The sequence below is a fragment of the Streptomyces sp. CRCS-T-1 genome (assembly GCF_024442335.1).
Taxonomy (GTDB): Bacteria; Actinomycetota; Actinomycetes; order Streptomycetales; family Streptomycetaceae; genus Streptomyces; species Streptomyces koelreuteriae.
In genome coordinates this window covers 3,203,215-3,314,093 of the sequence record NZ_CP101651.1, presented here as the reverse complement: position 1 = coordinate 3,314,093, position 110,879 = coordinate 3,203,215, and the positions used below count along the sequence as shown (strand labels likewise).

Genomic DNA, 110,879 nt, shown 5'->3' with positions numbered 1-110,879 from the left:
CTGCTTCTGCCGCTCACCCGCGCCGCGTCGGCGTGGACGCGCTCCCGCTCCAGATCCAACCGACCGGCCGACGGACCACCGAGCCGCCGGCCCAGCGACTGATCACGATCCAGCGCCGTACAGACACGATCCAGCGCCGAACAGACACGACCCAGCGCCGAACAGAGTCGAACAGAGCCGATTCGCCAGGGGGGAACCACCGTGCGTCCGCCAGCAACTCCACGGGAGAGATCCACGCCAGAACCCACACCTGCCCGGGATCAAGCGGACTCGTCGGCTCCTCACCCCGAGACCTCCAGCCAGTCCTCCAGCCCCTCTTCCTCGGAGTCGTCGAGCCCCGCCCATGAGCCCGTGACGGACCTGTCCGATCTGCCACCCGTCTGGCCCGGGCGCCGCGCCCTCGCCTGGCCCGGCGTGCCGCTGTTCGCCGCGCTCGCCCTCTGGGTGTACGCCGTGCGGCACACCGATGTCTCGCGGCTCGACGACTACGGCCTGGTGACCGCGCTGCACCCCACCTTCTGGGCGGGCCTCGTGGTGCTCACGACCGGCTTCTGGTTCACCGTCCGCGATCCGCGCCGGCGGGGCGGCTGGGCGGCGGCGTACGTCCTCGGGCTGCTCGTGATGGAGCGGGCCACCCAGGCGGTGGTCTACCCGACCCCGCTGTACGCCTGGGCGTGGAAGCACGAGGCGGTCATCGACCATCTGCTGACGGCCGGCGGTCTGCAAACGGCCGACCAGGTCGGCGACATGGCGGTGTACGACCAGTGGCCGGGCTTCTTCGCCGCCCAGGCCGCCCTCGTACGGCTGCTGGGCGTGGACTCGGCGGCGATGTTCATGGCCTGGTGGCCCCTGGCCTCCAGTCTGATGCTGCTGCTCCCGCTGCTGCTGATCTACCGCACCTTCACCGAGGACCGGCGGCTGATCTGGACGGCGGTCTGGCTCTTCTACGTCGCCAACTGGGTCGGGCAGGACTACTTCTCGCCCCAGTCCGTGGCCTACGCGCTGCATGTCGGCGTCCTGGCCGTGGTCCTGCGCCGCTTCGGCCGGTCCGCCGTGCGGCGCGGGCAGCCCCGGCAGGCCGTGTGGACGGTGGTGATCACCGTCATGCTCGTGGCGATCGTCATCTCCCATCAGCTCACCCCGGGCATGCTCGTCGTCTGCCTGCTCGCCCTGTGCCTCAGCCGCCGCTACCGCGACTGGGTCCCGGTGGTCACGACCGTCGTGATCTTCCTGGCCTGGTGTCTCACTGCGGCGCTGCCCTTCCTGTCCGCCGCGATGCCGGACATGATCCGCTCCGTCGGCGACGTCGGCGCCAACGTCGAGACGGGGTACGGCGCCACCCCGACCGGCACCGGAGCGATCGCGACCTCCTGGGCGGCCCGGCTGCTGTCCGGCTCCGTCCTGCTGCTCGCGGCCCTCGGCGTCCTGCGCCAACGGGTGCTGCGGCACCGGGCCCGGCCGTTGCTGCTGATCGCGGCGGCCCCGCTGCCGATGTTCGCGGCCAGCAGCTACGGCAGCGAGATGATCTTCCGGGTGCTGCTCTTCATGCTGCCCGGCGCCGCGTTCTTCGCCGCCGCCGCGCTGCTGCCCAAGGTCCGCACCCTGGCCGCCGACGCCGCCGCCCGGGAAGCCGACAGCCGGCAGGCCGCCGCCCCCGCCAAGGGCCCCACCAAGGGCAACGCCAAGGGCCCCGCCAAGGGCGGACGACGGTGGCTCGGCGTCGGGCTGCCGCTGGCAGCACTGCTCGGCGGAACGCTGGCGTTCGTCCCGGCCTACTCCGGCAAGGACCGGATCAACTACTTCCCGCCGCAGGAAGTGGCCCTCGTACGGCAGCTCTTCGACCAGGCGCCCGACGGCTCGCTCGTCGTGGCCGCCAACCGCAACTACCCGCTCGCGTACGACTCCTACGGGAGCGTCGACCACTACTGGTTCCTCGACGACGCCCGCAGCCACGTCGACCGGATCGTCCAGAAGCCGGCCGCCACCCTCGCCAGTGACATGGCCGGGGTGGAGCGACCGGCCCGGGCCTACTTCCTGCTCACCCAGGGGCAGTTGGCCAACTCCGAGATGAACGGCCAGCTCACCAAGGCGCAGCTGGACCGTATCCGGAAGTCCGTCGCCGCCTCACCGCGGTTCCGGCTCGTGGCGCAGAACAGCGCCGGATGGCTCTACGTACTGAAGCAGTCCGAGGGAGCGGAGCGATGACACCGCAGGAACTCGTGGTCCGGATGCTGCCGCCGTTCGGCGGCTGGCTCGCGCTCGCCGCGCTCGCCCTGCCCGGCGGCTCGCCGCTGCGGGGCGCCGCGGTCGTCCTCTTCCTGGCGGCGGGCCCGGGCGCGGCGATGGTCAGAATCTGCGCCCCCGCACTGGGGGCGCGGCCCGCCGAAGGGCCCGTCGAGCGCCGGGACCCGGACTTCGCACGCCACTCCGACCTGCTGGAGCGGCTGATGCTGGTGCTGTTCATGAGCATCGGTGCCGTGATGCTCGTCGCGACCGTCCTGATCGCCACGCACACCTTCAGCGCGCAGCGGGTGCTGCTGACGCTGACCCTGCTGACCACGCTCGCCGCGTTCTGTCCGCCGCTGCGCGCCTCCCCGCAGGCGAGGACGACGCCGAGTACACCGAAGGGTTCCGCTCAGTGAGGTTCAACCGTCCCCACCGATCCGACCGTTCCCATCGATCCGACCGTTCCCATCGATCCGACCGTCCCCACCGATCCCACCGCCCCTTTCGCCGCGACCCGAACACCACGACCGAGGAGCGGCCGGCCGCCGGCCCGTTCGCATCGAGCCGGCGTCGGCTGCTGATCACGTCCGCGACGGTCGTCAGCGCGGTCCTGGTCGGCGTACTCGCCCTCCGGGACGCCTCAGGACCGGACCCCCAGGGCGCCGGCTCCAAGGCGGACTGCCGCCCCACCGCACTCCTGGAACCGCCCTGCGGCGCCTGGTTCGGCGCGTTCGTGCCGCACGAGCGCGGCGATCTGCCCGAGAAGGTGCGCGCCTACGAGAAACGCGTGGGCCGTGAACTGGACATCGTGTACACGTACCACGACATGTCCCTGCCCGAGGGCACCCGCCGCGAGGGCCAGCTGCTCACCCCCGAGGAACAGCGCGTCGGCGAGGACCACCTGCTGCTGCTGTCCTGGGAGAGCAAGTGGTGGGGCGGCACGAAGAAGCAGCAGCCGACCTGGAAGCAGATCGCGTCAGGCGAGCTGGACGACAAGGTCATCGACGTCCAGGCCCGGCGCATCAAGGACTACGGCAAGAAGGTCTTCCTCTCCTTCGACCTGGAGATGGACACCCGCACCCCGGACAACGGCACCCCCGCCGAGTACGTGAAGGCGTACCGGCACATCCACGACCGGTTCCGCGAGCTGGGCGTCGACAACGTCGTCTGGACGTGGATCACCACCGGCTATCTCGACCACGCCGACGAGATGAAGCGGATGTACCCGGGCGACGAGTACGTCGACTGGATCGGCTACAACCAGTACAACTACTACCGCTGCCACAACACGCGCTGGATGAGCTTCGCGCAGACCCAGGACGCCGCGCACGACTGGATCCGCGAGCACATCTCCGACGAGAAGCCGCTGATGCTCTCCGAGTTCGGCACCGCCGAGGACTCGGCCCGCCCGCAGCGACAGGCCGAGTGGTACGCGCAGGTGCCCGGGGTGCTGAAGGGCCTGGAGGGCGTCAAGGCCGCCCTCCAGTGGAACTACCGCGACCCCGGACCGCACTGCAATCTGGCGTTGGCCAACGACGCGGCCTGGGACAGCCTGCGCAAGGCGGCCGCCGACCCGTACCTGAACCAGCCGCTCAAGTAGCGACCAGCCGCTCACGTAGCGCCAGCCGCTCACGTAGCGGCCGAACGCGGCGACGGTCAGCCCGCGAACTCGGGCCCGTGCACCACCGCACGGGCCCGCCGGTACCACCGCCACCCGATCGTCTTCGGCCCGTCGCGGTAGGGCGCGACCCGCGCGCCCGCCCCCGCCAGCCAGCCCTCGACATCTGCGACGGTGTGGGTACGCCGCACGATGAGCCGGGCGATGCGGTACCGCTCGTCGCCCTCGGAGCTGAGCGCGTGCCGTACGGCGGTCGCCGTCTCGTAACCGGCCCGGGCCGACATGGCCCGCACCCGGGGGCTGTTGTAGCCGTGCGGATAGGCGAGATGGCGGACCTCGTGCCCGAGGGCGTCCTCCAGCACGGCCTTGGACGTGCGCAGTTCGTACGCCAGGTCCTTGCCGGACAGGGTGTCGAGCTGTGCGTGAGTGACGGTGTGGCTGCCGATCTCCATGCCGGAACGTTCCAGCTCTGCCGCCCGGTCCAGGGTCATCATCGGGGCGGGCGGCAGCAGACTGCGGCCGCCCGGGGCGATGGCGCCGGTGGTGAGATAGGCGGTGGCGGGCAGCCCGCGTCCGGCCAGCGTCTCGGCGGTCGGTCCGGGCAGATCGGCGAAGCCGTCGTCGAAGGTGAGCAGCACGGGCCGGGGCGGCAGCGGCGCCCGCCCGGCCAGATGGTCGGCGATCGTACTGATCGTGACGGGCGTACGGCCGCTGTCGGCCAAGGCGTCGAGATGGGCCGCGAACTGCTTCGGCGTGACCGTGAACTCGGCGATCCAGTCGGGCGGGTCGTCCATCACGGCGTGGTACAGGAAGACGGGGATGGCCGGGGTCCCCGAGCGCGCTATCGGCCCCTCACCTCGCGTCCGTGCCGACGTCCTCATCTCGCCCTCCGAACCGTCGCGCCGACCGTCGCGCGCAGCGCCCGCCGCGCCCGCACATAGCCGACAGGCCCGTACAGCATCCCCCTGCGCTGCAGCCGCGACAGCCGCCGTGGCCAGGGATGCGTCCGCACGTCGTGGTCACCCGGCGCCCCGCCCTCGTCCGCCCCGCCCCCGTCCGTCTCGCGTACGGCCGTCAGCGTCCGGGCGTGGGCGAGGCCGCGGGGCAGCCGGGCGAGGAACGCCGGCAGCAGCGCGGGCCGGTTCACCAGCACCGCGGTCAGATAGGCCGTGAGCCCGGCGCCGTAGCCGTACGCCTGGGTCTCCAGGTCCCGCCAGGTCTCCCGGTGGTGGTGCCACACCAGTGCGGACGGTGTGTAGCGCAGCCGGTGGCCCTGGGCCAGGACACGGACGAATCCGTAGAGGTCGTCGCCGCCCCGGGCGGCCGTACCGGCACCGGTGGCCGGGTCGAAACCGCCGACGGAACGCAGCACCGCCGTACGGAACGCCATGTTGGCCCCGGAGCCGAACCGCCCCGCCGTGAACGGGAACAGCGGTTCGTCGCCCGGCGGACGCGCCGGGTCGTACGTCCTTGGAGTGAAGCCCTTCGCGAAGCCGCCGTGGCTCTCCAGGAGGACCTGGGCCGGGGTCGTCAGCCGCGCGGGCAGGATCAGCCCGGTGGCGCAGCCCAGTCCGGCGTCGGCGGCGAAGGGCGCGGTCAGCTCGGTCAGCCAGCGCGGGTCGGCGACCACGTCGTCGTCGGTGAAGGCGACCACCTCGCCCCGCACGGCCGCGAGGCCCGCGTTGTGCGCGACCGCGAGGCCGGGCACCCGCTCGCACACGTACCGCACGCGCTCGGCGTACTTCCGCTCGATCAGCTCCCGCGTCTCGTCCGTGACGGGCGCGTTGTCCACGACGACGATCTCGAACCGGGGGTGGTCCTGCGCCAGCAGCGAGTCCAGCGCGCGGGCCAGTTGCCCGGCCCGCTCCCGGGTCGCGACGACGACACTGGTGTACGGAGGCTCACCGGCACACCCGGCGTCCTCGACATCCCCGGCCGCACACTCCGCCCGCGCCCGCGCCTCCAGCACACCCCGTGCGTCCGCCCCCTCCGGCACCCGCCCGAGCAGCGTGCCCACGGGCCGCCCACCCCTGCGGACCAGCACGAACACCTCGCCGTGCGTCACCGGCGGGCTCCCCGGCCCGGGTCTGAGCACCGCCTCGTCACCGTCACCGTCGAGATCCAGCTCAGCGACCTGAACCGCCCCGATGTCCAGGAACCGCCGTATCTCCTCCCGCGCACGCGCCGAACGAGCCATGCGCCCCTCACCCCCCACTCATGTCAGGTACGAAATCGCGTTTCACGTACGAACTCGCCTTCAGGTACGAACTCGTGCTCAGCCACGGCGCAGCCGAGCCGCGCCCTTCAAAGTCCGCGCGGCCAGCGCCGCGAGCCGCGGCCTGCCCCGGACGAAGCTGTGCGCGCGGCGCGCGGGCTCGCGGCTCAGCCAGTGCAGTGCCGCGCCCGCCCCCGGTCGCGTCACCGCGCCCTCGTACACGGGCAGTTCGCCCGTCTTCAGCGCGTCCTTGTACTCCGCCGCGCCCCGCCCGAGGTCGAGCATGCCGATGCCCTCGGCGGCCGCCGCCTCGGCCATGCGCAGATGCAGCACCAGACCCGGCGAGTACTTCGCGAACTCCGGGTCGTAGGCCGGGAACCAGCAGGCCAGGACGGAGGCCGAGCGCAGACCGAAGTGCGCGGCGACGGGCCGCTCTCCGGCGTAGAGCACGGACAGGGTGCCGGCGCACTCAGCTGCCCGGGTCCGGGCCAGCCGCCCCACGAGCCGGGTGATCCACTCCCGGGCGAAGCGGTCCTGCCGGCCCGTCCTGCGGTACTGCGCGGACTTCCACTCCATGAGGGTGCGCAGCGCGGCCGGGTCGCGTTCGTCGAACACGAACCGCGTCTCGCCGGCCTGCCGTCCCAGCCTGCGCTCCTTGGCCAGGGTGGTCTTCAGGAACTTCGGCGACTCGGCGCGCAGCACCGACTCGTACGTCTCGTAGCCCTTCTCCACGTCGATGACGTAGGTGGCGTGCTCCTCGGCCGCGTACCGGACGAACAGCCGCTGCTCGGCCTCCAGGTTGTCGAAGGCGAAGCTCGACACCGAGCAGGCCTTCAGGAGCCGGCCCGCCTCCAGGTCCAGGCCCGGCCGCAGGATCGCCCCCTGCGCGTCCGAGACCCCGAGCCCGATGGCCCGGCCCTGGCCCAACGGCCCTCGCTCGTAGGGCAGGAAACCGACCGGCTCCAGCCCCTCGTACACCACCGCGATCCGTGCCTGCGGCCTCACCAGGCCGACGGCTTCGGTGAACTCCGGTTCCATGAAGGGGTTGCGCGGTGCCTCGGAGGCAGCGCGCAGTGCGCGCCAGCGCTCCTTCTCCCCTTCGCCGAGCTCCCCGGGCCCAGCCACGCGAATGCGCCCACTGCTCAACCTGACCCCCCGATCAAGTCCCCCCTGGACACTTGGAAGGTACCGCCCGAGACGGCCTCGACGGTAGGTAGCGGACCATGTTGTTGCCAACTGGTGCAGAGGCCTTCAACCGGGCAATCGGTGTCCACGGTGCGATGAAACGAAGGGGCGCGCTGTCCGTATTCTCAGATCATGGCCGCACCCATCGCATATTCACTCATCGCCACCGACCTGGACGGGACGCTGCTGCGCGGCGACGACACCCTCTCCGACCGGTCGCTCGCCGCGCTCGCGCGGGTGGCGGACACCGGTGCGCAGCACCTCGTGGTGACGGGCCGGCCGGCGCCGCGGGTGCGACCGCTCCTCGACGACCTGCGCTGCACGGGGCTCGCGGTGTGCGGACAGGGCGCGCAGGTGTACGACGCCGGCGCGGACCGGCTGCTGTGGTCCATCACCCTGGACCGGGAGCTGGCGGAGACCGCGCTCGGCAAGATCGAGGCGGAGGTGGGGCAGGTGTACGCGGCGGTCGACCAGGACGGGGTCGACGGGCTCACGCTCATCGAGCCGGGCTATCTGATGCCGCACCCGACCCTGCCGGCCGTACGGGTCGAGCGGCGCGACGACCTGTGGTGCGAGCCGATCAGCAAGGTGCTGCTGCGCCATCCCCATCTGTCGGACGACGAGTTGGCGGCGACGGCGCGTTCGGTGGTCGGTTCACTGGCGACGGTGACGATGTCGGGGCCCGGCACGGTCGAGCTGCAGCCGTGCGGCGTCACCAAGGCGACGGGCCTGGCGCTTGCCGCCGAGCATCTGGGGCTGCGGCCGGCGGACACCATCGCCTTCGGTGACATGCCCAACGACATCCCGATGTTCGACTGGGCGGCCCACGGCGTCGCGATGGCGAACGCCCATCCCGAACTCAAGGCCGTGGCCGACGAGATCACCCTGTCGAACGAGGACGACGGCATCGCCGTCGTCCTCGAGCGACTGCTGGGCGGGACGGCTCAGTACGGGCCGTTGACGTTGTCGATCGAGCCGTAGCGGTCGGCCGCGTAGTTGCAGGCCGCGGTGATGTTGGCGACCGGGTCGTACGGGTCCCACGACGTGCCGTCCACGTGGTAGGCCTGGAAGGTCGGGTCGATGGTCTGGAGCAGGCCCTTGGACGGGGTGCCCTTGACGGCGTTGGAGTCCCAGTTGTTGATCGCCTGGGGGTTGCCGGACGACTCGCGCATGACGTTGCGGTGGATGCCGTCGTACGACCCCGGAATGCCCTTCTGGCCCATGATGTCCAGCGCCTCGCGGATCCATCCGTCGAGGTTGTCGGCGTAGGTCTTCGCCGAGGCCTGGGTGGCCTTGGCGACGCCACCGGCGGGCTTGGCGGCCGGCTTGGCCGGAGCGGACGACTTGGTCGCCTTCTTCGCGGCGGGCGCCTTCGTCGTCGACACCTTCAGCTTCAGACCCGGGTGGATCACCTTCGGGCTGTCGCCGATGGCGGAGCGGTTGTCCTTGTAGAGCTTCTTCCAGCCGCCCGCGACGTCGTACTTGTCCGCGATGCGGTAGAGCGTGTCGCCCTTGGCCACGGTGTACGTGAGCGACTTGGGCTGGACCGCCTGGGGCAGGGACTGCGCGACGGCGGGTGCGCTCTGCGGCGCCTCGGTGGCGCTCGCGTAGGTGGCTCCGAGGAGCGGGAGGGTGAGGGCCGCTCCGCCGGTGCCGGCGATCGCGACACCTCGGGAGAGCGGGTTGGTTCTGGGGCGACGGTGCTTGCCTCGTCCGGCCATGGCGATATTCCTCTCCGGCGCCTGCGAGGTGAGCTGTCGGGTTCGGGCCGGGAGGTGCCCGGCCGCGTACGGCGATGTACTGCCGTGCGCGGCTTCACCCCGAGCCGTGCCGCTGTGCGGACCGGCGACTTACCTGGGTCCCCCGCTCCTGCCCTGCGTGAGTGAGTCGGTTTGTGTGTGGGGGTCCGGGCGGCGGCAGGATTCGGCGTCCGCCGGACAGGGCGGGAACGTATGCGAGAGCACATGTCGGGAACAAGCATGGGAATCACATATCGCGCGGTTGACCTTGGTCGGGGGTGTTTGGTCCGCTTGATCCTTTGCGAGAGTCAAGGCTCAACTGGCGTTCGGCTGAAGGAGGTACGGGTCGATGCCGGGGTGGCGCGACACAGGGGTTAACGTGATTCAACTCACTGATCACGAGCCTGTGGGGCAATTCCCGTCAAAGGGAATTTGCGCAATCGTCACGGCAAATCGTGCATATCTCACTACCTCCCGGTAAGTCGATAAATGTCTGTTCTTATGAGCTGATCGAAAACATAACGGTCGTGATCAGATACCACCCGGCCTGTAACCATGGGCGCTGGCGGTGATCGAAACGTGACCGGATACGCTGACTCGAGTGATGGCAGCGACCTATCGACAATCCGCGTAATCACCGGCAGACACAGCAGACAGGAGACCCCTCGTGACCGACGTCGGGCCGTTCGGGCTGAGCGTGCGGGACCAGGCTCTGGAAGCCGATGTCCAGGCCGGGTTGGCGGCTGTCGAGGAAGGCTTGTTCGAGGCCACCAAGAGCGAGGTGCCCTTCATCACGGAGGCCGCCCAGCACCTGGTGCGGGCCGGCGGCAAGCGGTTCCGTCCGCTGCTCGTGATGCTCTCCGCCCAGTTCGGTGACCGCTACGCGCCCGGGATCGTGCCCTCGGCCGTCGTCGTGGAGCTCACCCACCTCGCCACGCTGTACCACGACGACGTGATGGACGAGGCGACGGTGCGCCGCGGGGTGGCGAGCGCGAACACCCGCTGGGACAACTCCGTCGCGGTCCTCACCGGCGACTTCCTCTTCGCCCGCGCCTCGCACACCCTGGCCGACCTCGGCCCGGAGGCGGTGCGGGTGCAGGCCGAGGCGTTCGAACGGCTGGTGACCGGCCAGATCCTGGAGACGGCCGGACCGCAGGACGGCCGCGACCCCGTCGAGCACTACCTCGACGTGCTGGGCGGCAAGACCGGTTCGCTGGTGGCGGTGTCGTGCCGGTTCGGCGCGATGATGTCCGGCGCCGACGAGACCACCGTGGACGTCCTCACGCAGTACGGCGAGCGCCTCGGCGTCGCCTTCCAGCTCGCGGACGACGTCCTGGACATCGCCTCCGACTCCCACGAGTCCGGCAAGACGCCCGGTACCGATCTGCGCGAGGGCATCCCCACCATGCCGGTGCTGCGGCTGCGTGAGCGGGCGGCCCGGCTCGGCCTCGCGGACGACATCGCCCTGTGCGAGCTGCTGGACTCCGACCTCACCGACGACGAACGGCACGCCGAGGCCCTGCGCCTGCTGCGCGCCCACCCGGCGCTGGAACAGGCCCGGAAGGACACCGTCCGCTACGCCCAGGACGCCCGCTCCGCGTTGGCCCCCCTGCCCGAGTGCGCCGCGAAGACGGCACTCGTGGAGCTGTGCGACGCGGTGGTGCACCGGGCGGGCTAGCCCCGAAGCGGCGCCCGAACCGGCCCCCGTCCCCTACGGGTCGGGGGAGGAGCCGGTCCTCCGTGTCATACCCCAGCAGTACGTGGAGTTGAGTCCGGGGTCTGACGTATTTCCCTGGCCGATTTGGTCAGATGAACACCAGGGAAAACACCACTCCTCACCTGTTCGGGTGAGAATGGCGGCTCAGGGACGAGTGCGTGGACGACACGGACAGCCGCCGCCGACCACGGAGGTAGGGCACACATGGCACCGTACGCATCCGACGACAGCACGACCGCCGGGGAGGTCGACGAGCGGCGTTCCGGACGGCGCAAGGCCGCGCGGTACGTCGTACCGGTCACGGTGATGGGGGTGGCGGCCGCGACGATCGGGCTGGTCCCCGCGCTCGCCGACTCCGGGGACCCCGACCTCCCGAAGATCACCGCACAGCAGCTCATCGAGAAGATCGCCAAGTCGGACGTCCAGCAGCTGTCCGGCACCGTGAAGATCAGCACGGACCTCGGGCTGCCGGACCTCGGCGGGCTGGAGAGCAGCCTGATGTCCGGTGCCGCGGGCCGGGGCGAGGGCGGCTCCTCCGCCGACCCGACCGCCAAGCTCACCGAACTGGCCTCCGGCACGCACACCCTGCGCGTCGCGGCCGACGGCCCGGACAAGCAGAAGCTGTCGCTGCTGGAGAACGCCGCCGAGTACAGCATCGTCCACAACGGCAAGGACGTCTGGGCCTACGACAGCAAGTCGAACGAGGTCCACCACGGCACGGCCTCCGAGAGCGGCGAGGACCACCGGCAGCAGCCGCCTGCCACGCCGAAGGACTTCGCCGAGGAGGCCCTCAAGGCCGCCGACGACACGACCTCCGTGACCGTGGACGGCACCGCCCAGGTCGCCGGGCGGGACGCCTACAAGCTGCTCATCAAGCCGAAGCAGTCCGGCTCGACGGTCGGTGCGATCACCGTGGCCGTGGACGCGAAGACGGGCACGCCGCTGAAGTTCACGCTGACCCCGGCGAGCGGCGGCTCCGCCGTCGTCGACGCGGGCTTCACCCAGGTCGACTTCGCCAAGCCGGCCGCGTCGACCTTCGACTTCACCCCGCCGAAGGGGGCGAAGGTCACCGAGGAGGAGGCGCCCGAGAAGGGCTCCGAGAAGGGCCTCGAGAAGGGCTTCGGCAAGGACTTGGGCAAGGACTTCGACAAGGGAGATGCCCCTCGGCACGCCCCGAAGTCGGAGGAGGACCTCGGCCAGGGCCTCGACGGCATGAAGACCATCGGCGAGGGCTGGAACGCCATAGCCACCTTCGACACCGGCGGCGAGGGCGTGCCCTCCGGCAAGGCCGGCGGCGACCTCGGCGGCTTCATGGACTCGCTCGGCGACAAGGTCACCGGCAAGTTCGGCTCGGGCACGGTCTTCTCGACCCGTCTGGTCAACGCCCTGATCACGGACGACGGCAAGGTCTACGTCGGCCTGGTCACCAAGGACGCGCTGGTGAAGGCGGCCGACGCCGGGAAGTAAGTCCCCTGCCGCCAGGGGACGCCAAGAGAACGAGGAAGCCGATGGGCGAACCGTCCGCCACGGAATCGGAGCAACGGGAGGCGCGGGGTGAGCCCGAAGACCCCGCGGACCCCGTCATCTCCACCCGCGCGCTCACCAAGCGCTACCGCGGCGGACAGCTCGCCGTCGACGGTCTCGATCTGACCGTCCCGGCGGGCAGTGTCTTCGGCTTCCTCGGCCCCAACGGCTCCGGCAAGACCACCACCATCCGCATGCTGATGGGCCTCATCGAGGCCACCTCCGGCACGGCGCGGGTCCTCGGGCAGCCCATGCCCCGGGCCACCCGCGCCGTGCTGCCGCACGTCGGCGCCCTCATCGAGGGCCCGGCCCTCTACGGCTTCCTCTCCGGCCGCGACAACCTCATCCGGTACGACTCGGCCGACCCGGCCGCCGACCCCCGCACCCGGCGGGCCCGGGTCGCAGCCGCCCTGGACCGGGTGGGCCTGACGGCCGCGGGGAGCAAGAAGGCCAAGGCGTACTCACTGGGCATGAAGCAGCGCCTGGGCCTCGCGGCCGCCCTGCTCCAGCCCCGCCGGCTGCTGGTGCTCGACGAGCCGACCAACGGCCTCGACCCGCAGGGCATGCGCGAGATCCGCACCCTGATCCGGGAACTGGCCTCGGACGGTACGACCGTCTTCCTCTCTTCCCATCTGCTGGACGAGATCGAACAGGTCTGCACGCACGCGGCCGTGATGGCCCAGGGCCGTCTGATCACACAGGGCCCGGTGGCGGAGCTGTCCGCCGGGGCACGCGGCCGACTCGTCGTGACCACTCCGGACCCGGCGGAGGCGGCCCGGGTGCTGAAGGAGCAGGGCATCGGCGACCTCGTCGTCACCGACGACCGGGTGACCGGCGAACCGCCGGACCGCGACCTCGCCGAGGTGAACGCCGCGCTGGTGACGGCCGGGGTGCGCGTACGCGGCTTCACGGTCGAACGGGCCTCGCTGGAGGACGCGTTCGTGGCGCTGACGGGGGAGGGGTTCGATGTCGCAGGCTGACACGGCGAAGGCTGCCGTACGCCCGGTGAGCCCGCTGTGGACCTTCGGGCTGCTGCGCAGCGAACTCACCACGACCTTCCGGCGCTGGCGCACCCTCGCGCTGCTGGCCGTCCTTGCGGGCGTGCCCGTCCTGGTCGGCATCGCCGTCAAGATCGAGACGGGTGACGGTTCGTCGCCCGGCGGCGGAGGGGGCGGAGGACCGGCCTTCATCTCGCAGATCACCAACAACGGCCTGTTCCTCGTCTTCACCGCCCTGGCCGCCACCCTCCCGTTCTTCCTGCCGATGGCGATCGGGGTCGTCGCGGGCGACGCGATCGCCGGCGAGTCGAACGCCGGCACCCTGCGCTATCTGCTCGTCGCCCCGGCCGGCCGCAGCCGTCTGCTGCTCACCAAGTACGCGACCGTCGTCATCTTCTGCCTGGTGGCCACCCTGGTGGTCGCCGTCTCGGCGCTGACGGTCGGCGCGCTGCTGTTCCCGCTAGGAGACCTGACGACCATCTCCGGTACGCGGATCAGCTTCGCCGAGGGCCTGGGCAGAGCCCTGCTGATCGCCCTCGCCGTCGCCGCGTCACTGATCGGCGTCGCCGCGCTCGGCCTGTTCGTCTCGACGCTCACGGGCAGCGGCATCGCGGCGATGGCCACCACCGTCGGCCTGCTGATCACGGTCCAGATCCTCGACCAGATCCCGCAACTGCACGCCCTCCAGCCGTACTTCTTCTCGCACTACTGGCTGTCCTTCGCCGACCTCATGCGCGAGCCGGTCTACTGGGACGAGCTGACCAAGAACCTCGGCCTCCAGGCCCTGTACGCGGCGGTGTTCGGCTCGGCGGCCTGGGCCCGCTTCACGACGAAGGACATCACCGCTTAGAGCTCAGTTCTCGTACAGGAACCGGGCGGGCGGCGCCTCCTGGGTGAAGAAGGTCTTGGCCCGGGTCAGGGCCTCGGTGTCGTTCAGTACGTCACCCGGCTTGCTGCCGTTGCCGAGCAGCACCCCGCCGAAGCGCATCCCCATGTACGCGGCCGAGTTGTGCAGCGTCCCGATCAGCGGGTCGGCGACGACCTCCTCCCGGTGCGCCAAGGCGGTGACGCCCCACAGGGTGCGTCCGGCCAGGGTCGCCTTGAAGTCGAGGCCGGGCGTGCGCAGCCAGCCCGACCAGTAGTCCAGGTAGCGCTTGGTCTGTGCGGAGACCGAGTACCAGTACAGGGGCGTGACGATCACGATGTCCGTCGCCGCGAGCGTGGCGTCGAGGAGCAGGGCGTGGTTGCCCTCGGTCGGACGGACATGATCGCTGTCGTGCCGCAGGTCCTCGAAGTCGGGCACGGGATGCTCGGAGAGGTCGATCCACTGCTGTTCGACGTCCGGGGGCAGTTGCTCGGCGGCCCGGCGGGCCAGCAGCTCGGAGTTGCCCTCGGCGCGGGCGCTGCCGAGGACGAAGAGGAAGCGGCGGGTCATGGAGGTCCCCCAGAAGAAAGGCGTACGGCGATTACACGCGCTTGCATCATATGCGTGCGCATTCAAATCCGCCAGGGGTGGCCTCGTCGGTCACGCGGGCCTGCCCGTCAGCTCTCGATACGTGCCTCCGCCTCCCGCGCCACCGCCAGCAGCAGCGCCTCCCGCCCGTGCGGTGCGACCAGGTGCAGCCCGGCCGGGCAGCCGTCCTCGCCGAAGCCCGCCGGGAGGCTCAGTGCCGGATGCCCGCTGAGGTTGAACGCCCAGGTGAGCGAGGTGGAGTAGCGGTCCCCTGGCCCTTCGTGGCCGTGCGGGGCGGTGGGTGCCGTGGGCGTCAGCAGCAGCTCGGCATCCTCGAACAGCCCGGCCAGCCGCCGGTCGTTCTCCGCCCGGTCGCGATGCGCCCCGGCCAGGTCGGCGCCGGGTGCGCGCAGGGCGAGCCACGCGGGCCCGGGGTCGGTGAGCCGCAGCGGCACCCGTGGTCGTACGAGCCGTACGACACCTGCCGCCACGAGCCGTTCCACCGCGGCCCGGGCGAGTGCGACGGGCTCCGGATCGGGCCCGGCGAAACCGAGGTCGGGGGACCAGACGGCGGTGATTGGTAGGGGCGGGGGCACGGGCTTCGGCTCGCCCGTCACCACCTGCCACCAGCGCGCCGCGTCCGACGCCGAGCGGGTGAGCACGCCGGGGACGGCAAGCCCCGTGCGGTCGGCGGAGGGCAGCCGCCCGGCCGTGGCCTTCAGTCCGACGACCCCGCACCACGCCGCGGGGATCCGCACCGACCCGGCCCCGTCGCTCCCCGTCGCCAGCGGCACCAGCCCGGCCGCCACCGCCACCGCCGACCCGGCCGAGGAACCGCCCGGCGTACGGTCGGCCCGCCATGGATTCACGGTCCGGCCGCGCGCACCGAGCCCCCAGGTCTGCCACTCCGTCCCCGGCCCGGGCACGGAGGTGGCCCCCACGACCACCGCTCCGGCCGCGACCAGCGGCCCCGCCGCCCGCATCCCGTTCCGCCCCTTCACGGCGATGGGCACACCGGCGAGCGGCAGAGGCCCGGCCTCCATGAAGTTGTCGGCACCACTCGTGCGAGGGGCATCTTCGGATCTGTCGGCATCACTCGTGCGAGGGACACCCCCGGAACGCCCGTCGAGCAGCGCGTCCACCTCACCCGCCCGCCGGAGCGCCTCCTCGTGCCACACCTCGACGAACGCGCACAGCTCCGGATCGGCCCGGTCGATCCGCTCCAGCGCAGCCGCGACCACGTCCACCGCGCGCAGCTCCCGGGCCCGTACGCCCGCCGCGATCTCCCCCGCCGACAGGGGCGCGGCCGTCAGCGTGCCTCTCCCGTCAGCCTGGCCAGGGGCGCCGTCTCGCGCGGCGGGTGGCCCAGTTCGCCGAGTCGCCAGGAGGGCACCCACGGCACGCGGTACACGTCGATGACCGCCTCCAGGGACTTGACCCGCTGGGCGAGCGGGCGCGGCAGCCGGCCCGGGGCGTCCGCCACGAGGACGACGCCGTCCAGGTCGAGCCCCGGCGGGGCCTGTCCTCGCCGGAAGAGCTCCACCGCCCCGGCGACCGTGTCCAGCCCGGCCGCGTGCGTCCGGGCGACCAGCAGCACGGACGGCGGGTCGCCCGGCCCGGGCCAGGAGCGGCCGCTGTCATGACCGCCGTAGACCGCGGCGAGCGTGGAGACGCCCGCGCCGCCGTGTGTGCCGACCCAGGAGAACCGCCGTGCCGCGGCGTGGGCGTGGGCCGGCTCCGGCGGTCCCGGCTCCGGGGTTGTCACCGGGCCGCGGATCCAGATCTCCGGGCCTTGTCGCATGCCTGTCTGCATGCACCTCTCCTCCCTCGTACTGTCGATCTTCATGCCGGCGGGAACCACGCGCGCCGGGGCCTACAGTCCTTGGGACGAGCCTGTGACACCGCGGTGACGTGAGAAACGGGAGCGAGCGGACACACTCGACAAGTAGGTGTACGACGCCGAGTGAGGGGACGATGTCGCGACTCAGCCGCGAGAAGAAGCGGGAACAGAAGCAGGCCGCACACGCGGCGACTCCGGCGGCGCCGATCGACGTCCATGTCCCCGGGACAACAGGACGCGGTGCCGGAGCCGGTGCCGGAGCGCCGGGCGTGTCCGACGGCGCGTCCGTCGGCGGCGTCCCCGTCTACGCGGCCCCCGGCGAGGAGATCCACAAGGCGGTCCTGAACCGCCTCCACCACATCGCCCTCGCCACCGGCCATGCCGTCCTCGCCACCATCCACGACGAGCGCATCGGCTACGTCGTCCCCCTCCGGGTCGAACCGGACGGCTCCAGCCACTTCACGGCCGAGCCGGTCCGTACGACACCGCCGGAGGAGTCCGTCACCGGACACCCGCCGCACCCCCCGACGACCGGCCCGACCTCCCGCCCGGCCCCGGAACCGACGACGGCCGGCGCGGCGGTGCAATGGCCCGAGGCGGGCACACCCGCGCAACCACCGACCGCCCCTCCGGCGACGGAGTGGCCCCCGGCCGCCGCCGCTGAGCCGCCCTCGGTCGGCCCGGCCGTGGAAGCGCCCTTGGCCGGCACGCCTACGCACCCTCCGACCGCCGGTCCGGCGACGGAATGGCCCCAGGCCGGCGCCGTCGCAGAGCCGCCCCCGGTCGGCGCGGCAGCGGAACCGCCCCTGACCGTCCCGGCGACGGAATGGCCCCCGGCCGCAACGGCTGCCGAGCCGCCCCACGCCGACGCCGCTGCGGAACCGCCCGCACCCGGCACGCCCGGACCCATGCCACCCCCGGCGGAGCAGGAACCCCTACAAGACACCTCACACAACCCCTCGCGCAACGACAGCGCCACACACGTGCTGCGCCCCGTACCGGAGTCGGACGACCTTGGCGCGGCCCCGACCTTCCGTCTGCGCGCCGTACAGGAGCCGCCCGCACCGGAGGACACGCCTCCGGGCCCGGCCGCACCGCCCGGCACCGTCGCGCCCCCCACCGGTGCGTTCGGGCCGCCTCCGCCCATGGACGCGAGGCCGCTGCCCGTCCCCGAAGCCGGTCCCGTCGCCGCGCCGAGGCGAAGCAGGAAGCCCGACCCGGTGCTCGAAGCGGAGATGCTCGCCGACCTCGACGCCAAGCCCACGCCCGCCCGCGGCTTCGACGCCGTCGCGGAGGCCATGTTCGGGGACGAGACCCCCGACACCTCGGGCGACTCCGCGGCGCCCGCCCTCGTCGCGGAGCCGATCACGCGGATCAACGAGGCCGTGAAGGAGGGCAGGATCGAGGAGGCGGCCGGGCTCGCGGAGCAGACCGTCGCGCAGGCGTCGGCGGCGCTGGGGCCGGAGCACCCCGAGGTGCTCCGGCTGGGTGAACTCAGCGCGTACATCGCCTACTTGGCCGGTGACCCGCTCCGCGCCTTCCGGCTGTCGCTCGACCTGGCCGGTGCCCGCCGCCGTACGGGCGACGCGGAGGCCGCCTACGGCAACGTGCAGAGCGCGTCCACCGCCTGGCGGGCCGTGCGCGACCCGGCGGTGGGTCTGGAGCTGGGGCGCGACCTGATCGGCCTGTGGACCGAGCTCGCCGCCGAGGACGGCCCGGCAGCCGACGAGATCGAGCAACTGGAGTCGGCCCGGGCCCGCATGGGCCGCCTCACGGAACGCGCCCGCAACCAGTGAAGAGAAGAACTACTCCGACAGCTCCCACACCGCGTACGCGACCGCGTCGCTGTTGCGGTCGAGGGCGGTGTCGCTGATGTTGGCCGTGGTGTCGCAGGAGGAGTGGTAGCAGCGGTCGAAGGCCTGCCCGGCCGTACCGCCCCACTTGGCCGCCTGCGCCGCCGTCTTCGCACGGCTGGCCCCGGTGAACAGGCCGCCCACCGGCACGCCCGCGCTCTTGAAGGGCGCGTGGTCGGAGCGGCCGTCGCCCTCGGTCTCGATCTCGGTCGGGACGCCGAGGCCGCTGAAGTAGTCCTTGAAGGTCTTCTCGACCGCCGGGTCGTCGTCGTAGACGAAGTAGCCGGGGTTCGAGGAGCCGATCATGTCGAAGTTGAGGTAGGCGCTGATCCTCGAACGGTCCCCGGTGGTCAGCCGGTTGACGTAGTAGCGGGAGCCGACCAGACCGAGTTCCTCCGCGCCCCACCAGGCGAACCGCAGATGCTTGGTGGGCTTGTACTGCGCCCGGGACACCGCGAGGGCGGTCTCCAGGACGGCGGCCGAGCCGGAGCCGTTGTCGTTGATGCCGGGTCCTGAGGAGACGCTGTCGAGGTGCGAGCCGGCCATCACGACCTGGTTCGCGTCGCCGCCGGGCCAGTCGGCGATCAGGTTGTAGCCGGTGCGTCCCGAGGCGGTGAACTGCTGGAGCGTGGTGGTGAATCCGGCGGCGTCCAGCTTGGCCTTCACGTAGTCGATCGAGGCCTTGTAGCCGGTCCGGCCGTGCGCGCGGTTGCCGCCGTTGGCGGTGGCTATGGACTGCAGCTGGGTCAGATGGGCCTTGACGCTCGCCAGGGGCAGGTCGGGTGCCGCGGCCGGTCTCGGGGGAGCGGACGCGGCATCGGCCACGGCGCCACTCGTCAGGAGCATGACACTCGCTATGCCGCCTGCTGCCACGGCACGCGCGGAAACGGAGAGCTTCATGTGGGGACTCCGAGTTCCTTCGGGCAGCCCGTGGGGTGTCCGAAGGCCGCCCGGGGTGAATGGGGTGCCTGGATGGTGAGGCTGATGCTGACTCTCCGTCAAGAGCCTGAACAGGACAGGGCGTTACCGGGCCCGCCGCCGTGCTACTGCACGCAGAACTCGTTCCCCTCCGGGTCCGCCATCAGAGCCCACTCGCCGCCCTGCTCCGCCACCCGCCGCAGCACCCTCGCCCCGAGCCCCTCCAGCCGCGCGACCTCCTCCTCGCGCCGCCCCTCTCCCGGGTGCAGATCGAGGTGCAGCCGGTTCTTGACCGTCTTCGCCTCCGGCACCTTCTGGAACAGCAGCCGCCGCCCCAGCCCGGTCCCGCTCTCCTCCTCGAACGGGTCCTCGGGGTGCCGTACGGCGACCAGGTCCCGGAAGGCGTGGCGGCCGTGGAACTCGACGACGAGCTCCTGCGGCACGACACCGGCGCCGAGCAGCTTCCCGATGAGGACGCTGTTGTCCTCGACCTCGTAGTGGAGCGCGGCGGCCCAGAAGTCGGCCTGCGCCTGCGGGTCGCCCGCGTCGATGACGACCTTCCAGTGCACGGGGGCGGGACGTGCCGGTGTCTGTGTCATGGACCAGTTATACGGCGCGGGTGTCGTACGCGGTCCGGGCCGCGGCGATCTCTTCCTGGTGTTCCTCCGTCCAGGTCACCAGGGACTGGATCGTGGTGTGCAGGGTCCTGCCGAGCGGGGTCAGCTCGTAGTCGACCCGCGGCGGCACCACCGGGTGCACGGTCCGCTTCACCAGCCCGTCCCGCTCCAGCGACCGCAGGGTCACCGTCAGCATGCGCTGGCTGACCCCGTCGATCTCCCGGCGCAGTTCGGTGAAGCGCAGCCGCCGGTTCTCCAGCAGCGCGATGACCAGCAGCGACCACTTGTCGGCGATCCGGTCGAGGATCTGCCGGACCTGGCAGTCCTCCCGGGTGTCCCACTGGAAGGGATCGGCGTCGCCGTAGTCCACGGTGCTCTCGCAGTTACTCGGTGACTTCGAAGTGCCTTCTTCCATGTCTCCCGATGCTGCCGCAGGGTGGTCGTGGTTACAAGAGGGAACCGACCCTCGGTTGCGTAACCGACTGACGGCGGAGGAGTGTGGACTGATGGGCACCCGTGCCTGGGCGCTGCTGCTCGTTCTGTGCGGAACGATCTTCCTCGAAGGCATCGACGTCGCGATGATGGCGGTGGCGATCCCGGCCATCCGCTCCGACCTGGGGCTGGGCACCGACACCGCGGCGTGGGTGATGAGCGCCTACGTGCTCGGCTACGCCGGCTTCACGCTCCTGGGCGGCCGGGCCGCCGACCTGCTCGGCAGGCGCCGGATGTTCCTGCTCTGGCTGGCCGTCTTCCTCGCCTTCTCGGGGCTCGGCGGCTTCGCGACCGAGGGCTGGATGCTGGTCCTCGCCCGCTTCGTGACGGGCGTCGCCGCCGCGTTCATGACCCCGGCCGCGCTCTCCCTGATCACCACGTCGTACGAGGAGGGCCCGGAGCGCAACAAGGCCCTGCTGATCTTCGCCGGGACGGGCGCGGCCGGCTTCTCCCTCGGTCTGGTGATCGGCGGTCTGCTCACCGAGCTCGGCTGGCGCTGGGTGTTCTTCGCGCCCGTGCTGCTGGCCGCGGCCCTGCTCGCCGCGGCCGTGCGGCTGATCCCCGGGCGCGACGCCCCGCGGACCCGCCGGGGCACCTTCGACCTGCCCGGCGCGATCACCGCCGCCGGCGCGATGCTGCTGGCCGCCTACACCGTCGTACGCCTGGAACACGGCCTGCGCGACTGGCCGCTCACCGCGGCCTCGGGGCTCGGGGCGCTGCTCCTGGCCGGTGCCTTCGTCGCCGCCGAACGCCGCTGCCCCGACCCGCTCGTCCGCCTCGGCATCCTGCGCCAGGGCCCGATGGTGCGCGCCGACCTCGGGGCGCTGCTCTTCCTCGGCGCCTTCTTCGGCTTCCAGTTCATCGTCACGCTCTACCTGCAGGAACTGCGCGGCTGGTCGTCCCTCCAGACGGCGCTGGCCCTGATCGTCATGGGCATCGACGCCGTCCTCGCCCCGACGCTCACGCCCCGCCTGGTCGCCCGCTGGGGCAACGCCCGCGTGATCGTCGGCGGTTTCGTCCTGGCCGTGGCCGCGTACGCGCTGTTCCTGCCGGTCGGCATGGACTGGTCCTACGCCGCGATGTTCCCGACGCTGTTCCTGGCGGGCCTCGCCTTCGCCCTGGCCTACGGGCCGCTGACGATCGCGGCCACGGACGGGGTCGCCGAGTCGGAGCAGGGCCTGGCGGGCGGGCTGTTGACCACCGCCACGCAGTTCGGCTCCGCGATCGGCATCTCGGCGGTGACCGCGGTCTACGGCCTGGCGTCCACCGGGTCCGGCCCCGAGGCCACGCTCTCGGCGTTCCGGGCGGCGCTGGTCGTGCCGGTCGTCCTGGTGGTGCTGGGCACGCTGATCTCGTCGGTGAGCGCGCGGGAGGCGCGACGGGCAGTGCGCAGCGCGTCCCAGGTGAGCAGCGTGAGCGCCAGCCACACCAGCGCGAACCCGGCCCAGCGCTCCGGCGGCATCTCCTCGTGGAAGTAGAAAATGCCGAGCAGGAACTGGATGACCGGCGTCGAGTACTGCAGCAGGCCGATCGTGGACAGGGGCACGCGGATGGCGGCCGCGCCGAAGCAGACCAGGGGCAGCGCGGTGACGATGCCGGCCGAGGCGAGCAGGGCCGCGTGCCCCGCGCCCTCGGTGGTGAAGGTGGAGTCGCCCTGCCCGGTCAGCCACACCAGGAAGGCGAGCGCGGGCAGGAACTGGATCGCGGTCTCGGCGGCCAGCGACTCGATGCCGCCGAGGCCCACCTTCTTCTTCACCAGCCCGTACGTGGCGAAGGAGAAGGCGAGGCAGAGGGAGATCCACGGGGGCCGGCCGTAGCCGATGGTCAGGACGACGACCGCCACGCAGCCGGTCCCGACCGCCGCCCACTGCACGGGCCGCAGCCGCTCCTTCAGCAGCAGCACCCCGATCCCGATGGTGACCAGCGGGTTGATGAAGTACCCGAGGGAGGCCTCGACGACGTGCCCGGAGTTCACGGACCAGATGTACAGGCCCCAGTTGATGGTGATGACCGCCGCGGCGACCGTGATCAGCGCCAGCTTGCGGGGCTGCCGCAGCAGCTCTCCGGCCCAGGCCCAGCGGCGCAGTACGAGCAGGGCGGCGCCCACGAAGACCAGCGACCACACCATCCGGTGGGCCAGGATCTCCACCGCCCCGGCGGGTTTCAGCAGGGGCCAGAACAGGGGGACGAGCCCCCACATCCCGTAGGCCGCGAACCCGTTCAGCAGTCCTATCCGTGCCTCGCCCTTCGGCTTGCCGGTCACGGGCCCCCTCCTTCGCACGTCGTCTTCCGCGACCACGAAGGTAACGCCGAGCACCCCCGGCTGTCATGGCCGTATCGCCATACGGTCATGACAACCGAGGGTGGAGGGGGCAGAGGCACGCCGGGTGGGGCGTCAGCCCTTGAGCGCGGCGGCGATGGCCTCGGAGAACGGCGTGGTCGGGCGGCCGGCCAGACGGGACAGGTCGCCGGTGGAGACGACCAGCTCACCCTTCTCGATGGAGGCGTCGACCCCGGCCAGGATCTGCGCGAACTGCTCGGGCAGACCGGCGCCGGCCAGGATGCCGGTGAGCGCCTCGGGCGTGACCGCGTTGTAGGCGATCTCCTTGCCGGTCTGCCGGCTCAGCTCGGCCGCGTACTCGGCGAAGCTCCACGCGGTGTCGCCGCCCAGCTCGTACGTCTGGTTCTCGTGCCCCTCACCGGTCAGCACGGCGACGGCGGCTGCGGCGTAGTCGGCGCGGGAGGCGGAGGAGACCCGGCCCTCTCCGGCGGCGGCGACGACCGCGTTGTGCTCCAGCGTCGGGGCGAGGTTCTCGGTGTAGTTCTCGTGGTACCAGCCGTTGCGCAGCAGCGCGTAGGGCACGCCCGAGTTCAGCAGGGCCTCCTCGGTGCCGCGGTGGTCGTCGGCGAGCGCGGCGGTCAGGCTGCCCGGGGCGCTGGTGTAGGCGAGCAGGGCGACCCCGGCCGCCTTGGCGGCGTCGATGACGACCTGGTGCTGCGCGACGCGGCCCTTGTCGAACTCGTTGCCCGAGATCAGCAGGACCTTGTCACCCGCGGTGAAGAGGCCGTCGAAGGACGCGGGGGTGTTGTAGTCGGCGAGCGCGATCCTCACCCCGCGGTCCGCGAAGTCGGCGGCCTTCTCGGCATTGCGGACGACCGCGGTGATCTGCTCGGCGGGAACCTTCTCCAGCAGCTGCTCCACGACGTGACGGCCGAGCTGTCCGGTGGCTCCGGTGACGACGATGCTCATGGTGATGACTCTCCTTGTGGGGTGCGGTGGCACTAACCCTAGGAGTAGCGCTAACTCTTGGAAAGTACCCACTTTGAAGTAAGGTACTGGCATGGCAGTAAGTGATGGCGAGGCCCTGTGCCCGTACCGGCTCGTCCTGGAGCACGTCACCAGCCGCTGGGGCGTGCTCGTCCTGATCGAGCTGCTGGAGCGGCCGTACCGCTTCAGCGAGCTGCGCCGGGCGATCAGCCGGTACGGCAACGGCGCCCGGGGCGTCAGCGAGAAGATGCTCACCCAGACACTCCAGACCCTGGAGCGTGACGGCCTGGTCGACCGGGACGCCAAGCCGGTGATCCCGCCCCGCGTCGACTACTCCCTCACCGACCTGGGCCGCGAGGCCGCCGAGCAGGTCAGGTCCCTCGCCCAGTGGACCCACGACCGCATGGACGATGTGGAGAAGGCCCGCCTGACCTACGACGAGACCCGGGCCGCTTCCTAGCGCTCCCGGGCCTCGGTGTTACTCAAGCGTGCGGCTCAGCCGGCGACCGTCCAGGTGTCCCCGCCCGCCAGCAGCGCGCCCAGGTCGCCCTTGCCGTGCTGCTCGATCGCCTGGTCGAGCTGGTCGGTCATCTGCGTGTCGTAGACGGGCCGGTCCACGGCACGGAAGACACCGATCGGGGTGTGGTGCAGGGTGTCCGGGTCGGCCAGGCGGGACAGGGCGAACGCCGTGGTCGGGGACGGGGAGTGCGCGTCATGGACGAGCACCCGGTCCTCGTTGTCCGGCGTCACCGCGACCACCTTCAGATCCCCGGTCAGCGGGTCCCGTACGACACCCTTCGCCAGGTCGGCGCCGAAGCGGATCGGCCTGCCGTGCTCCAGCCGGATCACGGCCTCCTCGGCCTGCTGCTTGTCCTTCAGGGCCTCGAAGGCGTTGTCGTTGAAGATGTTGCAGTTCTGGTAGATCTCGATCAGGGCCGTGCCCTGGTGGGCGGCGGCCTGGCGCAGCACCTCCGTCAGATGCTTGCGGTCGGAGTCCACCGTCCGCGCCACGAACGACGCCTCCGCGCCGATCGCCAGCGACACCGGGTTGAAGGGCGCGTCCAGCGAGCCCATCGGCGTCGACTTGGTGATCTTCCCGACCTCTGAGGTCGGCGAGTACTGGCCCTTGGTCAGACCGTAGATCCGGTTGTTGAACAGCAGGATCTTGAGGTTGACGTTGCGCCGCAGCGCGTGGATCAGATGGTTGCCGCCGATGGACAGCGCGTCGCCGTCACCGGTGACGACCCACACCGACAGATCGCGGCGCGAGGAGGCCAGACCCGTGGCGATGGCGGGGGCGCGGCCGTGGATGGAGTGCATCCCGTACGTGTTCATGTAGTACGGGAACCGGGAGGAGCAGCCGATGCCCGAGACGAAGACGATGTTCTCCTTCGCCAGACCCAGCTCGGGCATGAAGCCCTGCACCGCCGCGAGGATGGCGTAGTCGCCGCAGCCGGGGCACCAGCGCACTTCCTGATCGGACTTGAAGTCCTTCATCGACTGCTTCGCCTCGGCCTTGGGGACGAGGGAGAGCGCTTCGACGATGCCCGTGCCGTGCGTGGACGTCTCAGCCATCGATGGCCTCCTTCAGAGCCGCGGCGAGCTGCTCCGCCTTGAACGGCATGCCGTTGACCTGGTTGTACGACTGCGCGTCGACCAGGTACTTCGCCCGGATCAGCGTGGCGAGCTGCCCGAGGTTCATCTCGGGGATCACCACCTTGTCGTAGCGCCCGAGGACCGCGCCGAGGTTCTTCGGGAAGGGGTTGAGATGGCGCAGATGCGCCTGCGCGACCGACTCCCCGGCCCTGCGCAGCCGCCGCACCGCGGCCGTGATCGGCCCGTACGTCGAACCCCAGCCCAGGACGAGGGTCCTGGCCTCGTGTGGATCGTCCACCACGAGGTCGGGGACGTCGATGCCGTCGATCTTGGCCTGCCGGGTGCGGACCATGAAGTCGTGGTTGGCCGGCGAGTAGGAGATGTTGCCGGTGCCGTCCTCCTTCTCGATGCCGCCGATCCGGTGCTCCAGACCCGGCGTGCCCGGGATCGCCCACGGCCGGGCCAGCGTCTGCGGGTCGCGCTTGTAGGGCCAGAACACCTCGGAGCCGTCCTCCAGGGTGTGGTTCGGGCCCTGCGCGAACTGCACCCGCAGGTCCGGCAGCTCGTCCAGATCCGGGATCCGCCAGGGCTCGGAGCCGTTGGCCAGATAGCCGTCGGAGAGGAGGAAGACCGGCGTGCGGTACGTCAGCGCGATCCGCGCCGCCTCCAAGGCCGCGTCGAAGCAGTCCGCCGGGGTGCGCGGCGCGACGATCGGCACCGGCGCCTCGCCGTTGCGCCCGTACATCGCCTGGAGCAGATCCGCCTGCTCGGTCTTGGTCGGCAGACCGGTCGACGGCCCGCCGCGCTGGATGTCCACGACCAGCAGCGGCAGCTCCAGGGAGACCGCGAGGCCGATGGTCTCCGACTTCAGCGCCACCCCGGGACCGCTCGTCGTGGTCACGGCCAGCGAACCACCGAAGGCCGCGCCCAGCGCGGCCCCGATTCCGGCGATCTCGTCCTCGGCCTGGAAGGTGCGCACGCCGAAGTTCTTGTGTTTGGACAGCTCGTGCAGGATGTCCGACGCCGGAGTGATCGGATACGACCCCAGATACAGCGGCAGATCCGCCTGTCGGCTCGCGGCGACCAGGCCGTAGGACAGGGCGAGGTTGCCGGAGATGTTGCGGTAGACACCCGGCGGGAACGCCGTGGCCGCCGGGGCCACCTCGTAGGAGACGGCGAAGTCCTCGGTGGTCTCGCCGAAGTTCCAGCCGGCCCGGAACGCGGCGATGTTGGCCGCCGCGATATCGGGTTTCTTCGCGAACTTGGACTTGAGGAACCTCTCCGTGCCCTCGGTGGGCCGGTGGTACATCCAGCTCAGCAGGCCCAGCGCGAACATGTTCTTGCTGCGCTCGGCCTCCTTGCGGCTGAGGTCGAACTCCTTCAGCGCCTCCACGGTGAGCGTGGTCAGCGGCACCGGGTGCAGGTGGTAGCCGTCCAGCGACCCGTCCTCCAGCGGACTGGTGCCGTAGCCGACCTTCTGCATCGCCCGTTTGGTGAACTCGTCCGTGTTGACGATCACCTCGGCGCCGCGCGGCAGATCGCCGATGTTCGCCTTCAGGGCGGCCGGGTTCATCGCCACCAGCACGTTCGGCGCGTCACCGGGCGTGAGGATGTCGTGGTCGGCGAAGTGCAACTGGAAGGACGACACACCCGGCAGGGTCCCGGCGGGCGCCCGGATCTCGGCCGGGAAGTTCGGCAGCGTCGACAGGTCGTTGCCGAACGACGCGGTCTCCGAGGTGAAGCGGTCACCGGTGAGCTGCATACCGTCACCCGAGTCCCCCGCGAACCTGATGATCACCCGGTCGAGACGGCGGACGCCCTTGGCGCCCCCCGCTTTGCGCTGCTCTCCTACGACTGGTCCGTCGGCCTGCTCCGCTGGGCTACTGACCTGGCTGGTCACTGAACTGGACCTCCCTCGAGGCGGCTGTCCCGGACAGGCCTTCCCGCAGGCCTCCCAGGATCAACCCTACGACCGTAAGGGTCGCCTTCTTTGTGTCATTCGCATCTTGGACGCGACTTTGGGGTGATCACCCACTCCTGCCGCCCATGTCAGGAATTGAGGTACGTCAGCACGGCCAGGACCCTGCGGTGGTCCCCGTCGCTCTGCGACAGCCCCAGCTTCAGGAAGATGTTGCTCACGTGCTTCTCGACCGCGCCGTCGCTGACCACCAGCTGCCGGGCGATCGCCCCGTTCGTCCGCCCCTCGGCCATCAGCCCCAGCACCTCACGCTCCCGCGGCGTGAGCCCGGCGAGCACGTCCTGCTTACGGCTGCGGCCCAGGAGCTGCGCGACCACCTCCGGGTCGAGGGCCGTACCGCCGCCCGCCACCCGCACCACCGCGTCCACGAACTCGCGCACCTCGGCCACCCGGTCCTTCAGCAGATAGCCGACGCCCCGGCTGGACCCCGCGAGCAGCTCCGTGGCGTAGCGCTCCTCCACGTACTGCGACAGCACCAGCACACCGAGGCCCGGGTGCGTCTTGCGCAACCGCACGGCCGCCCGCACCCCCTCGTCGGTGTGCGTCGGCGGCATCCGCACATCGGCCACGACGACGTCCGGCAGCTCGCCCTGCGCGTCCAGCTCGGTGATGGTCTTGATCAGCGCCTCGCCGTCACCCACCCCGGCGACGACCTCATGCCCGCGGTCGGTCAGCAGCCGGGTCAGGCCCTCCCTGAGCAGCACTGAATCCTCGGCGATGACCACCCGCACCCTGTCCTCCACGATGTTCCGGCCCCCCCACAGCCCGACGCCGCCCGTCCGCGACCCACATCGGCTCCGCGCCCACCCGTGCGACGGGTCCAGCATTTCAGGATCGGGGGGTGGATGGGGGGTGGGTCGGGCTTCTTGTCCGAGTGAGTATGGGGGAGGGGGCTTGCTTCTTGGTCGAGCGATTCGGGTGCTCGGTGGGCACAGGCCGGGGGTCCAGGGGGCGGAGCCCCCCGGCAGACCGGAGACGGAACGCCCCGAGCCCCGCCCCCCGACCGGAGGTCACCGCACGTACGCCCCCCGCCAAGGCAACTCCGCCGTCACCCGGGTCGGCCCGCCCGCAGGCGAGTCCACCACCAGAATCCCGTCCACCGCATCGAGCCGCTCCGCCAGCCCGGCAAGCCCCGACCCCCGGGACACATCGGCCCCACCCCGCCCGTTGTCCACGACCTGCAACATCAACCGGTTCTCGACCCGCCAGACCTCCACACCCGCCCAGGTCGCCCCCGCGTGCTTGCTGACGTTCTGCAGCAGCTCCGACACCGTGAAGTACGCGATCCCCTCGATCGCCGGCGCCGGCCGCTCCGTCAGATCGACCTCGACGCCCACCTGCACCGTGCACCGCGACGCCACCGCCGACAGCGCCGCGTCCAGCCCCCGGTCGGTCAGCACCGCGGGATGGATCCCCCGGGCCAGATCCCGCAGCTCCTGCAAGGCCGTCTTCACCTCGCCGTGCGCCTCGTCCACCATCCGCGCGGCCGCCTCCGGATCCTCCTGGAGCTTCTCCTTCGCCAGCCCCAGATCCATGGCCAGCGCCACCAGCCGGGCCTGCGCCCCGTCGTGCAGATCCCGCTCGATGCGCCGCAGGTCCGCCGCGGCCGTGTCGACCACGACCCCCCGGTCGGACTCCAGCTCCACCACCCGCGAGACCAGCCGCGACGGCCCGAGCAGCCCGTGCACCATCAGCCGGTCCACCATCGTCAACGCCCGCACGATCCACGGCATGGCGATCGTGAGCAGCAGCCCCACCAGCGCGGTCATCGTGATCTCGAACGGGTTGTCGAGATAGATCTGGTGCGTCTCGTCGCCGTAGAGCTGGACCCCGTCCTGCCCGGCGTACATCGGGAGCACCCAGAACCACAGCGGATACGTCAGCAGCCCCCAGCCCAGCACCCACACGTTCACGGCGACGGCGAACGAGAACACCGCCCAGGGCAGGTGCAGCAGCGCGTACAGCAGGGCCCGCCACGAGGCACCGCTCTTGAGGACGGCCCCCATCCACGCCATGGCACCCGGCTTCCGCGCCCGCAGCGGCTCCGGCTCGGCCACCTCCAGGTCCAGCAGCGCCCGCGCCCGCAGCCGCTCCAGCGCCCCGAAGCCACGGCACCCGGCGAGCGCCGCCGCCAGCACCGGCACGCCGAGGAACGTCACCAGCAGCCCCGCCCCCAGCGACACCATCGTGACCGCGTAGACGAACAGCATGATGCTGATCGGCAGGCTGAGCAGCACATGGCCGAGTTCACGCCAGGTGCGGCCCTCGACCGGCGCCCGCAGCGCGACGGGCAGCCGGTGCCGCCGTCGTCCGGTGCTCCCGGGGTACCCGGGCCCGCCGTCGAACCCGTATCCCTGTCCGTACTCCGTGGCCATCGACGTCGTCCTTCTCCTCGTCCGGCGACTGTGCTCTCGATACCTCCACCCTGCTCCGCCGCAGGTCGGCGGACCATGGAGTCCGTCGGCGTCTTGGACGGGGGGTTTTCCCCACCTCCGGCCGGGTGGCAGCGCGGTGGGGTCTAGAAGCCGCCGGTGCCCGCGGCGGACGCGTCCGTGCGGTCGCGCCAGGGCAGTTCCGCCGTGACCGTCGTAGGGCCGCCCTCGGGCGACTCCAGGACGAACAGCCCGTCCACGGCGCCGAGCCGTTCGGCCAGTCCCCTCATCCCCGTACCGCTGTCGAGACTCGCGCCCCCGCGGCCGTCGTCCCACACCTGTATGAGCAGCCGGTCGGCAGCCCGCCACACATCCACCGACGCCGACCGCGCCCGGCTGTGCTTGCTGACGTTCTGCAGCAGCTCCGAGACGGTGAAATAGGCGATGCCCTCGATGGCCGCGGCCGGCCGCGCGGGCAGATCGACCGTCACCTTCACGGGGACCGTGCAGCGCGAGGCGACCGAGGACAGGGCCGCGTCCAGGCCCCGGTCGGTCAGCACCGCCGGGTGGATCCCGCGGGCCAGATCCCGCAGCTCCTGGAGCGCCAGCTTCACCTCGCCGTGCGCCTCCTCGACCATCGCCGCCGCCGCGTCGGGGTCCTCCAGCACCTTCTCCTTGGCCAGGCCGAGCCCCATGGCCAGATTGACCAGCCGGGCCTGCGCCCCGTCGTGCAGATCCCGCTCGATGCGCCGAAGGTCCGCCGCGGCCGTGTCGACCACGACCCCCCGGTCCGACTCCAGCTCGGCGATGCGCCGCTCCAGCTCGTCCGAGGGCGACAGCAGCCCCCGCACCATGGCCCGGTCGGCGTTGGCCAGCCCCCGCGCGATGAACGGCAGCACCGGCCACAGCACGAACAGCGAGACCAGAGTGATGGTGAAGGTGAGGACGCCCCACGGCAGCCGCATGAACTCGTACAGCACCGCACGCCAGCCCACCGGGTCCTTCAGCGACATCCACACCTGGGTGAGGAAGCCGCCCGAGCCGCGCAGCGGCAGCCGGCTCGGCTCGTCCACCCGCACCCCGAGCAGCGCCCTGGCCCGCGCCCGCTCCAGCTTGCCCAACTGCCGGGCGCCCATGAGGCCGGCCGCGAGCAGCGGGAACCCGATCACCGTGACGGTCAGCCAGAAGCTGGTGAACAGCACCGTCATGACATAGGTGAATCCGAGCAGGGAGAGAGGAAGGTTCGCCAGGAGGTGCGCGATCTCCTTCCAGGTGTGCCGGTCGTAGGCGAACCGGGGCGGTGGCGGGCGGTCGTCCTGCCCGGCCGTCGTCGCGGCCGCCTTCGCGCCGGTGGACGGGAAGCGTTCGGTCATACGCGGTAGCGTGCCCGGCCGCGGGCGCCCGCGCCATGAGGTGCGCCGCCGGGATCGACTGAGGAAAACCCCACCCCCGCATGCCAGGGCGTGACGGGCTGCTTACCCTGCCTTTATCAGGGCCTAGACTCCCGTGCGTACAGATCGTCGAACAGCGGCGTCCGGGTGAACCGGGGGATCGCCGCAGGACCAGGTCCGAGTTTCAAGGGAGCGAGGGACGGACGTGCCGGAACCGACCGTCGTCACCACGACCGTCGTCGCGGCGGACTACTTCCAGTCCTATTCGGTCGTCGGACTGCTCGCCGTGGTCGGCGTGCTGTTCGTCGCCGTCGCCTTCGGGGCCGGCCGCCTGCTGCGGCCCGTGGTCCCCACGCCCGAGAAGCTCCTGACGTACGAATGCGGCGTCGACCCCGTCGGCGAGGGCTGGGCCCACACCCAGGTCCGCTACTACGTCTACGCCTTCCTCTACGTGATCTTCGCCGTCGACTCGATCTTCCTTTTCCCCTGGGCGACCGTCTTCGCCGCCCCCGGCTACGGCGCGACGACCCTGGTCGAGATGTTCATCTTCCTCGGCTTCCTGGCCGTGGGCCTGCTCTACGCATACAAGAAGGGCGTCCTGGCATGGACGTGACCCCCGACGTGACCTCCGCCGGCCCCGAACCCGTGCTGCTTCCCGAACCGAAGCGGCTCGGCGCCCTCGCGCGCCTCGCACCCGAGCCGATGAAGGTGATCCTCAACTGGGGCCGCCGCTACTCGCTCTGGGTCTTCAACTTCGGCCTCGCCTGCTGCGCGATCGAGTTCATCGCCGCGTCGATGGCCCGCCACGACTTCATCCGCCTCGGCGTGATCCCCTTCGCCCCCGGCCCCCGCCAGGCCGACCTGATGGTGGTCTCCGGCACGGTCACGGACAAGATGGCCCCGGCGGTGAAGCGCCTCTACGAGCAGATGCCCGAGCCGAAATACGTCATCTCCTTCGGCGCGTGCAGCAACTGCGGCGGCCCCTACTGGGACTCCTACTCCGTCACCAAGGGCGTCGACCAGATCATCCCCGTCGACGTCTACGTCCCCGGCTGCCCGCCCCGCCCCGAGGCACTGCTCCAGGGAATCCTCAAGCTCCAGGAGAAGATCGCCCGCGAGTCGCTGGGGGAGCGCTACGGCACCACGGCACGCCCGTCGACGGCGGCGCTGCAGAGCGGCCTGGTAAAGCCACCGTCCTCGGACCCAGCGTCGGCGTCGGAGTCGGGGGAGGGACGATGACCGCGGTCGGCTGGCTGCCCGCCGCCACCGAGGAACTCTTCGGCCCGGACGCCACGGCCGAGGAGTCCTACGAGGTCCTGACGGTCGACGTCCCCCCGGCGACCTGGATCGCGGCCCTGCGGACCGCCCGCGACCGCCTCGGCTGCACCTACTTCGACTGGCTGAGCGCGGTCGACGAACCGGGCACCGGCTTCCGCGTCAGCGCCCACATCGCGGCCCTGTCCCCCCTCCGCCGCCTCCTCGTGCGTACGACGATCCCGCACGAGTCCCCCGCCCTGCCCTCGGCGGTCGACGTCTACGCGGGCGCCGCCTGGCACGAACGCGAGACGCACGAGATGTTCGGCATCGCCTTCGAAGGCCACCCGGCACTCGACCACCTGCTCCTGCCCGACACCTTCGAAGGCCACCCCCTGCGCAAGGACTTCGTCCTCGCCGCCCGCGTCGCCAAGGCCTGGCCCGGCGCGAAGGAACCCGGCGAGTCCGAACACGGCGGCCCCAAACGCCGCCAGATGCTCCCCCCCGGCGTCCCCGACCCCAACGAATGGGGCCCCCTCAAGGGCCAACTCCCCCCGGCCCCGTCCCGCCCGACCCGAGGCGCGACTCCTCGCCCCGCAGGCGAACGCCCCGTACGGCGAACACGCACAGCGGGGGAGGGCTCGGCGAGCCAGGCCGCTACCGGCACCCCGGAGGCTCCGCGCCGCGCGCGTACGGCGGGGGAGGGCTCGGCGAGTCAGGCCCCGCCCGGTGAGTCGCCCACGTCGGCTCCGACAGGACCGCGCCGCAACCGCACGTCGGCGGAAGGCTCGGCCAGCCAGGCCGCCGCTGGTACTCCGGAGGCTTCGCCCCCGGCTGCCCCGCGCCGCGCACGCACGTCGGCGGAGGGCTCGGCGAGCCAGGCGGCTGCCGGTACTCCGGAAACTCCGTCTCCGACCGCGCCCCGCCGCACACGCACGGCAGCGGACGGCTCAGCAAGCCAGGCCGCTGCAAGCGCCCCGGACACGCAGCCCCCGGCCGCCCCACGCGAGGCGTCGGAGAGCCAGTCCACGCCGGGCGACACGCCCCCCTCACCCCCGGCCACCCCACGCCGTACCCGCACCGCAGCAGACGGTTCGGCGAGCCAGGCGCCCGGCGGATCGGAACCCCCGGCGACCGGCCCCGAGTCCCCGACACCCGGGCCCGAATCCCCGGCGACCGGCTCCGAAGCAGCGGAGCCCGGCACCGAGACGCCGCCCCCCGGGCAGCCGGAGTCCCCCGCAACCGAGGCCGCACCCCCGACCCCGTCGGCGGGACCGCGCCGCGCGCGCAGCGCTTCGGAGGGCAGCTCGAGCCAACGCAGCGCGTCCGACCGAGGCGAGGGCCGGCCGGCCAGGCCTGCCCGCCCGGCTCCGCGCAGCTCCGACGCCCCCTGGCACCACGCCCGCCCGGCCTTCGACGAACCGGACCCCGAAGCGTCGCCCGAGACCACGCAGTCGCCGACCCCCGAGCCCTCGGCCGACTCGAAGACCCCCGAGCCGCCCCCACAGACCACAGAAGCCACAGAGCCCGCAGAGTCAACAGAGCCCACGGACACCCCCGAAGACCCCACAGGAGGCACGCGGTGAACGACGCGCTCGACGTCATCCTGCGACTTCTGATCGTCTTCGTCGTGTTCCTCACCTTCCCCCTGATCATCGGCCAGACGGAACACAAGGTCATGGCCCACATGCAGGGCCGCCTCGGCCCCATGTACGCCGGCGGCTTCCACGGCTGGGCCCAGCTGGTCGCCGACGGCGTGAAGTTCGCGCAGAAGGAGGACATCGTCCCCGCGGGCGCGGACCGCCGCATCTTCCAACTGGCCCCCGCCGTAGCCCTGCTGCCGTACCTCCTCGTCCTGCTCGCCATCCCCATCGGCCCCGGCGAGGGAGCCGTCGGCCAGGTCATCGACGCGGGCGTCTTCTTCGTCCTGGCCGTCATGGGCGTCGGCGTCCTCGGCTCGCTCATGGCCGGCTGGGCGTCCGCGAACAAGTTCTCCCTCCTCGGCGGCCTCCGCACCGCCGCCCAGCTCCTGGCCTACGAACTCCCGATGCTCCTCACCGCCGCCTCCGTCGCGATGGCGGCAGGCACGGTCTCCCTCCCCGGCATCCTCGACGCCTTCGAGTGGTGGTGGCTGCCCTGGCAGATCGTCGGCGCGATCGTCTTCTTCGTCGCCGGCCTCGCCGAACTCCAGCGCCCTCCCTTCGACATGCCCGTCGCCGACTCGGAGATCATCTTCGGCGCGTACACCGAGTACACCGGCCTCCGCTTCGCCCTCTTCCTCCTCGCCGAGTACGCCGGAATCGTCGTCCTGTGCGGTCTGACCACCGTCCTCTTCCTGGGCGGCTGGCACGGCCCCTGGGGCGCCGACGGCCTCGGCTGGGTCTGGACCCTGCTGAAGACCGCGGTCCTCGCCTTCCTCGTGATCTGGCTGCGCGTCACCTACCCGCGCCTGCGCGAGGACCAGCTCCAGAAGCTCGCCTGGACCCTCCTCGTCCCCCTGTCCCTCGCCCAGATCGCCCTCACCGGCGTCGTCAAGGTGGTGATCAACTAACCATGGCTGCGTCCCTCCCGCCCTCCCGGCCCCGCATCCCCGGCTCCGGCCTGGCCAAGGGCCTGGCCGTCACCCTCCGCACGATGACGAAGAAGTCCGTCACCGCGCAGTACCCCGACGCCCAGCCCGACCTCCCGCCCCGCACCCGCGGTGTGATCGGCCTGTTCGAGGAGAACTGCACGGTCTGCATGCTCTGCGCCCGCGAGTGCCCGGACTGGTGCATCTACATCGACTCCCACAAGGAGACGGTCCCGGCGGCGACCCCCGGCGGCCGCGAACGCAGCCGCAACGTCCTCGACCGCTTCGCCATCGACTTCGCCCTGTGCATGTACTGCGGTATCTGCATCGAGGTCTGTCCTTTCGACGCCCTGTTCTGGTCCCCGGAGTTCGAGTACGCCGAGACCGACATCCACGACCTCACCCACGAGCGCGACAAGCTCCGCGAGTGGATGTGGACCGTCCCGGCCCCGCCCGCCCTCGACCCCGCCGCTGAGGAGCCGAAGGAAGTCGCCACCGCCCGCAAGACCGCCGAGAAACTGGCGGCCGCTCAGGCGGAACCGCAGGAGGGAGAGTCGTGAGCCTTGCCGCCGAAAGCCACGGCTTCCTCTCCCCGACCGGCGTCGAGATCGCCTTCCTCCTCGTCGGCCTGGTCACCTTCGGCGCCGCGATCGTCACCGTCACCACCCGGCAGCTGGTGCACGCCGCCCTGTGGCTGGTGGTGACCCTCGGCGGCCTGGCCGTCGAGTACCTCCTGCTCACCGCCGAGTTCATCGCCTGGGTGCAGGTCCTCATCTACGTCGGTTCCGTCGTCGTCCTCCTCCTGTTCGGACTGATGCTCACCAGGGCCCCGATCGGCCGCTCCCCGGACGCCGACTCCGGCAACCGCTGGGCCGCCCTCACCGTGGCCCTCGCCGCGGCCGCCGCCCTGGTCTGGGTCGTCGTCGACGCCTTCCGCACGACCTGGATCGACCTCAACGGCCCCGCCGCCGGTTCCACCGAGGCCACCGGCGCGAGCCTCTTCCAGAACTGGGTCCTCCCCTTCGAGGCCCTCTCCGTCCTCCTCCTCGCCGCCCTGGTCGGCGCGATCGTCCTGTCCCGCAAGGCGAAGGCCGACGCGGCGACAGCGCCCGGGACCGCCCCAGCCGATCGCACCCCGGCCGACGGCAGCGACAAGGAAGGCACCCGCTGATGCACCTCGCCTATCCCGCCGTCCTCTCCGCTCTCCTCTTCTGCACGGGCCTGTACGGCGTCCTCGCCCGCCGCAACGCGATCCTGGTCCTGATGTCGGTCGAGCTGATGCTCAACGCCGTCAACCTCAACCTGGTCGCCTTCGACGTCTGGCTCAGCAGGACCGCCGAGGAGACCCTGCACTCCGGCCAGGCCCTGACCCTGTTCACCATCGCCATCGCCGCCGCCGAGATCGGCATCGGCCTGGCGATCGTCCTCGCCGTCCACCGCAACCGCGGCACCGCGGACATCGACAAGCTCCGCGACACCGCCGAACGGCACGGCCCGGACGACCACGACCCCGACGGCCACGACAGCGACGCCCGCACGGCCGAGCAGCCCGGCGAGGCCCAGAAGGCTGAGGCCACCGCGTGACCACGACCACCCTCGCCGTCCTCGTCCCCCTCCTTCCGTTCCTAGGCGCCGCCGCCGGCCTGCTCCTGGGCCGCACGGCACCCGGCTTCGTCCGCCCGCTCGCCGTCCTGCCGACGCTCGCCTCCCTGGTGCTCGCCGCGCTGGTCGCCGCACGGCAGGGCGGTGACACGGCCGTCAACGCGGCCACGGAACTCACCCCGACCGGCTCGGTCCCGATCGAACTCGCCCTGCACATCGACGGCTTCGCCGCCCTCGTCGCCGTCGTGGTCGGCCTGGTCGCCTCCTGCGTGCAGATCTACTCGACGGGCTATCTGCGCGACGACCCGCGCTACCCCTCGTACGCCGCCCTCGTCTCCCTGTTCACCTCCGCGATGTTCCTGGTCGTCTACTCCGGCGACCTGATCGTGCTGCTGGTCGGCTGGGAAGTCATGGGCATCTGCTCCTACTTCCTGGTCGGTCACTACTGGGAGACCCCGGAGGCCCGCGCCGCCTCCCTCAAGGCCTTCCTGGTCACCAAGCTCGGCGACGTCCCCTTCCTCATCGGCCTGTTCGCCCTCGCCACCGACGCCGGCTCCTTCCGCATCACGAAGGTCCTCGGCGCCGTCGCGAGCGGCTCACTCGACCATCCGACGCTGATCGCCCTGTTGCTCCTCGCGGGCGTGGCGGGCAAGTCGGCGCAGTTCCCGCTGCACACCTGGCTCCCCGACGCGATGGCGGGCCCCACCCCCGTCTCCGCGCTGATCCACGCCGCGACGATGGTCGCCGCCGGTGTCTACTTCATCGCCCGTCTCCTCCCGGTCTTCGAGGCCTCGCAGGCCGCGATGGTCGTGCTCGCCGTCATGGCCGCCGTCACCATGGCCGGCTCGGGGCTCGCCGCGCTCGCCCAGGACGACATCAAGCGCGTCCTCGCCTACTCGACGATCGGCCAGCTCGGCTACATGACCGGCGCCCTCGCCGTCGGCGACCGCGGAGCCGCCGTCTTCCACCTCCTGTCCCACGGCGCCTTCAAGGCGCTGCTGTTCCTCGCGGCCGGCGTGATCATCCACGCCGCCGGCACCAACTCGCTCGCCGCCATGTCCCGCATGCGGAACCTGCGCGCCCGCGTCCCCGACGCCTACTGGACGATGACCGTGGCGCTGCTCGCGCTCGCCGCGATCCCGCCCTTCAGCGGCTTCTTCTCCAAGGAGGCCGTCCTCGGCGTCGCCGAGCACGTCGTCACCGGGCACACCGAGCACGCCCCCGCCGCCGCGGGCTGGATCGTCCTCGTCGCCGGCCTGCTCACGGCCGTGCTCACCGCCGCCTACGCGATGCGCCTGTGGCTGCTCGCCTTCCGGGGCCGGGGCACCGAAGCCCCCGACCACGGCAAGGAGCCGCTGACGATGACCGTCGTGCTGTGGGTACTGGCCGTCCCCTCCCTGGCCCTCGGCGGATTCGCGTTCCGCGTGCTGCCCGACTGGTTCGACGGCCGTGACCTCGGCCCGACCCTCACCACCTCCGTGCTCGGCACCGGCGTCGCCCTGGTCGGCGGCATCGTCACCTACGGCGCCTGGCGGCACACCACCGCGCTCGCGGCCCGCGTCCCGCTCGGCGCGGTCGCCGCCCACCCCGAGGGCGACGCCGCCCGGGTCGAGGCGGAAGCCATCGCCACCCACGAGCCGGCCTACGGGGACATCGCCTACGCGCCCGACCCCGCCGACCCCGGACGGCTCCTGCTCGGCCCCCTGCACCGGCCCGCGGCCGCAGGCTTCCACGTGGACGCCGTGTACACGGCGCTCTTCGTCCGCCCGGTCCAGGCCGGAGCGAGCCTCGTCCGGTTCCTCGACCGCGAGGTCGTCGAGACCTATGTACGCGGTGCGGGCGCGCTGCCCCGCTGGCTCGGCGCCGCCGTGCGACGCGCCCAGACCGGCAACGTCCAGACCTATGTGAGCGCGCTGCTCGCCGGCACCGTCGTCCTCGCGGTCGCCGCCGTCCTCGTCGCCACGGGAGCGTGAGCAGGCGTGATCGATATCAACGAGTCCGTGATGCAGGTCCTTCTGGCGTTCATCGTCGTCGGCCCGCTCCTCGGCGCCGCCGCGGCTCTCCTGCCTGCCCCGCCCGGGCTGAAGGGGAAGTCACCCGAGCAGGCGGTGCTCCGGCACGGCGTCACCGTCACCGGCGCGGTCCTCATCGCGGCGATCGTCCTCGCGCTCGGCTTCGACCACGACCAGCCGTCGAAGATGCAGGCCAGCACGGACATCAGCTGGATCCCCGCACTCGACGTACGCATCCACCTCGGCATCGACGGCATCTCCCTCCCCCTTCTGGTCCTGAGCGCGCTGCTGACCTTCCTCTGCGCGCTCTACTCGTACTTCAAGATGCCTGAAGGCCCGACCCCGAAGGCCTTCGTCGCCCTGCTGCTCCTCCTGGAGTCCGGCACCCTCGCGACCTTCGCCGTCCTCGACCTGCTGCTGTTCTTCCTCGCCTTCGAGATGGTCCTCATCCCGATGTACTTCCTCATCGCCCGCTGGGGCGGTGAGGGCCGGAGCCAGGCCGCCTGGCGGTTCATCCTCTACACGCTGCTCGGCTCCGTGGTCATGCTGCTCGGCCTGCTCCTGATCGGGCTCAAGGCGGGCACGTTCGACATGATGGCACTCGCCACTGACAACGGCCGGTCGCTGACCGCATCCGTGCAGGTCATCGCCGTTTTGTCGATCGGGATCGGGCTCGCGGTCAAGACGCCGATGTGGCCGCTGCACAGCTGGCTGCCCGACGCCCACACCGCCGCGCCGACCGTCGGCTCGGTCCTGCTGGCCGGTGTCCTGCTGAAGATGGGTACGTACGGATTCGTCCGCATCCTGCTCCCCATCGCGCCCGACGGATTCCGCACCTTCGCGCCCTACCTCGCGGCATTCGCCGTCGTCGGCATCATCTACGGATCCCTGGCCTGCCTGGCCCTCGCCAAGCAGGGCGCGAAGGGCGACCTCAAGCGCCTCATCGCCTACTCGTCCGTCGGTCACATGGGCTTCGTCCTGCTCGGCATCGCCGCCATGACCCCGACCGGCGTGAACGGCGCCCTCTTCGCCAACATCGCCCACGGCCTCATCACCGGCCTGCTCTTCTTCCTGGTCGGCGCCCTGAAGGACCGCACCGGCACCACCGACCTCGACACCCTCGCCGAGGAGACCGGAGCCGCCCTCTACGGCAAGGCCCCGCGCCTCGGCGGCCTGCTCGCCTTCGCCGCGGTCGCCTCGCTCGGCCTGCCGGGCCTGGCCGGCTTCTGGGGCGAGATGCTGGCCCTCTTCGGCGCGTTCCAGCCCGCCGCGGGCCTCAGCCGCCCCGCCTTCCTCACCTTCATGGCGATCGCCGCGTTCGGCACCCTGCTGACGGCCGCGTACCTGCTGATCGTGGTCCGCCGCGTCTGCATGGGCGCCCTGCCGAAGGACGCCCCGGCGCTCCCCGACGTCCGCTCCTACGAGTTCGCGGCCTGGGCCCCGCTCGTCGCCCTCACGGTCGTCGCGGGCCTGTGGCCCAAGGCCCTCCTCGGCCTGAGCGACCCGGCCGTCCAGCAGCTCCTCGCAGGAGGCAACCGATGAGCTCCCCGGCCCAGCCCCTGGCCGCGTCGCTGGTCCAGTCCGTCGACTGGCTCGCGATCGCGCCGCCCACCCTCACGGCGGTCGTCGGACTCGTCGTCCTGGTCGCCGACCTGTTCGTCGCCGAGCACCGCAAGGCGCTGCTCGGCTGGACGTCGGTGGCGGGCCTGGCCGCCGCCACCCTGATGCTGCTGCCCCTCCTGGACGGCGACCGCAGCACCTTCTGCCTGACCGGCGACGCCACCGTCTGCAGCTACACGGCGGACCGCTTCACCCTGGTCATCCAGTTCCTGGTCCTCGGCGGGGCCCTCCTCACCGCCCTTCTGTCGGTCACCGCCCTGAAGGACGGCCGCAAGGAGCTCCCCGAGGGGGAGTACTGGTTCCTGCTGCTGTCCTCCGCGGCCGGCGCCGCCCTCCTGCCCGCCTCCCGCGACCTCGCGACCCTGATCGTCGCCCTGGAGGTCGCCTCCCTGCCTGCCTTCGCGCTCGTCGGCCTCAAGTACGGCGACCGGAAGTCCTCCGAAGCGGCCCTGAAGTTCTTCCTGTCCTCGGTCACCGCGACCGCGGTCAGCCTCATGGGCATCAGCTTCGTGTACGCCTCCACGGGCACCCTGTACCTCACCCAGGTCGCCGACCGCATCCAGAACGTCGACGGACAGCTCCACACGCTCGCCCAGACCGGCGTCGTCCTCACCCTCGTCGGCTTCGCCTTCAAGACGGCCGCCGTGCCCTTCCACTTCTGGGTGCCCGACACCTACGTGGGCGCGCCCCTGCCCATCGCCGCCTACCTGTCGGTCATCGGCAAGGCGGTCGGCTTCAGCGGCCTGATCCTCGTCACGGTCGTGGCCCTCCCGTCGTACGCCGATCTCTGGGGCCCGGCCCTGGCGGTCCTGGCCGCGCTCACCATGACCGTGGGCAACGTCGGAGCCCTGCGTCAGCAGGCCACGCGCGCGTACAGCGCGGTCCGCCTGCTCGCCTGGTCGTCCGTCGGCCAGGCCGGCTACCTGCTCGTCCCGATCGCCGCCGCCGGGTACTCCGGGGACGCCGAGAAGTCGATCGGCTCCACCGTCGCCTACGCCCTGATGTACGGCGCCGTGAACCTCGGCGCCTTCGCCGTGGCCGCCCTTGTCGGCCGTACGAAGTCCCTCAACCGCGTCGCCGACTACCGAGGCCTGTACGCGTCGAACCCTCTGTCCGCCCTGATCCTCGCGTTCTTCCTGCTCTGCCTCGCCGGACTGCCGCCGGGCATCATCGGCCTCTTCGCCAAGGTCACCGTCTTCGCGGCGGCCGTCGACGCCGGCCTCGGCTGGCTGGCCGTGATCATGGCCGTCAACGTCGTCATCGCGCTGTTCTACTACCTCCAGTGGACGACCCTGCTCTTCCGCGCCCCCGAGGGCGAGCCCCAGAAGCACCGCGTCCCCGTCCCTCTCACCGCAGCGATCGCACTGACCGGCGTCCTCGGCATTGTCCTGTCGGGGGCACCCCAGCTCGTCCTGCGCTTCACCGACACCGCCCTCTTCTGAACGCCGGCCACTGAACGACAGCCGCTTTCGCCACGCGCGCGTGGGGCACCCGCCTCCCTGCGCGCGCGTGCCGCTTCCTGGCGCCGTTCACCCGGACGGCCCAAACCCGGCGCCGCACGCACAAGGGAACTAGTGCCCCCCGCCTGGCGTTGACCAGTACGGGAGGGTCCACTGGACGTGACACCACGGCACCAGTGGCACCGCAGATCACCGAGCAAGGGTCCCCCTGCCGCACCACTTGGAGGGCGTACCGTGCACCGCCGGCACAACGGGCTCAGGACCGCAGTCCTCCTCGGAGGACTGTCCGCCCTCATCATCGTCATCGGCAGCTTTTTCGGCCGCATGGGGCTCGTCATCGCCGTCCTGGTAGCGCTGGCCACCAACGCGTACGCCTACTGGAACAGCGACAAACTGGCACTGCGCGCGATGCGGGCCCGCCCGGTGAGCGAGTTCGAGGCCCCTGGGCTCTACCGCATGGTCCGCGAGCTCTCCACCCAGGCCCGCCAGCCCATGCCGCGTCTGTACATCTCCCCGACGGAGGCGCCCAACGCCTTCGCCACGGGCCGCAACCCGCGCAACGCCGCCGTGTGCTGCACCGAAGGAATCCTGCGCCTCCTGGACGAGCGCGAGCTGCGCGGAGTCATCGGCCACGAGCTCAGCCACGTCTACAACCGCGACATCCTCATCTCGTCGGTCGCCGGTGCCCTCGCCTCCGTGATCATGTTCCTGGTCAACTTCGCCTGGCTGATCCCGATCGGGCGCTCGGACGACGACGACGGCCCCGGTCTGCTCGGCATGCTGCTGATCATGATCCTGGGCCCGCTCGCCGCCTCGCTCATCCAACTGGCCATCAGCCGCTCCCGGGAGTACCAGGCGGACGCCTCCGGCGCCCAGCTCACCGGCGACCCACAGGCCCTGGCCAGCGCCCTGCGCAAGCTCGAACTCGGCACGAAGCAGCTCCCGCTGCCCCCCGAGCCGCGTATCGAGACCGCCAGTCACATGATGATCGCGAACCCGTTCCGCCCCGGCCAGGGCCTCTCGAAGATGTTCTCCACACACCCGCCGATGGCGGAACGCATCGCCCGGCTAGAGAAGATGGCAGGTGGGAAGCAATGAGGACCATTCTCAACGTCATATGGCTCGTCCTGAGCGGCTTCTGGCTGTTCCTCGCCTATATGCTCGCGGGCCTGCTCCTCTGCATCACCATCATCGGGATCCCGTTCGGCATAGCGGCCTTCCGCATCGGCGTCTACGCCCTGTGGCCCTTCGGGTACACGACGGTCGAGCGCCACGACGCGGGCGCGCCGTCCTGCGTGGGCAACGTGCTGTGGCTGGTGCTCGCGGGCTGGTGGCTGACCCTCGGCCACATCGCCACCGGCATCGCCCTGTGCGTCACGATCATCGGCATCCCGCTCGGCATCGCCAACTTCAAGCTCATCCCGGTCTCGCTGCTCCCGCTCGGCCGCGACATCGTCCGGACCGACGAGCCCTTCACCGCATGCTGACCGCGAGGCCGCGCGGCCCGGTTTCCACAGACCGGGGGTTGTCCACAGGCCCGCCCGGCTGTCAGCGGCGGCCCGCATGATGAACCCATGACCGCGATCGAGCAGTTGCCAGGGGACAAGAGAGCCTGGCCAGCACCGGTGGCGGAGTGCCTGTCCCCACTGCCTCGCGGTCCTACGCACTCCCCGCCCTGGTCCCAGCCCACCGTCGCACTCCATACACAACGGCGCCCACCACCAGCACACCCGCTCCCACGACCACCGAAACCGCCGGCAGCGAGAACGCCAGCACCACGCACCCGGCCAGCCCGACTCCCGCGACCAACCGAGCCGCCGGCACCGTCGATGCCGATACGGATGCCGAATCCAGCGTCCACGCCGACGCGTTGGCCACGGCGTAGTAGGCCAGCACACCGAAGGAGGAGAACCCGATCGCGCCCCGGACGTCCACCGTGGCGGCCAGGACCGCGACCACCGCACCCACCGCCAGCTCCGCCCGGTGCGGCACCTGGAACCGAGGATGCACGACCGCCAGCGCCCCCGGCAGATGCCGGTCCCGGGCCATGGCCAGCGTCGTCCGCGAGACCCCGAGGATCAGAGCCAGCAGTGAGCCCAGCGCGGCCACGGCCGCACCGACCCGCACCACCGGCACGAGCCAGGGGACCCCGGCCGCCCGCACCGCGTCGGCCAGTGGCGCCGCCGCGTCCACGAGACCGTCCGACCCGAGCACCGAAAGGACAGCCACCGCCACACACGCGTACACCACCAGCGTGATGCCCAACGCCAGCGGAATCGCGCGCGGAACGGTGCGCGCCGGGTCGCGTACCTCCTCACCGAGGGTCGCGATACGGGCGTACCCCGCGAACGCGAAGAACAGCAGGCCGGCCGCCTGAAGCACTCCGCCCGCACCGCCCGAGGCCCCGATGCCCAGCCGCCCGGCGTCCGCCGCACCGGACACCAGACACCCGACCACCACGGAAGCGAGGACAGCCAGGACCACCGCCACGATCACCCGCGTCAGCCACGCGGACTTCTGGATCCCGCCGTAGTTCACCGCGGTCAGCGCCACCACGACCGCGACCGCCACCGCATGCGCCTGTCCCGGCCAGACGTACGTGCCCACGGTGAGCGCCATCGCCGCACAGGAGGCCGTCTTCCCGACCACGAACGACCAGCCCGCGAGATACCCCCAGAACTCCCCGAGCCGCTCACGCCCGTAGACGTACGTGCCGCCCGAGGCGGGATACAGGGCGGCGAGGCGAGCCGACGACGTGGCGTTGCAGTAGGCGACGACGGCGGCGACGGCGAGCCCGAGGAGCAACCCGGACCCGGCCGCGTGCGCTGCCGGCGCGAGGGCGGCGAAGATCCCGGCTCCGATCATCGAGCCGACTCCGATGACGACGGCGTCCCCCACGCCGAGGGTACGGCGCAGTCCGGAACCGGAGGCGTTCATGCGTCGCACCCTACTGATCAGTGCAACCGGCGGTCGCCGCCAGGACGTCCTCCTGACCAAGACGGCGTGACAGCGCGCGGCAAGGACGACGCGCGCGGAACGCCCGACGTACGACGCACGGGCACGGCCCGCCGGGAGCAAGATCACATGGCCGGGACAGTGCGGGCACAGCGTGAAAGGGCAGGTTCACGGCATGACCATTATCAGCTGGATCATCCTCGGACTCTTGGCCGGAGCCATCGCGAAATTCCTGCTGCCGGGGCGCGACCCGGGCGGCCTCATCGGCACGACCCTGATCGGCGTCGCGGGCGCCTTCATCGGCGGCTGGATATCGGCCCGCTGGATGGACCACCCGATCACCAAGGACTTCTACGACGGCACGACCTGGGCCGCGGCGATCGGCGGATCGCTCGTCCTCCTGGTCGCCTACCGCCTCCTGTTCGGCAACTCGCGCAGCTGAGCGTGCCCACCGAACGCGGCCGGCAGACGAGAAGGGTGGACACCGACAGGTGCCCACCCTTCCTCGTACCAGTGCGGACCGGGAGCCCCGAGGACCCGACCGGACCTACCGGTAGTTCACGAACTGCAGGGCGAAGTCGTAGTCCTTCTCCTTCAGCAGGGCGATGACGGCCTGCAGATCGTCACGGCTCTTGGAGCTGACCCGCAGCTCCTCGCCCTGCACCTGCGCCTTCACGCCCTTCGGGCCCTCGTCGCGGATGGCCTTCGCCACCTTCTTCGCGTTGTCCTGGGAGATGCCCTCCTTGATCGAAGCGAAGATCTTGTACTCCTTGCCGGAGAGCTGGGGCTCGCCCGCGTCCAGAGCCTTCAGCGAGATGCCGCGCTTGATCAGCTTGGACTGGAAGACGTCGAGGATCGCCTTCACCCGGTCCTCGGAGTTCGCCTCCATGAGGATCTGCTCACCGGACCATGAGATCGAGGCGCCCACGCCCTTGAAGTCGTAGCGCTGCGAGATCTCCTTGGCGGCCTGGTTGAGTGCGTTGTCGACCTCCTGCCGCTCGACCTTCGAGACGATGTCGAAACTGGAGTCGGCCATGTCCTGTGGCTCCTTGTATCGGGGTGCGTATCGTGCGTACCGGCGTACGTGGGCGGCCGCCGGTCCCGTTCAGGTCCCGGGCCGCATCCGGACAAGCCTAGCCACCCCCCGCCCTCCGGGCGCCGATCAATCGGGTGGCGAAGCACCCCTCCACATCAGGTATTGTTTACGTCGTTGCCACGGAGCGCCGCCGAAAAGCGGTTCGAAGGGCAGCAACCCCCGGCGGTGTGCCCGAGCGGCCAAAGGGAGCAGACTGTAAATCTGCCGGCTCAGCCTTCCCAGGTTCGAATCCTGGCGCCGCCACACTGGGGAGAACCCCCTTCCTCTGCGGAGACGCGGAAGAAGGGGGTTTTTCGTATGCGGTGGCCGCGAAGGGTGGCGCGTTCCTTGGGGCAGGGTGGCGCGTATCTCACCCGGCCGGCTGCCACGCTGAACTCCCGCAGCCGCCACAGGCGTTCGCCGCCTCCCTCAGCGACCTGACGCGAGCGGCGGCCCAGCGCGATGCGACCCGACACAGTCAAGCCCATTGATTGACTTAGGCAATCAAGAGCCCCGGGTGGGGGTGCGGTGAGCGAAGAGAGAAGGGGCGCGCAGCAGAGGAGGACAGGCATACTCAGGCCGCTCGCGCGGCACACTGGCTCCATGTCCTCCCGCCGCAGAATCTGCCCCCAGTGCCGCCGCGAGATCGCCGTCGTCGCGGGGCGGTACGCGCGTCACGACCCGCCGGGCGCCCGGGAACACGGCGAACTCACCTCGTGCCCGGGCTCCCGACGACAGGCGCTGCTCGGTGCGGAGCAACCGGCCCTGGACGGCTACGCGGTGCCCGACTTCCCTGGCCAACTGCCTCTGTTCTAGGGAAACTCCACCGGGAAGCCGTCAGTTCCCCGCCACCGACTTCACCGCCACGGACACCGGCGCCGGTCCGCTGATCAGCTCCAGGGTGAGCCCGGCCGTCGCGGCGGTGTCCACCAACTCCGCCAGTACGGCGGCCACGTCGTCACGCGGGATCGGCCCGCGGCCCGTACGCGCCTCCAGGCGGACGAGGCCGGTGCCGGCGTCGTCCGTGAGCTGACCGGGCCGCAGGATCGTCCAGTCCAGGGCGTTCAGGCCGCGCACATACGCGTCCGCCTCGCCCTTGGCGCGCAGGTACACGTCGAAGATCTCGTCGCCCTCGTGCCGAGGGTCGGCGCCCATGGACGACACGACCACCAGGCGCCGTACGCCCGCCTTCACCGCCGCGTCCGCGAAGAGGACCGCCGCGGCCTTGTCCACCGTGTCCTTGCGGGCCGTCCCGCTACCCGGACCCGCGCCGGCCGCGAAGACCGCCGCGTCGGCACCCCGTAGCCGCTCCGCGACCTCGTCCACGGACGCCGACTCCAGGTCGAGCACGACCGGTTCGGCACCGGCCTCCCGCAGATCGTCGGACTGTTCGGCCTTGCGGATGATCCCCGCGACCTCGTCCCCGCGCGCGGCGAGCAACCGCTCCAGCCGCAACGCGATCTGACCATGACCACCAGCGATGACAATGCGCATGCCTTCGACCGTACGCCCGGACGCCCCCGTCCGCCGCACGACTTCGGCCACGCCCCCACCGCCCCTCACCCCAGCGCCCCACACCGGCCCCCGCCCCGCCCTTACGACACTTGCCCCCGCCCCTGCCGCGGCAGCCCCAGTTCCGCCGCGGCCGCCGAATCGCAGTACTCCCGCACCGCGCTGGTCCGTGCCACCACACGCCCCCGGTGCACCACCACCCGGCTGTACGCCAGCGAGAGCGCCCCCGCCAGCCGGTCCCCGCGCACCGCGAGCAGTTCGGCCGGGAAGCCCGCCTCCACGCGCACCTCGGGCAGCCCCAGCACCGCCCGCGCCGACCCGCTCACCGCGTCGTACGCCTCCTCGGGCGCCAGGCCGTAGCGCGAGGCCAGCAGGAACGCCGCCTCCAGCGGGTCGCCACGCCCCACGGGGTTCGACACGTCCCGCAGCGCCCCGCTCCCGGCGGCCACCCGCACCCCGGCCGCGCGCAGCAGCCGTACGGGAGCCGTGCCCCGGTGGTCCACGCCACCGCAGCCGCCCTGCGGCAGGCACACCACCGCCACCCCGGCCGCCGCGAGCTGGTCGGCCGTCCGAGAGGCCACCTCGGTGGGCAGCCGTCCGAGATCGCCGCACGGGCTCAGGGTCACGCCGGGGCGCAGTCCGCCCGCCATCGCCGCGAGCCGGGCCAGCCGCGCCGGGTCCCCGGCGTCCGTGTGCAGGTCGACGGGGCAGCCGTGCTCGGAGGCCACCTCCAGGACCGCCTCCACGTACCCCGTCGGATCCGGGTCGAGGTCGGGCCGGCCGCCCACCACCGAGGCGCCCATCTTCACCGCGTCCCGCAGCACCGCCAGCCCGTCCGCCCCGGCCACCCCGGTCAGCACCCGGGGCATCGCCACCGTCGTCAGCTCGGCCAGGCCCCGTAGCGCCCGCCGTGCCTGCAACACCGCCTCCAGCGCGCCGAGTCCCTGGACGTCCCCCACGCGCACGTGGGCCCGCAGCGCCGTCGCCCCGTGCCCGAGCTGGAGCAGCGCGGCCTCGGTCGCCCGGCGCTGCACGTCCTGCGGCTCGTACGAGACGGGGCCCTCGGCGTCGGCCGACAGGGCCGTGTCGGCGTGGGCGTGCGGTTCGGCCGGGGCCGGCAGGAGCAGATAGCCGCCGAGGTCCACCCGCGCCCCGCACGCGCGCGTGCCGCCCGCCGCCAGGCTGCCGGCCGTCCCGACCGCCTCGATGTGCCCGCCGCCCAGCCGTACGTCCACGGTCCGGCCGTCGGTCAGCCGCGCCCCGCACAGCAGCAGCGACGACGGGTCGGCCGGACCCGGCGAGGACGACGACGGGGGCGGTGGCGGCTGCGGCCGGCTGTCGGGCATCGCACTCCAGGGGCTCGGGCTTGCGCACGGGGAGGACGCATGATCACGCAGAGTGAGTCGAGCCTAGGACGGCCTCCCGCCCATGGCGGGGAGGAGCGCAATAGTCGTACCGGTGTGGCCCGCTGTGCGGAAGGGAAGCCGGAAGGGAAGCGGAAAGGGGAGCGGGAGAGGCGGCAGGGAAGGCGCTCGCGAGGCTGCTCGCAGGACGGTCCGAGCGCCCGCGGCGGGTGCCCCGAAACGGATTTGGGTGAACGGCTGCAGACCGTGTAATGTCTTCATCGCTCGCCCCAATAGCTCAGTCGGCAGAGCGTCTCCATGGTAAGGAGAAGGTCAACGGTTCGATTCCGTTTTGGGGCTCTGGTGTGTGAGGTTCCCGTCGCAAGGCGGGATCCGATCGCATCACAGCGGTGTAGCTCAGTCGGTAGAGCAAGCGGCTCATAATCGCTGTGTCACCGGTTCAAGTCCGGTCACCGCTACTGACAGTAGCCGATTGCGGGGTCGGTCCTTCGATCGGCTACTCTTCTATGCGTTAAACCATCCCATCCGTTCGTCAAGGAGCACTCACGTGGCTGCCACCGACGTCCGCCCGAAGATCACGCTGGCCTGCGTGGAGTGCAAGGAGCGGAACTACATCACCAAGAAGAACCGGCGTAACAACCCGGACCGTCTTGAGATGAAGAAGCACTGCCCGCGTTGCAATGCGCACACCGCGCACCGCGAAACGCGATAAAACAGGCTCGTACACGAGGCCGCTCCCGAGTGATCGGGGGCGGCCTCGCGTCGTTGAATGACCCGTACCGGTCAGTAGAGCAACCAGGAGGTGCCGAGCCATGGCGCTCGACCAGTCCTTCGTGGGGCGGACGTACCCGCCCACCGCGCCCTACGAGGTGGGCCGGGAGAAGATCCGTGAGTTCGCCGAGGCGGTCGGGGACGCCAACCCGGCGTACACGGACGCGGAGGCGGCCAAGGAGCTCGGCCACCCCGACGTGATCGCGCCGCCGACCTTCGTCTTCTCGATCACCTTCAAGGCCGCCGGCCAGGTCGTCCAGGACCCCCAGCTCGGCCTGGACTACAGCCGGGTGGTGCACGGCGACCAGAAGTTCGCCTACCGCCGCCCGGTCCGCGCCGGCGACCGGCTCACGGTCACCTCGACCATCGAGGCCGTCAAGTCCCTCGCGGGCAACGACATCCTGGACATCCGCGGCGAGGTCCACGACGAGGCCGGCGAGCACGTCGTGACCGCCTGGACCAAGCTCGTGGCCCGCGCGGCCGAGGAGGCGTGAGCGATCCCATGACGGCGAAGATCTCCTACTCCGACGTCGAGGTCGGCACCGAACTGCCCGCGCAGACCTTCCCCGTGACCCGGGCGGACCTCGTCCAGTACGCAGGCGCCTCCGGCGACTTCAACCCGATCCACTGGAACGAGAAGTTCGCCAAGGAGGTCGGCCTGCCGGACGTCATCGCGCACGGCATGTTCACCATGGCCGAGGCGATCCGCGTGGTCACCGACTGGGCCGGCGACCCGGGCGCGGTCGTCGAGTACGGCGTCCGCTTCACCAAGCCGGTCGTCGTCCCCAACGACGACGAGGGCGCCCTGATCGAGGTCGCCGCCAAGGTCGCGGCCAAGCTCGACGACAACACCGTCCGCGTGGACCTGACGGCGACCAGCGCCGGACAGAAGGTGCTGGGCATGTCCCGGGCGGTCGTACGGCTGGCCTGAGCCGGCGAGACAGACAGCAGGTAAGGGGCGCTCTCCATTGCGGGGCGCCCCTTACGCGTGAGCTGTCCGCGGTACCCCTTGACGTAGTTAGTGATTAAGTACTAACTTACTTGCATGCCCAGGATGAGTGCGGAGGAGAGGCGCGAGAGCGTCATCCGCGCGGCGACGATCGAGTTCGCCCGCGGCGGTTACCACGGCACGTCGACCGAGGCGATCGCCCGGCGGGTCGGTGTCTCGCAGCCGTATCTCTTCCGGCTCTTCCCCGGCAAGAAGGCGATCTTCCTGGCGGTGGCGCAGCGGTGCGTGGAGGACACGATCCGCACGTTCGCCGAGGCCTCCGAGGGGCTGGAGGGCGAGGAAGCCCTGCACGCCATGGGCAACGCGTACACCAAGGTCATCGCGGAGCGGCCCGAGCGGCTCATGATGCAGATGCAGATGTACGTCGCCGTGAAGGCCGCCGAGGAAGAGGGCGACCACGAGTTCGGCGAGTCGGTGCGGGCCGGCTGGATGCGGCTGTGGGACACCGTCCACGTTCCGCTGGGCGCCGACGTCAACGAGACGACGACCTTCATGGCCTACGGGATGCTCGTCAACTGCCTGGCGGCCATGGGCTTCCCTCCCGAGCATCGCGTCTGGGAGGGGCTGTATCCGTCGGCGCGGCTCAAGGGTCGACTGGAGACCTGACAAGGGAAGGCGGGATTGCCGCGCCTTTTCATGATCGCGAAAGTTAGTAATCAATTACTAATCGATCAAACGAATCACCCCTTGGGGGAGCGATGTCACAGCAGACCGCACGCCGCGGGGGAGCCGCCTGGGCCCTCGTCATCACCAGCGTCGCCGGATTCATGGCGGCCCTCGACAACCTCGTCGTCACCACCGCCCTGCCCTCTATCCGTGAGGATCTCGGCGGCGCCCTGCACGACCTGGAATGGACCGTGAGCGCCTACACGCTCACCTTCGCCGTCCTGCTGATGTTCGGCGCGGCCCTCGGCGACCGCTTCGGCCGCCGCCGGCTCTTCATAGTGGGACTCGCCGTCTTCACCGGGGCCTCCGCCGCCGCGGCCATGGCACCCGGTATCGACTCCCTCATCGCCGCCCGCGCGGTCCAGGGCGCGGGCGCGGCCATCATGATGCCGCTGACGCTCACCCTGCTGACCGCCGCCGTGCCCGCGGCCAAGCGGGGCATGGCGTACGGCATCTGGGGCGCCGTCAACGGACTGGCCGTCGCCTCCGGACCGCTCGTCGGCGGCACCCTCACCGAACACATCTCCTGGCAGTGGATCTTCTGGCTGAACGTCCCGCTGGGCCTGGCCCTGCTGCCGCTCGCCCGCCTCCGCCTCGCCGAGTCGCACGGCACCGGGTCCCCGCTCGACATCCCCGGCACCCTGCTCGCCAGCGGCGGTCTCTTCGGCATCGTCTACGGCCTGGTCCGCGGACCCGTGGACGGCTGGACCGGCTCGCTGGTCCTGACGGGCCTGTTCGCCGGCACCGCACTGCTCGTGGGCTTCGTCCTCTACAGCACCCGTGCCAAGAACCCCATGCTCCCGATGCGGCTCTTCCGCTCCCGGGCGTTCGCCGGCATCAACGCGGCGAGCCTGCTGATGTTCCTCGGCATGTTCGGCTCGATCTTCCTGCTCAGCCAGTACATGCAGGGCGTCCTCGGCTACTCGCCCACCGAGGCGGGCCTCAGGATGCTGCCCTGGACCGGTATGCCGATGCTGATCGCCCCGATCGCCGGCCTCCTGGCCGACCGCATCGGTGGCCGCCCGGTCGTCGCGGCCGGTCTGTTCCTGCAGGCCCTGGGCCTCGGCTACATGGCGGTCGTGGCCACGCCGGACGCCTCCTACGCCGCCCAGCTGCCCGCCCTGATCGTCAGCGGCATCGGCATGGCCCTGTACTTCGCCCCCGCCGCCCATCTGGTGATGTCCAGCGTCCGGCCCCAGGAGCAGGGCATCGCCTCCGGCGCGAACAACGCCCTGCGCGAGGTCGGCGGAGCGCTCGGCATCGCCGTCATGGCGTCGATCTTCGCGTCCCAGGGCGGCTACGAATCCGGCCAGGCCTTCGTCGACGGCATGCGGCCGGCCCTGGTGACGGGCTCGGCGGTGGTCGGCCTCGCCGGCATCGCGGCCCTGCTGATCCCGACCCGGCGGCACACCGAGCGGCAGACGGCCGCTGCCGAACCGGCGCCCGTCCTGGAGACCGCTTCCCGCTGAGACCACAAGGCCTGACCAAGGCCTGGCCACAAGGCCTGACCGCAACGCCTGACCACGAGGATCGACGACCCGAAGGAGGAACCGCCATGCCCACCCTTCCCTGGACCGTCCCGAACACCCCGCCCGACGGCATCGAGGTGCACGTCTTCGCCTCCCGCTTCGAGACCCGCACCCTGTGGGGAGCGCTCAAGTTCCTCGCCGGCACGCCCGCCGTCTGGCGGCAGGTGAGCCGGAGCCCGGGCGCCTACGGGGCCACCCTGAAGGCGCAGCCCTTCAAGCGGACCTTCTGGACGCTGTCCGCCTGGGAGTCGAAGGCCGCGCTCCGCGACTTCGTCCGCTCGGGCGCCCACGGACCGGCCGCCCGGGGCCTCGCCCCGCAGATGGCCGACGCGGCGTTCACCACCTGGCAGGCCAAGAGTGACGAACTCCCGCTCTCCTGGTCCGAGGCGATGCGACGCCTGTCCTGACAGCCACGCGCGCGTGCGGCCGACTTCCTCGCGAAGACGGCCGCACGTACGTGTGCCCGACCCTGTCAGTGCCGTCTCGTACTCTTGAGCCCGTGCAGGAACTCCACGACGCCCCCCTCGCCCCGCTGACCACCTTCCGCCTGGGCGGTCCCGCGACCCGGCTGATCACCGCGACGACGGACGACGAGGTGATCGCCGCCGTCCGCGAAGCCGACGAGGCGGGCACCCCCCTGCTGCTCATCGGCGGCGGCTCGAACCTGGTCATCGGCGACAAGGGCTTCGAAGGCACCGCCCTCGTCATCGCCACCCAGGGCTTCTCCCTCGACGGCACCCGGCTGGAGCTGGCCGCCGGCGAGGTGTGGACCGACGCCGTCGCCCGCACGGTGGAGGCGGGCCTCGCGGGCATCGAGTGCCTGGCCGGCATCCCCGGCTCGGCGGGCGCGACCCCCATCCAGAACGTGGGGGCGTACGGCCAGGAGGTCTCCTCGACGATCACCGAGGTCGTCGCCTACGACCGCCGGACCGGCGAGACGGTCACCCTGGCCAACGAGGAATGCGCCTTCTCCTACCGCCACAGCCGCTTCAAGTCCGACCCGGAGCGCTTCGTGGTGCTGCGCGTGCGCTTCGCCCTGGAGGACGCCGGCGGCCTCTCCGCCCCCCTCCGGTACGCCGAGACGGCCCGCGCCCTCGGCGTCGAAGCGGGCGACCGCGTCCCGCTCGCGTCGGCCCGGGACACGGTGCTCAAGCTGCGCGCCGGCAAGGGCATGGTCCTGGACGCCGAGGACCACGACACCTGGTCGGCCGGCTCCTTCTTCACCAACCCGATCCTCACGGACACCGACTTCGCGACGTTCCGCGCGCGCGTGAAGCAGCGCCTGGGCGACGACGCCGAGCCCCCCGCCTACCCGGCGGGAGACGGCCACTCCAAGACCTCCGCCGCCTGGCTGATCGACAAGGCCGGCTTCACCAAGGGCTACGGCGACGGCCCCGCCCGCATCTCCACCAAGCACACCCTGGCCCTCACCAACCGGGGGACTGCGACCACGGAGGACCTCCTCGCCCTGGCCCGTGAGGTCGTGGCCGGAGTCCACGAGGCCTTCGGCATCACGCTGGTCAATGAGCCGGTGACGGTCGGCGTCAGCCTCCAGTAGGAGAGGGCGGGCGCTAGGACAGCAGCCAGTCGTCCACGCCCGCCAGGAGCTTCTCCTTCACGTCCTCCGGTGCCGCCGACCCCCGCACCGACTGCCGGGCCACCTCCGCCAGCTCCGCGTCCGTGAACCCGTGGTGCTGCCGCGCGATCTCGTACTGCGCCGCCAGCCGGGACCCGAACAGCAGGGGATCGTCCGCGCCCAGCGCCATCGGGACACCCGCCTCGAACAGAGTCCGCAGGGGGACGTCCTCCGGCTTCTCGTAGACACCGAGCGCCACGTTCGACGCCGGGCACACCTCACACGTCACGCCCCGGTCGGCCAGCCGCTTCAGCAGCCGCGGGTCCTCCGCCGCCCGGACCCCGTGCCCCAAGCGGTTCGCACCCAGGTCGTCCAGACAGTCCCGTACGGACGACGGCCCCGTCAGCTCGCCCCCGTGCGGCGCCGACAGCAGCCCGGCCTCCCGCGCGATGCCGAACGCCCGGTCGAAGTCCCGGGCCATCCCCCGGCGTTCGTCGTTGGAGAGCCCGAAGCCCACCACGCCCCGGTCCGCGTACCGCACCGCCAGCCGGGCCAGGGTGCGCGCGTCCAGCGGGTGCTTCATCCGGTTCGCCGCGACCAGGACCCGCATACCGAGCCCCGTCTCACGCGATGTCGTCTCCACCGCGTCGAGGATGACCTCCAGCGCCGGGATCAGGCCCCCCAGCCGTGGCGCGTACGACGTCGGGTCGACCTGGATCTCCAGCCACCCCGAGCCGTCCCGCAGATCCTCCTCCGCGGCCTCCCGCACCAGCCGCTGGATGTCCTCCGGCTCCCGCAGGCACGAGCGCGCCGCGTCGTACAGCCGCTGAAAGCGGAACCAGCCCCGCTCGTCCGTCGCCCGCAGTCTCGGAGGCTCCCCGCTGACCAGCGCCTCGCTCAGCGCGTCGGGCAGGCGCACCCCGTACTTCTCGGCCAGTTCCAGCACGGTCGAGGGCCGCATCGAGCCGGTGAAGTGCAGGTGCAGATGGGCTTTCGGCAGTTCAGAGACATCACGTACACGCTCCATCCCAGGATCCTGCCGTATGCCTCAGCCGTCCCGACAGGGTTTTCCCCGAACGTGGTCTTGCTCGCACGCCCACACGACAAAGCGGGCCGCGCCCCGCAAGGGGAACGGCCCGCCGTGACTGCTCACCTCAGTGGTCAGTCCCTGGCCTCCGCCAGCAGCTTCTGGATCCGGCTCACGCCCTCGACGAGATCCTCGTCACCCAGCGCGTACGACAGCCGCAGATACCCGGGCGTGCCGAACGCCTCGCCGGGCACCACCGCGACCTCGGACTCCTCCAGGATCAGCGCGGCCAGCTCGACCGTGTCCTTGGGCCGGCGCCCGCGGATCTCCTTGCCGACCAGACCCTTCACCGAGGGGTACGCGTAGAACGCGCCCTCGGGCTCCGGGCACACCACGCCGTCGATCTCGTTCAGCATCCGCACGATCGTCTTGCGGCGCCGGTCGAAGGCCTCACGCATCTTCGCGACCGCGTCCAGGTCGCCGGAGACGGCGGCCAGCGCCGCCACCTGCGCCACGTTGGACACGTTCGACGTGGCGTGGGACTGCAGGTTCGTCGCGGCCTTGACCACGTCCTTCGGGCCGATGATCCACCCGACCCGCCAGCCGGTCATCGCGTACGTCTTCGCGACACCGTTGACCACGACGCACTTGTCGCGCAGCTCGGGCACCACGGCCGGCAGCGACACGGCGGAGGCGTCGCCGTAGACCAGGTGCTCGTAGATCTCGTCGGTCAGCACCCACAGGCCGTGCTCGGCGGCCCAGCGGCCGATCGCCTCGGTCTCGGTCTCGCTGTACACCGCGCCCGTCGGGTTGGAGGGCGACACGAAGAGGACCACCTTGGTCTTCTCCGTACGGGCCGCCTCCAGTTGCTCCACGGACACCCGGTAGCCGGTCGTCTCGTCGGCGACGACCTCCACCGGGACACCCCCGGCCAGCCGGATCGACTCCGGGTACGTCGTCCAGTACGGCGCGGGCACGATGACCTCGTCGCCCGGGTCGAGGATCGCGGCGAAGGCCTCGTAGATGGCCTGCTTGCCACCGTTGGTGACGAGGATCTGCGAGGCGTCGACCTCGTAGCCCGAGTCGCGCAGCGTCTTCGCGGCGATCGCGGCCTTCAGCTCGGGCAGACCGCCGGCCGGCGTGTAGCGGTGGAACTTCGGGTTCTTGCAGGCCTCGATCGCGGCCTCGACGATGTAGTCCGGGGTGGGGAAGTCGGGCTCACCGGCACCGAAGCCGATCACCGGCCGCCCGGCTGCCTTGAGGGCCTTGGCCTTGGCGTCCACGGCGAGGGTGGCGGACTCGGAGATCGCGCCGACTCGGGCGGAGACCCGGCGCTCGGTGGGAGGGGTTGCAGGGCTCATGGGCCCCATCGTTTCAGACCGGAAACGCTCGCGGCACGGGGGTTTCACAGACTGAACAACGTCGGGCAAACCCTTGAACAACAGTACGGATCGACCGTCCGGCCTGGGCGATCTTCAGCCTGATGCCAGCCGCCGGCTCCCTGCTCTCGGGGCGATCTTGCGCCAACAAGGGCCCCCGCGGGCCCTTTCTGTTCGACGACCGGCCGCGGAGCACGTACACTCTCACCTCGTTGGCCTCCCGCAGGCCGCGCCCGTTCGGTGCACACCAAGCATCCGGACGGATGCGGTACGTTGGGGGACACACAAAGGGTCGTAGCTCAATTGGTAGAGCACTGGTCTCCAAAACCAGCGGTTGGGGGTTCAAGTCCCTCCGGCCCTGCTACACACACCTTCGCCAGGATGTGTGCGCATGTACGTACAGCAATGCACCGCCGTGCGGCTCAGACCGGGCGCGGCACGGCCACGACCCGGAATCAGGTGAGGACGAGTGACGGACGCCGTGGGCTCCATCGACATGCCTGATGCCCAGGATGAGGCGCCGGAGTCCAAGAAGGGCCGCAAGGGCGGCAAGCGCGGCAAGAAGGGCCCGCTGAAGCGCCTGGCCCTCTTCTACCGCCAGATCGTCGCGGAGCTGCGCAAGGTCGTCTGGCCGACGCGCAACCAGCTCACGACGTACACGACCGTGGTGATCATCTTCGTGGTCATCATGATCGGCCTGGTCACCGTGATTGACTATGGACTCAGCAACGCCGCCAAGTACGTGTTCGGCTGAGCAGCCCGCGAAGAGCGCCGAGGTACCCGGCGCTCCTTTCGCATGTTCCACCCCTATGTATCCAGGAAGAAGCAGCCACCGTGTCTGACCCGAACGTGAACGACGCCATCGAGCCTGTCGAGTCCGTCGAGGACGAGCTCGACACCGTCGAGGGCGCGGACAGCGAGGACACCGAGACCTCCGCCGAGGTCGAGGCTGCCGACGCCGTCGCGGACGACGCCGCCGAGGCGGAGACCGAGGACGACGGCGAAGAGGCCGCGGAAGAACTCGTCGAGGAAGAGCCCGAGGACGACCGCGACCCGATCGAGAAGCTCCGCGAGGAACTGCGGGTCCTGCCCGGCGAGTGGTACGTCATCCACACCTACGCCGGCTACGAGAACCGCGTGAAGACCAACCTCGAGCAGCGCGCCGTCTCGCTGAACGTCGAGGACTACATCTTCCAGGCCGAGGTGCCGCAGGAAGAGGTCGTCCAGATCAAGAACGGCGACCGCAAGACGATCAAGCAGAACAAGCTCCCCGGCTACGTCCTCGTCCGCATGGACCTGACGAACGAGTCCTGGGGCGTCGTCCGCAACACCCCCGGCGTCACCGGCTTCGTGGGCAACGCCTACGACCCGTACCCGCTGACCCTGGACGAGATCGTCAAGATGCTCGCCCCGGAGGCCGAGGAGAAGGCCGCCCGCGAGGCCGCCGAGGCCGAGGGCAAGCCGGCCCCGCAGCGCAAGGTCGAGGTCCAGGTGCTGGACTTCGAGGTCGGCGACGCGGTCACCGTCACCGACGGCCCGTTCGCCACGCTGCAGGCGACCATCAACGAGATCAACCCCGACTCGAAGAAGGTCAAGGGCCTCGTCGAGATCTTCGGCCGCGAGACGCCGGTCGAGCTCTCCTTCGACCAGATCCAGAAGAACTGACGCACACCAGCTTCCGAGCAGGTCAGGCGGGCTCCTGGAGCCTGCCTGACCTGCTCGGTTTTTGGCCGCACATGGATACCCGTTATCGTGGTGCGGTATGCCTCCAGCCGGATGATCCGGTTCGGAGGCTGGAAAACTCTCACTAGGACCCGGAGAGAGCAATGCCTCCCAAGAAGAAGAAGGTCACGGGGCTCATCAAGCTCCAGATCCAGGCCGGTGCCGCCAACCCGGCCCCGCCGGTCGGCCCCGCGCTGGGCCAGCACGGCGTCAACATCATGGAGTTCTGCAAGGCCTACAACGCCGCGACCGAGTCGCAGCGTGGCTGGGTCATCCCGGTGGAGATCACGGTCTACGAGGACCGTTCCTTCACCTTCATCACCAAGACCCCGCCGGCCGCCAAGATGATCCTGAAGGCCGCGGGCATCGAGAAGGGCTCGGGCGAGCCGCACAAGACCAAGGTCGCGAAGATCACGCGTGACCAGGTCCGTGAGATCGCCACGACCAAGATGCCCGACCTCAACGCCAACGACCTGGACGCCGCCGCGAAGATCATCGCCGGCACCGCCCGTTCCATGGGCGTCACGGTCGAGGACTGAGCCCCAACCCCATCAGCAGAAGTGGCAGGGCCGGCTCGGCCCGGACCACGACTCCTAAGAATCCACAGGAGCAGTAGTGAGCAAGCGCAGCAAGTCCCTTCGCGCTGCGGACGCCAAGATCGACCGGGAGAAGCTGTACGCCCCGCTCGAGGCCGTCCGTCTCGCCAAGGAGACCTCCACGACCAAGTTCGACGGCACCGTCGAGGTCGCCTTCCGTCTGGGTGTCGACCCGCGCAAGGCCGACCAGATGGTCCGTGGCACCGTGAACCTCCCGCACGGCACCGGTAAGACCGCCCGGGTCCTGGTCTTCGCGACCGGTGACCGTGCCGAGGCCGCTCGTGCCGCGGGCGCCGACATCGTCGGCGCCGACGAGCTGATCGACGAGGTGTCGAAGGGCCGTCTGGACTTCGACGCCGTCGTCGCCACCCCGGACCTCATGGGCAAGGTCGGCCGCCTCGGCCGCGTGCTCGGCCCGCGTGGTCTGATGCCGAACCCGAAGACCGGCACCGTCACCCCCGATGTCACCAAGGCTGTCAACGACATCAAGGGCGGCAAGATCGAGTTCCGCGTCGACAAGCACTCGAACCTGCACTTCATCATCGGCAAGACGTCGTTCGACGACACCAAGCTGGTGGAGAACTACGGCGCGGCGCTGGAGGAGATCCTCCGTCTGAAGCCGTCCGCCGCCAAGGGTCGCTACATCAAGAAGGCCGCCATCAGCACCACGATGGGCCCCGGCATTCCGGTCGACTCCAACCGCACCCGCAACCTCCTCGTCGAGGAGGACCCGGCCGCGGTCTGAGCCTGACGGCTCGCCCAACCGGTCACGGGCCCCGCACCTCTTACAGGTGCGGGGCCCGTTCCCTTTTCCGGTACGTACTCCGGTGGCCTGGGTTAACGTGCGGGAACCGGATACGAACGGGGGGACGTATGCAGGGCACGACCGCGCACCGCGTGGGCCTGGTGCTCGCGGTGGCGACCGCGCTGACGGGCTGTACCTTCTCGGACTCCTCCGACCGCCCCGGCGAGGACGACCCTGCCGCGCGCTCCGCCTCCCTGGCGGCCCTGCGCTCCGCCGAACGGGCCACCGCCCGGGCCGAGTCCGCCCGGGTCGAGTCCACGACCACCATGGGCTCGCTGATGTCCATGACCGCCGACGGCACCCTCGGCTGGGGCGACGGCATCACCGGCACCCTCACCATCACCTACACCGGTGGCACGATCGCCGACACCATGCGCAGGCTCGGCACCACCTCCATGGAGGCCCGCTACCTGCCCGACGCCTACTACGCGCGCATGGGCGACACGTTCGCCGAGCAGGCGGGCGGCAGGCACTGGATCCGGTACGCGTACGAGGACCTCGAAGCCCTCGCCGGCGGATCCGGGGCGCACCTCGGCGACCAGATGCGCACCACCACGCCCAACCAGTCCGTGAAACTCCTGCTGGCCTCCGGCGACGTCAGAAAGGTCGGCGAGGAGACCGTGCGCGGCCGGGCCGCCACGCACTACTCCGGCACGGTGGCCGCGGCTGACGTCACCGACGAGGGCCTGCGCAAGCAGCTCACCGAGGCCGGTGTCACCACCGAGACCGTCGACATCTGGGTCGACGAGCGGGATCTGCTGGTCAAGAAGGTGGAGAAGGCGCGGATGACCACGGGCCGGATGACCCAGACCGCGCACTACCGCGACTACGGCGTCCGGATCCGGACCGAGCGGCCCCCGCAGTCCGACACCGGGGACTTCGAGGACCTGATGCGGAAGAAGCCCGCCACAACCGGTACACCCTGACGTTGCCGTCAATTCGGTTAGATCACTTGTACCCCTCTGGTATAGGCTCGCGGCCTTGCTGTGAAGCAAGTCTGCATTCCTTGGGGGGAATCAATGAAGACATCTATACCCGTCGCCGGGCTGGGCGCGCTGCTTCTCGCCGCCGGGGCGGTCGGCTGCGGATCCGAGCAGTCGCCGGAGATGACGCCCGCGGCCGCCGTCGCCAAGGCCGCGAAGAACACGGAGGACATCACGTCCCTCCAGTACCGCCTGAGCGGCACGAGCCCGGGTGAGGGCCGGGTCAAGGGCGAGGCGTCGATGCGCATGAAGCCCACGATCGCCATGAGCATGAAGATGACGGCTCCCGACAAGGGAACCACCGAGGCCGTGGAGATCCGCCTCGTCGACAAGGCCATGTATCTCGGTGGGGGAGCCGACATGGCCAAGGAGATGGACGGCAAGCGCTGGATCAAGTTCGACCTGTCCGGCTCCGAGGCGGGCAAGGACCTCGACCAGATGGGCAGGAGCACGAGCCAGGCCGATCAGAACCCGGCGGCCCAGTCCGCCTTCCTCACGGGCGCCAAGGACGTGAAGAAGGTCGGCTCCGAGAAAGTCGAGGGCGTCGAGACGACCCACTACTCGGGCACGGTCACCCTCGCCGACCTGCGCGCCTCCCTCAAGGACGCCAAGGGGGACACTCGCGAGCAGCGCGAGAAGAGCATCAAGCAGTTCGAGAAGCTCGGCGTCGACAAGCTCGCGATGGACATGTGGATCGACGGCGAGGACCACACCAAGCAGTTCCGCATGAAGGGCGACGCCGACAAGGGCCCGCTCGACATGACCATCACCTTCCTCGACTACAACAAGCCGGTGGACGTCAAGGCGCCGCCGGCCAAGGAAGTCGCGGACCTGGGCGAGATGTTCAAGGAACTCGAGACGAGCTGATCCGGCGTACGGGGCGGATTTGCTTGACGGCGATCCGTTCCCGTACCCTCCTGTAGAAGCCAAAGACCGCTGGTCGTTACCGCGCGCTCGTAAGAGGGCGCGGTGGCCGAAGGATCCGCTGAACGGCGGACGACCCGCGCAGGTGACACTGGAAGAGCTCCTGGACTTCGCTGCCTTGTGCGGCGGACAACCGGTTGAGCTACGCCCCGTGCGCTTGCGCCGGGGCGTTTCGTTTTCCCCAGTCCTCCTTCGGGTCCGCGCGGTCCGAATCACCCGGAAGGAGGCCGAGGCTCATGGCGAGGCCTGACAAGGTCGATGCCGTCGAGGAGATGCGGGACAAGTTCCGCAACTCCAACGGTGCCGTCGTTACCGCGTACACCGGTCTCACCGTGGCGCAGCTGCAGCAGCTGCGTCGTTCACTCGGTGAGAACGCTAACTACCGTGTGGCGAAGAACACGCTGACCAAGATTGCGGCCAATGAGGCCGGGATCAACACGATCGACGACCTCTTCACGGGTTCGTCGGCCGTCGCCTTCGTGACCGGTGACCCGGTCGAGGCGGCGAAGGGTCTCCGTGACTTCGCCAAGGACAACCCCAACCTCGTCATCAAGGGCGGTGTCCTTGACGGCAAGGCGCTGTCCGCCGACGACATCAAGAAGCTTGCGGACCTCGAGTCCCGCGAGGTTCTGCTCTCCAAGCTGGCCGGTGCCATGAAGGGCAAGCAGTCGCAGGCTGCCTCTGTCTTCCAGGCGCTGCCGTCGAAGCTCGTCCGCACCGTGGACGCGCTCCGTGCCAAGCAGGACGAGCAGGGCGGTGCCGAGTAACTCGGCTCGCATCCCGGCCCCCGCTGCCTGAACGCGGGAGCCGTCGCGGGCCAGACGTACGCCCGCCTCACATGTACATCCGGCACCTGCCGATTTAGTGGAAGGACCGCCATCATGGCGAAGCTCAGCCAGGACGACCTGCTCGCCCAGTTCGAAGAGATGACCCTCATCGAGCTCTCCGAGTTCGTGAAGGCCTTCGAGGAGAAGTTCGACGTCACCGCCGCCGCTGCCGCGCCGGTCGTCGTCGCCGGTGGTGCCGCTGGTGGCGCCGCCGCCGAGGCCGTCGAGGAGCAGGACGAGTTCGACGTCGTCCTCACCGGCGCCGGCGACAAGAAGATCCAGGTCATCAAGGTCGTGCGTGAGCTGACCTCCCTCGGCCTGAAGGAGGCCAAGGACCTGGTCGACGGTGCGCCGAAGCCGGTTCTGGAGAAGGTCACCAAGGAGGCCGCCGAGAAGGCGAAGGAGTCCCTCGAGGGCGCCGGTGCCTCCGTCGAGGTCAAGTAAGACCTCTCGGATCCGTCAGGATCCACGACACGTCCCCCTGGACGTGTAACGCGTAAGCGCTCAAGAGCGATCATCCATCCGGGTGGTCGCTCTTCGGCGTTCCGGGGGTCCGGCCACGGTTGCCTTGCACCCCCGGTGGCGGGGGGTATGGTGATCTTCGTCGTGTCTCCGGGCGGCTCCGCTTCGGGCAGGGGGGCCTTGACGAACCGCACGCAGCGCGCAATTCTCAGGACGCGTCGTCACAAGGATCCGTATCCGAGGCATGGATCGACGGCGAAGAGGGCAGTATCAACGTGCGTTGAGGGCAGCGCCTTGTCGCAGGAGTGGAACAACGAGGGTCAACACGGGCGTGAAAACCCGGACTGGACATCAGTGTGCCAAGTGGCTACACTGACCCTTTGCGCTGCCTGTTAGCTGTCCCCTGCCCGTCACCAGGGGTCTGCCCTCACCCGAGCATCGATGACAAGAGCTGTCTGACCTGGCCTTATGGCTGGACCGACGCAGCTTGTCTCTGTGTACGGGAGAGGGGCCGGTACGCGCGTAGTGAGTCCGAGCCCTCGGAAGGACCCCCTCTTGGCCGCCTCGCGCAACGCCTCGACCGCGAATACGAACAACGGCGCCAGCACCGCCCCGCTGCGCATTTCCTTTGCAAAGATCAAGGAGCCTCTCGAGGTTCCGAACCTGCTCGCGCTGCAGACCGAGAGCTTCGACTGGCTGCTCGGCAACACCGCTTGGCAGAGTCGGGTCGAGGAGGCTCTGGACAACGGTCAGGACGTCCCCACCAAGTCCGGTCTGGAGGAGATCTTCGAGGAGATCTCCCCGATCGAGGACTTCAGCGGGTCGATGTCGCTGACCTTCCGTGACCACCGCTTCGAGCCGCCGAAGAACTCGATCGACGAGTGCAAGGAGCGCGACTTCACGTACGCGGCCCCGCTCTTCGTCACCGCCGAGTTCACGAACAACGAGACCGGCGAGATCAAGTCCCAGACGGTCTTCATGGGCGACTTCCCGCTCATGACGAACAAGGGCACCTTCGTCATCAACGGCACCGAGCGTGTCGTGGTGTCGCAGCTGGTCCGTTCGCCCGGTGTCTACTTCGACTCCTCCATCGACAAGACGTCCGACAAGGACATCTTCTCCGCCAAGATCATCCCGTCCCGGGGTGCCTGGCTGGAGATGGAGATCGACAAGCGCGACATGGTCGGTGTCCGCATCGACCGCAAGCGCAAGCAGTCCGTCACCGTCCTGCTCAAGGCTCTCGGTTGGACGACCGAGCAGATCCTCGAGGAGTTCGGCGAGTACGAGTCCATGCGCGCCACCCTGGAGAAGGACCACACCCAGGGTCAGGACGACGCGCTGCTCGACATCTACCGCAAGCTGCGTCCGGGCGAGCCCCCGACCCGTGAGGCCGCGCAGACGCTGCTCGAGAACCTCTACTTCAACCCCAAGCGCTACGACCTCGCCAAGGTCGGCCGCTACAAGGTCAACAAGAAGCTGGGCGCGGACGCTCCGCTCGACGCCGGCATCCTGACCGTCGAGGACGTCATCTCGACGATCAAGTACCTGGTGAAGCTGCACGCGGGCGAGACCGAGACGGTCGGCGACAGCGGCACCTCGATCGTCGTCGAGACCGACGACATCGACCACTTCGGCAACCGCCGTCTGCGCAGCGTCGGCGAGCTCATCCAGAACCAGGTCCGTACGGGTCTGGCGCGTATGGAGCGTGTCGTCCGCGAGCGGATGACGACCCAGGACGTCGAGGCGATCACGCCGCAGACCCTGATCAACATCCGGCCGGTCGTCGCCTCCATCAAGGAGTTCTTCGGCACCAGCCAGCTGTCGCAGTTCATGGACCAGAACAACCCGCTGTCGGGTCTGACGCACAAGCGTCGTCTCTCGGCTCTGGGTCCCGGTGGTCTGTCCCGTGAGCGGGCCGGCTTCGAGGTCCGTGACGTGCACCCCTCGCACTACGGCCGCATGTGCCCGATCGAGACGCCTGAAGGCCCGAACATCGGTCTGATCGGCTCGCTCGCCTCCTACGGCCGGGTCAACGCGTTCGGTTTCGTCGAGACCCCCTACCGCAAGGTGTTCGAGGGCCAGGTCACCGACGAGGTCGACTACCTGACCGCCGACGAGGAAGACCGCTTCGTCATCGCGCAGGCCAACGCGCCGCTCACCGACGAGCTCCGCTTCGCCGAGGCCCGCGTGCTGGTCCGCCGTAAGGGCGGCGAGGTCGACTACGTCACCGGCGAAGACGTGGACTACATGGACGTCTCGCCGCGCCAGATGGTGTCGGTCGCGACCGCCATGATCCCCTTCCTGGAGCACGACGACGCCAACCGTGCCCTCATGGGCGCGAACATGATGCGTCAGGCCGTGCCGCTGATTAAGTCCGAGGCCCCGCTCGTCGGCACCGGCATGGAGTACCGCTCCGCGGCCGACGCCGGCGACGTGGTCAAGGCCGAGAAGCCGGGTGTGGTCCAGGAGGTCTCCGCGGACTACATCACCACCGCCAACGACGACGGCACGTACATCACGTACCGCCTGGCCAAGTTCGCCCGCTCCAACCAGGGCACCTCGGTCAACCAGAAGGTCATCGTCGGCGAGGGCGACCGGATCATCGAGGGCCAGATCCTCGCGGACGGTCCGGCCACCCAGCAGGGCGAGATGGCGCTGGGCAAGAACCTGCTCGTGGCGTTCATGCCGTGGGAGGGTCACAACTACGAGGACGCGATCATCCTGTCGCAGCGCCTCGTGCAGGACGACGTCCTCTCCTCGATCCACATCGAGGAGCACGAGGTCGACGCCCGTGACACCAAGCTCGGCCCCGAGGAGATCACCCGGGACATCCCGAACGTCTCCGAGGAGGTCCTCGCCGACCTCGACGAGCGCGGCATCATCCGCATCGGCGCCGAGGTCATCGCCGGTGACATCCTCGTCGGCAAGGTCACGCCCAAGGGTGAGACCGAGCTGACGCCCGAGGAGCGCCTGCTGCGCGCGATCTTCGGTGAGAAGGCCCGTGAGGTCCGTGACACCTCGCTGAAGGTGCCGCACGGCGAGACCGGCAAGGTCATCGGCGTCCGCGTCTTCGACCGCGAGGAGGGCGACGAGCTTCCCCCCGGTGTGAACCAGCTGGTGCGCGTCTACGTCGCGCAGAAGCGCAAGATCACCGACGGTGACAAGCTCGCCGGCCGTCACGGCAACAAGGGCGTCATCTCGAAGATCCTGCCGATCGAGGACATGCCGTTCCTGGAGGACGGCACCCCGGTCGACATCATCCTCAACCCGCTCGGTGTGCCGTCCCGAATGAACCCGGGTCAGGTCCTGGAGATCCACCTCGGCTGGCTCGCCAGCCGCGGCTGGGACGTCTCCGGTCTCGCGGACGACTGGGCGCAGCGCCTCCAGGCCATCGAGGCCGACAAGGTCGAGCCCGGCACCAACGTCGCCACCCCCGTCTTCGACGGTGCGCGTGAGGACGAGCTGGCGGGTCTGCTGAACCACACGATCCCGAACCGCGACGGCGAGCGCATGGTGCTCCCGACCGGTAAGGCGCCGCTGTTCGACGGCCGCTCCGGCGAGCCGTTCCCGGAGCCGATCTCGGTCGGCTACATGTACATCCTGAAGCTGCACCACCTGGTCGACGACAAGCTGCACGCCCGTTCGACCGGTCCGTACTCGATGATCACCCAGCAGCCGCTGGGTGGTAAGGCCCAGTTCGGTGGCCAGCGCTTCGGTGAGATGGAGGTGTGGGCGCTGGAGGCTTACGGCGCCGCGTACGCCCTCCAGGAGCTGCTGACCATCAAGTCCGACGACGTCACCGGTCGCGTGAAGGTCTACGAGGCCATCGTCAAGGGCGAGAACATTCCCGAGCCCGGCATCCCCGAGTCCTTCAAGGTGCTCATCAAGGAGATGCAGTCCCTGTGCCTCAACGTGGAGGTGCTGTCCTCGGACGGCATGTCCATCGAGATGCGCGACACCGACGAGGATGTCTTCCGCGCTGCGGAGGAGCTTGGCATCGACCTGTCCCGGCGCGAGCCGAGCAGCGTCGAAGAGGTCTGACGGGAGTTCGGAGGCCTTCGTCATGAAGGCCTCCGGCCCCAGGACCCCCGTATCAGACCCCATGACTTACAACCCTGAGAGGGATTGACGCATAGTGCTCGACGTCAACTTCTTCGACGAGCTCCGGATCGGTCTGGCTACCGCTGACGACATCCGTCAGTGGAGCCACGGCGAGGTCAAGAAGCCCGAGACCATCAACTACCGCACCCTCAAGCCCGAAAAGGACGGACTCTTCTGCGAGAAGATCTTCGGTCCGACCCGGGACTGGGAGTGCTACTGCGGCAAGTACAAGCGCGTCCGCTTCAAGGGCATCATCTGTGAGCGCTGTGGCGTCGAGGTCACCCGCGCCAAGGTGCGTCGTGAGCGGATGGGCCACATCGAGCTGGCCGCTCCCGTCACGCACATCTGGTACTTCAAGGGCGTCCCGAGCCGGCTGGGCTACCTGCTCGACCTGGCTCCCAAGGACCTCGAGAAGGTCATCTACTTCGCGGCGTACATGATCACGTACGTCGACGAGGAGCGCCGTACGCGTGACCTGCCCTCGCTGGAGGCCCACGTCTCCGTCGAGCGCCAGCAGGTCGAGCAGCGCCGCGACGCCGACCTGGAGGCCCGCGCCAAGAAGCTCGAGACCGACCTGGCCGAGCTGGAGGCCGAGGGCGCCAAGGCCGACGTGCGCCGCAAGGTGCGCGAGGGTGCCGAGCGCGAGATGAAGCAGCTGCGTGACCGTGCGCAGCGCGAGATCGACCGTCTCGACGAGGTGTGGAACCGCTTCAAGAACCTCAAGGTCCAGGACCTCGAGGGCGACGAGCTGCTCTACCGCGAGCTGCGCGACCGCTTCGGCACGTACTTCGACGGCTCGATGGGTGCCGCGGCGCTGCAGAAGCGCCTGGAGTCCTTCGACCTCGACGAGGAGGCCGAGAAGCTCCGCGAGATCATCCGCACCGGCAAGGGCCAGAAGAAGACCCGTGCGCTCAAGCGCCTGAAGGTCGTCTCCGCGTTCCTGCAGACCAGCAACAGCCCCAAGGGCATGGTGCTCGACTGCGTGCCGGTCATCCCGCCGGACCTTCGCCCGATGGTGCAGCTGGACGGTGGCCGCTTCGCGACCTCCGACCTGAACGACCTGTACCGCCGTGTGATCAACCGGAACAACCGACTGAAGCGCCTTCTCGACCTCGGTGCGCCCGAGATCATCGTGAACAACGAGAAGCGCATGCTCCAGGAGGCCGTCGACGCGCTGTTCGACAACGGCCGTCGTGGTCGTCCGGTCACCGGTCCCGGTAACCGCCCGCTGAAGTCCCTCAGCGACATGCTGAAGGGCAAGCAGGGTCGCTTCCGTCAGAACCTGCTCGGTAAGCGTGTGGACTACTCCGCGCGTTCCGTGATCGTCGTCGGTCCGCAGCTCAAGCTGCACCAGTGCGGTCTGCCGAAGGCGATGGCGCTGGAGCTCTTCAAGCCGTTCGTGATGAAGCGCCTGGTCGACCTGAACCACGCGCAGAACATCAAGAGCGCCAAGCGCATGGTCGAGCGCGGCCGCACGGTCGTGTACGACGTGCTGGAAGAGGTCATCGCGGAGCACCCGGTTCTGCTGAACCGTGCGCCCACGCTGCACCGCCTCGGCATCCAGGCCTTCGAGCCGCAGCTGGTCGAGGGCAAGGCCATTCAGATCCACCCGCTCGTCTGCACCGCGTTCAACGCGGACTTCGACGGTGACCAGATGGCCGTCCACCTGCCGCTCTCCGCGGAGGCGCAGGCCGAGGCCCGCATCCTGATGCTGTCCTCGAACAACATCCTCAAGCCCGCCGACGGCCGTCCGGTGACGATGCCGACCCAGGACATGGTCCTCGGTCTGTTCTTCCTCACCACCGACGGCGAGATGCGCGACCTCAAGGGCGAGGGCCGTTCCTTCGCCTCGGTCGCCGAGGCGATCATGGCCTTCGACGCGGGCGAGCTGTCGCTCCAGTCGAAGATCGACGTCCGCTTCCCGGTCGGCACCATCCCGCCGCGTGGCTGGATGCCGCCGGCGCGTGAGGAGGGCGAGCCCGAGTGGCAGCAGGGTGACAGCTTCCGGCTGAACACCACCCTGGGCCGCGCGCTCTTCAACGAGCTGCTGCCCGAGGACTACCCGTTCGTCGACTACGAGGTCGGCAAGAAGCAGCTCTCCGAGATCGTCAACGACCTCGCCGAGCGCTACCCCAAGGTCATCGTGGCGGCGACGCTCGACAACCTGAAGGCGGCGGGCTTCTACTGGGCGACCCGTTCCGGCGTCACCGTGGCCATCTCCGACGTCGTCGTTCCCGAGGCGAAGAAGGAGATCGTCCGCGGGTACGAGGCGCAGGACGAGAAGGTCCAGAAGCAGTACGAGCGCGGTCTGATCACCAAGGACGAGCGCACGCAGGAGCTCATCGCGATCTGGACCAAGGCGACCAACGAGGTCGCCGAGGCGATGAACGACAACTTCCCGAAGACCAACCCGATCTTCATGATGGTGAACTCGGGTGCACGAGGCAACATGATGCAGATGCGTCAGATCGCCGGTATGCGTGGTCTGGTGTCGAACGCGAAGAACGAGACGATCCCGCGTCCGATCAAGGCGTCGTTCCGTGAGGGTCTGTCCGTGCTGGAGTACTTCATCTCCACGCACGGTGCCCGTAAGGGTCTGGCGGACACGGCCCTGCGTACCGCCGACTCGGGTTACCTCACCCGTCGTCTGGTCGACGTCTCCCAGGACGTCATCATCCGCGAGGAGGACTGCGGCACCGAGCGCGGTCTGAAGCTGCGGATCGCCTCGAAGGACGAGGCCGGTGTCCTGCGCAAGGCCGAGGACGTCGAGACCAGCGTCTACGCCCGCATGCTCGCCCAGGACGTCGTCATCGACGGCAAGGTGATCGCGCCGGCCAATGTGGACCTGGGCGATGTGCTCATCGACCAGCTCGTGCACCACGGTGTCGAGGAGGTCAAGACCCGCTCGATCCTGACCTGCGAGTCGCACGTCGGCACCTGTGCCATGTGCTACGGCCGCTCCCTGGCCACCGGCAAGCTGGTCGACATCGGTGAGGCGGTCGGCATCATCGCCGCCCAGTCCATCGGTGAGCCCGGCACCCAGCTGACGATGCGTACCTTCCACACCGGTGGTGTGGCCGGTGACGACATCACCCAGGGTCTGCCGCGTGTCGTCGAGCTCTTCGAGGCCCGTACCCCGAAGGGTGTCGCCCCGATCTCCGAGGCCTCCGGCCGCGTGCGGATCGAGGAGACCGAGAAGACCAAGAAGATCGTCGTCACCCCGGACGACGGCAGCGACGAGACGGCGTTCCCGATCTCGAAGCGTGCCCGTCTCCTGGTCAGCGAGGGCGAGCACGTCGAGGTGGGCCAGAAGCTCACCGTGGGTGCCACCAACCCGCACGACGTGCTGCGCATTCTGGGTCAGCGTGCCGTCCAGGTCCACCTGGTCGGCGAGGTCCAGAAGGTCTACAACTCGCAGGGTGTGTCGATCCACGACAAGCACATCGAGATCATCATCCGGCAGATGCTCCGCCGCGTGACGATCATCGAGTCCGGCGACGCCGAGCTGCTGCCCGGCGAGCTGGTCGAGCGCTCGAAGTTCGAGACCGAGAACCGTCGTGTGGTCCAGGAGGGCGGTCACCCGGCCTCCGGTCGTCCGCAGCTGATGGGTATCACCAAGGCCTCGCTGGCGACGGAATCCTGGCTGTCGGCCGCCTCCTTCCAGGAGACGACCCGAGTCCTGACGGACGCGGCGATCAACGCCAAGTCCGACAGCCTCATCGGCCTCAAGGAGAACGTCATCATCGGTAAGCTCATCCCGGCCGGTACGGGTCTGTCCCGCTACCGCAACATCCGGGTCGAGCCGACCGAGGAGGCCAAGGCCGCGATGTACTCGGCCGTCGGCTACGACGACATCGACTACTCGCCGTTCGGTACGGGGTCTGGGCAGGCCGTGCCGCTGGAGGACTACGACTACGGGCCGTACAACCAGTAAGCGAGTCGCCTGAGTTCACAGGGCGGTCATCCCGATTTGGTCGGGGTGGCCGCCCTTTGGCGTGTCAACGCCGGCTGTCGAGATGGGCCTGCAGGCGGTGGAGCCTGGTGTGCACATCGGGGTGGGAGTCGAGCAGTCGCGCGATCATTCCGCCTTTCGAGAAGGCGGGGCCCGGGACGCCGGCCGTGACCTCCCGGTCGCGCTCCTGGTGCAGTACGGCCATCAGCTGGGGCGCGAAGCCGAGCCCCGCCGCGTGCTCGTCGGCCCGCAGCTCGGACCGCCGGGAGACCGCGGCCACCAGGTAGGGCGTCGCCAGTGGCAGGAAGACCAGCCCGTACGTGGCAGTCGCCAGCGCGATCAGGAGAGCCCCGGCGACGCCGATCACCACGGCGGCAGCACCCGTCGGGAGCAGGCCCAGCCGGGTGCACAGCAGGCGCAGCAGCCGCCAGGCGAGCCGGGCCGGCAGCGCGTACCAGAGGGACAGCAGCGAGGCCCACGCGTGTCCCCGCGTGTGATGCCCCAGTTCGTGGGCGAGGACCCCGGCGAGCTGGGCGGGTGTCAGGGTCCGCAGCGAATGACTGGTCACGCCGACGATGTGCCCGGCCGCCGCCAAGGCGTTGATCTCATCGCTCTCCTCCATCCAGAGTTGATAGGCCTTCGCGTCCACTCCGGCCCGGGCGGTCACCTCGTGCCAGACGGGCCGCAGTCGCCTGTCCTCCTCCGGTGTGGGGTAGCGCAGGCCGAACAGCCACCGGGCCAGGAGCCGCTCGCACGGCCGGTGGAAGACCAGGGCCCCGCTCAGCACCCAGCTGCCGAAGAGCAGCCACCAAGGCAGATGGATCAGGTGGCTCAGGGCGTACGACACGACGAAGACGACGGTCAGGCTGGCGGCGACGTGGGGGAGGTGCAGTGCCAGCGAGCCGAGGGCGGTGAGGTCCGCCCCGCGTCGGCGGGCGGCTATGTGGATCCGGCCGGGGCGGCGGGTGAGGTCGTCGTCGGGGACCGGTGCGGAGATGGGCATGGGCCTTCCTTCCCGTGCGGGGGACAGAGCGGTGTGGTTCAGGCGAGGAGCATCGATCCGGGCAGCAGAGCCGCCGAGCAGCCGAACGAGAGCAGTCCGGTCCGGATCCAGAAGTGCTTGCGCGTGGCGATGGCACTGGTGTCGGCGAGGGCGAGCAGAAGGCCCCGAGCGGGGTCGCGGCCGGTGTCCGCGAGGGCTGCGGAGAGCAGCCCCTGGCGTGCGGCTCGTCGTACGTCGCCGAAGTAGGTGAGCGGGCTGCCGGGTGTCCAGCGGCTGCCCCGGTAGCGGGGCATGACCGCCAGCAGCAGGGCGAACAGCGCGACGACCAGCGACGCCGCCCCGGCCCACCACAGCAGGGCGGCGGGCGCCGGGAGCCGGTCGGGAGTCCAGCCGCGGTTGGCGAGGAGTGCGGCGAGCATGCCCCCCGAGATGCCGAGCGCGCCGACGAGCACGGTGGCCTTGGCGTCGGCACGGGCGATCTCGCCGCGGAGGTCGGCGAGCAGTTGGGCGCCCGCCCGCACATCGGGATCGTCCGGGGGGTTCATGTGCCGGAATCCGGATCGTCCTCGGGCGGAGCGGACGGGTCGGTGGTCTTCAGGATGGCCTTCATCCGCTCGGCGATGAGCTTGTGGGGCTCGTCGAGCTGGTAGCCCTCCAGCTGTTTGTTGTCCAGGGCCTGGTTGATCAGGTTCACCTGGGTGTCCAGCAGCCTGTTCTGGCCCGACTGGAGGTGTTCCAGGACGAGCCGGGTCTCGTCGGGGTGCGCCGCCAGGTGCAGGGCGAGTGCGGCGGCGCCGCCCTTGGCCAGGGTGCGTTCGTAGAACCTGATCTGTTCGGCCCTGCGTTCGGCCTCGTACGTGTCGCGGAGCCGGGTGGCTTCGTGCTCCGGCTGCGCGGCCTCCACCTCGTGCCGGGCGGTCCGCAGGCGGTCCTGGTGGGATCGCTCGGTGGCGTCGCGGCGCAGGCGTACGGAGCAGGTGACGTGCAGGCCCTGGGCGCGGCCGAGCGAGGGCTCGTCCCGCACCGCCCGCTGCACGGCCCGTTCCGCCTCGGCACTCGCGTCGATGGGGTGGCGGCGGCCGGCGTCCCGCATCAGCGGCAGCAGCTCCCGTGTGAGCAGGCCGGGTACATCCCGCTCCTGGCTGCGGACGAAGAGCGCCGGGTGGGTGACCCGCCAGCCGACGTCGGCCGTGACCTCGAACTCGAAGCTGTCGACCAGGCTGGGCAGGGGCACGGTCAGCTCGAAGGCGTGCGGGTCCGTGTCCACCTCGTACACGGCGACGTACCGCCGCATGGACGCGGGACGGTCGGGCGGTGGGAAGGTCTCGTACGCGCCCTTGCGGGTCACACACACCAGGGCGTGGTCGATGCGGCCCATGAAGCGCCGGCCGCCGATGTGGAAGCGCGGTAGCTGCCAGACGGTACGGACGGGGTCGGTCTCGTGTTCCATGGTCGGCCTCCGAAGGCAGGTCAGTCGAGGGCGAGGCGTTTGCTCAGCCGGTCCGCGGCCGGGGTGACGGCTCCTCTGGAGTCGCGGACCGTGCCCAGCAGATGGCCGACGCGCCGCCGGTTGGTGGGCGTGGCGACGAGGGCGCCGAGCAGCGAGGCGAGGGCCGACTCGGTCTCCGGGGCGTCATCGGCCGCGCGCACCCAGCCGCGCAGGACGCCGAGGGCCTTCGGGTTGTGCGTCCGGTCGGCGAGCAGCGCGTCCCAGAAGTCGGCCAGCTGCCGGGCGGCCGTGGCATCCTCGGCCTCCGCGGCCCGCGCGTACCAGGAGAGGACGGGCGGGCGGTCGCTGTCGTCGTCCTTCGTCTGCTTGCAGGCCTGGAAGAAGGCGAGCAGGGCGTGCGGGCGGACCATCCGGTCGGTGCGGCGGAGTTCGGTCAGGGCGGCCAGTACGGGGTCCCGTACGGCGAGGAGGAGGAGTTCGAGGGCGTCGGCGAGCTGCCGGGCCTCCTCCGGTGGTTCCCCGTCCTCCTCGGCGCTCGCGGCCTCGGCGGGCGGTGGCCGGTGCATGGCGTCCACGAGTGCCGCCAGAGTCTCCTCGTGGTGCACCGGCCCGAGGAGGCCGTAGGCGCGGATGGCCGTCCAGCGGCGGCTCTCGACGTCCCCGATGCACCAGTCGTGCAGGATCCGGGAGACGGCCGGCACCTCCAGGAGCTGGGTCATGGTGAGGGCGTTGGCCGCGGTCAGCCAGGCATGCGGCTTGCGGCTGTCCGCCCAGGGCTCGATGAGGTGGGCCATGGCGGACGACAGATCGGCCTTGGCCAGCAGCGCGGCGGCCGACGCCGCCCGGGTCCGCACGAGGGGACGGCGGTCGTCGGCCAGCTTGCGGATCCACTCCGCGAAGGCCGGGCGCGCGGACGGGTGGAGGTTCCACACCTCCTCCAGCAGCATCGGAGCCGTCCGCTCGTCCTGGAAGGCGGCGCAGAAGCTGCCCTTCAGAGGACCCCACTCGGTGACCTCCGCGGTCACATAGCCGTCGGCGTGCGCGAGCCGGAGCCGCTCCTTGCGGGAGCTGCCGAAGACGGGGATGGGCGGTCGGGTGTGCGGACTCTGAATGTCGTGCAGGCGTACGAAGAGGCCGTCGGCGAGCTCGGCCGTCACCGCGTACGGCGCCTTGTCGAAGACGGCGAGGGAGACGAGGAACGCCTTGTCGATCAGCTCCGGCTTCTCCTCGGTGAGCCAGCGGGTCACCTGGGTCGCCACGGCGGTCTCGCCGAACGCGGCGAGCTCCACCTCGTCGATCTCACCGCGATGGTGTGCGACGAGCCGCAGCGCGAACTGCCTGATCTCCTCGGGCCGGTGGTGCCGGGTGAGGAACTCCTTCACCGCTGTCAGTCCGCACAGCTCCGGCCATGCGGACTCACCGGTCGCCGGCGTGACATGGGCGTGCAGCAGATGCTCCGCGGACGGCGGCTCCCACCGTACGGAGGGCAGGTCGCCCAGCGCCGCCGAGGGCTCGACGGTGATCACCAGACGGGCACGGGCGCGCTCCAACCGTTCCCGAAGAGAGTGCAGTTGGGCCTCGCGCAGGGGACGGTTCCGACTGACGGGCAGATCGCACAGGACGTATCCGGTCGAGTTGTCCACCTGGTCGGCCAGCTCGGGGAACGACGCGGGGGGATCGAGGGAACGAAGCCGCTCGGCGCCCAGCCGGTGCAGCAGCATCAGCGCGGCGGTCCGGCGGCCTGTCTCGCGTCCGCCGGACAGGATGACGAGCCTGTCGGCCCGCAGGCGTTTCAGGGCCTCGTCGAAGCTCTGGCAGCCCCGGAAGACGACCTGTAGTTCTTCGATCTCCCCGTGCGGTACCGGCCCGGACAGCGGGAGGGGCGTCTCGGCCCGGCCTCCGAAGTGGAAGTGCTGGTCACCGTAGTGCGTGCCGCCCGCTTGGCCGAACTGGTCCCGGGAGACGAGGGTGGAGACGAAGTCCGGGGCGTGCGCGATCAGGTCCCGGCGCGCGGCCCACGCCTCCTGCCTCGGCTGGTCCTCGGCAGCTTCGTCCCGCTCCTTCTTCTCGCCGTCCTGCCCTTCGGCCGGATTCGCAGTGTCGGCCGGATTCTCCTCCTGGCTCATCGGCGCTCTTCCCGGGCCCGGCCGGTGAAGTCGAAGTGCTGTCCGCCGTGGAGTGTGCCGCCTGCCTGACCGTACTGATCGCCGTGGATCTGGACGTCGGAGCGCCGGGAGGCGGGCGCGTCCGGGCCCTCGGCGTCGGCGGGAGCTTCCGGGGGGTTCGGCGTGCTGGTGCCCGACTCCCCGTGCACCCAGGCCACCGTCGGCCCCTCCTTCGTCCCCACCGTCACCCGGTGGAACTCCTCCGGACGCACGCCCAGCGGGCCGTGCCGTACCACCCCCTGGTAGATGCCTTCCGACACGCAGAGCACGCAGTCGGACTCGCGCTGCTTCAGGGCGTCGCGCAGGGGGTCGGAGTTCAGCAGGCGGACCGCGTGATTGAGGTCGGAGCCGACCCAGCCGTCGAGTTCGTCGACGGCGACGTAGCCGGAGGACAGGACGATGCGCAGCCGCATGCGGGCGCTGGTCGCCAGGAGGCGGTTCTTGTTGTGGAGGAGGGCGGGGGTCTCGGTCAGGAGGGTCTTGATCAGCGCGGGTACGGGGACCGCGGTGTCGATCAGCTCCATGACGGAGTCGCCGCGGTCGGCGCGCAGCCGGGCCGTCTCGTCGACGCCGGCGTCGAGCAGGGTCGTGTCGACGACGTCGTACAGGACGCGGCGCAGGAACGCCTGTTCCACGTCGTCGCGTGAGCCGTACTGCTCGATGTCGAAGAGGAGGATCGTGCGGTACACGGGATCGGTCATGGCTGCCTCTCGCACGTCGGTGTCCGTCGTCCAGCACGATGGCGGGTCGCGGGCGAGCGCCGGAGGGCCGATGACACGGACGGAATGTGACCGTGTGCATGGAACGGCGGGCGGGGATGTGCGTCAGGCGGAGGCGTCGCCGGCGATGCGGCGCAGCACGTCGGGGCGGAGTACGACGATGCGTCGGCGCCGGGTGGCGACGACCTGCCGGTCCCGCAGCTCCTTGAGGAGCCGGGCCACCGCCTCGCGCGAGGAGCCCACGGAACCGGCGAACTCCTGCTGGCTGAGCCCGATGGTGAGTTCGATGCCCTCGTCCGTCCGGCTGCCGTGTGTGCGCACCAGTTCGAGCAGCAGGACGGCCAGCCGCTCGCGCACGGTCAGCGCGGCCCATTCCAGCCGGCGCCGATCGGTCGACCGCTGCCGGTCCGTGGACAGGCTCAGCAGGTGCAGTGCCACCCGGGGATTGTCCGAGACGAACAGGGTGAAACGGTTCTGGTCGACGACGACCGCCTCGACCGGCTCCAGGGCCGTCACGGTCGCCGAGCGGCCGCGGCCGCTGAGGGCCGCGCCCTCGCCGATGATGTCGCCCGGGCCGCGCAGGGCGAGCAGAGCCTCGTAGCCGTTGGCGGCGATCGCCGTGACCTTGGTCCAGCCATGCAGGAGGAGCAGGACGTGGGCCGAGGGCTCGTCCTGGTGCAGGATGACGCCGCGCGCCCGGTAGCCGAGGGGGCGGCCGATGGCGAGCAGGGCGGCGCGGTCCTCCCGCTCCAGCCGGGCGAGGAACGGGACGCCGTCGTCGTCCCACGCGCGTCCCTGGCCCCCGGTCATCCCGCCGCCCCCGCGTTCACCTGTGCCGATGCCTGCCCTGTACAAGCGTCGTCCTGGCGTCAACGTACTGGAAACGACCATGGAGGAAACGGGCGTGATTCGGCCGCGTGGCTGAGGAACGGTGCCCCGCCCCGGACGCACCGATGCCGGAAGCGTCCCTTCGGCGCATCATGGAAGAACTCAGCCTCCCGTGGAGGTACTCCGTGTCCCAGCCCCCCTACCCCTCCTGGCACCCCTGGCAAGCCCCCGCCGCCCCCTCGATGCTCGCGTCGCATGCCGATCGGGAGCGGGCCGTGGACGTGCTCAGAGCCGGGTACGGCGAGGGGCGGATGGAGCAGGACGAGTTCGAGAAGCGGGTGGCGCGGGCGTACGGGGCGCGGACCGTGGGGGAGCTGGCGCTGCTCGTCGCGGATCTGCCGCAGGGGCCGGTGATTCAGTCGGCCGGTGCCGTGCCGGTGGCGCGGACGTTTCTGCCGGTGCCGCGGCCGGCGACGAACGGGAAGGCGGTCGCGGCCGGGGTGTGCGGTCTGCTGTGTGTGCCGACGATGGGGCTGACGGGGATCCCGGCCGTTGTGCTGGGGCACGTGGCGCGGGCCGAGATCCGCAGTCGGGGCGAGCTGGGGGACGGGCTCGCGCTGACCGGGCTGGTGCTCGGATGGTTGTCCACGGCAGGCTGGGCACTCGTCCTGGTGTTGCTGACGGTGGTGTCCATCGCGGCGGGCTGAACGACGGGCTGACCGGCGGCCGAACGGCGAGCCGGACAGGGGACTGAGCGGCCTGGGGTCTTGACATGCTCCGCATAACCATGCGGGCGGTTCCCATTTGTTTTGACCGCAGCGAATGCGATAGGTACGCTCAGACCTTGTGCCTGGGGTGTGCCCTGGCTCTCGTGCGTGCCATCAACCGCATCGCGAGCTGTTACCGGCCACCGCAATCTGCGCTTCTTTCTGCCTCGCGGCGGGAGTCCGCGGGATTCGACACACCCGACCGCGTGGGTCGGCGACGTTCCAGGTTAGCTTCACCATTCGGCACACAGAAACCGGAGAAGTAGTGCCTACGATCCAGCAGCTGGTCCGGAAGGGCCGGCAGGACAAGGTCGAGAAGAACAAGACGCCCGCACTCGAGGGTTCCCCTCAGCGTCGCGGCGTCTGCACGCGTGTGTTCACGACCACCCCGAAGAAGCCGAACTCGGCCCTGCGTAAGGTCGCGCGTGTGCGTCTGACCAGCGGGATCGAGGTCACCGCTTACATTCCGGGTGAGGGACACAACCTGCAGGAGCACTCCATCGTGCTCGTGCGCGGCGGCCGTGTGAAGGACCTGCCGGGTGTTCGCTACAAGATCATCCGCGGCTCGCTCGACACCCAGGGTGTCAAGAACCGCAAGCAGGCCCGCAGCCGCTACGGCGCCAAGAAGGAGAAGTAAGAATGCCTCGTAAGGGCCCCGCCCCGAAGCGCCCGGTCATCATCGACCCGGTCTACGGTTCTCCTCTGGTGACCTCCCTCATCAACAAGGTGCTGCTGAACGGCAAGCGCTCCACCGCCGAGCGCATCGTCTACGGCGCCATGGAGGGTCTGCGTGAGAAGACGGGCAACGACCCGATCATCACGCTGAAGCGCGCACTGGAAAACATCAAGCCGACCCTCGAGGTCAAGTCCCGCCGTGTCGGTGGTGCGACGTACCAGGTTCCGATCGAGGTCAAGCCCGGTCGTGCCAACACGCTCGCGCTGCGCTGGCTCGTCGGTTACTCCCGCGCCCGTCGCGAGAAGACCATGACCGAGCGTCTGCTCAACGAGCTTCTCGACGCCTCCAACGGCCTCGGTGCCGCTGTGAAGAAGCGCGAGGACACCCACAAGATGGCCGAGTCCAACAAGGCCTTCGCGCACTACCGCTGGTAGTCGCTACCCACATCGAGACCGAGAGAAGACTGAAGCCTTATGGCTACCACTTCACTTGACCTGGCCAAGGTCCGCAACATCGGGATCATGGCCCACATCGACGCGGGCAAGACGACCACCACCGAGCGGATCCTGTTCTACACCGGCGTTTCGTACAAGATCGGTGAGGTCCACGACGGCGCCGCCACGATGGACTGGATGGAGCAGGAGCAGGAGCGTGGCATCACGATCACGTCTGCTGCGACCACCTGTCACTGGCCGCTCGAGGACAACGACTACACCATCAACATCATCGACACCCCGGGTCACGTCGACTTCACCGTCGAGGTGGAGCGCTCCCTGCGCGTGCTCGACGGTGCCGTGACGGTGTTCGACGGTGTCGCCGGTGTCGAGCCGCAGTCCGAGACGGTGTGGCGTCAGGCCGACCGCTACGGCGTGCCCCGCATCTGCTTCGTCAACAAGCTGGACCGTACCGGCGCCGAGTTCCACCGCTGCGTGGACATGATCTCGGACCGTCTGGGCGCCCAGCCGCTGGTCATGCAGCTGCCGATCGGTGCCGAGGCGGACTTCAAGGGCGTCATCGACCTCGTGACGATGAAGGCCCTGGTCTGGTCGGCCGAGGCGACCAAGGGCGAGATGTACGACACCGTCGACATCCCGGACACCCACGCCGAGGCTGCCGAGGAATACCGCGGCAAGCTGCTCGAGGCCGTCGCCGAGAACGACGAAGAGCTGATGGAGCTGTACCTGGAGGGCACCGAGCCCACCGTGGAGCAGCTCTACGCCGCGATCCGTCGTATCACCATCGCGTCCGGCAAGAGCGACGGCACCACCGTCACCCCCGTGTTCTGCGGCACCGCGTTCAAGAACAAGGGCGTTCAGCCCCTGCTCGACGCGGTCGTGCGCTACCTGCCCACCCCGCTCGACGTCGAGGCCATCGAGGGCCACGACGTCAAGGACCCGGAGCAGGTCATCGCGCGCAAGCCGTCGGAGGACGAGCCCCTCGCCGCGCTGGCGTTCAAGATCATGAGCGACCCGCACCTCGGCAAGCTCACCTTCGTCCGCGTGTACTCCGGCCGCCTGGTGTCCGGCACCGCCGTGCTGAACTCCGTGAAGGGCAAGAAGGAGCGCATCGGCAAGATCTACCGCATGCACGCGAACAAGCGTGAGGAGATCGAGTCGGTGGGCGCCGGTGACATCGTCGCCGTCATGGGCCTCAAGCAGACCACCACCGGTGAGACGCTGTCCGACGACAAGAACCCGGTCATCCTGGAGTCCATGGACTTCCCGGCGCCGGTCATCCAGGTCGCCATCGAGCCCAAGTCGAAGGGTGACCAGGAGAAGCTGGGCGTCGCGATCCAGCGCCTGGCCGAGGAGGACCCGTCCTTCCAGGTCCACACCAACGAGGAGACCGGCCAGACCATCATCGGTGGTATGGGCGAGCTTCACCTCGAGGTGCTGGTCGACCGTATGAAGCGCGAGTTCAAGGTCGAGGCCAACGTCGGCAAGCCGCAGGTCGCCTACCGTGAGACGATCCGCAAGGCCGTCGAGCGCGTCGACTACACGCACAAGAAGCAGACTGGTGGTACCGGCCAGTTCGCCAAGGTGCAGATCGCGATCGAGCCGATCGAGGGCGGCGACGCCGCGTACGAGTTCGTGAACAAGGTCACCGGTGGCCGCATCCCGAAGGAGTACATCCCTTCGGTGGACGCCGGTGCGCAGGAGGCCATGCAGTTCGGCATCCTCGCCGGCTACGAGATGACGGGCGTCCGCGTCACGCTCATCGACGGTGGCTACCACGAGGTCGACTCCTCCGAGCTCGCGTTCAAGATCGCCGGCTCGCAGGCCTTCAAGGAGGCCGCGCGCAAGGCCAGCCCCGTGCTGCTCGAGCCGATGATGGCCGTCGAGGTCACCACGCCCGAGGACTACATGGGTGAGGTCATCGGCGACATCAACTCCCGCCGTGGCCAGATCCAGGCCATGGAGGAGCGGGCCGGTGCCCGCCTCGTGAAGGGCCTGGTGCCCCTCTCGGAGATGTTCGGCTACGTCGGAGACCTCCGCAGCAAGACGTCGGGTCGCGCAAGCTACTCGATGCAGTTCGACTCCTACGCCGAGGTTCCCCGGAACGTCGCCGAGGAGATCATCGCGAAGGCCAAGGGCGAGTAACGCACAGCGTCTACACGCCGTAGGCTTGACTCCGGAGCCTTGAGGGGCATTCCGTCACAAACATGGCGAGAATGCCCCGGGGCCCGGGCTTTCCAGCAAAGATCATCCTGGCGCCGATGAGTAAGGCGTACCAGAACCACTCCACAGGAGGACCCCAGTGGCGAAGGCGAAGTTCGAGCGGACTAAGCCGCACGTCAACATCGGCACCATCGGTCACATCGACCACGGTAAGACGACCCTCACGGCCGCCATTACCAAGGTGCTGCACGACGCGTACCCCGAGCTGAACGAGGCCTCGGCCTTCGACCAGATCGACAAGGCTCCCGAGGAGCGCCAGCGCGGTATCACGATCTCGATCGCGCACGTCGAGTACCAGACGGAGACCCGTCACTACGCCCACGTCGACTGCCCCGGTCACGCGGACTACATCAAGAACATGATCACGGGTGCGGCGCAGATGGACGGCGCCATCCTCGTGGTCGCCGCCACCGACGGCCCGATGCCGCAGACCAAGGAGCACGTGCTCCTGGCCCGCCAGGTCGGCGTTCCGTACATCGTCGTCGCCCTGAACAAGGCCGACATGGTGGACGACGAGGAGATCCTGGAGCTCGTCGAGCTCGAGGTCCGTGAGCTGCTCTCCGAGTACGAGTTCCCGGGCGACGACGTTCCCGTCGTCAAGGTCTCCGCTCTGAAGGCCCTCGAGGGCGACAAGGAGTGGGGCAACTCGGTCCTGGAGCTCATGAGCGCCGTCGACACCGCGATTCCGGAGCCGGAGCGCGACGTCGACAAGCCGTTCCTGATGCCGATCGAGGACGTCTTCACGATCACCGGTCGCGGTACGGTCGTCACCGGCCGTATCGAGCGTGGTGTCCTCAAGGTCAACGAGACCGTCGACATCATCGGCATCAAGACCGAGAAGACCACCACCACGGTCACCGGCATCGAGATGTTCCGCAAGCTGCTCGACGAGGGCCAGGCCGGTGAGAACGTCGGTCTGCTGCTCCGCGGCATCAAGCGCGAGGACGTCGAGCGCGGCCAGGTCATCATCAAGCCGGGCTCGGTCACCCCGCACACCGAGTTCGAGGCGCAGGCCTACATCCTGTCCAAGGACGAGGGTGGCCGCCACACGCCGTTCTTCAACAACTACCGCCCGCAGTTCTACTTCCGTACGACGGACGTGACCGGCGTGGTGACCCTCCCCGAGGGCACCGAGATGGTCATGCCGGGTGACAACACCGAGATGAAGGTGGAGCTCATCCAGCCCGTCGCCATGGAGGAGGGCCTCAAGTTCGCCATCCGTGAGGGTGGCCGGACCGTGGGCGCCGGCCAGGTCACCAAGATCAACAAGTGAGTCTTCGGACTGGCTTGAGGGTCTACTGACCTGAGTGGCTCGAAGGGGCCCGTACGACTTCGGTCGTACGGGCCCCTTTGTTGTGCCCGGGAGATCCGCGGGTAGTCGGGTGGTCACTGCATGTTCTGCAGATGCGGGTGGTCGTACGAGGTCTCGCAGATGTAGAGCTGCATGTTGTAGCCGCGCCCGATGTTGAGGTGGGTGGCGCAGGCCGGGCCGTCCACGTGGTGGCCGGTGTAGCCGGCGTCCTCCAGGGGCCGCCAGCTCCCGCTGCCGCCGTCCCATTCGACCCCGTCGACGGTCAGCAAGGGGCGGACACCCGAGCCGCACTCCTGGCAGGACATGGGGAACGGGTCGGAGAAGCTCCAGGGGGCGTGGCCGCCGACCTTGTTGCCGGGGGCGACGGCGAGGTCGTACTGGTAGTAGACCTCGGCGTCTTCGTCTCCGGCTTCCTCCTCGTTCTCCTCCTCCCAGGCGTTGATCCGCTCGGCGAGATCCTCGGGCAGCTCGTGCGGGGCCGGGTACTCGGTGACCGGCTCGGGGTGCAGGACGCAGGGCTCGGGGAGGTAGTCGGCGCTGCCGATGACGGACGGCTGCGGAGGGTCGGTGAGATGCGCGGTCACGTCGGCGGCGGTGCGCCAGCGAAGCTCCGTGTACGGCAGGTAGTCCGGGTCGTGGTCGAACGGGCACCACAGCACCTGAAGCAGATCAGCGCCCTCCGGGCAGGGCAGGCCGGGAACGTCGGAGGCGTAGAGCTGGGCCACCGGCACCAGCGGGACGGGACCGTTCTGCGCTATGCGGGTCTTCTTGACACCCCGGTCGACGATCACCCGCTCCTCGTCGGTCAGCAGTTCCTGCCCCTCGGCGCGCGGGCGGGCCCAGGCCTCCGCGAGGATCCGCCGCCGGAGCCGGATGTCCACCGGGTCGAGCCCCCTGTGCCGGGGGCCTTTGTGCTCGGGGCAGTTGGGCCATGCCTCCTCGGCCGGCCACAGCAGGGGGCCACCGATGGAACTGTCGGTGGCTGACGGCGTCCCTGCCCGGGGGTGCAGGCGCACGGCGGTGCGGGCGAGTGGGGCGAGCTCGGGGTAGAGGGCGGTGACGTCGAGGGGGCGGGGTGGGGTGGTGCGGGTCATGGGCCAGGAGCCTACGGTCGACCTCTACCGGCTCACGCCTGGGGGCGGAGCCGTCCCGGTACAGGGGCAGGCCGTCCGGTGTGTGTCACATCCATGCCAGGAGGCCTCCAGGGGAATCGGATTGGCAATCGCCGCAGCGCCCGCCGCCGGTACCGCGGAAGGCGCGGTCGCAGCCGTCGCAGTTCACGAGGGGACGAGGGGCGGCCCGTGGAGGTTCGGGTGCGCGGTACGCCGGGAGCGGCGGGAGCTGGGCCGTCAGGCGGTGGGACAGGAGGGCGGCCGGGCGGCGGAGGGGCTCGGGTGGGAGGTCGGTGGTCAGGGCGTGGCGTACGGCGGTGGGGGTGACGTCGCGTTCGAGCCAGGCGGCGACGCCGGGGGCGAGGTGGGCGGTGTCGCCGGCCGAGAGCAGGAGGCGGGGGTCCTCGCGGCGGAGGCCGGTGAGGAGGTCGGTGGCCTGCTGGAGGAGGGCGGGGGCCGGGCAGGCCGGTCGCGGTACGGCAGGCAGGGTCTTGCCGCCGGGCGACCCCGTCCGCTTCCTCGGAGCCGGACGCGGAGCCTCTGCACCCCTGTGACCTGGCTGGTTGCAGGAGGTCGTACGGGTGATGATCCGGCCGTCGGGCACGCGTACGCGCTCGCGGCGCAGGTAACCGTGGGCTTCCAGCTCTTTCAGAGCGGCGGCGATACGGGTCGTGCCCTCGGGGAAGCGGGCGGCGAGCGACTTGATGTCGATGCGGGCGCCGACGGGCAGCGACTGGATGTGCGTGCCGAGCCCGATCGCGAGCAGCGACAGCTCCGGGTGCTGGGCGAGGTGGTTGCCGATCACCGTGAAGCGGGTGGTGTGGCGGGTGTGGTCGTGCACCAGGCCGGAGTGGGGATGCCGCCGGTTCGGGTGCTTCTTTGCGGCAACCCGGGTGTGGGCGTGCGAGGGCACGTTAGGGTTCTGCGTGTCCATCAGGAAGTTGGAGCCTTCCTCGGTGGTCAGGCCCTCGCACTGGGATTGCCGTCCCGGCGAGGGCCGTCGCATGTCTGCGGTTGTGTTGCGCTGAGCGTAGGGCAGGCAATGGCCCCCGACGCCAGTCGAGTTGGTGATGTTCACCCGCGCGAGTGAGGCGGCCCCGCGAGCGGGAGGAGGGGTGGGGCTTGGTCGGGTCCTTTCACCTACGTGTTCCTTCTGGGAGGCCGCCCGCGCCACCGAAGTCCAGGTTCTTGGGCTCCGGTACGAGGCCGATCTCGGCCCAGACGGTCTTGCGGGGCGGGAGCCCGGCGGTGGTGCCCCAGCGGTCGGCGAGCGCCTCGACGAGGCGCAGGCCCCTGCCCGTCTCGGACAGCACCGGCAGACGGTCGCCGCGCGTGTCCGTCACCTCGATACGGAGGGTGTCGGCGACGACGTAGAGCAGCAGGCGGAAGTCACGACCGGGGACGCGGCCGTGCGTCACGGCGTTGACCGACAGCTCCGCGACGACCTGCCTCGCCGGGTCCAACGGCAGCCCCCAGGAGCGCAGTTGCTCGACGGCCAGGAGACGGGCCAGACGGGCACCGCGCGGGGTCGGCGACAGCTGGAGGCTGAAGTTGCGGACGGGGGTGGTGAGTTCAGTGGATCGCTGCTTCACGTCACTCAGAGTGGCGGTGCGCGCTTATCGTGAACAGTGACTCAGCGGGTGCGTACGGTGACTGTCCGGAGCTTGTCCAGCGGTGTCCGGGCTGTCGGGGCCGGGCGTACGGGTAGGGCGCAGGGCATGTTCGTACGACGGCGGAAGGGTGCGGGATGACGGCGGTCGAGGCGGACTCGGGGCGGCTCAAGGGCGAGGCGGACGAGCCGGGTTGGGAGGTGGACCCCGACGACGAGTGGGGCGTCGCCGTCATCGCGACCGTCGGACGGCAGCTGAAGCTGCGGCGGGAGGCGGTGGGGATGCGCGCCGGCGAGTTCGGGACGGCCGTGGGGTACGGCGAGGACATGGTCTACAAGATCGAGGGCGGGAAGCGGATCCCTCGGCAGGACTATCTGGTCAGGGCGGATGAGGTGCTGGGGGCGGGTGGGTTGATTGCGGCGACCTGGGAGGACGTGAAGAGGGTTCGGTATCCCCGGAGCGTGCGGGCCTTGGCGCAGTTGGAGGCCAAGGCGGCTGAGCTGGGTGTGTATGTCGGGCTGAGCATCCATGGGCTGCTGCAGACGCCGGAGCATGCGCGGGCCTTGTTCGAGGCGTGGCAGCCGCCGTACTCGGAGGAGGAGGTGGAGCACCTGGTCGCCGCGCGTATGGCCAGGAAGTCGATCTTCGAGCGCTCCCCAGCGCCATCGCTCAGCTTCGTCCTGGAAGAGGCCACGCTGCGCCGACGGGTTGGAGGCACAATGATGTGGCGTCAGCAGCTCGAACACCTGCTGGGGGTGGCCCGATTGCGCAACGTCTCGCTTCAGGTGATGCGGATGAGCTCGGGAGCCCATCCAGGGCTGGACGGCAGGATCGAGGTGCTGAAGTTCGCCGATGGCTCGGCAGTGGGGCGCTCTGACGGCGCGTTCAGCGGCCGACCGACATCCGATCCGAAGCACCTGCGGATCCTTGAGCTGCGGTATGGCACCATCCGGGCGCAGGCTCTTACGCCGGAGGAGTCGCTGGCCTTCATCGAGCAAGTGCTGGGAGAAACATGATCCGCAAGCCTTCCGCCGAACTGGTCTGGTTCAAGAGCAGTTACAGCGACGGCCCCGACGGCAACTCCTGTATCGAGGTCGCGATAGCCCCCCACACCATCCACGTCCGCGACTCGAAGCAGGACCACGGTCCCCGGCTGGCACTCTCCCTCACCGCGTGGGCGGGATTTGTGTCGGGAGCCGCCAAGTTGGCGCAACTGGAGCCTTCCGGCCACTAGCCCCCGGCAGTCACGGCCGACCAATGACCCAACCGCTCCACTCCCCACCCTTCCCCCCTACTGCCGCCGAACCACCCGGCGTGCATGCGAAACGCGACCGCGCCCGTCACCCCGAGCGGCATCGCAGGCAACCGTTGGGGCCAAGGGACCTGGGCCACCCGCGTTTCAGGGCCGCTCGCTCGCTTCTCTCACGTGCTTCCGCGGCCCGGGTCAAGGGTCGGGCGAAGGCCGATCGGCGGAGCCGACGCGAAGCGCCCTTGAGGCGGGTCGTGGAAGCACGACACTGGCAAAGAAGCGGGCGGCCCGACAGCGTCCTGGTCAACGCCCCGCTGAAGCCCGACCCCGCAGCTCAGAGACAGCCCGGTCGAACGCGGAGTCCCTCTTCTCCTCGAACTCCTCCTTCGTGAACACCGGCTCGGAGAGGTGGGGCGGGATGCCGGGGCCGTCGTAGGTCCGGCCCGACCGGTTCAGGAACTCCTCGTTGGGGAGGACCGCGGTCATGCCGTTGGGCAGGTCGCGTTCCAGGACGTCGGAGAAGACGCCCTGGGTGGACCGGCCGATGCGGACGGTGTGGCCCGGCCGGTCGATCAGGGCCTGGGTGAAGGTCTCACCGGCGCTGACAGTGGAGCCTGAGGTCAGCACGGCGATGGGCCCGGTGTAACGGGGCCCGTCCGCCGGTACGACCCGGATCGGCTCGGGCCGGGTGTGCCGGTCCGGGTCGCTCGGATGGTTCCGGGCACGCTTGGCGTAGGCGACGTAGGGCGTGTCCGTCAGCCGCTCGGCGATCCGAATACCGAGGGCGTCGGAGCCGCCGCCGTTGATGCGCAGGTCGATGATCAGGCCTTTGAGCCGCTGGGTGCGGTCCTTGGTGAGGACGGTGTCCAGGGCCTTGTCGAGTGCGGCGACGTGGGCGGCGTACGGGGCGTCCTCGGAGGTGTAGCCGGCGAACCCGGAGATACGGAGATAGCCCTGGTCGGCGCGGCCGGGCAGGTCGGCGTAGGTGATGCGGCCGTTCGCGAAGTCCTGGCGGTACGGGGCGCCCTTGAGATCGCGTTCGACGACGAACTTCTTGACCTTGGTGTCCAACTCCTCCGTGGGCACCTCGGTGCCCGGGCGGACCTGGGCGAAGACGTTGTCCCCGTCTTCGACGGCGACATGGGCGTCGTAGAGAGGCCGCACCATGTCACTGAAGATCCCGAAGAGCTCCTTGCGGCTGGTGTCCTTGTGCACCTTGGCCCGATACCGGTCCCGCACGTCCCGCCAGTCGATGCCCTTCGCGGCGAAGAAGGGGTAGTTCTCGGCGAAGGAGTGCCAGAAGACGTCGAAGGAGGTGCGGGGGTCCTTGGGCATGGGGCGGGTGCAGTCGGCGGGCAGTTCCTTGATCCGCCGGAGCGCGCGATGGCCGACGGAACTGTCCGTACCGAGGCTGGCACGGTCCCGGCCCGGCCCGGGGCGGACGGCCAGTACGGTGCCGTCGTCGGTCGTGTACGCGCCAGGGCCGGTGCGCCGCGCGGCCTCGCCCTCGATACAGCTGACGGACGTCGTCTGGAACTCCTGAAGGGTGTCGCCGTCGAGGGAGAGGACGGTGCCGTAGCCGTCCATGCGCCAGACACCGTCGATGCCGGGCCTGCCGGAGCCGGCGGCGACGGGCGCTGCCCCTGCCGCGGCGAGGGCCAGGGCGAGGACGGTGGCTGTGACGGTTCGCATGATCGGTTCCCCCGTTGCGTGGTCGTGTATCTCCTACGGTGCCCGGGGGAGCGGGGGCGGGCCATCCGGCGGGCTGGTGGACGGGGGTGGGGGCAGCCCCCGCTTCCGCTAGTCGACAGCTGTCGTGCCGTGACACTGGAGCATGACTTCAGAACCGGCGCCTCGCGATGACCACCTCGACCTGGACGCCATCGAGGAGCTGTGCGTGGCCTCGACTCCGGATCCGGTCTTGGCCGCCACCGCCAGGGAGACGGTGCCGCTGCTCGTGGCGGAGATCAGGCGCCTGCGCTGGCTCGTCTCCTTCGGAGCGTGCGACACGGCCGGCACGACGGGCACGGAGTTCGTGCTGGCGCTCGACGAGGAGATGCTGGCGTACTTCCGCGAGATGGCGGACGTACTGGTGGAGCACATCGGTATCTCCCGTGCGGAGGCGGTCGCGAGGATCAACGCGGTGTACGGGACGCGGGAGTCGGTCAGCTGGGGTGTGGGACTCCTGGGCCACGAACTGCCCGAGTACTGGGCGTACGGGGTGTACTACGGCCCGGATGACCGGCACCGTCTTCCGATCGGCGACCCGGACGCGGACGCGGACATCGACTTCAGCACACACCCCGTACGCCCCGCCCCGCCGAAGGACTCACCGTTCTGGACGCTGGAGGAGTAGTGGCACGATGTGCGCACGGGAACGAATGACCGAGTGATCGTGCGAACGGGGAGGCCGGCGTCATGGCCCGCTACATGGAGACACTGACCGTCGAGCGGGGCGGTTTCCGGATCAAGGTGCCGGAGACGTGGTGGGAGTTCGACGTACGGCCGGAGTCGCGGGACGACTCGATCCGCCGGATGGTGAGCGAACGTGTGGAGCAGCGGCCGGAGCTGGAGCAGTACCGCGGCACCTACGTCGACTTCCTCCAGAAGGCCGCTGCCGATGCCTGGAAGTCGGGCGCGCTGTACTGCGGCTGCATGGCAGAGAACTTCGGCGGCGACACCCCGATAACCGGCTCGGTGACCGTCTCCCTGGTCGGCGGCCGCAACGAGCGGGGCGAGCCCCTCTCGAACGACCCCTCTGTCATCGCGAGCCAGCTCGCCGTCAAGGAGGCCAAGCGGGAAGGCGACTCCTGGCGCAAGGTGACGACGGTCGACATCCCGGGGGTCGGCCCGGCCGCCCGCACCCACGGCATCGAGGACATCGCCGTACCCGGCGACGCCCTCAACCGCACGATCCGGGCTGTGCTGATGCAGACCTACATCCCCGTGCCCGGTCAGGAGGGCAAGGTGGCCCTGGTCGCCGGCAGCAGCCAGGTGCTCGACCTCGCGGACTCGTTCTTCGACATCTTCGACGCGATCACGTCTACGTTCCGGTTCACGGAGGCCTGATGAGACATGACCGGTGTTGACATCACGGGGACTTCGAAGCCTTGGGTCATCTTCGTTTCGCGAGGAGATACCAGCATTCGTGGGCAGCTGTCAGGGCTGGTGGCGAAGGGAGGACGCGTCCACCACTTCGACTCCCGCGACCTGATCACCGAGGAGCGGATCTACCGCTCGTTCGCTGAGGTGCTGCAGTTCCCCGGCTACTTCGGGAGGAACTGGGACTCTGTGGTGGACTGCCTGGACGACCTGTGCGGTGCGGTGACGGGCGGAGTCGGGATCGCGGGTCTGATCCATGGCACGGATCGACTGGTGGAGGCGGACTTCTTCCCCCTGTTCGTGTCAGTCCTTTGTCAGGGCGCCGACCGTGCGAATGCGGCGGTGGATCTCGATGGGCTCCCCTTGGACCGTCCTGCGATCGCCGAACACTTCGTGTTCGAGTTCCGTCAGTTCGATCGCGAAAAGGTGGCGCTGTGCATCGAACAACCTGACCTCACCGTCACCACCGGCGACTCCTTCGTCGCTGCCGCTCTCAACCCCCAGAGGTGGCACTGAAGTCGCGTGGAGCGGGCCGTGCGCGGACATCGTCCGTGATGTGGGGGCTCGTGTTTCCGTCGAACGGTTGTGCCTTGTAAGTTTACGTGTGCATACGGTTGTTGACGTTGATGTGCGCGTGACGGGGGTTGCGGTATGGCGGGGCACAGGCCGGCGGACTGGCACGTCCTGGACTTGGACAAGGACCCGACGCCGGGTGGTCCGCAGAGGGTGCGCTCGCTTGCGAAGCAGTTGCACGACTTCGCCGACGATGTCTCCGACGCGCTGCGTCTGGTCAAGGGTATGGCGGGTGAGGGCACGCTCCTGGAGTGGGCGGGCAAGTCCGCGGACGTGTTCAAGGAGGACTTCGCGGATGTCCCGAAGAACCTCAAGAAGCTGAAGAGGTCGTACGAGATGTGCGGTGACGCGCTCTCGGACTTCTGGCCGAAGCTGGAGCGGGCCCAGTCCCTGGCCGACAAGGCGCTGGTCAAGGGCCGTGAGGCGCGCGACAACCTCTCCTCGGCCCAGTCGAAGCTGACCTCTGCCGATTCCTGGGTCACCCGGGCCGGCAAGGAGGCGGACAAGTACAAGGACGACCCCACCGGCAGCAAGTCGGACGCGGACAAGCCGGACGAGGCGAAGGTCCGCGCCGCCACCCGCGATGTCCAGCACGCCAAGTCGGCCCAGTCCAAGGCCCAGTCGGACGTCTCCGACGCCCAGGATGCCCTGGCGGCGGCGAAGAAGATGGCCGCGGACGCCCGCACAATGCGCGACGAGGCGGCCCGTGAGGCGAAGTCGAAGATCGACGAGGCCTCGGACGCGGGCATTCAGAACCGCTCGTGGTGGGAGGAGGTCGGCGACTGGTTCACCGACAACTGGGACACCATCGTCGCGGTCTGCAAGGTCGTCGTCGCGGTCGTCGGCATCGTGGCGATGATCATCGGCGGTCCGATCCTGGGCGCGATCGTGCTGATCGCGGGGCTCGTGGTGCTGGCCGACTCGCTCTACAAATATTCCAAGGGACAGGCGTCCCTATGGGACGTGGGCCTGGCGGCCCTGGACTGCATACCCGGCATGAAGGGCCTGACCACGCTCGGCGGCCTGGCCAAGGGCCTCAAGGGCGTCAAGGCGATGCGCCTGAAAGGGGTGGCCAACGCTGTAAGGGGCCTCGCCAAGAACGGCCGGGCGGTTGTCGCGGACGGCGCGAAGGGCGCGTACGACCGGGTCAAGTCCTTGTTCAAGCGTTGCGGTGACCCGGTCGATCCGGCAACTGGCTACATGTTCATGGAGCAGACCGACATCACGTTGCCTGGAACGCTCCCCCTCGCCTTCAAGCGTCACGTGTCCTCGGGCTACCACAGCGGCTGGTGGTTCGGTCCCGGTTGGGCCTCCACTATTGATCAACGCCTGGAGGTCGATGAACATGGAATCGTGTTCGTCACCGAGGACGGCATGCTGCTCACGTATCCGCATCCGGAAGGGGCGGGGGACACGGTGCTGCCAGGTTCGGGCCCGCGCTGGCCGCTGGTGGGCACGGACCAAGGCGGTTACCAGATCACTGACCCGAGTACGGGCCACAGCCGTCATTTTTCTTCGCCTGCTGACGGGTTGGCGTTGCTGGAGCGGATAGTTGACCGCAATGGCAACACGATCACGTTCGATTACGACTCCGAGGGTGTACCCATTGGGATTCGTCACTCGGGCGGCTACTGCCTAGCGCTCACTGTCGAGGAGCACCGTGTCACTGCCCTGCAGCTGGTCGCCGCCGCCGAAGACGGCTCGGGTTCGGATCTCACGATCAAGCGCTATGGCTACGCCGATGGCAATCTCGCCCAGATAATCGACTCCTCTGGCCAGCCGACGCAGTTCACTTATGACGAACGCCTTCGCATCACGTCGTGGGAGGACACGAACCAGTCTCGCTACCACTACGCCTACGACTACCAGGATCGCTGCGTGGAGCAGGGCGGCGAGGCCGGGCACCTTGCCAATACCTTCACCTACGACGGTATCGATTCCGCCTGGCCCGACTGTCGTATCACCAAGGTTTCCCCGGCTGATGGCTCCACCTCCAGCTTTGCCATCAACGACGCGTGCTTGGTCGTCGGAGAGGTCGACCCACTGGGTTACGTCACCCGCCATACTTTCGACGATCACAACCAGTTGCGCGCTCGGACTGATGCGCTGGGCCATACGACGGGTTTTACGTGGGACGAGGACGGAAACCTCCTTGTCGTCCAGCACGCCGACGGCGCACGTACGGTCATGGGCTACAACAGTTTCGGCCAACCGGTCGAAGTCGTGGAGCCCGGTGGCGCCCGCTGGTGCTACACCTATGACGATCGAGGAAACCACCTCACGACACTCACTCCGGAATCGGCGCTTAGTCGATTCTCCTACGATGACTACGGTCGGCGGACTGCGATCACGGATCCGCTCGGCAGCACCGCGGTGGTCGAGTGCGACGGGGCTGGCCTGCCGATCAAGGTCACGGATCCGGCAGGTGGCATTACCCGATATGAGAGGGACGGTTTCGGGCGCCCTGCCAAGGTGACTGATCCGGTGGGAGCTACGACGCACCTGGACTGGACGGTTGAAGGAAGGATCTCCCGTCGAGTGGCACCAGACGGTAGCACCGAGTCGTGGACGTACGACGGAGAAGGAAACTGCACTACCTATACCGATGCCATTGGCGGTGTGACCACCTGTGAGTACACGCACTTTGATCTACTGACCGCCCGTACGGCACCGGACGGCACGCGATACAGCTTCGAGCACGACTCAGAACTCCGGCTCAGCAAGGTCACCGATCCGCTCGGCATGCAGTGGACGTATCAGTACGACCACAGCGGTCGCCTGATGGCAGAGACCGACTTCGACGGCCGTACGCACACCTACGCCCATGACGCGGCCGGCGGGCTGGCGGTCTGGACGACCCCTTCTGGCCAGACGATCCGTTACGAGCGAGATGTGCTCGGACGCGCGGTGTCGAAGGACCTTGCGGGCACAGTAACCACCTACGCGTATGACGAGGCAGGCGATCTGGTCGAGGCCTGCGGTCCTGACGCGGTACTCACCCTGGAACGGGACCGAGAGAGGCGGGTGACTGCGGAAACCGTCAATTACCGGACAACGAGGTACACCTACGACGCGGCGGGGCGTCGTACGGGCCGTACCACACCGTCTGGTGCGGTGAGCAATTGGTCGTACGATGCCGTAGGTAACCGCTCCGGCCTAGCGACTTCCGGTCGGTTCCTGAGTTTCACGCACGACGCAGCGGGCCGGGAACTGTCTCGCCGTATAGGCGAAAACCTCAGGCTCGAACAAGGCTTTGACTCCATGGGCCGTCTGACCCGACAGGAACTTGTCGGCTTGGACGACTCTCGTGTTCAAAGCCGTACCTACACCTACCGCGCTGATGGGTACCTCGTCGGCACTACCGATCAGCTGAGCGGAACTCGTCACTTCGACTTGGATGCTGTCGGCAGGGTCACTGGTGTTCGTGCCGCCGGGTGGACCGAGTCCTACGCGTATGACGCGGCAGGCAATCAGACCCGAGCGTCGTGGCCTACGGGGATGCCGGGCCAGGAAGCCATCGGCCCGCGTAGCTACGTTGGCACACGCATCCACCGCGCAGGGGGGATTCGCTATGAGCACGATGATGCGGGGCGTATCGCACTACGTCAGAAGACCCGTCTCTCCCGCAAGCCGGACACCTGGCGCTACACCTGGGACGCCGAGGACCGGCTTACGTCCGTTGTCACTCCTGACGGCACGCGCTGGCGATACCTATACGATCCGCTCGGCCGGCGCATAGCGAAGCAACGCCTGTCCGCGACTGGTGGGCTCGTAGCCGAACAAGTGAACTTCACCTGGGACGGAAACACTCTGTGCGAGCAGACCAGTCTCTCTGCCGGTGATGATGAAGCGATCACGCTCACGTGGGACCACGACGGCCTGCGCCCGCTGACGCAGACCGAACGCAAGACGACCGTCGATGCCGATACGACACAGCTGGAGGTCGACCGTCGCTTCTACGCCATCGTCACTGATCTCGTCGGTACTCCTACCGAACTCCTCGACGAACAGGGCGAAATAGCCTGGCGCACGCGTACAACTCTGTGGGGTTGCACTGCTTGGAACCGTGGAGCTGTCGCCTACACTCCGCTCCGATATCCGGGTCAATACCACGACCCCGAAACTGGTCTCCACTACAATCACTTTCGCCACTACGACCCGGAAACCGCTCGATATCTCACCCCCGATCCGCTTGGCCTCGCCCCTTCCCCGAATCCCGTCACCTATGTCCACAATCCTCATACCTGGGCCGATCCACTCGGTCTGACTCCATGCAAGGAAGAAGAAATTCTTCCGGAGGGCTACACGTCATCTCCGGCGCTGGAGAAGGACCCCTACCACCCGGATATGGTCCAGAAGCGGCGGGCCGAAAACGAGGAACTCTACGCCGCGACTCCGGCGGATCGAGCTGCTGAGCTCGGGTACAGGAGAAGAATCTCGCCTCAGAAGGCCCCCTTTCATTCCCACGGGCAAGAAGTCTTCTTCAACGGGAAGAACTACATTACGCCGGACGTGGACGGCCACAACGTCTCTGACGGGTGGAAGATGTTCAACAAGAAGGGGCAGAGGGTTGGCACGTATGACGCAGACCTCAACTACATCAAGAAGTGACGCCTTCTCCATTCAGGTGGTGTCCGTTCCCTCGCAGGCAGAGGGTGAAGTCGGAAGTGGTGCCATTGGCCGTATCACGGTGCGGGATTTCGTAGAGGATTTTCCGATGGACCTAACCTATTGGAAGGTAGAACAATATCGCGCCAGTTGGGTCCGGTCTTTGAAGGCTCTAGAGCTCGGTGGTGATGCCGCATCGTGCCTCATTTCATCCATCACGAACCCGGAGACTAGTAACTTCATTTTCTGTTGGCCCCTCTACAAGTCAGGGGATATTGTCTACGTTCAGAACTCGATTATATTCCTTGGGGAACTCGAAGAGGAATTCGTTCCTGATGAGCCCTGGCGCTTTGTGGAACCGCGATCCACGGTTGACGAAGATGGGCATGAGATCTCTGAATGGCAGACGACTGCCGATGAAGTCAGAGAGTTTCTCCGTACGGTGGAGTCCTCCTGAGGTGCACGCTCTGCGAACATGTTTGGGGCACTGGGCGTTCGGGTGGTGATGTAAGTGAGTACCGATCAGGCACGTGATTGGTCCCCGCAGACCGAAGAGGTCCTGCGACGCGCGGGTTGGCGACCCGGCCGTTTCGTGCCGACGGACACCTGGGAGTCGATCCTGCGCGAGCGTGGGTCCTTCGTGGCCCATGAGGCCGCGCGTCGCTTCCTCTCCGAGTTCGGCGGTCTCGTGACGTACGGCTGGCCCGCCGATTCGATCGCCACCTCGTCGGCCATCCGGTTCGACCCGCTCGGGGCCCAATGGCAGGACGAGCGATTCGCCAGGGCGAGCCGGGAAGCGGGGGAGTCCCTCTATCCCATCGGCATGGCGGATGAGGGTGCCAGCTTCCTGGGCATCACCGAGAACGGGGCGCTCCATCTCCTGAGGGACCGCGTGGAGCCGCTGGCCACGTCCACCGACCAGGCGCTGGACCGCCTGGTGGCGGCGCAGGCGGCGCGGTCTGCCCTCTGGACACCCGGCGCGCCGGCGGCCGGGCACTCCTTCTGGACGCGGCTCGACACTGTCGAGACCGGTACGGACGCCGGGCAGCGCTGGCCCCTGGAGACGGACCGGGTGCTGCGGGCCGGCGGTTGGTTCCCGGGCCGGGCGGTTCCCACGGAGACCTGGGAGAGCATCCTTTTGCAGACTGGCGAGTTCGGGATCCACGGCGCGGCACGGCGCTTTCTGGCGGAGTTCGGAGCCGTCGGAGTGCCCTACCGGAAGCCCAGGGGCTCGATGCCGTGGACGCAGTTCTCGCTGGACCCGCTGCCGGCGATCTGGGACGGGGAGATCATCGACGACCTCGCCGAGCAGGCCGGCGTCGATCTGTACCCCATCGGTATGCGCGACCGCGGGAACCAGCACCTGGCCATGGCGGAGGACGGCTCGCTCTATGCCGGCATGGACAGCGTCTGGCTGTTGGCTCCCACACTCGACGAGGCGCTGCAGAGACTCACCGGGGTTTGACCTCCGTCACCCCCGGGGTATTCTCCTCGGCTCGATTGGCGCAGCCCCCGCCCCCTATGGCAGACTGTCCGAGTTGCTCGGTCGAGTGTTGATGCTGCGCGCCTCCCGCCGGGAGGACCGGAAGCGAGTCCCACAGTACTCGTCGCCCCAACTGCCATACGGCAGCGCTGAGGCGGACGTACGGGAATCTTTCGGGAAGTGTCAGTGCGGCGCCGGCCAGGCACCCGGTGGGCCTTTCGCCCCCGGCTCGCGGTTCCGGCAGGGCCGTGTGCAATCCCGCAGGGATGTTCGAACAAGGGGCATCCATGTCAGCGAGAGTGCGACACGCCCGACCGCGTGGGTCGGAGGAACGAAGGCAGCAGAAGGAATCCGCCGGGTTCCAGAGCGTTACGAGAGACAGGACTACTGAGTAGCCATGGCGGGACAGAAGATCCGCATCCGGCTCAAGGCCTACGACCACGAGGTCATCGACTCCTCGGCGAAGAAGATCGTCGAGACGGTGACCCGCACTGGTGCGTCGGTCGCGGGCCCGGTGCCGCTGCCCACTGAGAAGAACGTGTACTGCGTCATCAAGTCGCCGCACAAGTACAAGGACTCGCGCGAGCACTTCGAGATGCGCACGCACAAGCGCCTGATCGACATTCTCGACCCGACCCCCAAGACCGTTGACTCTCTGATGCGACTCGACCTCCCGGCCGGTGTCGACATCGAGATCAAGCTCTGAAGGCCGGTGATCTGAGAATGGCTAAGCAGATCAAGGGCATCCTGGGCGAGAAGCTCGGCATGACGCAGGTGTGGGACGCGAACAACCGTGTTGTTCCGGTCACCGTCGTCAAGGCCGGCCCCAACGTCGTCACCCAGGTCCGCACGAACGACGTCGACGGCTACGAGTCCGTCCAGATCGCGTTCGGCGAGATCGACCCGCGCAAGGTGAACAAGCCCCTCAAGGGCCACTTCGCCAAGGCCGACGTCACTCCCCGCCGCCACCTCGTCGAGATCCGTACCGCTGACGCCAGCGAGTACACCCTCGGCCAGGAGATCACCGCCGAGGTGTTCGAGGCCGGCCTCAAGGTCGACGTGACCGGCAAGAGCAAGGGCAAGGGCTTCGCCGGTGTCATGAAGCGTCACAACTTCCGTGGCCTCGGCGCCGGACACGGCACCCAGCGCAAGCACCGCTCCCCCGGTTCCATCGGTGGCTGCGCCACCCCGGGCCGCGTGTTCAAGGGCCTCCGCATGGCGGGTCGCATGGGCAACGAGCGGGTCACCACCCAGAACCTGACCGTCCACGCCGTTGACGCGGAGAAGGGTCTGCTGCTCATCAAGGGCGCGGTTCCCGGTCCGAACGGCGGCCTCGTCCTGGTCCGCACCGCGGCCAAGGGGGCCTGAGGTACCGATGAGCACTGTTGACATCCTTTCGCCTGCAGGCGAGAAGACCGGTAGCGTCGAGCTCCCCGCGGAGATCTTCGGCGTGGAGAAGATCAGCATCCCGCTGATCCACCAGGTCGTCGTCGCGCAGAACGCCGCTGCCCGCCAGGGCACGCACAAGACCAAGCGTCGCGGTGAAGTCCGTGGTGGCGGCAAGAAGCCGTACCGCCAGAAGGGCACCGGTCGCGCCCGTCAGGGCTCGACCCGCGCGCCGCAGTTCGCCGGTGGTGGCGTCGTGCACGGTCCCGTGCCGCGCGACTACTCGCAGCGGACCCCGAAGAAGATGAAGGCTGCCGCTCTGCGTCACGCCCTCACCGACCGGGCCCGCCACAACCGCATCCACGTCGTCTCCGGCGTCATCGAGGGTGAGAACCCGTCGACGAAGGCCGCCAAGTCGCTGTTCGGCAAGATCTCGGAGCGCAAGAACCTGCTCCTGGTCGTCGACCGCGCCGATGAGGCCGCGTGGCTGTCCGCCCGTAACCTGCCCCAGGTCCACATCCTGGAGCCGGGCCAGCTGAACACGTACGACGTTCTCGTCTCGGACGACGTGGTCTTCACCCAGGCCGCCTTCGAGTCCTTCGTGTCCGGCCCGAAGGCCAATGACACCGAAGGGAGCGAGGCCTGATGGCTATCCGTCACCCCGCCATTGCCTCCAAGGCGGCGAAGAAGGCCAAGGCCGCGCGCGTCGCCAAGGCGCGCCGCCACGCCGCCGAGGGCAAGAACACCGTCGAGACCCCGCTGAGCAAGTCCTTCACGGACCCCCGTGACGTGCTGCTCAAGCCGGTTGTCTCGGAGAAGAGCTACGCGCTCCTCGACGAGGGCAAGTACACGTTCGTCGTCGACCCGAGCGCCAACAAGACCCAGATCAAGCAGGCCGTCCAGGCGGTCTTCTCGGTCAAGGTCACCGGGGTCAACACGATCAACCGCCAGGGCAAGCGCAAGCGGACCCGCACCGGCTTCGGCCAGCGCGCGTCCACCAAGCGCGCGATCGTGACCCTCGCTGAGGGCGACCGTATCGACATCTTCGGCGGTCCGACCGCCTGAGGGCGGTCCGGATCGTCCGATATCGGACGAGGACTGAGAAATGGGAATCCGCAAGTACAAGCCGACTACGCCGGGCCGTCGCGGCTCCAGCGTCGCCGACTTCGTCGAGGTCACGCGGTCCACGCCGGAGAAGTCGTTGGTCCGCCCCCTGCACAGCAAGGGTGGCCGTAACAACTCCGGTCGTGTGACCGTCCGCCACCAGGGCGGTGGCCACAAGCGCGCCTACCGCGTGATCGACTTCCGTCGTCACGACAAGGACGGCGTGCCGGCGAAGGTCGCGCACATCGAGTACGACCCCAACCGCACCGCGCGCATCGCGCTCCTGCACTACGCGGACGGCGAGAAGCGCTACATCCTCGCGCCGCGTGGCCTGAGCCAGGGCGACCGCGTCGAGAACGGTCCCGGGGCCGACATCAAGCCGGGCAACAACCTTGCCCTGCGCAACATCCCGGTCGGTACGACGCTGCACGCCATCGAGCTGCGTCCCGGCGGCGGTGCGAAGTTCGCCCGCTCCGCCGGCGCCTCGGTGCAGCTGCTCGCGAAGGAGGGCTCGATGGCCCACCTCCGCATGCCGTCCGGTGAGATCCGCCTGGTCGACCAGCGCTGCCGCGCCACGGTCGGCGAGGTGGGCAACGCCGAGCAGAGCAACATCAACTGGGGTAAGGCGGGCCGTAAGCGCTGGCTGGGCGTTCGCCCGACCGTGCGTGGTGTGGTCATGAACCCGGTGGACCACCCGCACGGTGGTGGCGAAGGCCGTACCTCGGGTGGTCGTCACCCGGTGTCCCCCTGGGGCAAGAAGGAAGGCCGTACTCGTTCGCCCAAGAAGGCGTCGAACAAGTACATCGTCCGCCGCCGCAAGACGAACAAGAAGCGCTAAGGACGGGTTGAGATGCCTCGTAGCTTGAAGAAGGGGCCCTTCGTCGACGACCACCTGATCAAGAAGGTGGACGCACAGAACGAAGCCGGCACCAAGAACGTCATCAAGACCTGGTCCCGTCGCTCCATGATCGTGCCGGCCATGCTCGGCCACACGCTCGCGGTGCACAACGGCAAGACCCACATTCCGGTGTTTGTCACCGAGTCGATGGTCGGCCACAAGCTCGGCGAGTTCTCGCCGACGCGCACCTTCCGGGGTCACGTCAAGGACGACCGGAAGTCGAAGCGCCGCTAAGCGCGGGGTGGAATGACCATGACAGACACTGGAAGGACAACCATGGAAGCCAGGGCCCAGGCGCGGTACATCCGCGTCACGCCCATGAAGGCCCGCCGCGTGGTGGACCTCATCCGTGGCCTGAACGCCACGGAGGCTCAGGCGGTCCTGCGTTTCGCCCCGCAGGCCGCGAGCCAGCCGGTCGGCAAGGTGCTGGACAGCGCCATTGCCAACGCCGCGCACAACTACGACCACACCGATGTCGACAGCCTCTTCGTCTCCGAGGCCTACGTCGACGAGGGCCCGACCCTGAAGCGGTTCCGTCCGCGCGCCCAGGGCCGTGCCTACCGGATCCGCAAGCGGACCAGCCACATCACCGTGGTCGTCAGCAGCAAGGAAGGAACCCGGTAATGGGCCAGAAGGTAAACCCGCACGGGTTCCGGCTCGGTGTCACGACCGACTTCAAGTCGCGTTGGTACGCCGACAAGCTGTACAAGGACTACGTCAAGGAAGACGTCGCCATCCGTCGGATGATGACGTCCGGCATGGAGCGCGCCGGCATCTCGAAGGTGGAGATCGAGCGCACCCGTGACCGTGTGCGTGTGGACATCCACACCGCGCGTCCCGGCATCGTCATCGGCCGCCGTGGCGCCGAGGCCGACCGCATCCGCGGTGACCTCGAGAAGCTCACGGGCAAGCAGGTCCAGCTGAACATCCTCGAGGTCAAGAGCCCCGAGACCGACGCTCAGCTGGTTGCCCAGGCCGTCGCCGAGCAGCTCTCCTCCCGCGTCTCCTTCCGTCGCGCCATGCGCAAGAGCATGCAGGGCACGATGAAGGCCGGCGCCAAGGGCATCAAGATCCAGTGCGGTGGCCGCCTCGGTGGCGCCGAGATGTCCCGCTCGGAGTTCTACCGCGAGGGCCGTGTGCCCCTGCACACCCTCCGCGCGAACGTGGACTACGGCTTCTTCGAGGCCAAGACGACCTTCGGCCGCATCGGTGTGAAGGTCTGGATCTACAAGGGCGACGTCAAGAACATCGCCGAGGTCCGCGCCGAGAACGCTGCTGCCCGTGCGGGTAACCGCCCGGCCCGCGGCGGTGCCGACCGCCCGGCCCGTGGTGGCCGCGGTGGCGAGCGGCGCGGTCGCAAGCCGCAGCAGGCTGCCGGCGCCGAGGCCCCCAAGGCCGAGGCTCCCGCGTCCGCCGCTCCGGCTGAGAGCACCGGAACGGAGGCCTGACCGACATGCTGATCCCCCGTAGGGTCAAGCACCGCAAGCAGCACCACCCCAAGCGCAACGGCATGTCCAAGGGTGGCACGCAGGTTGCGTTCGGCGAGTACGGCATTCAGGCCCTGACCCCGGCTTACGTGACGAACCGGCAGATCGAGGCAGCTCGTATCGCCATGACCCGTCACATCAAGCGTGGCGGCAAGGTCTGGATCAACATCTACCCGGACCGTCCCCTCACGAAGAAGCCCGCCGAGACCCGCATGGGTTCCGGTAAGGGTTCTCCGGAGTGGTGGATCGCCAACGTCAAGCCCGGACGCGTGATGTTCGAGCTGTCGTACCCCAACGAGAAGATCGCGCGCGAGGCCCTGACCCGTGCGGCTCACAAGCTGCCGATGAAGTGCAAGATCGTCAAGCGCGAGGCAGGTGAAGCGTGATGTCGGCCGGTACCAAGGCGTCCGAGCTGCGCGAGCTGGGCAACGAGGAGCTGCTCAACAAGCTCCGCGAGGCCAAGGAAGAGCTGTTCAACCTCCGCTTCCAGGCGGCGACGGGTCAGCTCGAGAACCACGGCCGGCTGAAGGCCGTCCGTAAGGACATCGCGCGGATCTACACCCTGATGCGTGAGCGCGAGCTGGGCATCGAGACGGTGGAGAGCGCCTGATGAGTGAGAGCAACGTGACTGAGCAGACTGCAGAGGCCCGCGGCTTCCGCAAGACCCGCGAGGGTCTCGTCGTCAGCGACAAGATGGACAAGACCGTCGTCGTCGCCGTCGAGGACCGCGTCAAGCACGCGCTGTACGGCAAGGTCATCCGCCGTACCAACAAGCTCAAGGCGCACGACGAGCAGAACGCCGCGGGTGTCGGCGACCGTGTCCTCCTCATGGAGACCCGGCCGCTGTCCGCGACGAAGCGCTGGCGCGTCGTCGAGATCCTCGAGAAGGCCAAGTAATCCCTCCTAGGGGGACCCCCTAGGAATAGTTCCGCCAGGCTCGGCAGGGGCCGACCTCGCAAGAGGAGAGCCCCTGCCGGGAACCGGCAGACAACCAGGAGATAGACGTGATCCAGCAGGAGTCGCGACTGCGTGTCGCCGACAACACGGGTGCGAAGGAAATCCTCTGCATCCGTGTGCTCGGTGGCTCCGGTCGCCGCTACGCGGGTATCGGTGACGTCATCGTCGCCACCGTCAAGGACGCGATCCCCGGCGGCAACGTGAAGAAGGGTGACGTCATCAAGGCGGTCATCGTTCGCACCGTCAAGGAGCGCCGCCGTCCCGACGGCTCGTACATCCGCTTCGACGAGAACGCCGCTGTCATTCTGAAGAACGACGGCGACCCTCGTGGCACCCGTATCTTCGGCCCGGTCGGCCGTGAGCTGCGCGAGAAGAAGTTCATGAAGATCATCTCCCTCGCGCCGGAGGTGCTGTGAGCATGAAGATCAAGAAGGGCGACCTGGTCCAGGTCATCACCGGTAAGGACAAGGGCAAGCAGGGCAAGGTCATTGCCGCTTACCCGCGCGACGAGCGTGTCCTGGTCGAGGGTGTCAACCGGGTCAAGAAGCACACCAAGGCAGGTCCGACGGCTCGCGGTTCGCAGGCCGGCGGCATCGTCACCACCGAAGCGCCGATCCACGTCTCCAACGTCCAGCTGGTCGTGGAGAAGGACGGCAACAAGGTCGTGACCCGCGTCGGTTACCGCTTCGACGACGAAGGCAACAAGATCCGCGTTGCCAAGCGGACGGGTGAGGACATCTGATGACGACCACCACCAGCCCGCGTCTGAAGCAGAAGTACCGTGAGGAGATCACGGGCAAGCTGCGTGACGAGTTCAAGTACGAGAACGTCATGCAGATCCCCGGTCTCGTCAAGATCGTGGTCAACATGGGTGTGGGCGACGCCGCCCGCGACTCCAAGCTGATCGAGGGTGCCATCAAGGACCTCACCACGATCACCGGTCAGAAGCCGGCCGTCACCAAGGCCCGCAAGTCCATCGCGCAGTTCAAGCTGCGTGAGGGCCAGCCGATCGGTGCCCACGTCACGCTCCGTGGCGACCGCATGTGGGAGTTCCTGGACCGCACCCTGTCGCTCGCGCTGCCGCGCATCCGCGACTTCCGCGGCCTGTCCCCCAAGCAGTTCGACGGCCGTGGCAACTACACCTTCGGTCTCACGGAGCAGGTCATGTTCCACGAGATCGACCAGGACAAGATCGACCGCACCCGGGGTATGGACATCACCGTGGTGACCACGGCGACCAACGACGCTGAGGGCCGCGCGCTCCTTCGTCACCTCGGCTTCCCCTTCAAGGAGGCGTGAGCGAGATGGCGAAGAAGGCTCTGATCGCGAAGGCTGCTCGCAAGCCCAAGTTCGGTGTGCGTGGCTACACCCGCTGCCAGCGCTGTGGCCGCCCGCACTCCGTGTACCGCAAGTTCGGCCTGTGCCGCGTGTGCCTTCGTGAGATGGCTCACCGTGGCGAGCTGCCGGGCGTGACCAAGAGCTCCTGGTAATCCCCCTTTTAGGGATTAGCAGGGCTCTCGGTAAGCAATGGGCGTGTCAGGCGCCCTCCCCTTCATGGCTTAGGCTTGGAGGGTTGGGCGCCTGACGGTCGCCCGTACGACTTACTACGCCGTAGGTCCACCGCGCCGCACCCGTCCCGTCTCGGATCGGGGAGAGGGATGGCGCACCAGGAAACCCCGGCGAGAGAGGCCGAAGGCCAATTCATGACCATGACTGATCCGATCGCAGACATGCTGACGCGTCTGCGGAACGCGAACTCGGCATACCACGACTCCGTGACGATGCCGGCGTCGAAGATCAAGTCGCACATCGCGGAGATCCTCCAGCAGGAGGGCTTCATCACGGGCTGGAAGGTCGAGGACGCCGAGGTCGGCAAGAACCTCGTCCTGGAGCTGAAGTTCGGCCCCAACCGTGAGCGCTCCATCGCGGGCATCAAGCGGATCTCCAAGCCCGGTCTCCGGGTGTACGCGAAGTCCACCAACCTGCCGAAGGTTCTGGGCGGCCTGGGCGTGGCCATCATCTCCACGTCCCACGGTCTCCTGACCGGCCAGCAGGCGCAGAAGAAGGGCGTGGGTGGGGAAGTCCTCGCCTACGTCTGGTAATTCGGGAACGGAGGAGAGACAGCAATGTCGCGTATCGGCAAGCTCCCCATCCCGGTTCCCGCCGGCGTGGACGTCACCATCGACGGCCGTACGGTCGCGGTCAAGGGCCCCAAGGGCGAACTGACCCACACCGTCATCGCGCCGATCGACATCGCCAAGGCCGAGGACGGCACCCTTCAGGTGCTCCGGCCCAACGACGAGCGGCAGAGCAAGGCCCTGCACGGCCTGTCCCGCACGCTGGTGGCGAACATGATCACCGGTGTGACCCAGGGATACGTCAAGAAGCTCGAAATCAGCGGTGTCGGCTACCGTGTCCTGGCCAAGGGCTCCAACCTGGAGTTCTCTCTGGGCTACAGCCACCCGATCCTGGTCGAGGCCCCCGAGGGCATCACCTTCAAGGTGGAGTCCCCGACCCGTTTCTCGGTCGAGGGCATCGACAAGCAGAAGGTCGGCGAGGTTGCGGCCAACATCCGCAAGCTGCGCAGGCCCGACCCGTACAAGGCCAAGGGCGTCAAGTACGAGGGCGAAGTCATCCGCCGCAAGGTCGGAAAGGCGGGTAAGTAAGCCATGGCATACGGACAGAAGATCCTTAAGGGCGACGCCTACAAGCGCGCCGCGATCAAGCGCCGCCACATCCGGATCCGTAAGAACATCAACGGAACGGCGGAGCGTCCGCGTCTGGTCGTTACCCGCTCGAACCGCCACATCGTGGCCCAGGTGATCGACGACATCAAGGGTCACACCCTTGCGTCGGCGTCCACCCTGGACACCTCGATCCGCGGTGGCGAGGGCGACAAGTCCGCGCAGGCCAAGCAGGTCGGCGCCCTGGTCGCCGAGCGCGCCAAGGCCGCCGGTGTCGAGGCCGTCGTGTTCGACCGTGGTGGTAACCAGTACGCGGGGCGCATCGCCGCCCTGGCGGACGCCGCCCGCGAGGCCGGGCTCAAGTTCTGAGCCGGTTCCGTAGCTAGCGGAAACAGAGAGAGGTAATTCCAATGGCTGGACCCCAGCGCCGCGGTGGCGGTGCCGGTGGCGGCGAGCGGCGGGACCGGAAGGGCCGTGACGGCGGCGCTGCTGCCGCCGAGAAGACCGCGTACGTTGAGCGCGTTGTCGCGATCAACCGCGTCGCCAAGGTTGTGAAGGGTGGTCGTCGCTTCAGCTTCACCGCGCTGGTCGTGGTGGGCGACGGTGACGGCACCGTGGGTGTCGGTTACGGCAAGGCCAAGGAGGTGCCGGCCGCCATCGCCAAGGGCGTTGAGGAGGCCAAGAAGCACTTCTTCAAGGTCCCCCGTATCCAGGGCACCATCCCGCACCCCATCCAGGGTGAGAAGGCTGCCGGCGTCGTGCTGCTCAAGCCCGCGTCGCCCGGTACCGGTGTTATCGCCGGTGGTCCGGTGCGTGCCGTGCTCGAGTGCGCCGGTATCCACGACGTGCTGTCGAAGTCGCTCGGCTCCGACAACGCGATCAACATCGTGCACGCGACCGTGGAGGCCCTCCGTGGCCTGCAGCGTCCCGAGGAGATCGCGGCCCGCCGTGGTCTGCCCCTCGAGGACGTCGCCCCCGCGGCTCTTCTCCGTGCGCGTGCCGGGGCGGGTGCGTAATCATGGCGCAGCTCAAGATTACGCAGGTCAAGTCCTACATCGGCAGCAAGCAGAACCACCGTGACACCCTGCGTTCCCTTGGTCTCAAGGGCATCAACACGCAGGTCGTCAAGGAGGACCGCCCCGAGTTCCGCGGCATGGTGCACACCGTCCGCCACCTCGTGACGGTCGAGGAGGTCGACTGATCATGGCGGAGAACAACCCGCTCAAGATCCACAACCTCCGTCCCGCCCCGGGCGCCAAGACCGCCAAGACCCGTGTCGGTCGTGGTGAGGCGTCGAAGGGTAAGACGGCCGGTCGTGGTACCAAGGGTACGAAGGCCCGTTACCAGGTTCCGGAGCGCTTCGAGGGTGGCCAGATGCCCCTCCACATGCGTCTCCCGAAGCTGAAGGGCTTCAAGAACCCCTTCAAGACGGAGTACCAGGTCGTGAACCTGGACAAGCTCGCCTCCCTCTACCCCGAGGGTGGGGAGGTCACCGTTGCCGACCTGGTCGACAAGGGTGCCGTCCGCAAGAACAGCCTCGTCAAGGTCCTCGGCCAGGGCGAGCTCTCCGTGGCGCTGCAGGTGACGGTCGACGCCGTCTCCGGCTCCGCCAAGGAGAAGATCACCGCCGCCGGCGGTACGGTCACCGAGCTCGTCTGAACCACCGGTGCTGATCACCGAGGGTGGTGAGCACCAGGTCGTACGGGTCGTACCCAGCCCCACTCCGCTAGCCGGGGTGGGGCTGGGGCCGTTCTGTGGGTCGTTCGCCCCTGTGGCGGCGCCGGCCCCGGCATGAAGCCCGGCATCGCACGCATGCCTGCCGCCCAAGTCGGCCTCGAACTCCGGCAGTCGAGCCGACGCATGACGACAGGGCCCTGTCTCGTCATGGCACAGGGGGTGCTGCTGTGTCCAGATGATTCATGGTCGAAGAGCGGCGTCCGCGCGGCCCTGTATTTGGGTAGGCTGTGCTGTCGGCGCCCAGCGCCGTCCTGGCATGCCGTAATCTCGTTCCTCAGGCCATCAACCTCTCTTACCGTCCACCTCACGCGCGCACACGCGGGGGTCGCAGGAGGCACCGTGCTCACCGCGTTCGCCCGGGCGTTCAAGACGCCCGACCTGCGCAAGAAGTTGCTCTTCACGCTCGGCATCATTGTGATCTACCGGATCGGTACGCACGTACCGATCCCAGGCGTCGATTACCGGAACGTCCAGACCTGTATCGACCAGGCCGAGGCCAACCAGGGGATCTTCGGCCTGGTCAACATGTTCAGCGGCGGCGCGCTGCTGCAGATCACGATCTTCGCGCTGGGCATCATGCCGTACATCACGGCGAGCATCATCCTTCAGCTGCTGACCGTGGTGATCCCGCGCCTGGAAGCTCTCAAGAAGGAGGGGCAGTCCGGTACGGCGAAGATCACGCAGTACACCCGGTACCTGACTGTGGCGCTCGCCATCCTCCAGGGCACCGGCCTCGTCGCCACCGCCCGCAGTGGCGCGCTCTTCCAGAACTGCCCTGTGGCCAGCCAGATCGTCCCCGACCAGTCGATCTTCGTCACCGTCACCATGGTCATCACCATGACGGCCGGTACGGCGACCGTGATGTGGCTCGGTGAGCTCATCACCGACCGCGGCATCGGCAACGGCATGTCCATCCTGATGTTCATCTCGATCGCCGCGACCTTCCCGTCCGGGCTGTGGGCCATCAAGACGCAGGGCTCCCTGGCCGGCGGCTGGATCGAGTTCGGCATCGTGTGTGTCATCGGCCTGGTGATGATCGGCCTCGTCGTCTTCGTGGAGCAGGCCCAGCGGCGTATCCCGGTGCAGTACGCGAAGCGCATGATCGGCCGGAGGTCCTACGGCGGCACGTCGACGTACATTCCGCTGAAGGTCAACCAGGCGGGCATCATCCCTGTGATCTTCGCCTCGTCGCTGCTCTACATCCCGGCACTGATCGCACAGTTCGCCGGTGGCAGCGCCGACTGGAAGACCTGGATCGAGCAGAACCTCGCGAAGCCGAGTGCTCCGGCGCACATCAGCCTCTACTTCCTCCTGATCGTTTTCTTCGCCTTCTTCTACGTGGCCATCTCGTTCAACCCCGAGGAAGTCGCGGACAACATGAAGAAGTATGGTGGCTTCATCCCGGGCATCCGGGCTGGCCGACCGACCGCTGAGTACCTGTCGTACGTGCTCAACCGGATCACCTGGCCGGGTTCGCTGTACCTGGGGTTGATCGCTCTCGTGCCGACGATGGCGTTGGCTGGTTTCAAGGCAGACCAGAACTTCCCGTTCGGCGGGACCAGCATCCTGATCATCGTGGGTGTCGGCCTCGAAACGGTGAAGCAGATCGAGAGCCAGCTTCAGCAGCGCAATTACGAAGGGTTCCTCCGCTGATGCGTATCGTCCTCGTCGGGCCGCCGGGCGCCGGTAAGGGAACGCAGGCCGCGTTCCTCGCCAAGAACCTGTCGATCCCGCACATCTCCACGGGCGACCTGTTCCGGGCCAACATCAGCCAGAAGACGGAACTCGGCAAACTGGCGAAGTCCTACATCGACGCGGGCAACCTGGTGCCCGACGAGGTCACCATCGCCATGGCGAAGGACCGCATGGAGCAGCCGGACGCCGAGAACGGTTTCCTGCTGGACGGCTTCCCCCGCAATGTCTCGCAGGCCGAGGCGCTCGACGAGCTGCTGGAGACCGAGACCATGCAGCTCGACGCGGTGCTGGACCTGGAGGTCCCCGAGGACGAGGTCGTCAAGCGGATCGCCGGCCGCCGTGTCTGCCGCAACGAGTCGGCGCATGTCTTCCACGTGACGTACAAGCCGCCGGCCAAGGAAGGCGTCTGCGACATCTGCGGCGGCGAGCTGTACCAGCGGGGCGACGACTCCGAGGAGACCGTCCGTAAGCGGCTGGAGGTCTACCACACGCAGACCGAGCCGATCATCGACTACTACAAGGCCCAGGGTCTGGTGGTCACGATCTCCGCGCTCGGCAAGGTGGACGACGTCACGACGCGGGCCATGTCGGCGCTGTCCGGTTCATAACAGCTTGAAAAGAAAGGCAGCGGTCCCCGGAGGGGGCCGCTGCCTTTCTTCTTTGGGACCCCCGAAAGTGCTCTGCCGAGGAGGTATGGCCATCAAGCTCGAACAGGTGCCACGGTCCGACGATTCCACCGAGCGGGAGCAGCCGTCGCTGCTCCGCCGCAGGAGTCGCAGCCTGGCGGTCGCCGCGGTCGTCGTGGTCGCCGCAGTCATCGGGGTGTCGTTGGCCCTGACGAGCGGTGGCCCGGAAGGGCAGTCCGAGGCATCGGACGTGGAGGCCCGTCCGGACCAGTCCCCGCCGCGCGAGCTGATAGCCGCGGGGCAGGTCGCCGTCTCGGCGCACTACACGAGGAAGCTCGTGCGGCAGCCGGACGGGGATGCGGTGAACGCGCGTGAGTGGAGTCTGTACAACGCCGCGACCAAGCGGTACGAGAAGACCGACTGGGGCTGGCTCGATGTCGCTCCCGGGATGAAGACGGCCGCGGTGCTGGAGGGCGATCTGCCCGTCAAACGCATCGGCCTGTTGAGTCTGTCCACGGGCAAGGTCCAGCGCTGGATCAAGGTCGACAAGGGCGTCGGCGGTGTGCAGTTCTCGCCGGACGGCGAGCGCCTGGTGGCGACGACGTACGGCCACAACCCGGACGGCCTCTTCAAGGACGCGCCGGTGCGTGTGCAGGACGGGTCGGAAGATGGCGATGGTCAGGAGATGCCGGGGCCGAAGCAGAGCCGTACCGGCTTCTATGTCATCGATGTCGACTCCGGCCGGGCGGCATTCAGTGAGCGGCCGGCCAAGAAGGACAGTCTCGCGGCCATGGCCGGCACCGGGCGTCAGGACTTCAGCTGGAGCCGTGACGGCGAGACGCTGTGGGAGCAGAGGCTCGACCGGCCGGGCAGGAACTACTACGACGTGGACGGCAAGCTGAAGTCGCTTCCGCAGCAGAAGACCGATCTGATCTTTCCGCCGGTGATTACGTCCCCGGACGGAAAACTTGCGACGGGCGGCTTCGCGGGGGGCAAGGACGGCCAGATCGTTTCCGCGGTTCTGGACGCGAAGACCGGAAAGCAGAGCGCGGTCGTACCCGGACAGCAGCTTCTCGCGTGGGCGGACGACACCCACCTCATCGCCTGGCGATGCGACCCCAGCCAGTGCGAACCCGGCAAGGGCGAGTTCCGCAACCAGCTGGTCCTGGTCGGCCTGGACGACGACAAGGTGACACCGCTCTCGGGCTTCCGTAAAGCCCAAGAGGACTACGTCGGCCGCTGGACCCCGGTCTTCACCGAGCGCTGACCCTCTCTGCGGTCCCAGGCGGAGGTGCGCCTGGGACCGGCCACACCAAGAGCTCCGGCCGGTGCAGACGAATCGATCGATCGTCTGCACCGGCCGGAGCTTCTGAGCAGATGTGCGGCGTGTGCACGCACTGTCACGCTGTCGAGGTCACCGTGGAGACCTCACACCTCTCGGTGCCGAACGGGCCTACTCGTCGAAGTACCAGTTCGAGCGGACGCAGGAGCCGCTGCCGTTCCAGCAGATGGCCAGGCCGTGCGAGATGTTGCCTATCATGTCGTAGTCATTGTCGGACCGGTCGCAGCCGGCGTCTCCGCCGTCCTCTTCCTTAATGACATAGACCAGGCCGGTGCCAGTGCTGTTGAGTCGCTCCAGGTACCCCGTGACGCCGTGGCCGTCAGCCAGCTTGTCGCAGACCGTGATGTCGTCACCGTCGTCGTTGAACGTCACCGTGCCCCGGTTGCTGTACCAGAGGGGCCCCTCGTCGCCGGCCAGGGCGGGCGAGGCCGCGGTGAGGCCGAGCAGGGTGACGGCGGCACCGGCCACGGCCACGCGGGACAGAGCTCTCTTGATCACTTGTTACCCCCGTTTTTGAGGACCGGGTATCCGGTCCGGGTTGTATGGAAGTGCATGGAGCTGAGTGCTGGCACCCGACATCGCCAGGTGGGCAACTGCGAGGCTAGAGTGGCCAGTTGGGTTCGTCAACGGCTTTTGTTGCTGAGGGTGCAGGTGTGACTCCGCCACGGTGACCCCGGCGGGCCGACCGGAGGCCGGTCGCGCGGCCCGTATCGTTGATGGCGTTCGTACTCGCTGAAGGTCCAGAAAGGCCGTAGCCCCATGGTGCAGATCAAGAGCCCCGAGCAGATCGCCAAAATGCGCGAGGCGGGCCTGGTCGTCGCCGCCATCCACGCGGCGACCCGCGAAGCCGCCGTGCCGGGGGCCACCACGAAGGAT

General features: G+C 69.2%; 114 protein-coding genes, 4 tRNA genes, 1 pseudogene and 1 riboswitch (2 of these 120 only partly in view). Of the genes and pseudogenes, 85 read left to right on the top strand and 34 right to left on the bottom strand.

Annotated features, from left to right (window positions below):
• The 4 genes from NNW99_RS14730 to NNW99_RS14715 form a co-directional block, all read left to right on the top strand.
• A protein-coding gene (locus tag NNW99_RS14730) for a lipopolysaccharide biosynthesis protein (RefSeq protein ID WP_251058097.1) crosses the window boundary here: on the top strand, positions 1-102 show its 3' end. Its footprint begins 2,100 nt before the window's first position; only the last 102 of its 2,202 coding nucleotides appear in the window; its start codon lies beyond the left edge, outside the window; its stop codon occupies positions 100-102.
• A gap of 249 nt (positions 103-351) precedes the next feature.
• Positions 352-2,205 (top strand): glycosyltransferase, encoded by a 1,854-nt coding sequence (locus tag NNW99_RS14725; protein WP_215119558.1) that lies wholly within the window; start codon positions 352-354, stop codon positions 2,203-2,205.
• Positions 2,202-2,642, top strand: a complete 441-nt coding sequence (locus NNW99_RS14720; protein WP_215119556.1) for a hypothetical protein — start codon at positions 2,202-2,204, stop codon at positions 2,640-2,642. The genes NNW99_RS14725 and NNW99_RS14720 overlap by 4 nt, the downstream gene beginning before the upstream one ends.
• Entirely contained in the window at positions 2,639-3,826 is a 1,188-nt protein-coding gene (locus tag NNW99_RS14715) for a glycosyl hydrolase (RefSeq protein ID WP_251057800.1), read from the top strand. The genes NNW99_RS14720 and NNW99_RS14715 overlap by 4 nt, the downstream gene beginning before the upstream one ends.
• A gap of 56 nt (positions 3,827-3,882) precedes the next feature.
• On the opposite strand, the gene NNW99_RS14710 is transcribed toward NNW99_RS14715, so the two are convergent.
• From NNW99_RS14710 to NNW99_RS14700, 3 genes are all read right to left on the bottom strand, one after another.
• Positions 3,883-4,638 (bottom strand): polysaccharide deacetylase family protein, encoded by a 756-nt coding sequence (locus NNW99_RS14710; protein ID WP_215119555.1) that lies wholly within the window; start codon positions 4,636-4,638, stop codon positions 3,883-3,885.
• A gap of 83 nt (positions 4,639-4,721) precedes the next feature.
• A complete protein-coding gene (locus NNW99_RS14705; protein ID WP_215119554.1) occupies positions 4,722-6,041 on the bottom strand; it encodes a glycosyltransferase family 2 protein in 1,320 nt (439 codons plus the stop codon).
• Positions 6,042-6,119: 78 nt separating this feature from the next.
• On the bottom strand, positions 6,120-7,190 hold the full coding sequence (locus NNW99_RS14700) for a GNAT family N-acetyltransferase (RefSeq protein WP_370869200.1): 1,071 nt from the start codon (positions 7,188-7,190) through the stop codon (positions 6,120-6,122).
• A gap of 186 nt (positions 7,191-7,376) precedes the next feature.
• On the opposite strand from NNW99_RS14700, the gene NNW99_RS14695 reads away from it, so the two are divergent.
• Positions 7,377-8,225, top strand: a complete 849-nt coding sequence (locus tag NNW99_RS14695) for an HAD family hydrolase (RefSeq protein ID WP_215119552.1) — start codon at positions 7,377-7,379, stop codon at positions 8,223-8,225.
• Here NNW99_RS14695 and NNW99_RS14690 read toward each other — a convergent pair.
• Positions 8,189-8,965 (bottom strand): LysM peptidoglycan-binding domain-containing protein, encoded by a 777-nt coding sequence (locus NNW99_RS14690; RefSeq protein WP_215119550.1) that lies wholly within the window; start codon positions 8,963-8,965, stop codon positions 8,189-8,191. The genes NNW99_RS14695 and NNW99_RS14690 overlap by 37 nt on opposite strands.
• A gap of 3 nt (positions 8,966-8,968) precedes the next feature.
• Positions 8,969-9,144, bottom strand: a riboswitch (cyclic di-AMP (ydaO/yuaA leader).
• 506 nt (positions 9,145-9,650) lie between these two features.
• Here NNW99_RS14690 and NNW99_RS14685 point away from each other — a divergent pair.
• The 4 genes from NNW99_RS14685 to NNW99_RS14670 all read left to right on the top strand — a co-directional run bounded on the left by NNW99_RS14685 (position 9,651) and on the right by NNW99_RS14670 (position 14,072).
• Positions 9,651-10,661, top strand: coding sequence for a polyprenyl synthetase family protein (locus NNW99_RS14685; protein ID WP_215119549.1), 1,011 nt, complete (start codon positions 9,651-9,653; stop codon positions 10,659-10,661).
• Positions 10,662-10,904: 243 nt separating this feature from the next.
• Positions 10,905-12,167: an outer-membrane lipoprotein carrier protein LolA gene (locus NNW99_RS14680; protein ID WP_215119547.1), complete on the top strand. Its 1,263-nt coding sequence runs from the start codon at positions 10,905-10,907 to the stop codon at positions 12,165-12,167.
• A 41-nt stretch (positions 12,168-12,208) separates the two neighbouring features.
• On the top strand, positions 12,209-13,204 hold the full coding sequence (locus NNW99_RS14675) for an ABC transporter ATP-binding protein (RefSeq protein WP_215119546.1): 996 nt from the start codon (positions 12,209-12,211) through the stop codon (positions 13,202-13,204).
• Positions 13,191-14,072: an ABC transporter permease gene (locus NNW99_RS14670; protein ID WP_215119544.1), complete on the top strand. Its 882-nt coding sequence runs from the start codon at positions 13,191-13,193 to the stop codon at positions 14,070-14,072. Before NNW99_RS14675 ends, NNW99_RS14670 begins: the two co-directional genes overlap by 14 nt.
• A gap of 3 nt (positions 14,073-14,075) precedes the next feature.
• Here the strand turns inward: NNW99_RS14670 and NNW99_RS14665 are convergent, their stop codons facing one another.
• From NNW99_RS14665 to NNW99_RS14655, 3 genes are all read right to left on the bottom strand, one after another.
• On the bottom strand, positions 14,076-14,657 hold the full coding sequence (locus tag NNW99_RS14665; protein ID WP_215119541.1) for a flavodoxin family protein: 582 nt from the start codon (positions 14,655-14,657) through the stop codon (positions 14,076-14,078).
• A gap of 107 nt (positions 14,658-14,764) precedes the next feature.
• Complete coding sequence (locus NNW99_RS14660) at positions 14,765-15,931, bottom strand: amidase family protein (RefSeq protein ID WP_370869199.1); 1,167 nt, start codon at positions 15,929-15,931, stop codon at positions 14,765-14,767.
• 53 nt (positions 15,932-15,984) lie between these two features.
• Entirely contained in the window at positions 15,985-16,488 is a 504-nt protein-coding gene (locus tag NNW99_RS14655) for a DUF6668 family protein (protein ID WP_215119539.1), read from the bottom strand.
• A 161-nt stretch (positions 16,489-16,649) separates the two neighbouring features.
• Here NNW99_RS14655 and NNW99_RS14650 point away from each other — a divergent pair, with 161 nt between their 5' ends.
• On the top strand, positions 16,650-18,311 hold the full coding sequence (locus NNW99_RS14650) for a tetratricopeptide repeat protein (protein ID WP_215119537.1): 1,662 nt from the start codon (positions 16,650-16,652) through the stop codon (positions 18,309-18,311).
• Positions 18,312-18,320: 9 nt separating this feature from the next.
• Here NNW99_RS14650 and NNW99_RS14645 read toward each other — a convergent pair whose 3' ends face one another.
• The 3 genes from NNW99_RS14645 to NNW99_RS14635 all read right to left on the bottom strand — a co-directional run bounded on the left by NNW99_RS14645 (position 18,321) and on the right by NNW99_RS14635 (position 20,318).
• Entirely contained in the window at positions 18,321-19,268 is a 948-nt protein-coding gene (locus NNW99_RS14645; protein ID WP_215119536.1) for a M28 family metallopeptidase, read from the bottom strand.
• Positions 19,269-19,411: 143 nt separating this feature from the next.
• Positions 19,412-19,885 carry a VOC family protein gene (locus NNW99_RS14640; protein WP_215119534.1) on the bottom strand — a complete coding sequence of 158 codons (474 nt, stop codon included), beginning with the start codon at positions 19,883-19,885 and terminating at the stop codon, positions 19,412-19,414.
• A 7-nt stretch (positions 19,886-19,892) separates the two neighbouring features.
• Positions 19,893-20,318, bottom strand: coding sequence for a helix-turn-helix domain-containing protein (locus NNW99_RS14635; RefSeq protein ID WP_215119533.1), 426 nt, complete (start codon positions 20,316-20,318; stop codon positions 19,893-19,895).
• 91 nt (positions 20,319-20,409) lie between these two features.
• Here NNW99_RS14635 and NNW99_RS14630 point away from each other — a divergent pair, with 91 nt between their 5' ends.
• Positions 20,410-21,873, top strand: coding sequence for an MFS transporter (locus NNW99_RS14630; RefSeq protein WP_251057797.1), 1,464 nt, complete (start codon positions 20,410-20,412; stop codon positions 21,871-21,873).
• Here NNW99_RS14630 and rarD read toward each other — a convergent pair.
• Positions 21,858-22,595, bottom strand: a pseudogene (gene rarD, locus NNW99_RS14625) (EamA family transporter RarD); the annotation flags it as partial. The gene NNW99_RS14630 and the pseudogene rarD overlap by 16 nt on opposite strands.
• A gap of 195 nt (positions 22,596-22,790) precedes the next feature.
• Positions 22,791-23,645, bottom strand: coding sequence for an SDR family oxidoreductase (locus NNW99_RS14620; RefSeq protein WP_215119532.1), 855 nt, complete (start codon positions 23,643-23,645; stop codon positions 22,791-22,793).
• A 91-nt stretch (positions 23,646-23,736) separates the two neighbouring features.
• On the opposite strand from NNW99_RS14620, the gene NNW99_RS14615 reads away from it, so the two are divergent.
• Positions 23,737-24,123 carry a helix-turn-helix domain-containing protein gene (locus NNW99_RS14615; RefSeq protein WP_215119530.1) on the top strand — a complete coding sequence of 129 codons (387 nt, stop codon included), beginning with the start codon at positions 23,737-23,739 and terminating at the stop codon, positions 24,121-24,123.
• Positions 24,124-24,158: 35 nt separating this feature from the next.
• Here the strand turns inward: NNW99_RS14615 and NNW99_RS14610 are convergent, their stop codons facing one another.
• From NNW99_RS14610 to NNW99_RS14590, 5 genes are all read right to left on the bottom strand, one after another.
• Entirely contained in the window at positions 24,159-25,238 is a 1,080-nt protein-coding gene (locus NNW99_RS14610) for a 2-oxoacid:ferredoxin oxidoreductase subunit beta (protein WP_215119529.1), read from the bottom strand.
• Complete coding sequence (locus NNW99_RS14605; protein ID WP_215119528.1) at positions 25,231-27,159, bottom strand: 2-oxoacid:acceptor oxidoreductase subunit alpha; 1,929 nt, start codon at positions 27,157-27,159, stop codon at positions 25,231-25,233. Before NNW99_RS14605 ends, NNW99_RS14610 begins: the two co-directional genes overlap by 8 nt.
• 149 nt (positions 27,160-27,308) lie before the next feature.
• Positions 27,309-27,968 carry a response regulator transcription factor gene (locus tag NNW99_RS14600; protein WP_285439966.1) on the bottom strand — a complete coding sequence of 220 codons (660 nt, stop codon included), beginning with the start codon at positions 27,966-27,968 and terminating at the stop codon, positions 27,309-27,311.
• 279 nt (positions 27,969-28,247) lie between these two features.
• Positions 28,248-29,612: a sensor histidine kinase gene (locus NNW99_RS14595; RefSeq protein ID WP_215119526.1), complete on the bottom strand. Its 1,365-nt coding sequence runs from the start codon at positions 29,610-29,612 to the stop codon at positions 28,248-28,250.
• 143 nt (positions 29,613-29,755) lie between these two features.
• Positions 29,756-30,982 (bottom strand): sensor domain-containing protein, encoded by a 1,227-nt coding sequence (locus tag NNW99_RS14590; protein WP_215119525.1) that lies wholly within the window; start codon positions 30,980-30,982, stop codon positions 29,756-29,758.
• A 223-nt stretch (positions 30,983-31,205) separates the two neighbouring features.
• Here NNW99_RS14590 and NNW99_RS14585 point away from each other — a divergent pair, with 223 nt between their 5' ends.
• The 12 genes from NNW99_RS14585 to NNW99_RS14530 all read left to right on the top strand — a co-directional run bounded on the left by NNW99_RS14585 (position 31,206) and on the right by NNW99_RS14530 (position 43,004).
• Complete coding sequence (locus tag NNW99_RS14585) at positions 31,206-31,613, top strand: NADH-quinone oxidoreductase subunit A (RefSeq protein ID WP_010041427.1); 408 nt, start codon at positions 31,206-31,208, stop codon at positions 31,611-31,613.
• Positions 31,604-32,239, top strand: a complete 636-nt coding sequence (locus NNW99_RS14580) for an NADH-quinone oxidoreductase subunit B (protein WP_215119524.1) — start codon at positions 31,604-31,606, stop codon at positions 32,237-32,239. The genes NNW99_RS14585 and NNW99_RS14580 overlap by 10 nt, the downstream gene beginning before the upstream one ends.
• Positions 32,236-33,840, top strand: coding sequence for an NADH-quinone oxidoreductase subunit C (locus tag NNW99_RS14575; RefSeq protein WP_215119520.1), 1,605 nt, complete (start codon positions 32,236-32,238; stop codon positions 33,838-33,840). Before NNW99_RS14580 ends, NNW99_RS14575 begins: the two co-directional genes overlap by 4 nt.
• Positions 33,837-34,805 carry a complex I subunit 1 family protein gene (locus NNW99_RS14570; RefSeq protein ID WP_215119518.1) on the top strand — a complete coding sequence of 323 codons (969 nt, stop codon included), beginning with the start codon at positions 33,837-33,839 and terminating at the stop codon, positions 34,803-34,805. The genes NNW99_RS14575 and NNW99_RS14570 overlap by 4 nt, the downstream gene beginning before the upstream one ends.
• Positions 34,806-34,807: 2 nt before the next feature.
• Entirely contained in the window at positions 34,808-35,383 is a 576-nt protein-coding gene (locus NNW99_RS14565) for an NADH-quinone oxidoreductase subunit I (protein ID WP_215119516.1), read from the top strand.
• Positions 35,380-35,994 carry an NADH-quinone oxidoreductase subunit J gene (locus NNW99_RS14560; protein WP_215119514.1) on the top strand — a complete coding sequence of 205 codons (615 nt, stop codon included), beginning with the start codon at positions 35,380-35,382 and terminating at the stop codon, positions 35,992-35,994. Before NNW99_RS14565 ends, NNW99_RS14560 begins: the two co-directional genes overlap by 4 nt.
• Positions 35,994-36,407 carry an NADH-quinone oxidoreductase subunit NuoK gene (gene nuoK, locus NNW99_RS14555; RefSeq protein WP_215119513.1) on the top strand — a complete coding sequence of 138 codons (414 nt, stop codon included), beginning with the start codon at positions 35,994-35,996 and terminating at the stop codon, positions 36,405-36,407. Before NNW99_RS14560 ends, nuoK begins: the two co-directional genes overlap by 1 nt.
• Positions 36,404-38,398, top strand: a complete 1,995-nt coding sequence (locus NNW99_RS14550) for an NADH-quinone oxidoreductase subunit L (RefSeq protein ID WP_215119512.1) — start codon at positions 36,404-36,406, stop codon at positions 38,396-38,398. The genes nuoK and NNW99_RS14550 overlap by 4 nt, the downstream gene beginning before the upstream one ends.
• Before the next feature lie 6 nt (positions 38,399-38,404).
• Complete coding sequence (locus NNW99_RS14545; RefSeq protein WP_215119511.1) at positions 38,405-39,979, top strand: NuoM family protein; 1,575 nt, start codon at positions 38,405-38,407, stop codon at positions 39,977-39,979.
• Complete coding sequence (locus tag NNW99_RS14540; protein WP_215119510.1) at positions 39,976-41,499, top strand: NADH-quinone oxidoreductase subunit N; 1,524 nt, start codon at positions 39,976-39,978, stop codon at positions 41,497-41,499. The genes NNW99_RS14545 and NNW99_RS14540 overlap by 4 nt, the downstream gene beginning before the upstream one ends.
• Before the next feature lie 252 nt (positions 41,500-41,751).
• Positions 41,752-42,615: a zinc metalloprotease HtpX gene (gene htpX / locus NNW99_RS14535; RefSeq protein WP_215119509.1), complete on the top strand. Its 864-nt coding sequence runs from the start codon at positions 41,752-41,754 to the stop codon at positions 42,613-42,615.
• Positions 42,612-43,004 carry a YccF domain-containing protein gene (locus NNW99_RS14530; RefSeq protein WP_215119508.1) on the top strand — a complete coding sequence of 131 codons (393 nt, stop codon included), beginning with the start codon at positions 42,612-42,614 and terminating at the stop codon, positions 43,002-43,004. Before htpX ends, NNW99_RS14530 begins: the two co-directional genes overlap by 4 nt.
• A 172-nt stretch (positions 43,005-43,176) precedes the next feature.
• Here the strand turns inward: NNW99_RS14530 and NNW99_RS14525 are convergent, their stop codons facing one another.
• Positions 43,177-44,454, bottom strand: a complete 1,278-nt coding sequence (locus NNW99_RS14525) for an APC family permease (protein WP_215119506.1) — start codon at positions 44,452-44,454, stop codon at positions 43,177-43,179.
• 193 nt (positions 44,455-44,647) lie between these two features.
• Here NNW99_RS14525 and NNW99_RS14520 point away from each other — a divergent pair, with 193 nt between their 5' ends.
• Positions 44,648-44,914: a GlsB/YeaQ/YmgE family stress response membrane protein gene (locus NNW99_RS14520; protein ID WP_215119504.1), complete on the top strand. Its 267-nt coding sequence runs from the start codon at positions 44,648-44,650 to the stop codon at positions 44,912-44,914.
• A gap of 105 nt (positions 44,915-45,019) precedes the next feature.
• Here the strand turns inward: NNW99_RS14520 and NNW99_RS14515 are convergent, their stop codons facing one another.
• Complete coding sequence (locus tag NNW99_RS14515) at positions 45,020-45,508, bottom strand: YajQ family cyclic di-GMP-binding protein (RefSeq protein WP_215119503.1); 489 nt, start codon at positions 45,506-45,508, stop codon at positions 45,020-45,022.
• Positions 45,509-45,729: 221 nt separating this feature from the next.
• On the opposite strand from NNW99_RS14515, the gene NNW99_RS14510 reads away from it, so the two are divergent.
• Positions 45,730-45,811 (top strand) — tRNA-Tyr (locus tag NNW99_RS14510).
• A 339-nt stretch (positions 45,812-46,150) separates the two neighbouring features.
• Positions 46,151-46,363, top strand: coding sequence for a hypothetical protein (locus NNW99_RS14505; protein ID WP_215119502.1), 213 nt, complete (start codon positions 46,151-46,153; stop codon positions 46,361-46,363).
• A gap of 21 nt (positions 46,364-46,384) precedes the next feature.
• Here the strand turns inward: NNW99_RS14505 and NNW99_RS14500 are convergent, their stop codons facing one another.
• Positions 46,385-47,041, bottom strand: coding sequence for an NAD(P)H-binding protein (locus NNW99_RS14500; protein WP_215119500.1), 657 nt, complete (start codon positions 47,039-47,041; stop codon positions 46,385-46,387).
• Between the two features lie 101 nt (positions 47,042-47,142).
• On the bottom strand, positions 47,143-48,405 hold the full coding sequence (locus tag NNW99_RS14495; protein ID WP_215119499.1) for an amidohydrolase family protein: 1,263 nt from the start codon (positions 48,403-48,405) through the stop codon (positions 47,143-47,145).
• Positions 48,406-48,689: 284 nt separating this feature from the next.
• Between NNW99_RS14495 and NNW99_RS14490 the strand changes: the two genes are divergently transcribed.
• From NNW99_RS14490 to NNW99_RS14450, 9 genes are all read left to right on the top strand, one after another.
• Positions 48,690-48,762 (top strand) — tRNA-Thr (locus tag NNW99_RS14490).
• A gap of 46 nt (positions 48,763-48,808) precedes the next feature.
• Positions 48,809-48,881: transfer RNA gene (locus NNW99_RS14485), tRNA-Met, on the top strand.
• An 89-nt stretch (positions 48,882-48,970) separates the two neighbouring features.
• A complete protein-coding gene (gene rpmG / locus NNW99_RS14480) occupies positions 48,971-49,135 on the top strand; it encodes a 50S ribosomal protein L33 (protein ID WP_003948671.1) in 165 nt (54 codons plus the stop codon).
• Positions 49,136-49,235: 100 nt separating this feature from the next.
• On the top strand, positions 49,236-49,688 hold the full coding sequence (locus NNW99_RS14475; RefSeq protein ID WP_215119497.1) for a MaoC family dehydratase N-terminal domain-containing protein: 453 nt from the start codon (positions 49,236-49,238) through the stop codon (positions 49,686-49,688).
• A gap of 8 nt (positions 49,689-49,696) precedes the next feature.
• Complete coding sequence (locus NNW99_RS14470; RefSeq protein WP_215124279.1) at positions 49,697-50,125, top strand: MaoC family dehydratase; 429 nt, start codon at positions 49,697-49,699, stop codon at positions 50,123-50,125.
• A gap of 114 nt (positions 50,126-50,239) precedes the next feature.
• Positions 50,240-50,809, top strand: a complete 570-nt coding sequence (locus NNW99_RS14465; protein ID WP_215119495.1) for a TetR/AcrR family transcriptional regulator — start codon at positions 50,240-50,242, stop codon at positions 50,807-50,809.
• A gap of 92 nt (positions 50,810-50,901) precedes the next feature.
• Positions 50,902-52,338, top strand: a complete 1,437-nt coding sequence (locus NNW99_RS14460) for an MFS transporter (protein ID WP_215119492.1) — start codon at positions 50,902-50,904, stop codon at positions 52,336-52,338.
• Positions 52,339-52,424: 86 nt separating this feature from the next.
• The gene (locus NNW99_RS14455) at positions 52,425-52,805 is read left to right on the top strand and encodes a DUF3291 domain-containing protein (protein WP_215119491.1); all 381 of its coding nucleotides are present in this window, start codon (positions 52,425-52,427) and stop codon (positions 52,803-52,805) included.
• 92 nt (positions 52,806-52,897) lie between these two features.
• Positions 52,898-53,956: a UDP-N-acetylmuramate dehydrogenase gene (locus NNW99_RS14450; RefSeq protein ID WP_215119490.1), complete on the top strand. Its 1,059-nt coding sequence runs from the start codon at positions 52,898-52,900 to the stop codon at positions 53,954-53,956.
• Between the two features lie 13 nt (positions 53,957-53,969).
• Here the strand turns inward: NNW99_RS14450 and NNW99_RS14445 are convergent, their stop codons facing one another.
• Together NNW99_RS14445 and NNW99_RS14440 are read right to left on the bottom strand one after the other, a co-directional pair.
• On the bottom strand, positions 53,970-55,001 hold the full coding sequence (locus NNW99_RS14445) for an adenosine deaminase (RefSeq protein WP_215119488.1): 1,032 nt from the start codon (positions 54,999-55,001) through the stop codon (positions 53,970-53,972).
• A 134-nt stretch (positions 55,002-55,135) separates the two neighbouring features.
• A complete protein-coding gene (locus tag NNW99_RS14440; RefSeq protein WP_215119484.1) occupies positions 55,136-56,362 on the bottom strand; it encodes a pyridoxal phosphate-dependent aminotransferase in 1,227 nt (408 codons plus the stop codon).
• A 306-nt stretch (positions 56,363-56,668) separates the two neighbouring features.
• Here NNW99_RS14440 and NNW99_RS14435 point away from each other — a divergent pair.
• The 11 genes from NNW99_RS14435 to NNW99_RS14385 all read left to right on the top strand — a co-directional run bounded on the left by NNW99_RS14435 (position 56,669) and on the right by NNW99_RS14385 (position 70,734).
• A tRNA-Trp gene (locus tag NNW99_RS14435) sits at positions 56,669-56,741 on the top strand.
• A gap of 108 nt (positions 56,742-56,849) precedes the next feature.
• The gene (secE, locus tag NNW99_RS14430) at positions 56,850-57,134 is read left to right on the top strand and encodes a preprotein translocase subunit SecE (protein WP_215119482.1); all 285 of its coding nucleotides are present in this window, start codon (positions 56,850-56,852) and stop codon (positions 57,132-57,134) included.
• A gap of 80 nt (positions 57,135-57,214) precedes the next feature.
• Entirely contained in the window at positions 57,215-58,045 is an 831-nt protein-coding gene (gene nusG / locus NNW99_RS14425; RefSeq protein WP_215119481.1) for a transcription termination/antitermination protein NusG, read from the top strand.
• 161 nt (positions 58,046-58,206) lie between these two features.
• Positions 58,207-58,641: a 50S ribosomal protein L11 gene (gene rplK, locus NNW99_RS14420; RefSeq protein WP_031141270.1), complete on the top strand. Its 435-nt coding sequence runs from the start codon at positions 58,207-58,209 to the stop codon at positions 58,639-58,641.
• Positions 58,642-58,717: 76 nt separating this feature from the next.
• Complete coding sequence (rplA, locus tag NNW99_RS14415) at positions 58,718-59,443, top strand: 50S ribosomal protein L1 (protein WP_215119478.1); 726 nt, start codon at positions 58,718-58,720, stop codon at positions 59,441-59,443.
• A 128-nt stretch (positions 59,444-59,571) separates the two neighbouring features.
• Positions 59,572-60,429 carry a hypothetical protein gene (locus NNW99_RS14410; protein WP_215119477.1) on the top strand — a complete coding sequence of 286 codons (858 nt, stop codon included), beginning with the start codon at positions 59,572-59,574 and terminating at the stop codon, positions 60,427-60,429.
• Between the two features lie 93 nt (positions 60,430-60,522).
• Positions 60,523-61,353, top strand: a complete 831-nt coding sequence (locus NNW99_RS14405) for a DUF1396 domain-containing protein (protein WP_215119472.1) — start codon at positions 60,523-60,525, stop codon at positions 61,351-61,353.
• A 293-nt stretch (positions 61,354-61,646) separates the two neighbouring features.
• Positions 61,647-62,177, top strand: coding sequence for a 50S ribosomal protein L10 (gene rplJ / locus NNW99_RS14400; RefSeq protein ID WP_215119470.1), 531 nt, complete (start codon positions 61,647-61,649; stop codon positions 62,175-62,177).
• Between the two features lie 114 nt (positions 62,178-62,291).
• Positions 62,292-62,681 carry a 50S ribosomal protein L7/L12 gene (gene rplL, locus NNW99_RS14395; RefSeq protein WP_215119469.1) on the top strand — a complete coding sequence of 130 codons (390 nt, stop codon included), beginning with the start codon at positions 62,292-62,294 and terminating at the stop codon, positions 62,679-62,681.
• Between the two features lie 573 nt (positions 62,682-63,254).
• Positions 63,255-66,740, top strand: coding sequence for a DNA-directed RNA polymerase subunit beta (gene rpoB / locus NNW99_RS14390; RefSeq protein WP_215119468.1), 3,486 nt, complete (start codon positions 63,255-63,257; stop codon positions 66,738-66,740).
• Positions 66,741-66,834: 94 nt separating this feature from the next.
• Positions 66,835-70,734, top strand: coding sequence for a DNA-directed RNA polymerase subunit beta' (locus NNW99_RS14385; protein WP_215119466.1), 3,900 nt, complete (start codon positions 66,835-66,837; stop codon positions 70,732-70,734).
• Positions 70,735-70,798: 64 nt separating this feature from the next.
• On the opposite strand, the gene NNW99_RS14380 is transcribed toward NNW99_RS14385, so the two are convergent.
• The 6 genes from NNW99_RS14380 to NNW99_RS14355 form a co-directional block, all read right to left on the bottom strand.
• On the bottom strand, positions 70,799-71,755 hold the full coding sequence (locus NNW99_RS14380; protein ID WP_215119465.1) for a M48 family metalloprotease: 957 nt from the start codon (positions 71,753-71,755) through the stop codon (positions 70,799-70,801).
• 38 nt (positions 71,756-71,793) lie between these two features.
• Entirely contained in the window at positions 71,794-72,300 is a 507-nt protein-coding gene (locus NNW99_RS14375) for a Pycsar system effector family protein (RefSeq protein WP_215119463.1), read from the bottom strand.
• Positions 72,297-73,205 (bottom strand): hypothetical protein, encoded by a 909-nt coding sequence (locus NNW99_RS14370; RefSeq protein WP_251057796.1) that lies wholly within the window; start codon positions 73,203-73,205, stop codon positions 72,297-72,299. The genes NNW99_RS14375 and NNW99_RS14370 overlap by 4 nt, the downstream gene beginning before the upstream one ends.
• A 20-nt stretch (positions 73,206-73,225) precedes the next feature.
• Positions 73,226-75,331: a hypothetical protein gene (locus NNW99_RS14365; protein ID WP_215119462.1), complete on the bottom strand. Its 2,106-nt coding sequence runs from the start codon at positions 75,329-75,331 to the stop codon at positions 73,226-73,228.
• On the bottom strand, positions 75,328-76,071 hold the full coding sequence (locus NNW99_RS14360) for a hypothetical protein (RefSeq protein WP_215119460.1): 744 nt from the start codon (positions 76,069-76,071) through the stop codon (positions 75,328-75,330). The genes NNW99_RS14365 and NNW99_RS14360 overlap by 4 nt, the downstream gene beginning before the upstream one ends.
• A 123-nt stretch (positions 76,072-76,194) precedes the next feature.
• On the bottom strand, positions 76,195-76,899 hold the full coding sequence (locus NNW99_RS14355) for a Crp/Fnr family transcriptional regulator (protein WP_215119459.1): 705 nt from the start codon (positions 76,897-76,899) through the stop codon (positions 76,195-76,197).
• Positions 76,900-77,102: 203 nt separating this feature from the next.
• On the opposite strand from NNW99_RS14355, the gene NNW99_RS14350 reads away from it, so the two are divergent.
• The 5 genes from NNW99_RS14350 to tuf all read left to right on the top strand — a co-directional run bounded on the left by NNW99_RS14350 (position 77,103) and on the right by tuf (position 82,311).
• A complete protein-coding gene (locus NNW99_RS14350; RefSeq protein ID WP_251057795.1) occupies positions 77,103-77,624 on the top strand; it encodes a DUF1707 and DUF4190 domain-containing protein in 522 nt (173 codons plus the stop codon).
• Positions 77,625-77,949: 325 nt separating this feature from the next.
• A complete protein-coding gene (gene rpsL, locus NNW99_RS14345; protein ID WP_003948652.1) occupies positions 77,950-78,321 on the top strand; it encodes a 30S ribosomal protein S12 in 372 nt (123 codons plus the stop codon).
• Between the two features lie 2 nt (positions 78,322-78,323).
• Complete coding sequence (gene rpsG / locus NNW99_RS14340) at positions 78,324-78,794, top strand: 30S ribosomal protein S7 (protein ID WP_003992340.1); 471 nt, start codon at positions 78,324-78,326, stop codon at positions 78,792-78,794.
• A 39-nt stretch (positions 78,795-78,833) separates the two neighbouring features.
• Positions 78,834-80,960, top strand: a complete 2,127-nt coding sequence (gene fusA, locus NNW99_RS14335) for an elongation factor G (protein ID WP_184591469.1) — start codon at positions 78,834-78,836, stop codon at positions 80,958-80,960.
• Between the two features lie 157 nt (positions 80,961-81,117).
• Positions 81,118-82,311, top strand: a complete 1,194-nt coding sequence (tuf, locus tag NNW99_RS14330) for an elongation factor Tu (RefSeq protein ID WP_193482362.1) — start codon at positions 81,118-81,120, stop codon at positions 82,309-82,311.
• Positions 82,312-82,424: 113 nt separating this feature from the next.
• On the opposite strand, the gene NNW99_RS14325 is transcribed toward tuf, so the two are convergent.
• The 3 genes from NNW99_RS14325 to NNW99_RS14315 all read right to left on the bottom strand — a co-directional run bounded on the left by NNW99_RS14325 (position 82,425) and on the right by NNW99_RS14315 (position 85,054).
• The gene (locus tag NNW99_RS14325) at positions 82,425-83,444 is read right to left on the bottom strand and encodes a hypothetical protein (protein ID WP_251057794.1); all 1,020 of its coding nucleotides are present in this window, start codon (positions 83,442-83,444) and stop codon (positions 82,425-82,427) included.
• Between the two features lie 85 nt (positions 83,445-83,529).
• A complete protein-coding gene (locus NNW99_RS14320) occupies positions 83,530-84,396 on the bottom strand; it encodes a helix-turn-helix domain-containing protein (protein ID WP_215124276.1) in 867 nt (288 codons plus the stop codon).
• A gap of 202 nt (positions 84,397-84,598) precedes the next feature.
• A complete protein-coding gene (locus NNW99_RS14315) occupies positions 84,599-85,054 on the bottom strand; it encodes an ATP-binding protein (RefSeq protein WP_215119457.1) in 456 nt (151 codons plus the stop codon).
• A 155-nt stretch (positions 85,055-85,209) separates the two neighbouring features.
• Here NNW99_RS14315 and NNW99_RS14310 point away from each other — a divergent pair, with 155 nt between their 5' ends.
• Positions 85,210-86,088 carry a helix-turn-helix transcriptional regulator gene (locus tag NNW99_RS14310; protein ID WP_255986501.1) on the top strand — a complete coding sequence of 293 codons (879 nt, stop codon included), beginning with the start codon at positions 85,210-85,212 and terminating at the stop codon, positions 86,086-86,088.
• Entirely contained in the window at positions 86,085-86,306 is a 222-nt protein-coding gene (locus tag NNW99_RS14305; RefSeq protein WP_215119454.1) for a DUF397 domain-containing protein, read from the top strand. Before NNW99_RS14310 ends, NNW99_RS14305 begins: the two co-directional genes overlap by 4 nt.
• Before the next feature lie 318 nt (positions 86,307-86,624).
• On the opposite strand, the gene NNW99_RS14300 is transcribed toward NNW99_RS14305, so the two are convergent.
• Positions 86,625-88,013: a S41 family peptidase gene (locus NNW99_RS14300; protein WP_215119452.1), complete on the bottom strand. Its 1,389-nt coding sequence runs from the start codon at positions 88,011-88,013 to the stop codon at positions 86,625-86,627.
• A 142-nt stretch (positions 88,014-88,155) separates the two neighbouring features.
• On the opposite strand from NNW99_RS14300, the gene NNW99_RS14295 reads away from it, so the two are divergent.
• The 30 genes from NNW99_RS14295 (at position 88,156) to NNW99_RS14150 (ending at position 109,928) form a co-directional block, all read left to right on the top strand.
• Positions 88,156-88,677 carry a hypothetical protein gene (locus tag NNW99_RS14295; protein WP_251057793.1) on the top strand — a complete coding sequence of 174 codons (522 nt, stop codon included), beginning with the start codon at positions 88,156-88,158 and terminating at the stop codon, positions 88,675-88,677.
• A gap of 62 nt (positions 88,678-88,739) precedes the next feature.
• Entirely contained in the window at positions 88,740-89,390 is a 651-nt protein-coding gene (locus NNW99_RS14290; RefSeq protein WP_215119450.1) for a hypothetical protein, read from the top strand.
• A gap of 6 nt (positions 89,391-89,396) precedes the next feature.
• Positions 89,397-89,939: a barstar family protein gene (locus NNW99_RS14285; protein ID WP_215119449.1), complete on the top strand. Its 543-nt coding sequence runs from the start codon at positions 89,397-89,399 to the stop codon at positions 89,937-89,939.
• Positions 89,940-90,074: 135 nt separating this feature from the next.
• Positions 90,075-94,607, top strand: coding sequence for a DUF6531 domain-containing protein (locus NNW99_RS14280; protein WP_215119446.1), 4,533 nt, complete (start codon positions 90,075-90,077; stop codon positions 94,605-94,607).
• Entirely contained in the window at positions 94,576-95,061 is a 486-nt protein-coding gene (locus tag NNW99_RS14275) for a hypothetical protein (RefSeq protein ID WP_251057791.1), read from the top strand. Before NNW99_RS14280 ends, NNW99_RS14275 begins: the two co-directional genes overlap by 32 nt.
• A 54-nt stretch (positions 95,062-95,115) precedes the next feature.
• A complete protein-coding gene (locus NNW99_RS14270) occupies positions 95,116-96,069 on the top strand; it encodes an SUKH-3 domain-containing protein (protein ID WP_215119445.1) in 954 nt (317 codons plus the stop codon).
• 415 nt (positions 96,070-96,484) lie between these two features.
• A complete protein-coding gene (rpsJ, locus tag NNW99_RS14265) occupies positions 96,485-96,793 on the top strand; it encodes a 30S ribosomal protein S10 (RefSeq protein WP_003948644.1) in 309 nt (102 codons plus the stop codon).
• 17 nt (positions 96,794-96,810) lie between these two features.
• The gene (gene rplC / locus NNW99_RS14260; RefSeq protein ID WP_215119440.1) at positions 96,811-97,455 is read left to right on the top strand and encodes a 50S ribosomal protein L3; all 645 of its coding nucleotides are present in this window, start codon (positions 96,811-96,813) and stop codon (positions 97,453-97,455) included.
• Between the two features lie 7 nt (positions 97,456-97,462).
• Positions 97,463-98,119 carry a 50S ribosomal protein L4 gene (rplD, locus tag NNW99_RS14255; protein WP_189728748.1) on the top strand — a complete coding sequence of 219 codons (657 nt, stop codon included), beginning with the start codon at positions 97,463-97,465 and terminating at the stop codon, positions 98,117-98,119.
• Entirely contained in the window at positions 98,119-98,538 is a 420-nt protein-coding gene (rplW, locus tag NNW99_RS14250) for a 50S ribosomal protein L23 (RefSeq protein WP_031105224.1), read from the top strand. The genes rplD and rplW overlap by 1 nt, the downstream gene beginning before the upstream one ends.
• A gap of 40 nt (positions 98,539-98,578) precedes the next feature.
• On the top strand, positions 98,579-99,415 hold the full coding sequence (gene rplB, locus NNW99_RS14245) for a 50S ribosomal protein L2 (RefSeq protein ID WP_031141294.1): 837 nt from the start codon (positions 98,579-98,581) through the stop codon (positions 99,413-99,415).
• 12 nt (positions 99,416-99,427) lie between these two features.
• Positions 99,428-99,709: a 30S ribosomal protein S19 gene (gene rpsS, locus NNW99_RS14240; protein ID WP_003992359.1), complete on the top strand. Its 282-nt coding sequence runs from the start codon at positions 99,428-99,430 to the stop codon at positions 99,707-99,709.
• Between the two features lie 42 nt (positions 99,710-99,751).
• Positions 99,752-100,099, top strand: a complete 348-nt coding sequence (gene rplV, locus NNW99_RS14235; RefSeq protein ID WP_030839668.1) for a 50S ribosomal protein L22 — start codon at positions 99,752-99,754, stop codon at positions 100,097-100,099.
• Positions 100,099-100,923 carry a 30S ribosomal protein S3 gene (gene rpsC / locus NNW99_RS14230; RefSeq protein ID WP_184591448.1) on the top strand — a complete coding sequence of 275 codons (825 nt, stop codon included), beginning with the start codon at positions 100,099-100,101 and terminating at the stop codon, positions 100,921-100,923. Before rplV ends, rpsC begins: the two co-directional genes overlap by 1 nt.
• Before the next feature lie 5 nt (positions 100,924-100,928).
• Positions 100,929-101,348 (top strand): 50S ribosomal protein L16, encoded by a 420-nt coding sequence (gene rplP / locus NNW99_RS14225; protein ID WP_003992362.1) that lies wholly within the window; start codon positions 100,929-100,931, stop codon positions 101,346-101,348.
• Complete coding sequence (rpmC, locus tag NNW99_RS14220) at positions 101,348-101,572, top strand: 50S ribosomal protein L29 (protein ID WP_010036720.1); 225 nt, start codon at positions 101,348-101,350, stop codon at positions 101,570-101,572. Before rplP ends, rpmC begins: the two co-directional genes overlap by 1 nt.
• On the top strand, positions 101,572-101,859 hold the full coding sequence (rpsQ, locus tag NNW99_RS14215; RefSeq protein WP_003992363.1) for a 30S ribosomal protein S17: 288 nt from the start codon (positions 101,572-101,574) through the stop codon (positions 101,857-101,859). Before rpmC ends, rpsQ begins: the two co-directional genes overlap by 1 nt.
• 107 nt (positions 101,860-101,966) lie before the next feature.
• Positions 101,967-102,335 carry a 50S ribosomal protein L14 gene (gene rplN / locus NNW99_RS14210; RefSeq protein WP_003992364.1) on the top strand — a complete coding sequence of 123 codons (369 nt, stop codon included), beginning with the start codon at positions 101,967-101,969 and terminating at the stop codon, positions 102,333-102,335.
• A gap of 2 nt (positions 102,336-102,337) precedes the next feature.
• Complete coding sequence (rplX, locus tag NNW99_RS14205) at positions 102,338-102,661, top strand: 50S ribosomal protein L24 (protein ID WP_053674523.1); 324 nt, start codon at positions 102,338-102,340, stop codon at positions 102,659-102,661.
• Positions 102,661-103,218, top strand: coding sequence for a 50S ribosomal protein L5 (gene rplE / locus NNW99_RS14200; RefSeq protein ID WP_003992366.1), 558 nt, complete (start codon positions 102,661-102,663; stop codon positions 103,216-103,218). Before rplX ends, rplE begins: the two co-directional genes overlap by 1 nt.
• A 5-nt stretch (positions 103,219-103,223) precedes the next feature.
• Positions 103,224-103,409: a type Z 30S ribosomal protein S14 gene (locus NNW99_RS14195; RefSeq protein WP_003948630.1), complete on the top strand. Its 186-nt coding sequence runs from the start codon at positions 103,224-103,226 to the stop codon at positions 103,407-103,409.
• Between the two features lie 213 nt (positions 103,410-103,622).
• Positions 103,623-104,021, top strand: coding sequence for a 30S ribosomal protein S8 (rpsH, locus tag NNW99_RS14190; RefSeq protein ID WP_104789270.1), 399 nt, complete (start codon positions 103,623-103,625; stop codon positions 104,019-104,021).
• Between the two features lie 24 nt (positions 104,022-104,045).
• The gene (rplF, locus tag NNW99_RS14185) at positions 104,046-104,585 is read left to right on the top strand and encodes a 50S ribosomal protein L6 (RefSeq protein ID WP_215119438.1); all 540 of its coding nucleotides are present in this window, start codon (positions 104,046-104,048) and stop codon (positions 104,583-104,585) included.
• A 3-nt stretch (positions 104,586-104,588) separates the two neighbouring features.
• A complete protein-coding gene (gene rplR, locus NNW99_RS14180) occupies positions 104,589-104,972 on the top strand; it encodes a 50S ribosomal protein L18 (RefSeq protein WP_030930487.1) in 384 nt (127 codons plus the stop codon).
• A gap of 41 nt (positions 104,973-105,013) precedes the next feature.
• Positions 105,014-105,619, top strand: a complete 606-nt coding sequence (gene rpsE, locus NNW99_RS14175; RefSeq protein ID WP_164332815.1) for a 30S ribosomal protein S5 — start codon at positions 105,014-105,016, stop codon at positions 105,617-105,619.
• A gap of 2 nt (positions 105,620-105,621) precedes the next feature.
• Complete coding sequence (gene rpmD, locus NNW99_RS14170) at positions 105,622-105,804, top strand: 50S ribosomal protein L30 (protein WP_003974250.1); 183 nt, start codon at positions 105,622-105,624, stop codon at positions 105,802-105,804.
• 2 nt (positions 105,805-105,806) lie between these two features.
• Complete coding sequence (rplO, locus tag NNW99_RS14165; protein ID WP_215119437.1) at positions 105,807-106,262, top strand: 50S ribosomal protein L15; 456 nt, start codon at positions 105,807-105,809, stop codon at positions 106,260-106,262.
• 417 nt (positions 106,263-106,679) lie between these two features.
• The gene (gene secY, locus NNW99_RS14160; RefSeq protein WP_215119436.1) at positions 106,680-107,993 is read left to right on the top strand and encodes a preprotein translocase subunit SecY; all 1,314 of its coding nucleotides are present in this window, start codon (positions 106,680-106,682) and stop codon (positions 107,991-107,993) included.
• Positions 107,993-108,643, top strand: a complete 651-nt coding sequence (locus NNW99_RS14155) for an adenylate kinase (protein ID WP_215119435.1) — start codon at positions 107,993-107,995, stop codon at positions 108,641-108,643. The genes secY and NNW99_RS14155 overlap by 1 nt, the downstream gene beginning before the upstream one ends.
• An 85-nt stretch (positions 108,644-108,728) precedes the next feature.
• A complete protein-coding gene (locus tag NNW99_RS14150; protein ID WP_251057789.1) occupies positions 108,729-109,928 on the top strand; it encodes a hypothetical protein in 1,200 nt (399 codons plus the stop codon).
• Positions 109,929-110,114: 186 nt separating this feature from the next.
• Here the strand turns inward: NNW99_RS14150 and NNW99_RS14145 are convergent, their stop codons facing one another.
• Positions 110,115-110,501 (bottom strand): hypothetical protein, encoded by a 387-nt coding sequence (locus NNW99_RS14145; RefSeq protein WP_215119429.1) that lies wholly within the window; start codon positions 110,499-110,501, stop codon positions 110,115-110,117.
• Between the two features lie 261 nt (positions 110,502-110,762).
• On the opposite strand from NNW99_RS14145, the gene map reads away from it, so the two are divergent.
• A protein-coding gene (map, locus tag NNW99_RS14140; RefSeq protein ID WP_215119428.1) for a type I methionyl aminopeptidase crosses the window boundary here: on the top strand, positions 110,763-110,879 show its 5' end (the start). Its footprint extends 720 nt past the window's final position; only the first 117 of its 837 coding nucleotides appear in the window; it begins with the start codon at positions 110,763-110,765; its stop codon lies beyond the right edge, outside the window.

Excerpts from the sequence above, each read along its gene's own strand:
- NNW99_RS14655 (WP_215119539.1), bottom strand. The coding sequence starts at position 16,488 with ATGCAGACAGGCATGCGACAAGGCCCGGAGATCTGGATCCGCGGCCCG.
- NNW99_RS14720 (WP_215119556.1), top strand. The coding sequence starts at position 2,202 with ATGACACCGCAGGAACTCGTGGTCCGGATGCTGCCGCCGTTCGGCGGC.
- NNW99_RS14460 (WP_215119492.1), top strand. The coding sequence starts at position 50,902 with ATGTCACAGCAGACCGCACGCCGCGGGGGAGCCGCCTGGGCCCTCGTC.
- NNW99_RS14580 (WP_215119524.1), top strand. The coding sequence starts at position 31,604 with ATGGACGTGACCCCCGACGTGACCTCCGCCGGCCCCGAACCCGTGCTG.
- NNW99_RS14155 (WP_215119435.1), top strand. The coding sequence starts at position 107,993 with ATGCGTATCGTCCTCGTCGGGCCGCCGGGCGCCGGTAAGGGAACGCAG.
- NNW99_RS14645 (WP_215119536.1), bottom strand. The coding sequence starts at position 19,268 with ATGAAGCTCTCCGTTTCCGCGCGTGCCGTGGCAGCAGGCGGCATAGCG.
- NNW99_RS14410 (WP_215119477.1), top strand. The coding sequence starts at position 59,572 with ATGCAGGGCACGACCGCGCACCGCGTGGGCCTGGTGCTCGCGGTGGCG.
- NNW99_RS14710 (WP_215119555.1), bottom strand. The coding sequence starts at position 4,638 with ATGGACGACCCGCCCGACTGGATCGCCGAGTTCACGGTCACGCCGAAG.
- rpsS (WP_003992359.1), top strand. The coding sequence starts at position 99,428 with ATGCCTCGTAGCTTGAAGAAGGGGCCCTTCGTCGACGACCACCTGATC.
- NNW99_RS14355 (WP_215119459.1), bottom strand. The coding sequence starts at position 76,899 with ATGACCGGGGGCCAGGGACGCGCGTGGGACGACGACGGCGTCCCGTTC.
- rpsC (WP_184591448.1), top strand. The coding sequence starts at position 100,099 with ATGGGCCAGAAGGTAAACCCGCACGGGTTCCGGCTCGGTGTCACGACC.
- NNW99_RS14195 (WP_003948630.1), top strand. The coding sequence starts at position 103,224 with ATGGCGAAGAAGGCTCTGATCGCGAAGGCTGCTCGCAAGCCCAAGTTC.
- NNW99_RS14575 (WP_215119520.1), top strand. The coding sequence starts at position 32,236 with ATGACCGCGGTCGGCTGGCTGCCCGCCGCCACCGAGGAACTCTTCGGC.
- NNW99_RS14325 (WP_251057794.1), bottom strand. The coding sequence starts at position 83,444 with ATGACCCGCACCACCCCACCCCGCCCCCTCGACGTCACCGCCCTCTAC.
- NNW99_RS14640 (WP_215119534.1), bottom strand. The coding sequence starts at position 19,885 with ATGACACAGACACCGGCACGTCCCGCCCCCGTGCACTGGAAGGTCGTC.
- NNW99_RS14675 (WP_215119546.1), top strand. The coding sequence starts at position 12,209 with ATGGGCGAACCGTCCGCCACGGAATCGGAGCAACGGGAGGCGCGGGGT.
- NNW99_RS14275 (WP_251057791.1), top strand. The coding sequence starts at position 94,576 with ATGACGCAGACCTCAACTACATCAAGAAGTGACGCCTTCTCCATTCAG.
- NNW99_RS14595 (WP_215119526.1), bottom strand. The coding sequence starts at position 29,612 with ATGGCCACGGAGTACGGACAGGGATACGGGTTCGACGGCGGGCCCGGG.
- NNW99_RS14300 (WP_215119452.1), bottom strand. The coding sequence starts at position 88,013 with ATGCGAACCGTCACAGCCACCGTCCTCGCCCTGGCCCTCGCCGCGGCA.
- rplD (WP_189728748.1), top strand. The coding sequence starts at position 97,463 with ATGAGCACTGTTGACATCCTTTCGCCTGCAGGCGAGAAGACCGGTAGC.
- NNW99_RS14290 (WP_215119450.1), top strand. The coding sequence starts at position 88,740 with ATGGCCCGCTACATGGAGACACTGACCGTCGAGCGGGGCGGTTTCCGG.
- rpmC (WP_010036720.1), top strand. The coding sequence starts at position 101,348 with ATGTCGGCCGGTACCAAGGCGTCCGAGCTGCGCGAGCTGGGCAACGAG.
- rplJ (WP_215119470.1), top strand. The coding sequence starts at position 61,647 with ATGGCGAGGCCTGACAAGGTCGATGCCGTCGAGGAGATGCGGGACAAG.
- NNW99_RS14500 (WP_215119500.1), bottom strand. The coding sequence starts at position 47,041 with ATGCGCATTGTCATCGCTGGTGGTCATGGTCAGATCGCGTTGCGGCTG.
- NNW99_RS14405 (WP_215119472.1), top strand. The coding sequence starts at position 60,523 with ATGAAGACATCTATACCCGTCGCCGGGCTGGGCGCGCTGCTTCTCGCC.
- rpsE (WP_164332815.1), top strand. The coding sequence starts at position 105,014 with ATGGCTGGACCCCAGCGCCGCGGTGGCGGTGCCGGTGGCGGCGAGCGG.
- NNW99_RS14665 (WP_215119541.1), bottom strand. The coding sequence starts at position 14,657 with ATGACCCGCCGCTTCCTCTTCGTCCTCGGCAGCGCCCGCGCCGAGGGC.
- NNW99_RS14505 (WP_215119502.1), top strand. The coding sequence starts at position 46,151 with ATGTCCTCCCGCCGCAGAATCTGCCCCCAGTGCCGCCGCGAGATCGCC.
- rpsJ (WP_003948644.1), top strand. The coding sequence starts at position 96,485 with ATGGCGGGACAGAAGATCCGCATCCGGCTCAAGGCCTACGACCACGAG.
- NNW99_RS14475 (WP_215119497.1), top strand. The coding sequence starts at position 49,236 with ATGGCGCTCGACCAGTCCTTCGTGGGGCGGACGTACCCGCCCACCGCG.
- NNW99_RS14465 (WP_215119495.1), top strand. The coding sequence starts at position 50,240 with ATGCCCAGGATGAGTGCGGAGGAGAGGCGCGAGAGCGTCATCCGCGCG.
- NNW99_RS14365 (WP_215119462.1), bottom strand. The coding sequence starts at position 75,331 with ATGAGCCAGGAGGAGAATCCGGCCGACACTGCGAATCCGGCCGAAGGG.
- rplF (WP_215119438.1), top strand. The coding sequence starts at position 104,046 with ATGTCGCGTATCGGCAAGCTCCCCATCCCGGTTCCCGCCGGCGTGGAC.
- NNW99_RS14280 (WP_215119446.1), top strand. The coding sequence starts at position 90,075 with ATGGCGGGGCACAGGCCGGCGGACTGGCACGTCCTGGACTTGGACAAG.
- NNW99_RS14470 (WP_215124279.1), top strand. The coding sequence starts at position 49,697 with ATGACGGCGAAGATCTCCTACTCCGACGTCGAGGTCGGCACCGAACTG.
- rplX (WP_053674523.1), top strand. The coding sequence starts at position 102,338 with ATGAAGATCAAGAAGGGCGACCTGGTCCAGGTCATCACCGGTAAGGAC.
- NNW99_RS14380 (WP_215119465.1), bottom strand. The coding sequence starts at position 71,755 with ATGCCCATCTCCGCACCGGTCCCCGACGACGACCTCACCCGCCGCCCC.
- NNW99_RS14495 (WP_215119499.1), bottom strand. The coding sequence starts at position 48,405 with ATGCCCGACAGCCGGCCGCAGCCGCCACCGCCCCCGTCGTCGTCCTCG.
- NNW99_RS14515 (WP_215119503.1), bottom strand. The coding sequence starts at position 45,508 with ATGGCCGACTCCAGTTTCGACATCGTCTCGAAGGTCGAGCGGCAGGAG.
- rpmD (WP_003974250.1), top strand. The coding sequence starts at position 105,622 with ATGGCGCAGCTCAAGATTACGCAGGTCAAGTCCTACATCGGCAGCAAG.
- rplB (WP_031141294.1), top strand. The coding sequence starts at position 98,579 with ATGGGAATCCGCAAGTACAAGCCGACTACGCCGGGCCGTCGCGGCTCC.
- rplK (WP_031141270.1), top strand. The coding sequence starts at position 58,207 with ATGCCTCCCAAGAAGAAGAAGGTCACGGGGCTCATCAAGCTCCAGATC.
- rplL (WP_215119469.1), top strand. The coding sequence starts at position 62,292 with ATGGCGAAGCTCAGCCAGGACGACCTGCTCGCCCAGTTCGAAGAGATG.
- NNW99_RS14690 (WP_215119550.1), bottom strand. The coding sequence starts at position 8,965 with ATGGCCGGACGAGGCAAGCACCGTCGCCCCAGAACCAACCCGCTCTCC.
- NNW99_RS14525 (WP_215119506.1), bottom strand. The coding sequence starts at position 44,454 with ATGAACGCCTCCGGTTCCGGACTGCGCCGTACCCTCGGCGTGGGGGAC.
- NNW99_RS14360 (WP_215119460.1), bottom strand. The coding sequence starts at position 76,071 with ATGACCGATCCCGTGTACCGCACGATCCTCCTCTTCGACATCGAGCAG.
- NNW99_RS14295 (WP_251057793.1), top strand. The coding sequence starts at position 88,156 with ATGACTTCAGAACCGGCGCCTCGCGATGACCACCTCGACCTGGACGCC.
- rplR (WP_030930487.1), top strand. The coding sequence starts at position 104,589 with ATGGCATACGGACAGAAGATCCTTAAGGGCGACGCCTACAAGCGCGCC.
- NNW99_RS14320 (WP_215124276.1), bottom strand. The coding sequence starts at position 84,396 with ATGGACACGCAGAACCCTAACGTGCCCTCGCACGCCCACACCCGGGTT.
- NNW99_RS14590 (WP_215119525.1), bottom strand. The coding sequence starts at position 30,982 with ATGACCGAACGCTTCCCGTCCACCGGCGCGAAGGCGGCCGCGACGACG.
- rplC (WP_215119440.1), top strand. The coding sequence starts at position 96,811 with ATGGCTAAGCAGATCAAGGGCATCCTGGGCGAGAAGCTCGGCATGACG.
- NNW99_RS14530 (WP_215119508.1), top strand. The coding sequence starts at position 42,612 with ATGAGGACCATTCTCAACGTCATATGGCTCGTCCTGAGCGGCTTCTGG.
- rpsH (WP_104789270.1), top strand. The coding sequence starts at position 103,623 with ATGACCATGACTGATCCGATCGCAGACATGCTGACGCGTCTGCGGAAC.
- NNW99_RS14440 (WP_215119484.1), bottom strand. The coding sequence starts at position 56,362 with ATGAGCCCTGCAACCCCTCCCACCGAGCGCCGGGTCTCCGCCCGAGTC.
- NNW99_RS14310 (WP_255986501.1), top strand. The coding sequence starts at position 85,210 with ATGACGGCGGTCGAGGCGGACTCGGGGCGGCTCAAGGGCGAGGCGGAC.
- NNW99_RS14285 (WP_215119449.1), top strand. The coding sequence starts at position 89,397 with ATGACCGGTGTTGACATCACGGGGACTTCGAAGCCTTGGGTCATCTTC.
- rpsG (WP_003992340.1), top strand. The coding sequence starts at position 78,324 with ATGCCTCGTAAGGGCCCCGCCCCGAAGCGCCCGGTCATCATCGACCCG.
- rplP (WP_003992362.1), top strand. The coding sequence starts at position 100,929 with ATGCTGATCCCCCGTAGGGTCAAGCACCGCAAGCAGCACCACCCCAAG.
- NNW99_RS14670 (WP_215119544.1), top strand. The coding sequence starts at position 13,191 with ATGTCGCAGGCTGACACGGCGAAGGCTGCCGTACGCCCGGTGAGCCCG.
- rpsQ (WP_003992363.1), top strand. The coding sequence starts at position 101,572 with ATGAGTGAGAGCAACGTGACTGAGCAGACTGCAGAGGCCCGCGGCTTC.
- NNW99_RS14445 (WP_215119488.1), bottom strand. The coding sequence starts at position 55,001 with ATGGAGCGTGTACGTGATGTCTCTGAACTGCCGAAAGCCCATCTGCAC.
- NNW99_RS14565 (WP_215119516.1), top strand. The coding sequence starts at position 34,808 with ATGGCTGCGTCCCTCCCGCCCTCCCGGCCCCGCATCCCCGGCTCCGGC.
- NNW99_RS14695 (WP_215119552.1), top strand. The coding sequence starts at position 7,377 with ATGGCCGCACCCATCGCATATTCACTCATCGCCACCGACCTGGACGGG.
- rplE (WP_003992366.1), top strand. The coding sequence starts at position 102,661 with ATGACGACCACCACCAGCCCGCGTCTGAAGCAGAAGTACCGTGAGGAG.
- NNW99_RS14680 (WP_215119547.1), top strand. The coding sequence starts at position 10,905 with ATGGCACCGTACGCATCCGACGACAGCACGACCGCCGGGGAGGTCGAC.
- rplV (WP_030839668.1), top strand. The coding sequence starts at position 99,752 with ATGGAAGCCAGGGCCCAGGCGCGGTACATCCGCGTCACGCCCATGAAG.
- NNW99_RS14630 (WP_251057797.1), top strand. The coding sequence starts at position 20,410 with ATGGGCACCCGTGCCTGGGCGCTGCTGCTCGTTCTGTGCGGAACGATC.
- nuoK (WP_215119513.1), top strand. The coding sequence starts at position 35,994 with ATGCACCTCGCCTATCCCGCCGTCCTCTCCGCTCTCCTCTTCTGCACG.
- NNW99_RS14610 (WP_215119529.1), bottom strand. The coding sequence starts at position 25,238 with ATGGCTGAGACGTCCACGCACGGCACGGGCATCGTCGAAGCGCTCTCC.
- rplO (WP_215119437.1), top strand. The coding sequence starts at position 105,807 with ATGGCGGAGAACAACCCGCTCAAGATCCACAACCTCCGTCCCGCCCCG.
- NNW99_RS14455 (WP_215119491.1), top strand. The coding sequence starts at position 52,425 with ATGCCCACCCTTCCCTGGACCGTCCCGAACACCCCGCCCGACGGCATC.
- NNW99_RS14375 (WP_215119463.1), bottom strand. The coding sequence starts at position 72,300 with ATGAACCCCCCGGACGATCCCGATGTGCGGGCGGGCGCCCAACTGCTC.
- NNW99_RS14540 (WP_215119510.1), top strand. The coding sequence starts at position 39,976 with ATGAGCTCCCCGGCCCAGCCCCTGGCCGCGTCGCTGGTCCAGTCCGTC.
- NNW99_RS14370 (WP_251057796.1), bottom strand. The coding sequence starts at position 73,205 with ATGGAACACGAGACCGACCCCGTCCGTACCGTCTGGCAGCTACCGCGC.
- NNW99_RS14620 (WP_215119532.1), bottom strand. The coding sequence starts at position 23,645 with ATGAGCATCGTCGTCACCGGAGCCACCGGACAGCTCGGCCGTCACGTC.
- NNW99_RS14705 (WP_215119554.1), bottom strand. The coding sequence starts at position 6,041 with ATGGCTCGTTCGGCGCGTGCGCGGGAGGAGATACGGCGGTTCCTGGAC.
- NNW99_RS14615 (WP_215119530.1), top strand. The coding sequence starts at position 23,737 with ATGGCAGTAAGTGATGGCGAGGCCCTGTGCCCGTACCGGCTCGTCCTG.
- NNW99_RS14520 (WP_215119504.1), top strand. The coding sequence starts at position 44,648 with ATGACCATTATCAGCTGGATCATCCTCGGACTCTTGGCCGGAGCCATC.
- NNW99_RS14635 (WP_215119533.1), bottom strand. The coding sequence starts at position 20,318 with ATGGAAGAAGGCACTTCGAAGTCACCGAGTAACTGCGAGAGCACCGTG.
- NNW99_RS14650 (WP_215119537.1), top strand. The coding sequence starts at position 16,650 with ATGTCGCGACTCAGCCGCGAGAAGAAGCGGGAACAGAAGCAGGCCGCA.
- NNW99_RS14150 (WP_251057789.1), top strand. The coding sequence starts at position 108,729 with ATGGCCATCAAGCTCGAACAGGTGCCACGGTCCGACGATTCCACCGAG.
- NNW99_RS14305 (WP_215119454.1), top strand. The coding sequence starts at position 86,085 with ATGATCCGCAAGCCTTCCGCCGAACTGGTCTGGTTCAAGAGCAGTTAC.
- fusA (WP_184591469.1), top strand. The coding sequence starts at position 78,834 with ATGGCTACCACTTCACTTGACCTGGCCAAGGTCCGCAACATCGGGATC.
- rplW (WP_031105224.1), top strand. The coding sequence starts at position 98,119 with ATGGCTATCCGTCACCCCGCCATTGCCTCCAAGGCGGCGAAGAAGGCC.